General features: G+C 63.8%; 114 protein-coding genes, 1 tRNA gene and 1 pseudogene (2 of these 116 cut by a window edge). 60 read left to right on the forward strand and 56 right to left on the reverse strand.

What is annotated here, in order from left to right:
• The 5 genes from mnmE to B5V02_RS09895 form a co-directional block, all read left to right on the forward strand.
• Positions 1 to 1239 carry the 3' portion of a tRNA uridine-5-carboxymethylaminomethyl(34) synthesis GTPase MnmE gene (mnmE, locus tag B5V02_RS09870; protein ID WP_111544043.1) on the forward strand. It extends 93 nt beyond the left edge of the window, so the window shows 1239 of its 1332 coding nt (coding positions 94–1332); its start codon lies off the left edge, out of view; the stop codon is at positions 1237 to 1239.
• Between the two features lie 426 nt (positions 1240 to 1665).
• Entirely contained in the window at positions 1666 to 3591 is a 1926-nt protein-coding gene (mnmG, locus tag B5V02_RS09880; RefSeq protein ID WP_111544045.1) for a tRNA uridine-5-carboxymethylaminomethyl(34) synthesis enzyme MnmG, read from the forward strand.
• Entirely contained in the window at positions 3588 to 4220 is a 633-nt protein-coding gene (gene rsmG, locus B5V02_RS09885) for a 16S rRNA (guanine(527)-N(7))-methyltransferase RsmG (RefSeq protein ID WP_111544046.1), read from the forward strand. The genes mnmG and rsmG overlap by 4 nt, the downstream gene beginning before the upstream one ends.
• Positions 4221 to 4262: 42 nt before the next feature.
• The gene (locus B5V02_RS09890; protein ID WP_095084379.1) at positions 4263 to 5063 is read left to right on the forward strand and encodes a ParA family protein; all 801 of its coding nucleotides are present in this window, start codon (positions 4263 to 4265) and stop codon (positions 5061 to 5063) included.
• A 68-nt stretch (positions 5064 to 5131) separates the two neighbouring features.
• Complete coding sequence (locus tag B5V02_RS09895) at positions 5132 to 6019, forward strand: ParB/RepB/Spo0J family partition protein (RefSeq protein WP_111544047.1); 888 nt, start codon at positions 5132 to 5134, stop codon at positions 6017 to 6019.
• A gap of 49 nt (positions 6020 to 6068) precedes the next feature.
• Here the strand turns inward: B5V02_RS09895 and holA are convergent, their stop codons facing one another.
• On the reverse strand, positions 6069 to 7112 hold the full coding sequence (gene holA, locus B5V02_RS09900; RefSeq protein ID WP_111544048.1) for a DNA polymerase III subunit delta: 1044 nt from the start codon (positions 7110 to 7112) through the stop codon (positions 6069 to 6071).
• A 456-nt stretch (positions 7113 to 7568) separates the two neighbouring features.
• Here holA and B5V02_RS09905 point away from each other — a divergent pair, with 456 nt between their 5' ends.
• From B5V02_RS09905 to lpdA, 4 genes are all read left to right on the forward strand, one after another.
• Positions 7569 to 8801 carry a 3-methyl-2-oxobutanoate dehydrogenase (2-methylpropanoyl-transferring) subunit alpha gene (locus B5V02_RS09905; RefSeq protein ID WP_111544049.1) on the forward strand — a complete coding sequence of 411 codons (1233 nt, stop codon included), beginning with the start codon at positions 7569 to 7571 and terminating at the stop codon, positions 8799 to 8801.
• 2 nt (positions 8802 to 8803) lie between these two features.
• A complete protein-coding gene (locus B5V02_RS09910; RefSeq protein WP_111544050.1) occupies positions 8804 to 9817 on the forward strand; it encodes an alpha-ketoacid dehydrogenase subunit beta in 1014 nt (337 codons plus the stop codon).
• Position 9818: 1 nt separating this feature from the next.
• A complete protein-coding gene (locus tag B5V02_RS09915; RefSeq protein ID WP_111544051.1) occupies positions 9819 to 11141 on the forward strand; it encodes a dihydrolipoamide acetyltransferase family protein in 1323 nt (440 codons plus the stop codon).
• Positions 11142 to 11387: 246 nt separating this feature from the next.
• Positions 11388 to 12779: a dihydrolipoyl dehydrogenase gene (gene lpdA, locus B5V02_RS09920; protein WP_111544161.1), complete on the forward strand. Its 1392-nt coding sequence runs from the start codon at positions 11388 to 11390 to the stop codon at positions 12777 to 12779.
• Between the two features lie 231 nt (positions 12780 to 13010).
• On the opposite strand, the gene B5V02_RS09930 is transcribed toward lpdA, so the two are convergent.
• Positions 13011 to 14114, reverse strand: a complete 1104-nt coding sequence (locus tag B5V02_RS09930; protein ID WP_111544052.1) for a saccharopine dehydrogenase family protein — start codon at positions 14112 to 14114, stop codon at positions 13011 to 13013.
• A gap of 122 nt (positions 14115 to 14236) precedes the next feature.
• On the opposite strand from B5V02_RS09930, the gene B5V02_RS09935 reads away from it, so the two are divergent.
• Positions 14237 to 14665 carry an Lrp/AsnC family transcriptional regulator gene (locus B5V02_RS09935; protein ID WP_095084380.1) on the forward strand — a complete coding sequence of 143 codons (429 nt, stop codon included), beginning with the start codon at positions 14237 to 14239 and terminating at the stop codon, positions 14663 to 14665.
• 24 nt (positions 14666 to 14689) lie between these two features.
• On the opposite strand, the gene B5V02_RS09940 is transcribed toward B5V02_RS09935, so the two are convergent.
• The 3 genes from B5V02_RS09940 to B5V02_RS09950 all read right to left on the reverse strand — a co-directional run bounded on the left by B5V02_RS09940 (position 14690) and on the right by B5V02_RS09950 (position 17697).
• On the reverse strand, positions 14690 to 16060 hold the full coding sequence (locus B5V02_RS09940; RefSeq protein ID WP_111544053.1) for a sensor histidine kinase: 1371 nt from the start codon (positions 16058 to 16060) through the stop codon (positions 14690 to 14692).
• Positions 16057 to 16734 carry a winged helix-turn-helix domain-containing protein gene (locus B5V02_RS09945; protein WP_111544054.1) on the reverse strand — a complete coding sequence of 226 codons (678 nt, stop codon included), beginning with the start codon at positions 16732 to 16734 and terminating at the stop codon, positions 16057 to 16059. The genes B5V02_RS09940 and B5V02_RS09945 overlap by 4 nt, the downstream gene beginning before the upstream one ends.
• 165 nt (positions 16735 to 16899) lie before the next feature.
• Entirely contained in the window at positions 16900 to 17697 is a 798-nt protein-coding gene (locus tag B5V02_RS09950) for a COG4705 family protein (protein WP_111544055.1), read from the reverse strand.
• A 246-nt stretch (positions 17698 to 17943) separates the two neighbouring features.
• Between B5V02_RS09950 and B5V02_RS09955 the strand changes: the two genes are divergently transcribed.
• A complete protein-coding gene (locus B5V02_RS09955; RefSeq protein WP_111544056.1) occupies positions 17944 to 18579 on the forward strand; it encodes a methyltransferase family protein in 636 nt (211 codons plus the stop codon).
• Positions 18580 to 18602: 23 nt separating this feature from the next.
• On the opposite strand, the gene B5V02_RS09960 is transcribed toward B5V02_RS09955, so the two are convergent.
• Complete coding sequence (locus B5V02_RS09960; RefSeq protein ID WP_111544057.1) at positions 18603 to 19088, reverse strand: hypothetical protein; 486 nt, start codon at positions 19086 to 19088, stop codon at positions 18603 to 18605.
• Between the two features lie 218 nt (positions 19089 to 19306).
• On the opposite strand from B5V02_RS09960, the gene B5V02_RS09965 reads away from it, so the two are divergent.
• On the forward strand, positions 19307 to 19672 hold the full coding sequence (locus B5V02_RS09965; RefSeq protein ID WP_111544162.1) for a RidA family protein: 366 nt from the start codon (positions 19307 to 19309) through the stop codon (positions 19670 to 19672).
• Positions 19673 to 19712: 40 nt separating this feature from the next.
• Positions 19713 to 20948, forward strand: a complete 1236-nt coding sequence (locus B5V02_RS09970; protein WP_111544058.1) for an amidohydrolase/deacetylase family metallohydrolase — start codon at positions 19713 to 19715, stop codon at positions 20946 to 20948.
• Positions 20949 to 20952: 4 nt separating this feature from the next.
• On the opposite strand, the gene B5V02_RS09975 is transcribed toward B5V02_RS09970, so the two are convergent.
• The 6 genes and pseudogenes from B5V02_RS09975 to B5V02_RS10000 form a co-directional block, all read right to left on the reverse strand.
• A complete protein-coding gene (locus B5V02_RS09975; RefSeq protein ID WP_111544059.1) occupies positions 20953 to 22743 on the reverse strand; it encodes an NAD(P)/FAD-dependent oxidoreductase in 1791 nt (596 codons plus the stop codon).
• Between the two features lie 320 nt (positions 22744 to 23063).
• Positions 23064 to 23756 (reverse strand): annotated as a pseudogene (locus B5V02_RS41495) (MurR/RpiR family transcriptional regulator); the annotation flags it as partial.
• 112 nt (positions 23757 to 23868) lie between these two features.
• On the reverse strand, positions 23869 to 25107 hold the full coding sequence (locus B5V02_RS09985; protein WP_111544060.1) for a M24 family metallopeptidase: 1239 nt from the start codon (positions 25105 to 25107) through the stop codon (positions 23869 to 23871).
• 237 nt (positions 25108 to 25344) lie between these two features.
• Positions 25345 to 25464: an invasion associated locus B family protein gene (locus tag B5V02_RS09990; RefSeq protein ID WP_245445836.1), complete on the reverse strand. Its 120-nt coding sequence runs from the start codon at positions 25462 to 25464 to the stop codon at positions 25345 to 25347.
• Between the two features lie 580 nt (positions 25465 to 26044).
• Positions 26045 to 27997 (reverse strand): adenylate/guanylate cyclase domain-containing protein, encoded by a 1953-nt coding sequence (locus B5V02_RS09995; RefSeq protein ID WP_111544061.1) that lies wholly within the window; start codon positions 27995 to 27997, stop codon positions 26045 to 26047.
• 241 nt (positions 27998 to 28238) lie between these two features.
• Positions 28239 to 28313: transfer RNA gene (locus B5V02_RS10000), tRNA-Gly, on the reverse strand.
• Between the two features lie 323 nt (positions 28314 to 28636).
• Between B5V02_RS10000 and B5V02_RS10005 the strand changes: the two genes are divergently transcribed.
• From B5V02_RS10005 to B5V02_RS10020, 4 genes are all read left to right on the forward strand, one after another.
• Complete coding sequence (locus tag B5V02_RS10005) at positions 28637 to 29134, forward strand: prolyl-tRNA synthetase associated domain-containing protein (RefSeq protein ID WP_111544062.1); 498 nt, start codon at positions 28637 to 28639, stop codon at positions 29132 to 29134.
• A 78-nt stretch (positions 29135 to 29212) separates the two neighbouring features.
• Entirely contained in the window at positions 29213 to 30217 is a 1005-nt protein-coding gene (gene trxA, locus B5V02_RS10010; protein ID WP_111544063.1) for a thioredoxin, read from the forward strand.
• A 153-nt stretch (positions 30218 to 30370) separates the two neighbouring features.
• Entirely contained in the window at positions 30371 to 31042 is a 672-nt protein-coding gene (locus B5V02_RS10015) for an LON peptidase substrate-binding domain-containing protein (protein WP_111544064.1), read from the forward strand.
• 172 nt (positions 31043 to 31214) lie between these two features.
• Entirely contained in the window at positions 31215 to 31457 is a 243-nt protein-coding gene (locus tag B5V02_RS10020) for a Trm112 family protein (RefSeq protein WP_111544065.1), read from the forward strand.
• 182 nt (positions 31458 to 31639) lie between these two features.
• Here B5V02_RS10020 and B5V02_RS10025 read toward each other — a convergent pair whose 3' ends face one another.
• The 4 genes from B5V02_RS10025 to B5V02_RS10045 form a co-directional block, all read right to left on the reverse strand.
• Positions 31640 to 34987, reverse strand: coding sequence for an error-prone DNA polymerase (locus tag B5V02_RS10025; RefSeq protein ID WP_111544066.1), 3348 nt, complete (start codon positions 34985 to 34987; stop codon positions 31640 to 31642).
• Positions 34984 to 36459 (reverse strand): DUF6504 family protein, encoded by a 1476-nt coding sequence (locus B5V02_RS10030; RefSeq protein WP_111544163.1) that lies wholly within the window; start codon positions 36457 to 36459, stop codon positions 34984 to 34986. Before B5V02_RS10030 ends, B5V02_RS10025 begins: the two co-directional genes overlap by 4 nt.
• Complete coding sequence (locus tag B5V02_RS10035; RefSeq protein ID WP_111544067.1) at positions 36401 to 37444, reverse strand: ImuA family protein; 1044 nt, start codon at positions 37442 to 37444, stop codon at positions 36401 to 36403. The genes B5V02_RS10030 and B5V02_RS10035 overlap by 59 nt, the downstream gene beginning before the upstream one ends.
• A 215-nt stretch (positions 37445 to 37659) precedes the next feature.
• The gene (locus B5V02_RS10045; protein ID WP_111544068.1) at positions 37660 to 38292 is read right to left on the reverse strand and encodes a LysE family translocator; all 633 of its coding nucleotides are present in this window, start codon (positions 38290 to 38292) and stop codon (positions 37660 to 37662) included.
• A gap of 136 nt (positions 38293 to 38428) precedes the next feature.
• On the opposite strand from B5V02_RS10045, the gene B5V02_RS10050 reads away from it, so the two are divergent.
• Complete coding sequence (locus B5V02_RS10050) at positions 38429 to 38851, forward strand: metallopeptidase family protein (protein ID WP_111544069.1); 423 nt, start codon at positions 38429 to 38431, stop codon at positions 38849 to 38851.
• Between the two features lie 257 nt (positions 38852 to 39108).
• Here B5V02_RS10050 and B5V02_RS10055 read toward each other — a convergent pair whose 3' ends face one another.
• Both B5V02_RS10055 and B5V02_RS10060 read right to left on the reverse strand, forming a co-directional pair.
• Positions 39109 to 39315 carry a DUF1737 domain-containing protein gene (locus B5V02_RS10055; RefSeq protein WP_023763029.1) on the reverse strand — a complete coding sequence of 69 codons (207 nt, stop codon included), beginning with the start codon at positions 39313 to 39315 and terminating at the stop codon, positions 39109 to 39111.
• 49 nt (positions 39316 to 39364) lie between these two features.
• On the reverse strand, positions 39365 to 40255 hold the full coding sequence (locus B5V02_RS10060; RefSeq protein WP_167458443.1) for an HpcH/HpaI aldolase/citrate lyase family protein: 891 nt from the start codon (positions 40253 to 40255) through the stop codon (positions 39365 to 39367).
• 334 nt (positions 40256 to 40589) lie between these two features.
• Between B5V02_RS10060 and B5V02_RS40520 the strand changes: the two genes are divergently transcribed.
• The 5 genes from B5V02_RS40520 to B5V02_RS10080 all read left to right on the forward strand — a co-directional run bounded on the left by B5V02_RS40520 (position 40590) and on the right by B5V02_RS10080 (position 45834).
• Positions 40590 to 40757 (forward strand): hypothetical protein, encoded by a 168-nt coding sequence (locus B5V02_RS40520; RefSeq protein ID WP_167458444.1) that lies wholly within the window; start codon positions 40590 to 40592, stop codon positions 40755 to 40757.
• Complete coding sequence (locus tag B5V02_RS10065; protein ID WP_111544071.1) at positions 40754 to 42304, forward strand: DUF4153 domain-containing protein; 1551 nt, start codon at positions 40754 to 40756, stop codon at positions 42302 to 42304. The genes B5V02_RS40520 and B5V02_RS10065 overlap by 4 nt, the downstream gene beginning before the upstream one ends.
• Positions 42305 to 42307: 3 nt before the next feature.
• Positions 42308 to 43000, forward strand: coding sequence for a response regulator transcription factor (locus tag B5V02_RS10070; protein ID WP_111544072.1), 693 nt, complete (start codon positions 42308 to 42310; stop codon positions 42998 to 43000).
• Positions 42991 to 44592, forward strand: coding sequence for an ATP-binding protein (locus tag B5V02_RS10075; RefSeq protein ID WP_111544073.1), 1602 nt, complete (start codon positions 42991 to 42993; stop codon positions 44590 to 44592). The genes B5V02_RS10070 and B5V02_RS10075 overlap by 10 nt, the downstream gene beginning before the upstream one ends.
• Before the next feature lie 75 nt (positions 44593 to 44667).
• Positions 44668 to 45834: an NAD(P)/FAD-dependent oxidoreductase gene (locus tag B5V02_RS10080; protein WP_111544074.1), complete on the forward strand. Its 1167-nt coding sequence runs from the start codon at positions 44668 to 44670 to the stop codon at positions 45832 to 45834.
• Positions 45835 to 45927: 93 nt separating this feature from the next.
• Here the strand turns inward: B5V02_RS10080 and B5V02_RS10085 are convergent, their stop codons facing one another.
• From B5V02_RS10085 to B5V02_RS10100, 4 genes are all read right to left on the reverse strand, one after another.
• Positions 45928 to 46419, reverse strand: a complete 492-nt coding sequence (locus B5V02_RS10085; protein WP_111544075.1) for an SRPBCC family protein — start codon at positions 46417 to 46419, stop codon at positions 45928 to 45930.
• Positions 46420 to 46461: 42 nt separating this feature from the next.
• Positions 46462 to 46908, reverse strand: coding sequence for an SRPBCC family protein (locus B5V02_RS10090; protein WP_111544076.1), 447 nt, complete (start codon positions 46906 to 46908; stop codon positions 46462 to 46464).
• Positions 46908 to 47219, reverse strand: coding sequence for an ArsR/SmtB family transcription factor (locus B5V02_RS10095; protein ID WP_208647066.1), 312 nt, complete (start codon positions 47217 to 47219; stop codon positions 46908 to 46910). The genes B5V02_RS10090 and B5V02_RS10095 overlap by 1 nt, the downstream gene beginning before the upstream one ends.
• Positions 47220 to 47292: 73 nt before the next feature.
• Positions 47293 to 47718 (reverse strand): GNAT family N-acetyltransferase, encoded by a 426-nt coding sequence (locus B5V02_RS10100; RefSeq protein ID WP_111544078.1) that lies wholly within the window; start codon positions 47716 to 47718, stop codon positions 47293 to 47295.
• A gap of 148 nt (positions 47719 to 47866) precedes the next feature.
• On the opposite strand from B5V02_RS10100, the gene leuD reads away from it, so the two are divergent.
• The 7 genes from leuD to B5V02_RS10135 all read left to right on the forward strand — a co-directional run bounded on the left by leuD (position 47867) and on the right by B5V02_RS10135 (position 53265).
• Complete coding sequence (gene leuD / locus B5V02_RS10105; protein ID WP_111544079.1) at positions 47867 to 48472, forward strand: 3-isopropylmalate dehydratase small subunit; 606 nt, start codon at positions 47867 to 47869, stop codon at positions 48470 to 48472.
• A 49-nt stretch (positions 48473 to 48521) separates the two neighbouring features.
• Positions 48522 to 49385: a hypothetical protein gene (locus B5V02_RS10110; RefSeq protein ID WP_342633853.1), complete on the forward strand. Its 864-nt coding sequence runs from the start codon at positions 48522 to 48524 to the stop codon at positions 49383 to 49385.
• A gap of 292 nt (positions 49386 to 49677) precedes the next feature.
• Positions 49678 to 50607, forward strand: coding sequence for a hypothetical protein (locus B5V02_RS10115; RefSeq protein WP_111544080.1), 930 nt, complete (start codon positions 49678 to 49680; stop codon positions 50605 to 50607).
• A gap of 233 nt (positions 50608 to 50840) precedes the next feature.
• Positions 50841 to 51224 carry a RidA family protein gene (locus B5V02_RS10120; RefSeq protein ID WP_111544081.1) on the forward strand — a complete coding sequence of 128 codons (384 nt, stop codon included), beginning with the start codon at positions 50841 to 50843 and terminating at the stop codon, positions 51222 to 51224.
• 12 nt (positions 51225 to 51236) lie between these two features.
• The gene (locus tag B5V02_RS10125) at positions 51237 to 51587 is read left to right on the forward strand and encodes a VOC family protein (RefSeq protein ID WP_111544082.1); all 351 of its coding nucleotides are present in this window, start codon (positions 51237 to 51239) and stop codon (positions 51585 to 51587) included.
• 87 nt (positions 51588 to 51674) lie between these two features.
• The gene (gene leuB, locus B5V02_RS10130; RefSeq protein ID WP_111544083.1) at positions 51675 to 52778 is read left to right on the forward strand and encodes a 3-isopropylmalate dehydrogenase; all 1104 of its coding nucleotides are present in this window, start codon (positions 51675 to 51677) and stop codon (positions 52776 to 52778) included.
• Positions 52779 to 52782: 4 nt separating this feature from the next.
• Positions 52783 to 53265 carry a GNAT family N-acetyltransferase gene (locus B5V02_RS10135; RefSeq protein WP_111544084.1) on the forward strand — a complete coding sequence of 161 codons (483 nt, stop codon included), beginning with the start codon at positions 52783 to 52785 and terminating at the stop codon, positions 53263 to 53265.
• On the opposite strand, the gene B5V02_RS10140 is transcribed toward B5V02_RS10135, so the two are convergent.
• Positions 53255 to 53965 carry a DUF805 domain-containing protein gene (locus tag B5V02_RS10140; RefSeq protein WP_111544085.1) on the reverse strand — a complete coding sequence of 237 codons (711 nt, stop codon included), beginning with the start codon at positions 53963 to 53965 and terminating at the stop codon, positions 53255 to 53257. The genes B5V02_RS10135 and B5V02_RS10140 overlap by 11 nt on opposite strands.
• Positions 53966 to 54178: 213 nt before the next feature.
• Between B5V02_RS10140 and B5V02_RS10145 the strand changes: the two genes are divergently transcribed.
• A complete protein-coding gene (locus tag B5V02_RS10145; protein ID WP_111544086.1) occupies positions 54179 to 54730 on the forward strand; it encodes a DUF3291 domain-containing protein in 552 nt (183 codons plus the stop codon).
• A gap of 63 nt (positions 54731 to 54793) precedes the next feature.
• Here B5V02_RS10145 and B5V02_RS10150 read toward each other — a convergent pair whose 3' ends face one another.
• Entirely contained in the window at positions 54794 to 56668 is a 1875-nt protein-coding gene (locus B5V02_RS10150) for a DEAD/DEAH box helicase (RefSeq protein WP_111544087.1), read from the reverse strand.
• A 260-nt stretch (positions 56669 to 56928) separates the two neighbouring features.
• On the opposite strand from B5V02_RS10150, the gene B5V02_RS42220 reads away from it, so the two are divergent.
• The 3 genes from B5V02_RS42220 (at position 56929) to B5V02_RS10160 (ending at position 58834) form a co-directional block, all read left to right on the forward strand.
• Positions 56929 to 57060 (forward strand): hypothetical protein, encoded by a 132-nt coding sequence (locus B5V02_RS42220; RefSeq protein ID WP_281004926.1) that lies wholly within the window; start codon positions 56929 to 56931, stop codon positions 57058 to 57060.
• 106 nt (positions 57061 to 57166) lie between these two features.
• Positions 57167 to 58201: an aspartate-semialdehyde dehydrogenase gene (locus B5V02_RS10155; RefSeq protein ID WP_111544088.1), complete on the forward strand. Its 1035-nt coding sequence runs from the start codon at positions 57167 to 57169 to the stop codon at positions 58199 to 58201.
• Between the two features lie 174 nt (positions 58202 to 58375).
• A complete protein-coding gene (locus B5V02_RS10160; RefSeq protein WP_111544089.1) occupies positions 58376 to 58834 on the forward strand; it encodes a GNAT family N-acetyltransferase in 459 nt (152 codons plus the stop codon).
• A gap of 1 nt (position 58835) precedes the next feature.
• Here B5V02_RS10160 and B5V02_RS10165 read toward each other — a convergent pair whose 3' ends face one another.
• Positions 58836 to 59243, reverse strand: coding sequence for an ACT domain-containing protein (locus B5V02_RS10165; RefSeq protein ID WP_111544090.1), 408 nt, complete (start codon positions 59241 to 59243; stop codon positions 58836 to 58838).
• A gap of 190 nt (positions 59244 to 59433) precedes the next feature.
• Between B5V02_RS10165 and B5V02_RS10170 the strand changes: the two genes are divergently transcribed.
• The 3 genes from B5V02_RS10170 to B5V02_RS10180 all read left to right on the forward strand — a co-directional run bounded on the left by B5V02_RS10170 (position 59434) and on the right by B5V02_RS10180 (position 61418).
• On the forward strand, positions 59434 to 60339 hold the full coding sequence (locus B5V02_RS10170; RefSeq protein WP_111544164.1) for a bestrophin family protein: 906 nt from the start codon (positions 59434 to 59436) through the stop codon (positions 60337 to 60339).
• A 123-nt stretch (positions 60340 to 60462) separates the two neighbouring features.
• Positions 60463 to 60873 carry a DoxX family protein gene (locus B5V02_RS10175; protein WP_111544091.1) on the forward strand — a complete coding sequence of 137 codons (411 nt, stop codon included), beginning with the start codon at positions 60463 to 60465 and terminating at the stop codon, positions 60871 to 60873.
• Positions 60874 to 60890: 17 nt separating this feature from the next.
• Positions 60891 to 61418 (forward strand): SRPBCC family protein, encoded by a 528-nt coding sequence (locus B5V02_RS10180; RefSeq protein ID WP_111544092.1) that lies wholly within the window; start codon positions 60891 to 60893, stop codon positions 61416 to 61418.
• 72 nt (positions 61419 to 61490) lie between these two features.
• On the opposite strand, the gene rpsP is transcribed toward B5V02_RS10180, so the two are convergent.
• From rpsP to B5V02_RS10210, 6 genes are all read right to left on the reverse strand, one after another.
• Complete coding sequence (gene rpsP, locus B5V02_RS10185) at positions 61491 to 61892, reverse strand: 30S ribosomal protein S16 (RefSeq protein WP_111544093.1); 402 nt, start codon at positions 61890 to 61892, stop codon at positions 61491 to 61493.
• A 110-nt stretch (positions 61893 to 62002) separates the two neighbouring features.
• The gene (locus tag B5V02_RS10190) at positions 62003 to 62329 is read right to left on the reverse strand and encodes a chorismate mutase (protein WP_111544094.1); all 327 of its coding nucleotides are present in this window, start codon (positions 62327 to 62329) and stop codon (positions 62003 to 62005) included.
• A 7-nt stretch (positions 62330 to 62336) separates the two neighbouring features.
• A complete protein-coding gene (gene ffh / locus B5V02_RS10195) occupies positions 62337 to 63938 on the reverse strand; it encodes a signal recognition particle protein (protein WP_111544095.1) in 1602 nt (533 codons plus the stop codon).
• A 355-nt stretch (positions 63939 to 64293) separates the two neighbouring features.
• Complete coding sequence (locus B5V02_RS10200; protein WP_111544165.1) at positions 64294 to 64890, reverse strand: DUF1236 domain-containing protein; 597 nt, start codon at positions 64888 to 64890, stop codon at positions 64294 to 64296.
• A gap of 63 nt (positions 64891 to 64953) precedes the next feature.
• Positions 64954 to 66051 carry a zinc-binding metallopeptidase family protein gene (locus B5V02_RS10205; protein WP_111544096.1) on the reverse strand — a complete coding sequence of 366 codons (1098 nt, stop codon included), beginning with the start codon at positions 66049 to 66051 and terminating at the stop codon, positions 64954 to 64956.
• Positions 66052 to 66142: 91 nt separating this feature from the next.
• Positions 66143 to 67390: a flavin monoamine oxidase family protein gene (locus B5V02_RS10210; protein ID WP_111544097.1), complete on the reverse strand. Its 1248-nt coding sequence runs from the start codon at positions 67388 to 67390 to the stop codon at positions 66143 to 66145.
• A 147-nt stretch (positions 67391 to 67537) separates the two neighbouring features.
• Between B5V02_RS10210 and B5V02_RS10215 the strand changes: the two genes are divergently transcribed.
• Positions 67538 to 68335, forward strand: coding sequence for a lytic murein transglycosylase (locus tag B5V02_RS10215; protein WP_111544098.1), 798 nt, complete (start codon positions 67538 to 67540; stop codon positions 68333 to 68335).
• A 62-nt stretch (positions 68336 to 68397) separates the two neighbouring features.
• Here B5V02_RS10215 and B5V02_RS10220 read toward each other — a convergent pair whose 3' ends face one another.
• Both B5V02_RS10220 and B5V02_RS10225 read right to left on the reverse strand, forming a co-directional pair.
• Positions 68398 to 68769 carry a hypothetical protein gene (locus B5V02_RS10220; RefSeq protein ID WP_245445838.1) on the reverse strand — a complete coding sequence of 124 codons (372 nt, stop codon included), beginning with the start codon at positions 68767 to 68769 and terminating at the stop codon, positions 68398 to 68400.
• A gap of 5 nt (positions 68770 to 68774) precedes the next feature.
• A complete protein-coding gene (locus B5V02_RS10225) occupies positions 68775 to 69998 on the reverse strand; it encodes an argininosuccinate synthase (protein WP_111544099.1) in 1224 nt (407 codons plus the stop codon).
• A gap of 254 nt (positions 69999 to 70252) precedes the next feature.
• On the opposite strand from B5V02_RS10225, the gene B5V02_RS10230 reads away from it, so the two are divergent.
• The gene (locus tag B5V02_RS10230; RefSeq protein WP_111544100.1) at positions 70253 to 70894 is read left to right on the forward strand and encodes a LysE family translocator; all 642 of its coding nucleotides are present in this window, start codon (positions 70253 to 70255) and stop codon (positions 70892 to 70894) included.
• On the opposite strand, the gene B5V02_RS10235 is transcribed toward B5V02_RS10230, so the two are convergent.
• The 4 genes from B5V02_RS10235 to rlmN are packed head-to-tail and all read right to left on the reverse strand — an operon-like array spanning position 70866 to position 73469.
• Complete coding sequence (locus B5V02_RS10235) at positions 70866 to 71336, reverse strand: hypothetical protein (RefSeq protein ID WP_111544101.1); 471 nt, start codon at positions 71334 to 71336, stop codon at positions 70866 to 70868. The genes B5V02_RS10230 and B5V02_RS10235 overlap by 29 nt on opposite strands.
• Positions 71333 to 71740, reverse strand: a complete 408-nt coding sequence (locus tag B5V02_RS10240; RefSeq protein WP_245445840.1) for a hypothetical protein — start codon at positions 71738 to 71740, stop codon at positions 71333 to 71335. The genes B5V02_RS10235 and B5V02_RS10240 overlap by 4 nt, the downstream gene beginning before the upstream one ends.
• Before the next feature lie 32 nt (positions 71741 to 71772).
• The gene (locus B5V02_RS10245) at positions 71773 to 72237 is read right to left on the reverse strand and encodes a hypothetical protein (RefSeq protein ID WP_111544103.1); all 465 of its coding nucleotides are present in this window, start codon (positions 72235 to 72237) and stop codon (positions 71773 to 71775) included.
• On the reverse strand, positions 72234 to 73469 hold the full coding sequence (gene rlmN / locus B5V02_RS10250) for a dual-specificity RNA methyltransferase RlmN (protein WP_111544104.1): 1236 nt from the start codon (positions 73467 to 73469) through the stop codon (positions 72234 to 72236). Before rlmN ends, B5V02_RS10245 begins: the two co-directional genes overlap by 4 nt.
• 270 nt (positions 73470 to 73739) lie before the next feature.
• Here rlmN and B5V02_RS10255 point away from each other — a divergent pair, with 270 nt between their 5' ends.
• Complete coding sequence (locus tag B5V02_RS10255; RefSeq protein WP_111544105.1) at positions 73740 to 74039, forward strand: hypothetical protein; 300 nt, start codon at positions 73740 to 73742, stop codon at positions 74037 to 74039.
• 110 nt (positions 74040 to 74149) lie between these two features.
• Here the strand turns inward: B5V02_RS10255 and B5V02_RS10260 are convergent, their stop codons facing one another.
• The 3 genes from B5V02_RS10260 to B5V02_RS10270 all read right to left on the reverse strand — a co-directional run bounded on the left by B5V02_RS10260 (position 74150) and on the right by B5V02_RS10270 (position 75703).
• Positions 74150 to 74653, reverse strand: coding sequence for an invasion associated locus B family protein (locus B5V02_RS10260; protein ID WP_111544106.1), 504 nt, complete (start codon positions 74651 to 74653; stop codon positions 74150 to 74152).
• 276 nt (positions 74654 to 74929) lie between these two features.
• Positions 74930 to 75292 (reverse strand): YkvA family protein, encoded by a 363-nt coding sequence (locus B5V02_RS10265; RefSeq protein ID WP_111544166.1) that lies wholly within the window; start codon positions 75290 to 75292, stop codon positions 74930 to 74932.
• 114 nt (positions 75293 to 75406) lie between these two features.
• Complete coding sequence (locus B5V02_RS10270; protein WP_111544107.1) at positions 75407 to 75703, reverse strand: 4a-hydroxytetrahydrobiopterin dehydratase; 297 nt, start codon at positions 75701 to 75703, stop codon at positions 75407 to 75409.
• A gap of 108 nt (positions 75704 to 75811) precedes the next feature.
• Between B5V02_RS10270 and B5V02_RS10275 the strand changes: the two genes are divergently transcribed.
• Positions 75812 to 76330: a low molecular weight protein-tyrosine-phosphatase gene (locus B5V02_RS10275; RefSeq protein WP_111544167.1), complete on the forward strand. Its 519-nt coding sequence runs from the start codon at positions 75812 to 75814 to the stop codon at positions 76328 to 76330.
• Here B5V02_RS10275 and thpR read toward each other — a convergent pair.
• Both thpR and B5V02_RS10285 read right to left on the reverse strand, forming a co-directional pair.
• Entirely contained in the window at positions 76234 to 76830 is a 597-nt protein-coding gene (gene thpR / locus B5V02_RS10280; RefSeq protein WP_111544108.1) for an RNA 2',3'-cyclic phosphodiesterase, read from the reverse strand. The two genes, B5V02_RS10275 and thpR, sit on opposite strands and share 97 nt — an antisense overlap.
• Positions 76831 to 76955: 125 nt before the next feature.
• Positions 76956 to 77600, reverse strand: a complete 645-nt coding sequence (locus B5V02_RS10285; RefSeq protein ID WP_111544109.1) for an arylesterase — start codon at positions 77598 to 77600, stop codon at positions 76956 to 76958.
• Positions 77601 to 77685: 85 nt separating this feature from the next.
• Here B5V02_RS10285 and B5V02_RS10290 point away from each other — a divergent pair, with 85 nt between their 5' ends.
• The 4 genes from B5V02_RS10290 (at position 77686) to B5V02_RS10305 (ending at position 82694) form a co-directional block, all read left to right on the forward strand.
• Entirely contained in the window at positions 77686 to 78381 is a 696-nt protein-coding gene (locus tag B5V02_RS10290; RefSeq protein ID WP_111544110.1) for an ABC transporter ATP-binding protein, read from the forward strand.
• On the forward strand, positions 78381 to 80930 hold the full coding sequence (locus B5V02_RS10295; protein ID WP_111544111.1) for an ABC transporter permease: 2550 nt from the start codon (positions 78381 to 78383) through the stop codon (positions 80928 to 80930). Before B5V02_RS10290 ends, B5V02_RS10295 begins: the two co-directional genes overlap by 1 nt.
• Positions 80931 to 81233: 303 nt before the next feature.
• Positions 81234 to 82013, forward strand: a complete 780-nt coding sequence (locus tag B5V02_RS10300; protein ID WP_111544112.1) for a Bax inhibitor-1/YccA family protein — start codon at positions 81234 to 81236, stop codon at positions 82011 to 82013.
• Between the two features lie 111 nt (positions 82014 to 82124).
• Entirely contained in the window at positions 82125 to 82694 is a 570-nt protein-coding gene (locus B5V02_RS10305; protein ID WP_111544113.1) for a GNAT family N-acetyltransferase, read from the forward strand.
• A 4-nt stretch (positions 82695 to 82698) separates the two neighbouring features.
• Here the strand turns inward: B5V02_RS10305 and B5V02_RS10310 are convergent, their stop codons facing one another.
• Positions 82699 to 83085: a DUF2794 domain-containing protein gene (locus tag B5V02_RS10310; RefSeq protein ID WP_111544114.1), complete on the reverse strand. Its 387-nt coding sequence runs from the start codon at positions 83083 to 83085 to the stop codon at positions 82699 to 82701.
• Positions 83086 to 83804: 719 nt separating this feature from the next.
• Positions 83805 to 84590, reverse strand: coding sequence for a DUF1223 domain-containing protein (locus tag B5V02_RS10320; RefSeq protein WP_111544116.1), 786 nt, complete (start codon positions 84588 to 84590; stop codon positions 83805 to 83807).
• A gap of 174 nt (positions 84591 to 84764) precedes the next feature.
• Between B5V02_RS10320 and B5V02_RS10325 the strand changes: the two genes are divergently transcribed.
• Positions 84765 to 85433, forward strand: a complete 669-nt coding sequence (locus B5V02_RS10325) for a ceramidase domain-containing protein (protein ID WP_111544117.1) — start codon at positions 84765 to 84767, stop codon at positions 85431 to 85433.
• 54 nt (positions 85434 to 85487) lie between these two features.
• Here B5V02_RS10325 and acnA read toward each other — a convergent pair whose 3' ends face one another.
• On the reverse strand, positions 85488 to 88178 hold the full coding sequence (gene acnA / locus B5V02_RS10330; protein ID WP_111544118.1) for an aconitate hydratase AcnA: 2691 nt from the start codon (positions 88176 to 88178) through the stop codon (positions 85488 to 85490).
• A gap of 281 nt (positions 88179 to 88459) precedes the next feature.
• On the opposite strand from acnA, the gene ccmA reads away from it, so the two are divergent.
• From ccmA to B5V02_RS10350, 4 genes are all read left to right on the forward strand, one after another.
• On the forward strand, positions 88460 to 89062 hold the full coding sequence (gene ccmA / locus B5V02_RS10335; protein ID WP_111544119.1) for a heme ABC exporter ATP-binding protein CcmA: 603 nt from the start codon (positions 88460 to 88462) through the stop codon (positions 89060 to 89062).
• A gap of 58 nt (positions 89063 to 89120) precedes the next feature.
• Positions 89121 to 89786: a heme exporter protein CcmB gene (ccmB, locus tag B5V02_RS10340; protein WP_111544120.1), complete on the forward strand. Its 666-nt coding sequence runs from the start codon at positions 89121 to 89123 to the stop codon at positions 89784 to 89786.
• Positions 89787 to 89931: 145 nt separating this feature from the next.
• Entirely contained in the window at positions 89932 to 90099 is a 168-nt protein-coding gene (gene ccmD, locus B5V02_RS10345) for a heme exporter protein CcmD (protein ID WP_111544121.1), read from the forward strand.
• Positions 90096 to 90671, forward strand: coding sequence for a DsbE family thiol:disulfide interchange protein (locus tag B5V02_RS10350; RefSeq protein ID WP_111544122.1), 576 nt, complete (start codon positions 90096 to 90098; stop codon positions 90669 to 90671). The genes ccmD and B5V02_RS10350 overlap by 4 nt, the downstream gene beginning before the upstream one ends.
• A gap of 187 nt (positions 90672 to 90858) precedes the next feature.
• Here B5V02_RS10350 and B5V02_RS10355 read toward each other — a convergent pair whose 3' ends face one another.
• Positions 90859 to 91026, reverse strand: coding sequence for a hypothetical protein (locus B5V02_RS10355; protein ID WP_095083997.1), 168 nt, complete (start codon positions 91024 to 91026; stop codon positions 90859 to 90861).
• 295 nt (positions 91027 to 91321) lie between these two features.
• Here B5V02_RS10355 and B5V02_RS10360 point away from each other — a divergent pair, with 295 nt between their 5' ends.
• Positions 91322 to 92242, forward strand: a complete 921-nt coding sequence (locus B5V02_RS10360; RefSeq protein WP_111544123.1) for an SMP-30/gluconolactonase/LRE family protein — start codon at positions 91322 to 91324, stop codon at positions 92240 to 92242.
• 33 nt (positions 92243 to 92275) lie between these two features.
• The gene (locus B5V02_RS10365) at positions 92276 to 92485 is read left to right on the forward strand and encodes a tautomerase family protein (protein WP_111544124.1); all 210 of its coding nucleotides are present in this window, start codon (positions 92276 to 92278) and stop codon (positions 92483 to 92485) included.
• A gap of 2 nt (positions 92486 to 92487) precedes the next feature.
• Here B5V02_RS10365 and B5V02_RS10370 read toward each other — a convergent pair whose 3' ends face one another.
• From B5V02_RS10370 to B5V02_RS10405, 8 genes are all read right to left on the reverse strand, one after another.
• A complete protein-coding gene (locus B5V02_RS10370; protein WP_111544125.1) occupies positions 92488 to 93018 on the reverse strand; it encodes an NADPH-dependent FMN reductase in 531 nt (176 codons plus the stop codon).
• A 40-nt stretch (positions 93019 to 93058) separates the two neighbouring features.
• On the reverse strand, positions 93059 to 93679 hold the full coding sequence (locus tag B5V02_RS10375; protein ID WP_111544126.1) for a pyridoxamine 5'-phosphate oxidase family protein: 621 nt from the start codon (positions 93677 to 93679) through the stop codon (positions 93059 to 93061).
• Positions 93680 to 93790: 111 nt separating this feature from the next.
• Positions 93791 to 94465 (reverse strand): septation protein A, encoded by a 675-nt coding sequence (locus B5V02_RS10380; protein WP_111544127.1) that lies wholly within the window; start codon positions 94463 to 94465, stop codon positions 93791 to 93793.
• A 61-nt stretch (positions 94466 to 94526) separates the two neighbouring features.
• A complete protein-coding gene (ftsY, locus tag B5V02_RS10385) occupies positions 94527 to 96176 on the reverse strand; it encodes a signal recognition particle-docking protein FtsY (RefSeq protein WP_111544128.1) in 1650 nt (549 codons plus the stop codon).
• Between the two features lie 11 nt (positions 96177 to 96187).
• Entirely contained in the window at positions 96188 to 97486 is a 1299-nt protein-coding gene (gene mtaB, locus B5V02_RS10390) for a tRNA (N(6)-L-threonylcarbamoyladenosine(37)-C(2))-methylthiotransferase MtaB (RefSeq protein WP_111544129.1), read from the reverse strand.
• Positions 97486 to 98370, reverse strand: a complete 885-nt coding sequence (gene dapF / locus B5V02_RS10395; RefSeq protein ID WP_111544130.1) for a diaminopimelate epimerase — start codon at positions 98368 to 98370, stop codon at positions 97486 to 97488. The genes mtaB and dapF overlap by 1 nt, the downstream gene beginning before the upstream one ends.
• A 72-nt stretch (positions 98371 to 98442) precedes the next feature.
• Complete coding sequence (locus B5V02_RS10400; protein WP_111544131.1) at positions 98443 to 98604, reverse strand: DUF1328 family protein; 162 nt, start codon at positions 98602 to 98604, stop codon at positions 98443 to 98445.
• A gap of 74 nt (positions 98605 to 98678) precedes the next feature.
• Positions 98679 to 99689, reverse strand: a complete 1011-nt coding sequence (locus B5V02_RS10405; RefSeq protein ID WP_111544168.1) for an MBL fold metallo-hydrolase — start codon at positions 99687 to 99689, stop codon at positions 98679 to 98681.
• A gap of 294 nt (positions 99690 to 99983) precedes the next feature.
• On the opposite strand from B5V02_RS10405, the gene B5V02_RS10410 reads away from it, so the two are divergent.
• Together B5V02_RS10410 and zapE are read left to right on the forward strand one after the other, a co-directional pair.
• Positions 99984 to 100523, forward strand: coding sequence for a protease inhibitor Inh/omp19 family protein (locus B5V02_RS10410; RefSeq protein ID WP_111544132.1), 540 nt, complete (start codon positions 99984 to 99986; stop codon positions 100521 to 100523).
• Positions 100524 to 100612: 89 nt separating this feature from the next.
• The gene (gene zapE / locus B5V02_RS10415) at positions 100613 to 101836 is read left to right on the forward strand and encodes a cell division protein ZapE (protein WP_111544133.1); all 1224 of its coding nucleotides are present in this window, start codon (positions 100613 to 100615) and stop codon (positions 101834 to 101836) included.
• A 5-nt stretch (positions 101837 to 101841) separates the two neighbouring features.
• On the opposite strand, the gene B5V02_RS10420 is transcribed toward zapE, so the two are convergent.
• Positions 101842 to 102180: a hypothetical protein gene (locus tag B5V02_RS10420; RefSeq protein ID WP_111544169.1), complete on the reverse strand. Its 339-nt coding sequence runs from the start codon at positions 102178 to 102180 to the stop codon at positions 101842 to 101844.
• A 49-nt stretch (positions 102181 to 102229) separates the two neighbouring features.
• Positions 102230 to 102649: a GNAT family N-acetyltransferase gene (locus tag B5V02_RS10425; RefSeq protein ID WP_111544134.1), complete on the reverse strand. Its 420-nt coding sequence runs from the start codon at positions 102647 to 102649 to the stop codon at positions 102230 to 102232.
• A gap of 236 nt (positions 102650 to 102885) precedes the next feature.
• On the opposite strand from B5V02_RS10425, the gene mdh reads away from it, so the two are divergent.
• The 6 genes from mdh to B5V02_RS10455 form a co-directional block, all read left to right on the forward strand.
• Positions 102886 to 103854 (forward strand): malate dehydrogenase, encoded by a 969-nt coding sequence (mdh, locus tag B5V02_RS10430; RefSeq protein WP_111544135.1) that lies wholly within the window; start codon positions 102886 to 102888, stop codon positions 103852 to 103854.
• Between the two features lie 31 nt (positions 103855 to 103885).
• Complete coding sequence (gene sucC, locus B5V02_RS10435) at positions 103886 to 105079, forward strand: ADP-forming succinate--CoA ligase subunit beta (RefSeq protein ID WP_111544136.1); 1194 nt, start codon at positions 103886 to 103888, stop codon at positions 105077 to 105079.
• A gap of 4 nt (positions 105080 to 105083) precedes the next feature.
• Complete coding sequence (locus B5V02_RS10440; RefSeq protein WP_111544137.1) at positions 105084 to 105455, forward strand: cupin domain-containing protein; 372 nt, start codon at positions 105084 to 105086, stop codon at positions 105453 to 105455.
• A gap of 2 nt (positions 105456 to 105457) precedes the next feature.
• Positions 105458 to 105955 (forward strand): DUF1579 family protein, encoded by a 498-nt coding sequence (locus tag B5V02_RS10445; RefSeq protein WP_111544138.1) that lies wholly within the window; start codon positions 105458 to 105460, stop codon positions 105953 to 105955.
• Positions 105956 to 105969: 14 nt separating this feature from the next.
• Entirely contained in the window at positions 105970 to 106872 is a 903-nt protein-coding gene (sucD, locus tag B5V02_RS10450) for a succinate--CoA ligase subunit alpha (RefSeq protein ID WP_111544139.1), read from the forward strand.
• Between the two features lie 124 nt (positions 106873 to 106996).
• Positions 106997 to 109255, forward strand: partial view of a 2-oxoglutarate dehydrogenase E1 component gene (locus B5V02_RS10455; RefSeq protein ID WP_111544140.1) — the 5' portion only. The gene runs 729 nt beyond the window's last position; the window shows 2259 of its 2988 coding nt (coding positions 1–2259); the start codon lies at positions 106997 to 106999; the stop codon falls past the right edge of the window.

Here is a 109255-nt window from a genome sequence, read left to right on the forward strand (position 1 = left end):
GTAGTCGAAATGATCGCCGGTGGTATGGTTAAGGACCGGGCGGCGGTTCTGCGCAAGCTCAGGGCGGCGAACGGAAGCGTGCTGGACAACGGCCTGATGGTCTTTTTTCCTGGCCCCGCAAGCTTTACCGGCGAGGATGTCGCGGAATTCCATGTCCATGGCGGACGTGCCGTGGTGGCCCGGATGCTGGAGACGATCACCGGCTTTGACGGCGTCCGACATGCCGAACCTGGTGAATTTACGCGCCGCGCCTTCCTCAATGGCAAGGTAGACCTGGTCGAAACCGAAGCGCTGGCCGATCTCGTCAATGCCGAGACCGAAGCACAGCGGCGCTTTGCGGTCCAGAACGCCGAAGGCGTGCAGAGCGAACTCTATCTCAGATGGCGCCGCCGACTGGTCCATGCCCGCGCCATGATCGAGGCCGAGATCGACTTTGCCGACGAGGATGATGTACCGGGTTCCGTTTCGGATACGGTCTGGTCCGACGTGCGGGTGATGATCGGTGAGATAGACCGGCACGTCGCCGGGTTTCGCGCCGCCGAAATCATCCGCGACGGGTTTGAGGTTGTTATTCTCGGTGCGCCCAATGCCGGCAAATCGAGTCTGTTCAATGCCTTGGCGCGGCGCGATGCTGCTATTGTAACGGATGAGCCCGGCACGACCCGCGATCTGCTCGAGGTGGTGCTGGATCTCGATGGGCTGCGCGTCCGGCTGACGGACACCGCCGGACTGCGCGACGCGCCGGGGAAGGTCGAGGCGATCGGCATCGAAAAGGCGAGGGCCAAGGCCGACCGCGCCGACCTTTTGCTGCTGTTGCAGGACACAGCCGATCCGCAGGAGGTCGACTCGCTCCCGATGGCGATACCAACCTTGCGCGTCGGCACCAAGTTCGACCTGCTGGACGGGCAGGCGGCTCGCGATGCCGACAAGCGCTACGATCACGCCATCTCGGTTGTGGAGGGGACGGGCGTGGGGGCACTGCTGGCGGAAATCGGCCAGCGCGCGGCGAGCGCTGCCGGCGACGTCGGCGATATTTTGCCGTCACGGCTGCGCCATGTCGAACTGCTCGGCGAGGCGAACCGGCATCTGCGCCGAGCCGTTGACGACCGGGCTATCGGGCAGGAACTGCGCGCCGAGGAGTTGCGGCTGGCGGCTGATCGGCTCGGCCGAATCGTAGGCGCCATCGACGTCGAGGACATGCTGGACGTGATTTTCTCGCAGTTCTGCATTGGGAAATGACTCACGTGAAACACAACGGTGCCGAATATCTCATTTCACGTGAGGCAGTCCCGGGCAACTTAGGAGATAGCGGCCGATCTTGGCGCCGACCCTCATCGCCCTCCCGGGCATTTCTCCCCGTATAGTGACGGGGAGAAAGAAGCTGGCCGTAGCGCCGACGCCTTTCTTGCAACGCTGGTGATTGGCGAAGCCCGCCGGCGACAGCGTCCCTCTCCCCGTCACTATACGGGAGAGGATGCCGGCAGGCAGGTGAGGGGCAGCGCTGACCAACAATGGATTGCCCCCTTGCGCTGATTCACGTGAAACATGGCTGCGAGGCCGTCGTCGCACTGTTTCACGTGAAACGACTCGCGGAGTTTTCTTGACAGCATCGTCTTGCGGGGACATGTGTCGCACAATCCTTTTCTGAGTCCAGGACGTTTGGAAATGACCGATCACTATGATGTGGTTGTGGTGGGCGGCGGCCATGCCGGTTGCGAGGCGGCCAGTGCTGCCGCGCGCGCCGGCGCTAAAACCGCGCTGGTGACGTTGCGCTTCGAGACGATCGGCGTGATGTCGTGCAATCCGGCAATCGGCGGGCTCGGCAAGGGCCATCTGGTTCGTGAGATCGATGCCATGGACGGGTTGATGGGTCGGGTGGCGGATGCCGCCGGCATTCAGTTCCGTCTGCTCAACCGCCGCAAGGGGCCAGCGGTGCGCGGGCCGCGCACGCAGGCCGACCGCAAGCTCTATGGCCTTGCCATGCAGGAAGCGATTCGGCTCCAGAACGATCTCGATGTGATCGAGGGCGAGGTTCTCGACTTCGAGATCGTCGATGGCCGGATCGCGGCTGTCCTTCTGGCCGATGGCCGACGGCTGGCCTGTGGCGCCGTGGTTCTGACGACCGGGACGTTCCTGCGCGGGCTCATTCATATCGGCGACAAGAAGATCGTCGCCGGGCGCATGAACGAGCAGGCGAGCATCGGCCTGTCGGCGACGATGAGGCGCGTCGGTTTCGCGCTCGGTCGGCTGAAGACCGGCACCCCACCGCGGTTGGACGGGAAAACCATTGATTGGGCGTCGCTGGACAAGCAGGCGGCGGATGAGGATCCGGTACCGTTCTCGCTGATGACCGATCGCATTGAGACACCGCAGATCGAGTGCGGCATCACGCGCACAACTGCGGCCACGCATGATTTGATCCGCGCCAATCTCGGCCGGTCCGCCATGTATTCCGGCTCGATCGAAGGCGTGGGACCGCGCTATTGCCCGTCGATCGAGGATAAGATCGTCAAGTTTGGCGACCGGGACGGACATCAGATCTTTCTCGAGCCGGAAGGGCTCGACGACGACACGGTCTATCCAAATGGCATTTCGACCTCGCTGCCGCAGGATGTGCAACTGGACATCCTGAAAACCATTCCTGGGCTTGCGCGCGCTGTCATGCTGCAGCCGGGCTATGCCATTGAATATGATCATGTCGATCCGCGCGAGCTGACCACGGGCCTGGAGACCAGGCGCCTCAGCGGGCTCTTTCTCGCCGGGCAGATCAACGGCACCACCGGCTATGAGGAGGCGGCCGGACAAGGCCTGCTGGCCGGCCTCAATGCGGCGCGGCGGGCGGCGGGCAGCGAGCAGATCGTGCTCAGCCGCACCGAGGCCTATATCGGCGTGATGGTCGACGATCTGACCAGCCGCGGCATCAGCGAGCCCTACCGGATGTTCACTTCGCGGGCCGAGTTCCGGCTGTCGCTGCGCGCCGACAATGCCGATGAGCGGTTGACGCCGTTGGCCGCGAAGCTGGGGATCGCCTCGGTGCAGCGGATGCAGCGCTACGGCAACATGATGCGGCAGCTCGACGAAGCGCGTCAGTTGGCGGTGTCGCTCGCCATGACCCCCAATGAAGCGGCGCGTCACGGGCTGGAGATCAACCGGGATGGCGTGCGCCGCTCCGGCTATGAGTTGCTGGCCTATCCCGGTGTCGATGTGGCCTGGCTCGCTCGCGTCGAGCCGAGATTTGCCGATATCGACGCCAAGACGGCGGAGCGTCTCGAAACGGAAGCGAAATATTCGGTCTATCTCGACCGTCAGAAGACGGACGTGGCGCAGATCCGGCATGAGGAGAGCCGGTTGATCCCGGAGACGGTCGATTTCGGCGGCGTGCCTGGGCTCTCCAACGAGCTGAAGCAGAAGATGCGGGCGCGGCGGCCTCGCTCCATTGCCGATGCCCAGCGCATGGAAGGCATGACGCCGGCGGCGCTTGCAATCATTGTCGCGCATGTCCGGCACGCCGAGAGCGAGCAGAGGCCCGAGACTGATCAAGAGCCCGAGGATACCCAAAGGATTAAGGGTACTCAAAGGATTGTTGCGTGAGCTCTTTCTCCTGGAAGAGCCTGCAGGACGCCGCCGGCCCGGTTTCACGTGAAACATTCGATCGCCTGGTCGCGTTCGAGCAGATGTTCCAGAAATGGAATCGCAGCATCAACCTCGTTGCGCAGTCGACAGCAGGCGATGTCTGGCAGCGTCACATCCTGGACAGCGCGCAGCTTGGACGCATCGAGCCTACCGCGAAACATTGGGTCGATATCGGTTCGGGCGGCGGATTTCCGGGCCTTGTCATGGCCTTCCTGCTTGCCGAGCGCGACGGAGCCAGCATCGATCTGGTCGAAAGCAACCGCAAAAAGGCGTCGTTCCTGCAGACGGTCATCGGCCAGTTCGGCCTGCCGGCGCGGGTCGTGGCGCGCCGCATCGAAGACAGCCATGCGCTGGTTCCGGCGCCGCAGATCGTCACGGCGCGCGCCTTGGCCTCGCTTTCGACCTTGCTGGACCTGTCGGCGCCCTGGCTTACGTCAGGCGCACGCGGCCTGTTCCACAAAGGCCGGGATTACCGCGCGGAAGTGCAAGAAAGCGTTCACCGATGGGCCTTCGATCTGGTAGAACATCCAAGCGTGACCGACCCGCATGGGGTCATCCTTGAACTGTCGAATCTGCGACCTGTCTGATTTGCTCCAGGCGACCCAAAAATGAATTTCTGGCATAGATCCATGATGAAGAATGGCCCCCGAATCATCACCGTAGCCAACCAGAAGGGCGGCGTCGGCAAGACGACCACCGCCATCAATCTGGCCACTGCGCTCGCGGCAATCGGTGAAAAGGTGCTGATCGTCGACCTCGATCCGCAGGGAAATGCGAGCACCGGCCTCGGCATCGACCGCAAAGATCGGACGGTCTCGTCCTATGACGTGCTGACGGGCGAACTGGATCTGGAAGCCGCGGCGATCCCGACGGCCGTGCCTGGCCTGTCGATCGTGCCGTCAACGCTCGATCTGCTCGGCATCGAGATGGAGATTGCTTCGGCGCCGGACCGGGTGCTGCGGCTGCGCAACGCCTTGCGTGCCTCGGCCGACCGATCGGCCGGCTTCGGCTATGTGCTGATCGACTGCCCGCCGTCGCTCAATCTTTTGACGCTGAATTCGATGGCAGCGGCCGATTCGGTGCTGGTGCCGCTGCAATGCGAATTTTTCGCGCTGGAAGGTCTCAGCCAGTTGCTGGAGACCGTCGAGCAGGTGCGCCGTTCAATCAATCCGGATCTGACCATCCAGGGTATCGTGCTGACCATGTATGACGGCCGCAACAATCTCGCCAACCAGGTGGTGCAGGATGTGCGGGCGCACATGGGCGACAAGGTCTACGAGACCATCATTCCGCGCAATGTGCGGGTGTCCGAGGCCCCGTCCTACGGCAAGCCGGCGATCCTTTACGATTTGAAATGCTCAGGCAGCCAGGCCTATCTGCAGCTTGCGTCGGAAGTGATCCGCCGCGAGCGCAAATTGCGCGCCGCTTGATTAGCTGGAATGCATAATTAAAAGCCGATTCGATACCGAAACGATCAGGAATGTTAACTGGAAGTGTTATGAGCGAAGACCTTTCGAGAAAAAGACTGGGGCGTGGACTGGCAGCACTGATCGGCGAGATCGATCGCCCGGCCGCACCTGAAAAGCCTGGTATGAGCGCCGACGGCAAGGTACCGATCGAGTTCCTGACCCCCAATCCGAAAAATCCGCGCCGGCATTTCGGCGAGGCCGAGCTGACCGACCTCGCCCAGTCGATCCGCGAACATGGCGTGGTCCAGCCGGTGGTGGCGCGGCCGTCGCCGACGCTGGCCGGCCGCTACGAGATCATTGCCGGCGAGCGGCGCTGGCGTGCGGCGCAGCGCGCCGGGCTGACCGAGATTCCGGTCATCATCCGCGAGGTCAACGACCGCACCGCGCTCGAGCTGGCGATCATCGAGAACGTCCAGCGCACCGACCTCAATGCGGTCGAGGAAGCGCTTGGCTACCAGCAATTGATCGACGATCACGGCTACACCCAGGCCGACCTCGGCCAGGTGATCGGCAAGAGCCGCAGCCATGTCGCCAACACGCTCAGGCTGTTGAAGCTGCCGGATGTGATCCGCGACATGCTGGTCGACGGCGCGCTGTCGGCGGGCCATGCCCGCACGCTGGTGACGGCGGAGGATCCGGCCGGCCTTGCCAAGCGCATTGTCGAAGAAGGACTCTCGGTGCGCCAGGCCGAGGCGCTGGCGCAGATGCCGGCCGGCAGCACGCCAAAGGAAGCCAAGCCGGCGGCAAGCCCTGAACAGAAGGATGCCGACACGCTGGCGCTGGAAAAGCTGCTGACCGACACGACCGGCATGATCGTGTCGATCGACCACAAGAGCAAGGGCGGCACGCTTCGTGTCTCGTATCGGTCGCTGGAGCAGCTTGATGAATTGTGTCGCCGGCTGAAACAGGAGCGGTAGTTAGCCGGCGAAGTTTCTGGGTCCCACAAGGGGAGAAGGGAAGAAACAACTACCGTTGCGCCAGTCGGCTGCTTTCCACGACAATGCCGAGCAGCGCTTGGCGCGCCAGTGCGACGGAAAGATCCGGCCGTCGCCGCGTCTGCAGCACCGCGGTCTGCAGCCGGGTCAGTGCGCGGCCGAGGGCTTCGCTGCTCCAGCGCTCCAGCGCTTTCTCCACCAGCTTGCGCCGCGAGAAAAACACCGGCGGGCGGGCCGCGGCAACCACCGAAGCCGCGTTGCGGCCGGCAGAATCCATCTGGCCGCGCATGGCCTGGATCGACTGCAGCTGCCGCATCGCCGAGGACAGCACCAGGAAGGGCTGGCCGCCGGATTGGCAATGGCGGGTGAAGGCGGTGTCGAAGTCGCCGACCTTGCCTTCGAGAAGCGCGTCGACGGCGTCATCGAAAGAGGCACCGGACACATCACCTGACATCGCCCTGACCTCTTCCAGCCCGATCTCCTTCTGGCCATGCGCGTAGAGAATGAGCTTTTCGATCTCGCCGCGCGAGGCCAGCCGGTCGCCGCCGAGATTGCGGCGCAGCGCCTGCCTGGCTTCAAGCGTCATCGACATGCCGGCCTTGCGCAGTTCGTCGTCGATGACGGCGTCGATGTCACGGGCCTCGTCGGCATAGCACGGCAGCGCCATGGCAATGTCCGCCGCCTCGACGATGGCACGCAGCCCGACGCCCTTCTTGAGATCGCCGGCCTCGATCAGGATGATGGCATCGCGCGGCGGCTCTGCTGTCAGCGCCTTGACGTCGTCGGCCAGCGCCTTCTGGCCGCTGGCATTGCGCACCCATAGCAGCCGCCGGTCGGAAAACATCGGCACGGTGCGGGCCTCGTCGAGCAGCCGGCCCTCGTCGCGGTCGACCTCCGAGCCGTCGAGCCTGACCACCGAGAACGGATCGTCGAGCGGCAGGCCGGTCTTTTCGGCAAAGGCCTTGGCGCGCTCGGCGACGAGGCCGCGATCGGGGCCATAAAGCAGGACGATCGAGATGCGCTGGTCCGGCCGGGCCAGCCAGGAATCGACCTCGAAAGCTTTCTTCTGTGCCATGGGGGTTGGTTAGCACAGCACGAGCGCCGGGTGAACGGCGATCAGCACCGACCCTCCTCCCTTCTCCCCCTGGGGGAGAAGGTGGATTGCCGCAAAGCGGCAAGACGGATAAGGGGTGTTGGACGGAGTGAGACGTTGGCGTTCCCTGGAACACCCCTCATCCGTCGCCTTCGGTGACACCTTCTCCCACAAGGGGAGAAGGAAGGCCGCGCCAAGTCATCCGCCCCCAATCGCCTTATCTGGCGGCAAACCCGGCCCAATCTTGCCCCTAATTGCGCGTCGCTGCCCAACATCGACAAGAAATTTCGCGGACATATCTTCATCCTGTGCTGGGGAGGCTGCATCGGCCGGCGCGGCCGGGACCGAGGCCCGAAGGCTTGCCCGACGAATTCGCACTGGTCTGGCGGCGCAGATATGCAAATATCCTTGGCCAGGCAACATTGGAGGACAAAGGTCATGGCCGATGCTGGGATGTTGCGTTTTCACGTTCCGGAACCGGAAGTGCGGCCGGGCGGAACGCCTGACTTTTCCAACGTGCCCATCCCCAAGGCCGGCTCGGTGCCGCGCCCCGACATCGATGTCGATCCGCGCACCATCCGCGAACACGCCTTCTCGATCATCCGGGTGCTGAACCGCAATGGCGAAGCCGTCGGCCCCTGGGCGGGCCTGCTTTCCAGCGACGAGATTCTGGCCGGCCTGCGTCACATGATGACGCTCAGGACCTTCGATGCCCGCATGCAGATGGCGCAGCGCCAGGGCAAGACCTCCTTCTACATGCAGCATCTGGGCGAAGAGGCGGTGGCCTGCGCCTTCCGCAAGGCACTTGCCCCTGGCGACATGAATTTCCCGACCTATCGCCAGGCCGGCCTGCTCATCGCTGACGGCTATCCGATGGTCACGATGATGAACCAGATCTACTCCAACGAGGCCGACCCGCTGAAGGGCCGGCAGCTGCCGATCATGTATTCGTCGAAGGAGCACGGCTTCTTCTCGATCTCCGGCAATCTGGCGACGCAGTATATCCAGGCGGTCGGCTGGGCGATGGCCTCGGCGATATCGAACGATTCAAAGATCGCCGCAGCCTGGATCGGCGACGGCTCGACGGCCGAGTCCGACTTCCATTCGGCGCTGGTGTTCGCCTCCACCTACAAGGCGCCTGTCGTGCTCAATGTCGTCAACAACCAATGGGCGATCTCGACCTTCCAGGGCATCGCGCGTGGCGGTTCGGGCACCTTCGCTGCCCGCGGCCTCGGCTTCGGCATTCCGTCGCTGCGCGTCGACGGCAATGATTATCTCGCCGTCCATGCGGTGGCCAAATGGGCGGCGGAGCGTGCGCGCAGCAATCTCGGGCCGACGCTGGTCGAATATGTCACCTACCGCGCCGGCGCGCATTCGAGTTCGGACGATCCTTCGGCCTACCGGCCAAAGACCGAATCCGACGCCTGGCCGCTCGGCGATCCGATCGTGCGGCTGAAGAACCACCTCATCCAGCTCGGTGTCTGGTCAGACGAGCGGCATGCGCAGGCCGAGGCGGAAATCCTCGACACGGTGATCGCGGCGCAGAAGGAAGCCGAAAGCCACGGCACGCTGCATGCCGGCGGCAAGCCGTCGACGCGCGACATGTTCGAAGGGCTCTATGCCGAGATGCCGCCACATCTGCGGCGCCAGCGCCAGCAGGCGGGAGTCTGACCATGCCAAGACGGACCATGATCGAGGCCATTCGTGATGCCATGGATGTGTCGATGGGGCGCGACGAGCGGGTCGTCGTGTTCGGCGAGGATGTCGGCTTCTTCGGCGGCGTCTTCCGCTGCACGCAAGGCTTGCAGGCCAAATACGGCAAGAGCCGCTGCTTCGACGCACCGATCAACGAATCCGGCATTGTCGGCTCGGCCATCGGCATGGCCGCCTACGGGCTGAAGCCGTGCGTGGAGATACAGTTTGCCGACTACATGTATCCGGCCTACGACCAGCTGACCCAGGAAGCGGCGCGGCTGCGCTACCGCTCGAACGGCGATTTCACCTGCCCGATCGTGGTGCGCATGCCGACCGGCGGCGGAATCTTTGGCGGCCAGACGCACAGCCAGAGCCCGGAGGCGCTGTTCACCCATGTGTCGGGGCTAAAGACCGTGGTGCCGTCCAACCCGCATGACGCCAAGGGGCTGCTGATCGCGGCGATCGAGGATCCCGATCCGGTGATCTTCCTCGAGCCGAAACGGCTCTACAACGGGCCGTTCGACGGCCATCACGACCGGCCGGTGACGCCATGGTCGAAGCATGAACTGGGCGAGGTCGCCGACGGCCACTACACCGTGCCGCTCGGCAAGGCGGCGATTCGAAGGGCGGGCTCGGCGGTCACCGTGCTGGCCTATGGCACCATGGTCTATGTCGCGCAGGCCGCCGTCGAGGAGACCGGCATCGATGCCGAGATCATCGATCTGAGAACCCTTTTGCCGCTCGATCTCGATACGATCGTCGCTTCGGTCAAGAAGACCGGGCGCTGCGTCATCGTGCACGAGGCGACGCTGACCTCCGGCTTCGGCGCCGAGCTGTCGGCGCTGGTGCAGGAGACCTGCTTCTACCATCTGGAGGCGCCGGTGACGCGGGTCGCCGGCTGGGACACGCCCTATCCGCATGCGCAGGAATGGGACTATTTCCCCGGTCCCGCCCGCGTCGGCCGGGCCCTGCTTGAAACCATGGGAGCTTAAGATGGGCGAACACATCATCAAGCTGCCCGATGTCGGCGAAGGCGTCGCCGAGGCCGAGCTCGTCGAATGGCACGTCAAGATCGGCGACATCGTGCGCGAGGACACCGTGCTCGCCGCCGTCATGACCGACAAGGCGACGGTCGAAATCCCGTCGCCCGTCGATGGCGAGATCCTGTGGCTGGGCGCCGAGATCGGCGACACGGTAGCGATCGGCTCGCCCATCGTGCGGCTGAAGGTGGCGGGCGAGGGCAATGTGAAGCCGCAAGGCGGCGACGTGGAAGCGGTGGCCGCTGAACCGCCGGCGAAGCTGCCGACTCCGAAGCCCGAGACTGCGGCGCCAGCCGCGAAGGCTCCGCCAAAGGCGGGCGGGACAGACGTGAAACCTGCTCCCGCCGTTTCGAAAAGCCCGCAACAGCCATCCGTCCCCGGCGCGCCACGCCCCGAAGGCGAAAAGCCGCTGGCCTCGCCGGCCGTCCGCCTGCGGGCAAAGGAGGCCGGCATCGATCTGCGGCAGGTTTCTGGAACCGGTCCGGCCGGCCGCATCGGCCACGAAGACATCGACGCCTTCCTGGCGCGCGGTCCGCAGGTCGCCAGGACATCCGGCCTCGCCCGCAACGACGCGGTCGAGGACATCAAGGTGGTGGGCTTGAGGCGCAAGATCGCCGAGAAGATGACGCTGTCCAAATCGCGCATCCCGCACATCACCTATGTCGAGGAGATCGACGTCACCGCGCTCGAGGATTTGCGCGCCGCGCTCAACAAGGAAAAGCGCGCGGGCAAGGCGGAGCGGCCCAAGCTGACGCTGTTGCCGTTCCTGATGCGGGCGATGGTCAAGGCGATATCGGACCAGCCCAATCTCAATTCGCTGTTCGACGACGAGGCCGGCGTCATCCACCAGCATGGCGGCATCCATATCGGTATTGCCGCGCAGACGCCGTCGGGGCTGGTGGTGCCGGTGGTCAAGCATGCCGAGGCACGCGACATCTGGGAGTGCGGCGCCGAGGTGATCAGGCTTGCCGAGGCGGCCAAGTCGGGCACCGCGACACGCGACGAGCTGTCCGGATCGACCATCACCATCACCTCGCTCGGCGCCATGGGCGGCGTGGCGACGACGCCGGTCATCAACCATCCGGAAGTGGCGATCATCGGTGTCAACAAGATGATGGTGCGGCCGGTGTGGGACGGCACCCAGTTCATCCCGCGCAAGATGATGAACCTGTCGTCCAGCTTCGACCACCGCGTCATCGACGGCTGGGACGCCGCCGTCTTCATCCAGCGCATCAAGACGCTGCTGGAGACGCCGGCGCTGATTTTTGTGGATTGAGGGAACGATCGAGATGCCGGCGGGACAGCGCCCCCCTCTGCCTTGCCAGGCATCTCCCCCACAAGGGGGGAGATCGGACGTCACGCCGGCTTTCGCCAATTTTCACCGTTTGAGGAGTGAGCGGAGCGCCGATGCAGCCAATCTCCCCCCTCGTGGGGGAGATGTCCGGCAGGACAGAGGGGGGCGCGAAGGATCGCGGCAGAGTGTTCTTTCCGATCCAGCGCGACAACGAGTTAGGGTGCCATGATGAAAGAAATCTCCTGCAAGCTGCTCGTCATCGGCGCTGGGCCCGGCGGCTATATCTCAGCCATCCGTGCCGGCCAGCTCGGTGTCGATACGGTGATCGTCGAGGCCGGCAAGCCCGGCGGCACTTGCCTCAATGTCGGCTGCATCCCCTCCAAGGCGCTGATCCACGCGGCGGAAGAGTTCGAGAAGGTGTCGCACATGGCCGGCGGCAACAGCCCGCTCGGCATCTCGGTCACGGCTCCCGTGCTCGACCTTGCCAGGACTGTCGCCTGGAAGGACGGCATCGTCAGCCGGCTCAACAGTGGCGTCGCCGGCCTGCTCAAGAAGGCCGGGGTGAAGACCGTGCATGGCTGGGCGACGTTCCGCGACGGCAAGACCGTCGCGGTCGAGACCGAGACCGGCGTGCAGGTGATCCGGGCCGAGGCGATCGTCATCGCCACCGGCTCGGCCCCTGTCGAACTGCCGTTCCTGCCGTTCGGCGGCCCGGTGATTTCCTCGACCGAGGCGCTGGCGTTGAGCGAAGTGCCGAAGAAGCTCGCGGTTGTCGGGGGCGGCTATATCGGCCTCGAGCTCGGCATCGCCTTTGCCAAGATGGGCGCTGAGGTGACCGTGGTCGAGGCCTTGCCGCGGGTACTGGCGCAGTATGATGCGGAGCTGACGCGGCCGGTGGTCAAGCGGCTCACCGCACTCGGCATCGAGGTGATGCTGGGTGCCAAGGCCAAGGGGACCAAGGGCGACGCGCTGCTGGTCGAGACTGCTGACGGCAAGAATACCAAGGTCGCCGCCGACAAAATCCTGGTGACGGTCGGGCGCAAGCCGGTGACCGAAGGCTGGGGGCTCGAGCAGATCGATCTTGATATGGCGGGAAAGTTCATCCGCATCGACGATCAGTGCCGCACCTCGATGCGCGGCATCTTCGCCATCGGCGACGTCACCGGCGAGCCGATGCTGGCGCACCGGGCGATGGCGCAAGGCGAAATGGTCGCCGAGATTGTCGCCGGCCACAAGCGCAGCTGGGACAAGCGCTCAATTCCCGCCGTCTGCTTCACCGATCCCGAACTGGTGACGGCTGGTCTCTCGCCGGAGGAGGCGAAGGCTCATGGCGGTGAGATCAAGATCGGGATGTTCCCGTTTGCCGCCAACGGCCGCGCGATGACGAGGCTCGGCGAAGACGGTTTCGTTCGCGTCGTCGCCCGCGCCGACAATCACCTGGTGCTCGGCATCCAGGTGGTTGGGCAGGGCGTGTCGGAACTGGCGGCGGCTTTTGGGCTGGCGCTGGAGATGGGCGCGCGGCTGGAGGATATCGCCGGGACGATCCATGCGCATCCGACGCAAGGCGAAGGGTTCCAGGAAGCAGCGCTCAAGGCGCTGGGGCACGCGCTGCATATCTAATTCGCGACGGCGCAAAACGCAGTGATGCCGGCGGGACAGCGCCCCCCTCTACCCTGCCGGGCATCTCCCCCACAAGGGGGGAGATCGGCTGTTACCGCCGCTTTCGCCAACCTTCCAACATTGTAGAATGTGCGGAGCGCCGAAGCTGCCAATCTCCCCCCCTTGTGGGGGAGATGCCCGGTAGGGCAGAGGGGGGCGCGAAGGATCGCGAACCTATCTTGTTCCAGACACTCAGCTCGCGAGCCGGCTCACCATCTCGTGTTGCGCGTAGGCGCGACCAAAACGGTTGGCGAGGAAGGCGTCGAGCGCGATGTCTTCCTGTTTGACGAAACCGGTCGCCGGCAGGCTGCCGTCGGCCAGCATGTCGAGCACGGCGCAGATGCCGGAGGCGGTGGTGATCTGGATGGCGCTGCGCACGACATCGCCGACGCGCCTGGAGTAGATCTTGTTGGCGTAGGTTTCCTGCAGCAGGCGGCCGTTCTTGCGGCCAGAGACGGTGACGAAGACGATGACGACATCCTGCAGCGTCGCCGGCAGGGCGCTTTCAAAGATGTCCTTCAGCACGTCGCGGCGGTGGCGCAGGCCAAGGTCATTGAGCAGCGCCTTCATGATTGCGGCGTGGCCGGGATAGCGGATGGTGCGGTAGTTCAGCGTGCGCACCTTGCCCTTCAGCGTCTCGGCCAAAGTGCCCAGTCCGCCCGAGGTGTTGAACGCCTCATAGGTGACGCCGTCGAGCGAGAATTCCTCGCGCTCCTCCAGCGGCGGCACTTCGATCAGCTCGCCCTCGACGATCGCCTCGCAAGGCTCACAATATTCGTTGATGACGCCGTCGGTGCTCCAGGTCAGATTGTAGTTCAAGGCATTCGACGGATACTGTGGCAGCGCGCCGACGCGCATGCGCACGCTTTCCAGCGAATCGAAGCGGCTGGCGAGATCATTGGCGACGATCGAGATGAAGCCCGGCGCCAACCCGCATTGCGGGATGAAGGCGCTCTTGCCCGAACGCGCCAGTTCCTTGACCCGCCTGGTGCTGACGACATCCTCGGTGAGGTCGAGATAATGCACGCCGGCGTTTGCCGCCGCCTCGGCGATGCGCGTCGTCAGGTGGAAGGGCGCGGCGCTGAGCACCGCGAACTTGCCGGCCAAAACCGCTTCAAGCGTGCCTGATGCTTCGATGTCGAGCTCCAGCGTGGCAACCGTTGCCGGCAATTCGGCAGCGGTGAGTTGCGCCGCCGAGCGGTCGACGAGGGTGACGTGGTAGTCACCGGTGGCGGCGAGCATCTCGGCAATGGTCGAGCCGATCTTGCCGGCGCCGACTACAACAATTTTCTTCATGACCGATCCCTCACGCAAATGCCTTTGTTCCCACTAGATTCGCAGCTTGCCCGTCGAAAGGAAGCGTGGAATTGTTCGAAACGAAACTCTGATTGCGCACTCTGCCGATGGGATTCGTCGAAATGCTTAGTGAAGCCGAACAGGCCCTGCTTTCCCTGCTGCGCGACAACGCCCGCGCCTCGACCGCCGAACTTGCGCGCAAGCTTGGCGTGTCACGCACGACGGTGCAGAGCCGGATCGAACGGCTGGAGCAGCGCGGCATCATCACCGGCTATGGCGTCCGGCTGGCGCCGGATTACGAACAGGGGCTGGTGCGGGCGCATGTGCTGCTCACCGTGACGCCCAAGCTCGCCGACAAGGTGGTGCGCGGCCTGCAGGCGCTGGCGCCGGTCAGGACGCTGCATTCGGTCAGCGGCAATTTCGACATGATCGTCATCGTCGACGCGCCGTCGATCCGGGACCTCGATATGCTGCTCGACCAGATCGGCGCCATGGACGGGGTCGAGCGCACCTTGTCGTCGATCATCCTGTCGACGCGCATCGATCGGTGAGCGGGCTTGCCGAAAGTTTGCCGGCTAACCCGGCGCTAGCGGAAAACTCACCACCACGGCAAGCCCCGGCCGGCAATCGTCAAGGGCAATGGATGCGCCATGCAAATCGGCGATGGCCCGCACAAGGCTGAGGCCGAGGCCGCTGCCCGGCGTCGACCGGCTGTGGTCCAGCCGGTATAGCCGCTGAAACACTTTCTCGCGCTCGTCGGTGGCAATGCCGGGCCCGTTGTCGGCGACGCCGGCGACAATGCGTTCGCCCTGGCGCGTCACCGACAGTTTGACGGTCGTACCGGGCGGGCAATGGCGCAGCGCATTCTCCACCAGATTGGCGAACATCTGCGTCAACAGCTCGCGATCGCCATGGATCCGGTCCGCCGTTTCATGCAGTTTGGTCGATGACAGCACCTTGCCGTCGTCCTCGGCAACGTCGGTGTAGATCTCGGCGATGGTTTGCAGGATCTCGCCGAGATCGACATCGGTAAAGCGCGCCTTGCGGGCGCCGGCCTCGATCTGGGCGATCCGCAACAGCGCATCGAAGGTCTCGTTGATCTGATAGCCCTCGGCGCGCGCATCGGCCAGATCGTCGGAGACCTCCTGACCTTGCGCGGCTTTGTCGGCGGCGCCTTCCAGGATCATCTGCAGCCGGTTGAGCGGCGTCTTCAGATCGTGGGCGATGTCGGCGCTGACCTGTTTCATGCCTTCGACCAGCGCCGACAGGCGGTCGAGCGCCGCATTGATCTGGCTGGAGACGATGTCGATATCGTCGTCCTTGCCGGTCAGCGGGATGCGGGTGTCCAGCCGGCCATGCGAGACGTCAACCATGGTGGCGGCGATGCCGTCGAGCCGGCGCTGGACGCGCGAGGCGAGCAGTGCGCCGCCGGCGACCGCCAGCCCAGTGATGATCAGGGTTGCCCAGCCGAAGCTCATCATCGCCACCTTTTCCAGCTCCTCCGTTTCGGAAAGGCTGAAAGCGACCGTCAGATTGTTGCCGCCGACCGAGCCGGAATAGGCCCGGTACTCGGTGTCCGGCGGCACGCCGGGCAGTACGGCGTCGAACATCGAGAAGCCGTCGGGAAGCCCCGCCGCGGTGAAGTTGCCGGCCAGATGATTGCCGGCCGCGTCGGTCAGCGAAAACAGCTGCTCCTTCCTGGGGTTGAGCTTTGCATGGCTTTCGATCGTGGCAACCAGGTCCTCACGATCATTCCCGGCGTAGGTCGCCGTCACCACCGAATAGGTTTCCTTGATGGTCTCGTCGAGCCGTTCGGCAAGATCGGCGCTCATCATCTGATAGACGATGGCGCCCGACAGCACGAAGGCCAGCATGAACAGGAAGGCGAACGTCAGCGCGAGCCGGAACGGCGTGCTGCGCAGCAGGCGGGACCATGTCTCCGTCATGGCGGTGCGTGCAGGCTGTAGCCGGTGTTGCGGACGGTGTGGATGAGCTGGGTTTCGAACGGCTTGTCGACCTTGGCCCGCAACCGGCTGATATGGGTTTCGACGACGCTGGTCCTGGGATCGAAATGAAAATCCCAGACGCGCTCCAGAAGCATGGTGCGGGTGATGACGCGGCCTTCGCCGCGCATCAGCACCTCCAGCAGGCTGAACTCCCGCGGCTGCAGGTCGATCGGCTGGCCCCGCCGCGTGACGCGGCGCATGATCAGGTCCATTTCGAGGTCGGCAACCCGCAAAACGGTCTTCTGCTCCTGCGCAGCCGGCCGGCGGCCAAGCGCGTTGATGCGGGCGAGAAGCTCGGAAAAGGCGAAGGGCTTGACCAGATAGTCGTCGCCGCCGGCCTCGAGCCCTTCGACGCGGTCGTCGACGCCGCCGACGGAAGTGAGGAAGATCGCCGGTGTGCGCACCCCGGCGGCGCGCACCGCCTTGATCATCGACAGGCCGTCGAGATCCGGGATCATGCGATCGGCTATGATCACGTCGTAGCTGCCGCTGGTCGCCGCGAAAAGCGCGTCATGCCCGTTGCGCAGCAAGTCGCAGACATGGCCGGCCTCGGTCAAACCCCGGACGATGTAGTCGGCCGTCCTGTGGTCGTCCTCGACAAGCAGAAGTCGCATGGCTGTTCCGGTCCGTGATCGGCGACAGGCTAGCACCGGCATGGGTCTGTTCCTAGGATGGCAGGAGGCCGCGGGCATTTGGGGCGCCCCCCAACTTCGTCATCCTCGGGTCTGCGCTGTGTCGCTGCGCTCCTTGCTCCGCCCGTGGATGACGAAGCGATGGGCCTAGTCCGACTCCAGCAGGATTTCGTCGGCCTCGTCGGCTGTCTTCTTCAGGGTCATGTAAAGAACAAGTGCGATGATGCAGCCAAGGAAGATCAGGCTGGTGAAAATGGTGCCGAAACCCAAGCCGCCCTGTTCGACCGGTTGCGACAGCAGATCGCCGAAGGAGGCGCCAAGCGGCCGCGTCAGGATGTAGGCGAGCCAGAAGGCCAGGATGCCGTCGAGATGGAGCAGGTAATAGGCAAGCGCAATGAGCGCGATGACGCCGCCGAACAGCAGGCCTGACGTCAGATAGCCCATGTCGAAGCTCTCGGCGACCAGGTCGCCGGCGGCGGTGCCGAGCGAGAAGGTGAACAGGATCGCCAGCCAGTAGAAGATCTCGCGACGGGTGGTGACGATGGTGTGGATCGACAGCGTTCTTTCGCTGGCATACCAGACCGCGAATGTCGCGGCGAGCGCCACCGAGAAGGCGATGGTCGTCGTCTGCAGGCGCACACCGAAATTGTCGACCAGATTGTCGGTGATCAGCGTGCCGACGACGCTGATCAGCACCACCGCCAGCCAGTAGGCCCAGGGCACGTAGCGCTTCTGCGCGAACTGCAGGACAAGGGCAGCGATCAGCACGCCGGTCATGATCAGCGAGGTAACCGTCAGCCCAAGGCCGAGGTAGACGGCGAGATAATCGGCCGCCGTTTCACCCATGGTCACCGCCATCAGCTTGATCAGCCAGAAATCGACGGTGACGTCTGGGACCCGGTTGTGGCTCGGTGCGGCGGGGTGTTGCGTAGTGGGAGAGAGCATGGCGGACGTCCCAATGGATGCGGCGGAGCGAAGCGATCCGGCATCCGCACAGTAGGCAGCAGAGTTCACGCTCGCCTGTCCGGCGGCTTACAAATTCGTAAGAATGGGCGCGGACCGCGCGAAAAGCCTTTACGAACGCCTCGCCGTGCGCTGATAGAGGCCGATGCCATGCATCCGCCATCAATGGGGTGGCCCAGTGTCCGCAAGCTTGCCAAACGCCCGCTTGCCAGCGCGCCAGGAAACACGATGACCTACGCTTCCCTAAAACCGGTTTCACGGGCCTTCGACCAGCGCAAGCGGCTGATCTTCGTGCGGGTTGCGGCGGTGCTGGCGGTGCTGCTGCTTTTTCTCACCAAACCGGCTTTTAGCGAGGGTTCGAACGGGCACGAGACGCTCGAATTCTTCGGCTTCTGCCTGGTGCTGGTTTGTGTTGCCGGACGGCTGTGGAGCATCCTTTATGTCGGCGGCAAGAAGAACGAGGAGCTGGTCTCGACGGGACCGTTTTCGATAACCCAGAACCCGCTCTATTTCTTCTCGACGGTCGGGGCGGTCGGCGTCGGATTGCTCTACGGCTCGCTGCTGGCGGCCGTAGCGCTTGGCCTTGCCAGCTTTTTCATCTTTCGAGTCACGGCGCGCAAGGAAGCCGGATTTCTGCTGGGCAAGTTCGGCCCGACCTACCTTGCCTATGTCAAGAGCACGCCCCGGTTCTGGCCAAACCCCCTTCTGTATCGCGACCATGACCTGATGCAGTTCTCGACGCGGGCGCTGAAGCGCACGTTCTTTGACGGGCTCTATTTCCTCGCTATCTTTCCGGCCATCGAACTGGTCGAGCATTTCCGAGCGACCGGCCTGCTGTTTCCGGCCTTCATCACGCTCTACTGATCGGCGGCGGCGTACCTCGCGCTCTAGCCGCCCAGCGGATGCGGCATGTAGCCGACGAAGCCCGCGATCTTCCAGCTTCCGCCGACCTTGGTGCAGAAATACAGCGTCTGCCATTTCAGCCTGTCGACGCTGCCGTCGGCCTTGGCGACCGAGCCGTCGAATTTCTTGTGCAGCACGGCGCGGTCGCCGTCGACATCGATGTCGCGCATGTTGGTGACGCGAAACAGCGCCTCGCGCAGCGGCTCGGCGAATTTTGTCGTTGCCGTCTCCTTGGCCTGGCGCAGCCACTCGTCGCGATAGATGTCCAGCCGCGGAAACTGCAGCCGCCAGGCGTCGGCATTGCTGAGGAAATGCGCGTGCATGCCGAAGAAGCTCGAGGCCACGAAATCATCCTCGACCATCGACCAGTCCTGGCCGATGAAGGCGTCGATGTCGCGCCGTACCAGCATTTCCCAGAGCGCGTGGCGATCGGCATCGCCGGCCGGAAACGGGTTCTTGTCGTAGGTCATCTTTTTACTCTCCCGGTCTGGAAAATGCGTCTGTGCGTTGCAGCGCCATAGCCGCTGACGGCGCGCACGATGCAAGCGCTTCTGTAATAAAGCAACATGAATTCCTGGGAATGTTGCTTTCCAACAAGGCCCTATGAGGATCGCCCCGATCGCGGTAAATGTCGACCGAAGCGGGCGCCGCCACGGCATCCCGCCCTGTCATCAGAGGAGGTCACCCCTTGCCCAAGCAGTGTTTTGGAACGTCACATGTGCCGTTGTCACCGGCAGTGCGCGCCGGCGATTTCGTCTATGTCTCGGGCCAGGTTCCCGTCGGCAGCGACGGCATCGTGGTCAAGGGTGGCATAACGGAACAGACCGAACAGGTGCTCGCCAATGTGAAGGCCGCGCTGGCGCTGGCCGGCTGCACCCTGGACGATGTCGTCAAGACCACGGTCTGGCTGGAGGACGCGCGCGATTTCGGCGCCTTCAACGCCGTCTATTCCAGGCACTTTCCGAAGAACCCGCCGGCCCGCTCCACGGTCGAATCGCGGCTGATGATCGACATCAAGATCGAAGTCGAGGCCGTCGCCTACCGGCCGGTGTGAGTCTCTGAGGCGGCAAAACAACGAACCGGAGGTGACCTCAATGCAATTCGACCTCCTGCTCAGGGGCGGACGGCTGATCGATCCGGCGTCCGGCCTCGATGCGCCGCGCGACGTCGCCATCGCCAATGGCCGCATTGCCGCGGTCGATGCCGATATCCCGGCCGACCGCGCCGCGCAGGTCGTCGATGCCAGCGGCTGCATCGTCACGCCCGGCCTCGTCGACCTGCACAGCCACGTCTATTGGGGCGGCACCTCGCTCGGCGTCGATGCCGACCGGCTGGCCGCCAAGAGCGGCACCACCACCTTCATCGATGCGGGCAGTGCGGGTGCGGGCAATTTCCTTGGCTTCCGCCGCCACGTCATGGAGCGCTCGAAGGTGCGCATCCTGGCCTATGTCAACATTTCCTTTGCCGGCATCTTCGGCTTTTCGCAGACGGTGTCGGTCGGCGAGTGCAGCGATCTCAGGCTCTGTGAGCCGCGCGAGGTCGTGGCTGCGGCGCGCGAGCACCGCGATGTCGTCGTCGGCGTGAAAGTCCGCTCCGGCCGCCATGCCGGCGGCACCAGCGGCATCGCCCCGGTCGACCTGGCGCTGGAGGCCGCCGACCAGGCCGGCCTGCCGCTGATGGCGCATATCGACGAGCCGCCGCCCGGCCGTTCCGAAGTGCTGCCGCGGCTGCGCAAGGGTGACATCCTCACCCATTGCTTCCGGCCGTTCCCCAACGCGCCGGTGTTCGCCTCCGGCGCGGTGCGGCCGGACATGCGGCTGGCGCGCGAGCGCGGCGTCATCTTCGACCTTGGCCATGGCATGGGCTCGTTCGATTTCACGGTCGCGCGGGCCATGCTCGAGGAGGGGCTGGCGCCCGACGTGATCAGCAGCGACGTGCATCTCTACTGCGTCGACGGGCCGGCCTTCGACATCCTGGTCTGCATGTCGAAGCTCTTGGCGCTCGGCATGCCGCTGGTCGAGGTTCTGCGCGCGGCGACGCAAGCGCCGGCTCGGGCGATCGCGAGGCCTGATCTCGGCACACTGGCGGTTGGCACCGTCGGCGATGTCGCCGTGCTCCGGCAGCCCCCGGGCCGCTTCACCTTCGTCGACGCGGTCGGCGCCTCGCTGGTCGCCGACCAGCGGCTGGTTTCGGAAGGCATCGTCATCGGCGGCACCTGGTGGCCGAACGAAGCGGTCAACGATGCCAGCGAGACCGAGCGTTTCGAGGCGCATGCGCACCACACCCATGTCGAGGTCGCGGCCCGGCATTTCGGGCACCGGCATGAGTGACAGCTTACGACCGGCCGGAATTGCTCGGCGCCCCATAAACCGGCGTTGCGATGCCTTCCATCCGTGCCTTGATCTGCAGCGCGACGTATTTCGAATAGAAGCGCGATAGAGCCAGATTGCCGCCGTGGAACCACAGCGCCTCCTGCGCCGTCGGCTTCCACATATTGCGCAGCTCGCCTTGCCATGGTCCGGGGTCGCCTTTCACGCCCGAGCCGAGCCCCCAGCAGGGGCCGACCTTGTCGGCGACCTCGCGCGAGACGATCGCGGCCACGGTCTCGTTCATCGACTGATAGCCGGTGCAGGCGATGATCGCGTCGGCGGCAAGCTCGCTGCCATCCTCGAAAAGGATGCCGGTCGGCGTCAGCGACTTGATGGCGACGCCGCTGCGGACGCCGATCTCGCCGTCGATGATCAGGTCGGAGGCGCCGACATCGATGTAGAAGCCGGAGCCGGTGCGGTAGGCCTTCATCAACAGGCCGGTCTCGTCATCGCCGAAATCGATGGCGAAGCCGGCGGCGCGCAGGCGGTCGTAGAAGGCCGCGTCGCGGGCCTTGATCACCTCGTAGAGTGCCCGCTGGCCCTTCGGCACCAGCGCGAAGGGCGTCGAGGCGACGATCATGTCGGCCTTCTCGGTGCTGATGCCGCGCGCCAGCGCGTTCTCCGAGAAGATCTCGAAGCCGATTTCCATCAGCGTATCCGATTTGACCACCGTGGTCGGCGCGCGCTGGATCATGGTCACCTCGGCGCCGCTCTCCCAGAGATCGACGCTGACATCATGGCCCGAGCTTGCCGCGCCGATGACGGCAACGCGTCTGCCACGGAATTTCTCGCCGCTGGAATACTGGCTGGAATGCAGCAACTCGCCCTTGAATTGATCGGCACCCGGCAGATCGATACGCCGTGGCGGACCATAGGCGCCGGTGGCGAAAACGATGTGCTTCGGCTTCAGCGTGATGTGGCGGCCGACGCGGTCGACGACGACGGTCCAGACCTTCTCGGCCTCGTCATAGGAAGCGCTGAGGCACTTCGTGGCGACCCAGTAGTTGAGCTCCATGACGCGCGTGTACATTTCCAGCCAGTCGCCCATCTTGTCCTTGGGCGTGAACACCGGCCAGTTTTCCGGAAACGGAATGTAGGGCAGATGGTCGTACCAGACCGGGTCGTGCAGCACGAGCGAGCGGTAGCGGTTGCGCCAGGAATCGCCGGGCCGCGCGTTCTTCTCGATGACGATGGTGGGCACGCCGAGCTGGCGCAGCCGTGCGCCCAGCATGATGCCGCCCTGGCCGCCGCCGATGACCAGGCAGTAGGGCTGTTCCCCGGCGCCGAGGTCGCGCGTCTCGCGCGCCCGTGCCTCCGACCAGGTTTCGCGGTCGGGGTCGGCCTTGTGGCGCACGCCCAGCGGCCGCGCCGGTCCCTTGCGTTCTTCGAACCCCTTGAGGTCGGTCATCGCCGTGAACAGGGTGCGGCAGCGGCCATCGTGCAGGCGCATGACGCCCTGGCCAGAAGCATCAGCTGTTTCGAAGCTGAACCAGGCCTCGATGCCCTCGTCCGAGGTCGCCTCGCCGGTCAGCTGCCACGCGGCCGGCTTCGTCGTCGCCAGCGTCGACGCCAGCATGCCGGCGATCGCCTCGCGACCTTCCATGGTCGTGATGTTCCAGGTGAAGGTCAGGAGATCGCGCCAGTAGCAGTCGTCGACGAACAGGTTGCTTGCCGCTGTCCCATCGCCCGCTTCGAGCGCCTTGGCAAAAGATCCGAGCCATGCGGCTGCCTGTTTCGATGGTGCCATGTCGAGCATTTCTGTCCTCTTTCTGCCATGTTGCACGGCCCGGTCTTCCCTTCTCCCACAAGGGGAGAAGGAAAAGGCCCCGCCTCAATCCCCGAGCGGCTCCATCTCCTTGCCGGTGCGGTGGATCTGGGCGTTGTACTTGATGCGGCGCACGGTCTCGCGGGCCGAGCCTGTAGGCGGACGCCACCGCCAGCAGGTCGATCGCCGCCAGGAAGGCGAATCGCGAGGCCGTCGGCTTCAGCGTGTCGGGATATTCGGGCACTGCCACCCGTCAGCCGGATATCGCAGGCGCGCGCGAGTTCGGTGTCGGGCGCCGTCACGGCGATCGCGTTGGCGCGGTAGTGCTTGGCGAGTTCGACGGCCTCGATCACTTCGCGCGTGCGTCCCGTCGCCGAAATGGCGATCACCAGGTCGCCCGGCTTCAGGGTCGAGGCGGTCATGCGCATCAGATAGGGGTCGCACTGGGCGCTGATGGTGATGCCGTAGCGAAACAGCCGGTACTGGGTTTCCTGCGCCAGCGCCGAAGAGCTGCCGCCGAGGCCAAAGACGGTGACCTGGCGTGCCTTGGCGATCAGCTCGGCCGCCTTCTGCAGCTGTGCCGGGTCAAGCTGCCGCTCGGCCTCCTGCAGCGCCCGGCGGGCTTCGCCGAACACGGCGTTCCAGAATGGCATGCCATTGTCGCCGCTGGTCGGCAGTGGCTTGCTCAGATAGAGCGCGCCGACAACGAGGCTCTGCGCCAGCTTCAGCTTGAAGTCGCGCACGCCCTCGCAGCCGATGGCGCGGCAGAACCGGGTCACCGTCGGTTCGCTGACCCCGGCACGCTGGGCCAGGGCGGCGTTGGAAGCATCGACGGCGTATTTGACGTCGTCGAGCACGACATCGGCGACGCGGCGTTCGGCCGGGCGCAACTCGCTGTAGGAATCCTTGACCATCGAGATGATGTCAGGGATGCGCCGGACAGGTTCGCGCCCCTCCGCATCGTGGCTTGGAACAGGCTCTTCCTGGCTGCCAGCTTCGGTCATGAAGTCATGTCTTTCCCGGCGTTTCACAGAGCTGGCTTCTTACCATGTTTGCACGCCATGGCTCCATGTCGCGGGCTACGATCTCTTCGCCGGCGCTAGGGACTGGCCTAGGCTACCCAATCGTCTCCAGCCGCCTTGGCAAACGGTTCATGGCAACAGGCCCGTCCGGCATGATCAGGAACTGGTCCTCGAGATTGAAGCTGGCAAGGCCGTCGATGTAGAGCGGGATTTCGAAGGCCAGCACCATGCCGGTTTCGATCACGACATCGCTGCCGGCCGCAATGAACGGCCATTGTTCGGAAAAGACCGACTGGCCGACGCCATGGCCGAAATGGCCACGGCGGTAGGAGCGTAGCCCTTGCCGCGCCAGGCTGTCGCTGGCGATGCGGTGCACGTGGCCGAGCGCGTTTCCCGGAACAAGGGCCGCCAGCCCATCCGCGAAGGCCCGCTCGGCGATCGCATGCAGCTCGGCCTGTTCGGCGGATGGCGGCCCGAAAATGAAGTTGCGCGACATGTCGGAAGCATAGCCGCCGACGGTGCAGACCATGTCGCACTTCAGCGGATCGCCGGGCATGGCCTTCGCATCGGCGCCTTTGGCCCGGGCGCCCAGCGTCACATATTCGGCTGTCGCGACCGGATGGGACAGGCCGGCCGCGGCCGTGGCAACACCTTCCCGGTAGAGGGAAATGAGATCGGCCTGGCGCATGCCGGCCATGGCATCCACCTGCAGCCGGTCCAGCCCGGCTTCCGACAGGATGATGCCTTGCTGGAGCAGCTCGATCTCGCGTTGCGACTTGATCGCCCGCAACCGATCGAGCACCGCCGAACCGTCGACCATCGAACAGCCCGGCAGCATCGCCTGGAGGACCGAGAAATCGGTGACGGCGATGAAATCGAGATCGACGCCGATCGTGGCGTGGTCAAGCCCGAAGCCGGCGAGGATCTGCTTCAGCTCGCGGACGGAATTGGCCAGCTCGAATGTCGCCGGCCGGGAAAAGTCCGGCGGCCGACCAGAGGATGCGAGACCGGCCTCGATGCGTTGCGCCAGCGCGGAGGTCGAGGCGTCAAGCGTGGTGGATTCTATCCAGATCGGGTGGCTGCGGACCACGGCGTCCGGCAATGCCGCCTGCAACTGAGCCGCGTTGAAGTCTGCCACCACGACGCCGATCGGCAGCTCTTGCCGGACCGGGATGACGACGAAGCCGGCGCCCGCCCGCCGGAACAGTCCCGCCGGGCCGATCCAGGCACCGGTCGCATAGTGGAAGGCCTCGGGCGCGCAAAGCACCAGCGCCTCAATGCCGGCGCGTTCCATCAGTTGCGTCGCGCGCAGGCGGTCGACAAAGCCCGTCATGAATTTTCTCCGGATGTCCGAAGCAGCAACGGAGCATTCCGAGTATGGACAATCAAGCGGCAAGATGCTGCGGGGGCTGACCGCCGCTATCGCCTCGGGTTTGGATTCACACCCCACCCTTTTCCAGACGTTGGCGCTGCCCCTCACCTGCCTGCCAGCAGGGCGATGAGGGGCGGCGCCGACTCGACAATTGGTGGCCTCCGCCACGACGGCTGCAAGAAACACCGGCCGGGTCAGCTATTTGATGGATTCCAGCTTGGCGACGGCGGCCGTGAAGCCAGCCAGCGAGACCGGAATGGTGACCGGCTTGCGGGTGACCGATTCCATGCCGATGTTCAGATTGGTTCCCGACTTCATGGCCTTGGCGCGTCCGCCACGATGTTGAGCAGATCGCGTATGGTAGTGGCAGTGGGCTGCCCATGATCTTAGTCGCCGCCACAATCACGCCCGATAGGATCTGTTTCGATGAAACTTCGAAGATGAATTTCAAAATAGGCCTAGGCCGACCCCAAATGGGCCCTACCAGACCGTGCAGGTAGCCTAGGCGCCTAGGGTAATCGTTTGACCTACCGTTGGCCTAGTCACCGCGAAGCATGAGCATTACCGAAACCGGTGCAGTTGAACCTTCCCCTGTGGAAGGTGAACCGTTTCGGAAGCGAAAAAGACGCTGAATCCCTTGCATTCTTGCGTCATACGTTTTACCAGCCGTTGGCTACGGCAGCCTTGCCTGCTTCCACCAAACCGTTCCAGGCTTTCCGACTGATCGGAGACACTCACATCCCCATGCTTCTCGGGTTTCCGACCTTCGTCGCGTCTGGGACACGTAGGTCTAGATCATACATGAAGGTGCTCACCGAACACCAACGACACTGGCCCTTCAGCTGATGCACTGGACATAAAGGCTGTCGGGCCAGGAACGGACCTGCCCTCAACCAGCTCATTTTCTGGGCTTCATATTCAGGGTTATTGCTTCACTCTCCTCGTGGCCTGCTGACATTCGAGCACCAGTCGCGGCTATTTGGGCCTCTATCCGATTGACAAGCGCGACATAACGGGGATGAGCGCGGAGCGAGTCGAGGTCACTATCCTGACGCATCCAAGGCATGCGCAAAATGAGGTAGGCATGTGATGCAGTTAGCTGACGTTCCAGGCAATCGATAGCCTGCTCCGTCTTGCCCAGCTTCGCATAAAAACAGCCTATGTTGTACTGAACCGCAATGTTGTCTCCGGCGAACATTTCAGCACGGGAGGCCCACGACAGCGCGCGTTCAATCTCGCCAATTTCCACCAGCATTGTGGCGCCGTAACATAGCGCGGTGGCATTGTCGGGATGCGCTTTGACTTCCTTTTCCACTCCCAGCACACCTTGCCTTGCTGCTTCCTTGGCGTCGTCGCTGCGGCCAAGTGAAACATAGACCATCACTAGATTGGTCCAGACCCGATAGTCATCGGGTGACAACGATGCGGCACGCTCGTACAGAGCGGCAGCTTTCTCGTATTGACCTTGAATGAAACAATTCCGGCCGTAAGAGAAATAGGTATCGGAAGAACTGGCGTCTAACTCTAAAGCTCGCTCGAACTCCACTTCCGCCTCGGCATACCGGCCATTTACGAACAAGGCCCCGCCACGTGATGCGTGGGCGTCGGCGAGACCTGGCTCAAGTTCCAGCGCCCGTGTGCTGTTGGAAAGGACTGCCTCGAAGCTGGCGTCGGGATCGTTGCAAGTCAACAGAAGCCACTCACAATCAGCCAAAGCGGCATAAGCGCGCGCATAATTTGGGTCAATTTCAACAGCTCTGGCAAACAGTCGCTGCGCTGTTTTGATAAACTTGGTCTCGACTCCCCTATTGAGGAACGACCTGCCCATCAACAGCGTCTCGTAAGCCTCTGGGTTGTCGGTCGAGCGGTTTGTAATTGTCGCCAGTTCTTCGGGCAACAGCTTCACTTTGAGCACGTCGACAATGCTTTTGGATATCTCGTCCTGAAGGGCAAAGATATCGTCCAGCGTCCGGTCATACCGCTCGGCCCAGATATGGTCACCGCCACGACCATTGATTAGCTGAGCCGTGATACGCACTCGCCCTCCAGCCTTGCGTACACTTCCTTCCAGGACGTAGGCGACATTCAGCTTCTTCGCCACCTCCTCGATCAATACCGCCTTGCCCTTGAAGGTAAAGACGGTATTGCGCGCGACGACGGAGAGTCCGGACGCTTTCGAAAGGTCGGTGATAATGTCCTCGGTGATGCCGTCGGAAAAGTACTCCTGCTCGGGATCGCCGCTCATATTCGCAAAGGGCAGGACCGCAATCGAGGGTTTTTTCGGGAGTGCAGCCGCGGGTTGCGCCGCACGTCTGCCGGTCCCGCCTGTTCCGGCGCGATAAACCCGCACTGGCTTTGCAATGTTCTTGAGTGTGTGCTCGCCCAGATCATCGAACGCCAATGCCAGCTTGCCGGTGACATGATCGTGCACGGTGGCGGAGACGTAGATGCCGCCGGGCTCAGCCAGACCCTCCAGCCGCGCGGCCACGTTGACACCGTCGCCATAGAGATCACTGCCCTCGACGATGACGTCGCCCAGATTGATGCCGATACGCAGGACGATGCGGTAGGCCTCCGCCACGCTCTCGTTGGCCCCGGCAAAACCCTTCTGTAATTCGACGGCGCATTGGACGGCATCAACCGCACTGCCAAATTCCACCAGCACACCGTCGCCCATCACCTTGACCACGCGGCCGTGGTGCCGGGCAACTACTGGAACCAGAACATCGCGCCGCCGCGCTTTGAGAGCGGCCAGTGTGCCAGCCTCGTCGTGCTCCATGAGGCGCGAAAAGCCAACGACATCAGCAGCCAGAATCTCGGCAAGGCGGCGTTGGGTTCGAATCTCGGCCATGCGGGTTGAATACTTTCAGAAAGCCCGGCACCTGGGATTGTATGATACAGGCTAGGGTTACTAACTGCCATTGAAAAGCCAGGCAGATAGATCAAGGGCATTTCCATATAACTAGAACACATGACCCGCGCGCCAGGAAGTTCGCGCAGGCTACGTGGTCACCCGGTGGACACCGAAGAGAAAATGCAAAACGGCCACCTCTCGGCAGCCGCTTTAATTGCTTGATTTCCCTGGAGGAAATTGGAGCGGGTGAAGCGATTCGAACGCTCGACCCCAACCTTGGCAAGGTTGTGCTCTACCCCTGAGCTACACCCGCTCACACGGCGTCTTGGCCGCAAGCCGGGCCTATATGGCTGAAGAGCGCGGCGATTGCAACAGGGAAATGTCAGGCATTTTGCAATGCGGCAGGCGATGCCGGCAAGCCGCCAGCGCTAATGCATGTCGCCCAAAAGTGGCCCCGGTTTTGGGAGAACGACATGCATAAAAACAAAGAGGCTAAAGCGCGTCGCCTGAATCCGTTCAAACGCGACGCGCTTTAGTCGGCGGGTGCGTTCACCGCCATGTCGCATGACGGTCTTGTGTCGGCCGCCCCATTGGCCGTAAACGGCTTGGCAGGAAACGGGACGAAGACGAAAACCGATGCCGAAGACCGAAGCTGACCTGATGGAATTTCTTGCCGAACTCGGCATCGCTGCCTCGACGCGGCGCCACCCGCCGCTGTTCACGGTTGCCGATTCGCAAGCGCTGCGCGGCGAAATCGCCGGTGGCCACACGAAAAACCTGTTCCTGAAGGACAAGAAGGACAATTTCTTCCTGGTCACCGTCGGCGAGGAGGCGGTCGTCGACCTGAAGCAGATCCACCAGGTGATCGGTGCCGCCGGCCGCGTTTCCTTCGGCAGGCCGGAGATGCTGATGGAGCTGCTCGGCGTGGCGCCGGGCGCGGTCACGGTCTTCGGCCTGATCAACGACAGGGCGGGCCGGGTCAAGGTCGTTCTCGACAAGGCGCTGATGGATCATGCGATGATCAACGCGCATCCGCTGACCAATGAGGCGACGACGTCGGTCGCGGCGGGCGACCTGATCAGATTCGTCGAGGCAACCGGGCACGATGCTGTTATCTTGAAAGTCTCCGCGTGATCGCCACATGGATGGCTTAAGTCAGATTGTCTGAAAGGCGCCTAGCCGCCGCCGGCCGCGCCACGGAAGGGTAAAGAGATGAGCGACAACAATCCGTTTGGCAGCAATGGCGGCCAATACTCCACCACCGTGCAGTATGGTGGAACCGGGGCCCCGCGCGCGAAAGTCGCGCTTGGCGAGGCGCCGCCGGCCCCTGCCGCCCCAGGGGCCACCGACGTCATCAAGGATACGACGACCGCCGCCTTTGCCGCCGATGTCATCCAGGAATCGCGCCGTCAGCCGGTGCTGGTCGATTTCTGGGCACCCTGGTGCGGGCCTTGCAAGCAGTTGACGCCGCAGCTGGAGAAGGCGGTCAAGGCCGCCGGCGGCAAGGTCAAGCTGGTCAAGATGAACATCGACGACCATCCCTCGATCGCCGGCCAGCTCGGCATCCAGTCGATTCCGGCGGTCATCGCCTTCAAGGACGGCCAGCCGGTCGACGGCTTCATGGGCGCGATCCCCGAGAGCCAGATCGCCGAATTCATCACCAAGGTCGGCGGCAAGGGCAATGGTGCGCCGCCGGTGGCCGAGGCCCTGGCCGCGGCAGCCGAGGCGCGCGAGGCCGGCGACATGCAGACCGCGGCCGACATCTACGACGCCATCCTGGCGCAGGCGCCGGATACGGTCGAGGCGATTGGCGGGCTGGGCGACCTGATGTTCGAGGCCGGTGACATCGAAGGCGCCGAGGCCTTGCTGGCAACAGCGCCGGAGGCGAAGAAGGATGCGCCGCCGCTGGCAGCCCTGCGCGCCAAGATGGCGCTGGCGGCGCAAGCTGCCGCCCTTGGCAACCCAGCCGAGTTCGAGCGTCGCCTGACTGAGAATCCCAAAGACCATCAGGCGCGCTTCGACCTTGCCATGATCCAGAACGCCAACGGCGATCGCACGGCGGCGGCCGACAATCTGCTGGCCATCATCAAGGCCGACCGCGCCTGGAACGAGGACGGCGCCAGGACGCAATTGCTGCAGCTGTTCGAGGCCTGGGGCATGACCGACGAGGCGACGCTTGCGGCGCGCCGAAAATTGTCTGCCTTGCTGTTTTCCTGAGCGGTTGTTTTTGCCGTACGGGCTTGCGGCCGGCGATGATTGCGCCAGATTACCAAACTTCAATGCATGTCGCGCAAAGTGGCCACGGTTTTGTGAGAACGACATGCATAGAAACAACACCCGCTTCCCTATGGAAGCGATCGGAGGAATGAGGTGCAAGCGGGAAACGCGCATTACCGGCTCGCCAAGCATTTGCCGTCGACGATCCCGATCTTTCCGCTCGAGGGTGCGCTTTTGCTGCCGGGAGGCCGCATGCCGCTCAACGTCTTCGAGCCGCGCTACCTGCAGATGGTGGACGAGGCCATCACCGGCTCGCGGCTCATCGGCATCATCCAGCCCCGCCTCGACGGCGCGCTGCGCGACGACGGCGAGCCGGAACTCTGCAATGTCGGCTGCGCCGGGCGCATCATTGCCCTTTCCGAGACCGGCGACGGCCGCTATCTGATTTCGCTGCAGGGCGTGTGCCGGTTCCGCATCGCCCAGGAGCTGACGGTCAAGACGCCGTTTCGCCAGTGCAAGCTGGCGCCGTTCCTTACCGATCTCGACGAGGACCAGGCGGCTGATGAGATCGACCGGCCATCGCTGCTCAGGGCGTTTCGCGCCTATCTGCAGGCCAATGATCTCGAAGCCGACTGGGAAAGCGTCAGCCGGGCCGAAAACGCCATGCTGGTCAATGCGCTGTCGATGATGGCGCCCTATGGGCCAGCCGAGAAACAGGCGCTGCTCGAAGCGGCGGATTTGAAGACACGGGCCGAGACGCTGATCGCCATCACCGAAATGGCGCTGGCGCGCGAGAATGAGGACTTTGGTTCGAGCCTGCAGTAAGATGCATTGATATTCAGGTGATGCCGGCCTGCAACCGGCGGCTTCCTGCGCTTCCGGTGCTCACGTACGAAAAGTACGCTCCGCTCCGGTTCTCGGAACCCACCAGTTTCGGCTCGGCCTGACCTGAATCTCAACACATCTTAGGCCTGCAGTTGGCGAGAAAGAGGAACTGATGGCAGCGGACGGACGTGACGGGAAGAAGATCAATGTCGACCCCAAGCTGCTGGAGTTGCTGGCCTGCCCGCTGACCAAGGGGCCGCTGACCTGGGATCCGGAGCGCGGCGAACTGATTTCCAGGGTCGCCAAGCTCGCCTATCCGGTGCGCGACGGCATCCCGATCATGCTGCCCTCGGAAGCGCGGACGCTCTCCGTGGAGGATGTGTTGACCCCGCCGCGCCTGAGCGGGCCTTCCTAGGGTATGTTGATATTCAGGTGATGCCGGCCTGCGAATGGCGGTCTTCTGCGCTTCCGGTGCTCACGTACCCAAAAGTACGCTGCGCTCCGGTTCTCGAAGACCATCATTCTCGGCTCGGCCTGACCTGAATCTCAACATACCCTGCCGCCCAACTGACGAGGTCCAAGAAACGTACTTGGGCTCTACTGAAAATTGCGGCCCTTGGGCATGACCTTTTCCGCCTCTTCCGACAGCGTTGCGAGGTCCTGTCCGATCGGCGCGTTGCGTAGCCCGGGCAGACTGTCTCGATCCGGACCGCTGGCGTCCGGCGAACCGGCGACCGGCAGGCGGGCCTGGCCGACCCTCTCCAGAAGCACGGTCAGCCAGGGCGTCAGGTCCTCGATCTTCTCGGCGACGATATGGATGACATCCGATTCCGACTGCAGTTTGCCGGTGACGCGGACGAACCTGGCGCCCATGATGACGGGCCGATAGCGGTCGAAGGTTCTCTGCCAGATGATGATGTTGGCGACGGCCTTGTCGTCCTCCAGCGTCAGGAAGATCGCGTTGCCCTTGCCGGGGCGCTGCCGCACCAGCACGAGGCCGGCGACCGAGACACGCCTGCCATCGCGCACGGATGGCAATCTGGCATTGGGCGTGACGCCGGCCCGGTCGAGCCGCTCGCGCAGGAAGGCGACCGGATGCGCCTTCAGCGACAGGCCGAGCGAGCGGTAGTCGTGAATGACATGCTCGCCGAGCGGCATTTTCGGCAGCTTCGTCTCGGGCTCCAGCTCGCGCAGGCGGATATCCTTCTGGTCGAACAGCGGCAGCTTTTCGGCGGCGCTCTTGCCGTCGAGCGCGCGCACCGCCCACAAGGCTTCACGACGATCGAGGCCAAGCGAACGAAAGGCGTCGGCCTGCGCCAGCCTTTCGATCTCGTCGACATCGAGGCCGGAGCGCAGCCAGACGTCCCTGACGGACTCATAGCCTGAACCGCGCCGTTCGACGAAAGCGTCCATGCGCTCCTCCGACAGGCCCTTGATCTGCCTGAAGCCGAGCCGCAGCGCATGATTTGTCGCGATGACGCCACGCATCGTGGCGTGGCGTTCAAGGATGCGGGCCGGATCGAAAGATGCCTTCTCCAGCGTGCAGTCCCAGACGGAGAAATTGACGTCGACCTCGCGGATGTCGACGCCGTGGTCGCGCGCGTCGCGGACGAGCTGGGCCGGCTGGTAAAACCCCATCGGCTGCGAGTTCAGGATCGCGGCGCAGAACACGTCGGGATAGAAGGTCTTGAACCAGCAGGAGGCATAGACGAGCAGGGCGAAGGACGCGGCGTGGCTTTCGGGAAAGCCATATTCGCCAAAGCCCTCGATCTGCTTGAAGCAGCGCTCGGCGAAGTCCTTTTCGTAACCCTTGCCGACCATGCCGTCGATCATGCGCTGGCGGTAATTACCGATGGTGCCGGTGCGCTTGAACGTGGCCATGGCGCGGCGCAGTTCGTCGGCCTCGCCTGGCCTGAAACCGCCGGCGACGATGGCGATCTTCATCGCCTGTTCCTGGAACAGCGGAACGCCCAGCGTCTTGCCGAGAATTTCCTTCAGCTCCGGCTTGGGGTATTCGGCCTGCTCCTTGCCTTGCCGGCGGCGCAAATAGGGGTGGACCATGTCGCCCTGGATCGGGCCCGGCCGCACGATCGCCACCTCGATGACGAGGTCGTAAAAAGTGCGCGGCTGAAGGCGCGGCAGCATCGACATCTGGGCGCGCGATTCGATCTGGAAGACGCCGAGCGTGTCGGCGCGGCAGATCATGTCGTAGACGTCGGCATCTTCCGGCGGCAGGGTGGCCAGCACATAGGGTTGCCCAAACGCATCCCGCGCATCTGGATAGTGATCCGTAAGCAAGGTGAAGGCGCGCTTCAGGCAGGTCAGCATGCCGAGCGCCAGCACGTCCACCTTGAGGATCTTCACCGCGTCGAGATCGTCCTTGTCCCATTCGACCATCTTGCGCTCGGCCATCGCCGTCTTGACGATGGGCACGATCTCGTCGAGCCGGTCCCTGGTGATGACGAAGCCGCCGACATGCTGCGACAAATGACGCGGAAAGCCCATGATCTCGTTGGCGCGTTCGATCACGTGCCGCGACACCGGATCGGTGCGGTCGAGGCCGCCGGCGCGGGCTTCCTTCTCGCCGAGCTCCGAGGTCGACCAGCCCCAGATCGAGCCGGACAGCGATCCCCTGACGTCCTCCGACAGGCCCATCGCCTTCGACACTTCGCGCAGCGCCGAGCGGCCGCGATAGCTGATGACGGCGGCGGCCAGCGCGGTGCGCTTGACGCTGTATTTCGTATAGATGTACTGGATGACGGTTTCGCGTTTTTCATGCTCGAAGTCGACGTCGATGTCGGGCGGTTCGTTCCTCTCCTCGGAAATGAAGCGCTCGAACAGTGTGTCGATCCGCTCCGGCCCGACTTCGGTGATGCCGATGCAGAAGCAGACGATCGAATTGGCGGCCGAACCACGCCCCTGGCAGAGGATATCCTGGCTGCGGGCGAACTTGACGATGTCGTAGACGGTCAGGAAATAGCGGGCGTAGTTGAGGCGCTCGATCAGAGCGAGCTCCTCCTCGATGCGCTTGGTCACGGACGCAGGCACCCCCGCCGGATAACGGTTGGCCGCCCCCTCCCGCGCCAATCGTTCCAGCTCGGCCTGCGGCCCGAGACCCGATTCCGTCGGCTCGTCGGGGTAATTGTACTGGAGGTCGCTGAGCGAGAAGGTCAGCTCCTGCGCAAAGCGCAAGGTCTCGGCCAGCGCCTGCGGATGCCCGCGGAACAGGCGCGCCATTTCCATCGGCGGCTTCAAATGGCGCTCGGCATTGGCGGCCAGCTGCAGCCCGACCTCGGCGACGGGCGTGTTGAGGCGGATCGCGGTCAGCACGTCCTGCAACGGACGCCGCTCAGTCGTGTGGTAGAGAACGTCGTTGGTCGCCATCAGCGGGATGCCGGCACTTTCGGCAAACGCCGCTGCCTGCTCGATCCGGAAACGGTCATTGCCCGCATAGTCCGGCGAAACGGCCAGACGGAGATTCCTCCCGAAACGACCCTTGAGCTGGCGAAGCAGAGCGAGACTGTCTTCCGTCCCCGCCGTCAGATCGGGCAGGACCGCCAGCGACATCAGATCCCCCCATTCAAGCAAGTCGCTGCGCTGGAGAAGGGTGGCGCCCTTTTCGTTCTCGTCGCGCAGATTGGCTTGCGTCAGCATGCGGCAGAGATGCCCCCAGCCCTTGCGGTCCTGCGGATAGGCGAGAATGTCAGGGGTGCCGTCGCCAAAAACCAGCCGGCAGCCGGGATGGTAGGAGAGCGTCTCGACCTTGGCCTGCTGCCAGGCGCGCACCACGCCGGCCACCGTGTTGCGATCGGCAAGCCCGATCGCGGAAAAGCCGAAAAGCTTGGCCGCGACCACCAGCTCCTCCGGCTTGGAGGCGCCGCGCAGGAAGGAGAAATTCGACTGGATGCCGAATTCGGCATAGGGAATGACGGTCAGCGCGTTCATGCGAAGACCCCGTGCATGAACCAGCGCGGCGGCACCTGGGTGCCGCCATAAAGGCCCTGCCGGTAGAGCCAGTAGCGGCGGCCGTCGGCATCCTCGATGCGGTAATAGTCGCGCGTCGATGCCGCCTCGTCGCTCGCGGCCTCGCGCCACCATTCGGCGGCAATGCGTTCCGGCCCCTCGGCGCGCATCACCCGGTAGAGCGCGCGCCGCCAGCGGAAGTTCAGCGGCGGGCCCTCCGGCATTTCGGTGGCCGGCACCTCGATGGGTTCGGGCGAGCGGAACAGCCGGATCGGCCGTTCCGGCGGGAAGATGGTCATCGGCGCCTGCAGCCGGTCCGGCTTCTTCGGCGGCGTGGTCCGGCGCGGGGCCGCGGTGAAGGGGATTGTCGCAACCGCACGCTCCGGCAGATGGCTTTCCACGGTGACCGGTTGCAGGACCGCGCCCTCGCCGAGCCGGGCGCGGATGCGATCGGCGAACAGCGCGATATCGGCGCCGTCGTCGGTCACTTCGCCGGCAAGGTCGGCCTGCTGCATGTCGAAAGCGGCGGCCGTCAGCACCGAGAGCCGCACCAGATCGAAGCCATAGCCGGCATCGATATCCTGTTCGAGCGCGGCCAGCCTTTCATGGAACAATTTCTGGATCAGCTGGGGTTCGCGCATCGGCCGCGAGGTGCCGATGGCGATGCGGCTGACGGCGCCGTCGACGCGAAAGAGCAGCAGCGCCAGCGTCCTGGCACCCTCGCCGCGACGCTCGAGGTCGGTCTTCAATGCCGCCGCCAGCATGCCCACCAGCCGTTCGATGTCCTCGGTCAGGGTGACGGGCTCGCTGAGATGGCGTTCGACCGAAAGCGGTGCGACGGGAAGGCGCGGCGACACCGCCTCGTCGAGACGGCCAAGCGCCTGGTCGAGGCGCAAAAGCAAGGAGGCGCCGAAGCGGCGGGCAAGCGGCGCGCGCGGTGCCGCCATGACGGCGCCCGCCGTGCGCAGGCCGACGCTTTCCAGGCTGGTGCGGGTCGCGGGCTCGATGCGCAGTGCTGCCAGCGGCAAGGGCGCCAGCAGCGCCTCCTCCTCGCCGCCTGCGACAATACGGTCGCCGGAAAAGCGTGCCGCCGCCCAGGCAGCACCCGGTGTCGCGGCAAGCCCGGCGCGGACATCGAAACCCTGATGGAAGAAGCGCGACAGGATATCGTCCAGCATGGCGCGTTCGCCGCCGAAAAGATGGGTGCAGCCGGTGACGTCGAGAAACAGGCCGTCTGTTGCGTCCAGCGCGACCAGCGGGGTGTAGCGGTCGCACCAGTCGGCAAGGCCTTCAAGCAGGCGGCGGTCGGCCTGCGGATCGGCCTCGACGATGTCGATCGTCGGATGCATGGCGCGCGCATCGGCGATGCCCATGTCGCGTTTCAGGTGCAGCGCCTCAGCCCGCTCGTCGAGGGCTGAGATGCGCTGCGCGTTCCCACGGCGATGGCTGATCACCAGCGGCAAGTGATCCGACGGCCGGGAACGCCAGGACCGCCCCAGACGCTGCCGCAGGATCCTTTCCACTGCCAGATAGGGAAACCACAGGGACAGGATTCTTTGCTCTTTCCTCGCCTCTTCTTTCCTCGCCCCATCTTTCGTCGCCCCATCTTTCGTCGAATGCGCGTTCATCGGGGTTCCACTCCAGTGTGAATTGTCCAGGCAGGGCCGTGCGGCTCTTGCCGATGGTGATGGTGAAGGCCGGGCGGCCGATCGAGCCGGCGAGTGGCCCGGCGATGGTGTGGCGCGGCACTGCCGGCGCTGACGCGACGATGAGACGAACCGGTGCCGCCGTCGGTTCGGGCCCGGCAGCCTGCCGCAGCAGGAACACCGGCCGGCCGGCACTCTGCGCCCGGGCATGCAGCCGCCGCGTCGCGGTCAGGTCGAGCCGCTGCGGATTGCCGCGGATCTCGAGGATGACGGCGGCGAGTGCCGTCATCTTTGCGGCCTCCTCGGCGATCCACAGCGCATCGACAAGCCTTGGCGCCTCGGAAAACAGCAATTGCTCAGGTTCGATGCCGAACGAGGCATGAAGCCCCCTGGCGTAGGGAAAGCCCGCCTCGCGAAAAATCTCCGATGTGCCGATCCACAGCACCGGCAGCCCTTGCGTCTGCTTGAGGATCAGGCTTGCGAGCGACAGGGCAAAGCCGGCGACGGCTCCGGCATCACGGGTTTCAGTGCCATGGATTTCGCTCAAGGCAGCTTTCGGCAGGCCGCCGCTCAGAGCGGTATCGAGCCGCTCCACGCCGGTGGGCAAGAACGTATCCGGCAAGGCCGCGGCAATGCCGCGCCGGATGATGGTGAGATCGGTGTTGGGCGAGACGCCAGCATCAGGGGTCGCGGCGACCGGCGCCTGCAGGCGCTCGGGCAACGTTCCCTCGATCTTCGCGATCTGGCGGCGCAGGGCAAAAACAGTCTCCCGCGCCACGGCGGTCATCGCCATGACGGTCAGCTTCCACTCACAATTGTTCCTGTTATGTTCCTATAGATTCCAGAGGGGACCCCAAGAGTCAAGCAGAGTCATGGGGAATTTATTCCTCTGCATTCGGCCAGTAGCCTGAAGGCGGGAGTCGTCGTGACGAAGCGATAGGCGTTTCCGCTCATCGCCAAGGTACGAGGTCCGTCAAGGCAAGCACCACCGACCCCATCGTCGAGAAGCTAGCGCTGGCTGCCGAAGGCGAGCCGTGCCGCAAGCCCTGCAAAGACGGTTCCCAGCAGGATCTGCGGCGCCCGCCGAAACCGCGTGCGCCTCGACAAGGCTGCACCGATCCGGCTTGCGGTCAGGATGACCAGGCCATTGACCACCAGTCCGATCAGGTTGAGCACGGTCGCCAGCACCAGGATCTGCGCCGCCACCGAACCAGCCTGCGGCTGCACGAACTGCGGGAACAGCGCCAGCACGAACAGCGCCATCTTCGGGTTGAGCAGGTTGGTCAGCAAGCCCTGCCGGAAGATGCGGCCTTGCGAGTAGCGCGGCAGGCCGGCGACCGGTGCAAACGCTGTTCCATTGGAGCGGAACGCCTTCCAGGCGAGATAGGCGAGGTAGGCCGCGCCAGCATAGCGGACGATGTCGTAAGCGATGGGTGCGGCAAGGAACAGTTGCGACAGGCCGAAGGCGGCGGCCAGTGCATGGCAATAGGTGCCGGCGGCGATGCCGGCATAGGTCGCCAGGCCCGAGGCGCGCCCCTGGCTGGCGCTGCGGGAGGCGATCAACAGCATGTCCGGCCCCGGCGTCGCGGTCAGGGCGAGGCAAGCAATCGCGAAAAGTCCAAGAGTGGAAAGGTCCGGCATGAGAACTCCCTGTTACATGGCCGGAACTGACCCCTACGCGATTCCCCCGCGGCGGCAAAGCATCTGAACCAGGAATTGCCGCGCCATTTGCCGATTCCGGCGCGAAAGCCTATATGCCGGGATCAAAGGACAAAGCATGGCCCGCATCTACAAGACCCGCACCTGGCACGACGAACTTTCGCCCTCGATGGAGGAAATGGAGTTCCTGGCGCTGGAGGCTTACGCGCATCTGCCGGAGGATTTTCGCAAGCTGACCGGTGAGATCGTCATCCAGATCGCCGAGTTCCCGACCGACGAGATCATGGACGATCTGTCGCTGGAAACGCCGTTCGACCTGCTCGGCCTGTTCGAGGGACGCGGCATCGCGGAGCGCTGGAACCCGCAGACCGGCGAAGGCCCGAACCGCATCACGCTCTACCGCCGCGCCATCCTTGACTACTGGTCCGAGAATGAAGAGACGCTGGGCGACATCGTCACCCACGTGCTGATCCACGAGATCGGCCACCATTTTGGCCTGTCGGATGACGATATGGAAAAGATCGAAGAGGCTGCTGAGTAAGGCCCTATGCTTCGTCATCCCAGGGCGAAGCAGGAGCGAAGCTCCGTCGCGAAGACCCTGGGATCCATGCCGTGACGTTGGTGCAGTGCTCCGGCAGAACAGAACTGGGCGGCCATCCCGATCGTCGGTCTGATCGCACCAATCCTCGTCCGTCAGGATCTTCGGCGGAGGTAGCGGCATGGATCCTAGGGTCTCCGCAGTCGCTTCGCGACTACTACGCCCTAGGATGACGAAGGAAGGAAAAGCTCAGTGAAAGCCTACCAATCACTCAGCTTGGTGTCCGGCCCGTACTCCTGGCCGTCGATGTCCTTGACCACGGCCTGGCCGCAGCACATCGTCTTGGCTTTCTTGTCGTAGGCATAGGTCGGCGAGCCGAACAGGTGCCAGCCCTTGTTCAGGGCCGCAGTCACCTTGTGGCAGAAGCTGGCATCGTCCGGGCCAGTCAGAAAGCGGTAGAGTTTCATGTCTCAAGTCCTGTCGTGAGTACCTTAGCCGGCAAGCATGGGCATGATATCATGCGCCGATGGCGGCCGCCTTCGCCAGCAGTTTTTCAGCCTGCACCAGGTGCAGCCGCTCAACCATCTTGCCATTCAGCGCGATCACGCTTTTGCCGGCATTTTCCGGAAGCGCAAAGGCATCCTTCACCAGGCGCGCCTCGACCACGGCTTCCGCGGACGGCGCGAAGGCGCGGTTCGCCGCCTCGATCTGGGCCGGGTGGATGAGGCTCTTGCCGTCGAACCCCATGGCGGCCGCTTCCGTGCATTCATGGGCAAAAGCGTCCAGGTCGCGGAAATCGTTGGAGACGCCGTCGAGCATGTCGAGGCCGCCGGCGCGCGCGGCCAGCACCATCTGCATCAGCCACGGCACGAGATAACGCCGGTCGGGCGTTGCCAGAACGCCGGTGTCGTTGAGCAGATCATTTGTTCCGGCAACGAAACAAGCCAGGCGCGAAGCCGGATCGCGGCCGAGTTCGGCAATGGCGCCGATGTTGAGCAGCGCCTTGGGCGTCTCGATCATCGCCCATAGCTTCACGCTGTCGGGGGCAAAATTGTCGTCGAGCACGTCGCCGGCCTCGAGCAGGTCGCGCGGCGTGTCGACCTTGGGCAACAGGATGCCGTCGGGCTCGCAGCTTGAGGCGGCCAGCAGGTCATCGGCGCCCCATTCGCTGGCCAGCGCATTGATGCGCACCACCATCTCGCAGCGCCGGCCAATGTGGTTGGCAACTGGGCGGTTGGCGAAAATGCCGGCCAGTTTTTCACGCGCGGCGATCTTGTCGACCGGGGCCACGCCGTCTTCCAGGTCGACGATGACGGCATCGCAGGCAAGCTGCGCGATCTTGGCCAGCGCCTTGTCGTTGGAGGCCGGGATGTAAAGCACCGAGCGGCGCGGGCGATAGGTTTCCATGGCTGATCTATGCCGTCTGTGGTTGGTCGAGGCAAGCGCGCAGGGCAATCGCTTTTGAGTCCACCAATTGTCAGAGTTGGCGCCGCCCCTCATTACCCTGCCGGGCATTTCTCCCCGTAAACGGGGAGAAAGAGGCTGTCCGCATCTGCTGCGCCCAATTGGCGAAACCATCGACAACAGCGCCCCTCGCCCCGTTTACGGGGAGAGGATGCCGGCAGGCAGGTGAGGCAGCGCCAACCTGCAGCGTTTGCCCTGCACGAAAACTGCACACGCTTGCGGAAAACCTCCTCGGATACGCCCCACCGTCTCCCGGCCGGTCTGCGAGACAGGCGGCATGCAAAAGCGAGCAATACCCCGTTGGTTCCTGCCTTACCGGCTGCGCAGCGAAGGCTGGTGGCTGGTCGATCCGCCGCGCGCGAATTCGGTGGCGACCCTCATCCCTTTCGCCCGCAAGTACCCGCCGATCATCCGGCTGGAAGTCATCCGGAGAGCCAGGTCATGACAGCGTTCTTCTCTGCCGCGCCGAGCTATTGCGCCCGTCTCGGTGTTGCCGTGGTGCTGGTCGCGCTGGCGGATTTTCTCTTCTACGGCCAGCCCGCCGGCATCACGGTTTTCCTGTTCGCCATCCTGATGGCCGCCGCGGTCGTCGCCGTGCATCCCGCTGCCTTCAGCGACGGCAGGCTGTGGCTCAAGCCCGTCGCGCTGCTTGTCGCGTTGCTGCCGCTTGCCGAAAACGTCAGCGCCCTGTCGGTGTCAACAGCGCTTGCGGCCATGATCGTCTTCGCGCTTTCGCTCAGCGGACGTCTGCGCCATCGCATCGCCCGCATTGCCGGCCAGATCGCGCTGTTCGGGCTGGCGGTGCCGTTCCGGCTCATTGGTGATTTCATCCGCTGGCGCAAGACGGCGCGCCGGTTCGGCCGGCGCCGCGTCCGGCTGGCGGCCATCGCCGTCTGGGTGATGCCGCTGACGCTCGGCGCGGTCTTCCTGGCCCTGTTCGGCGCCGCCAATCCGGTCATCGACTACTGGCTGTCGCTGATCGACCTTCTGAAGCTGCTCGATCTCATCCAGCTCACGCGGATTGCCTTCTGGCTGTTCGTGCTGGCCTGTGTCTGGGCCTTTCTGCGGCCACGCCTGCCTCGCCTGTTGCGCCGCATCCCGCGCGCGATGCCGCCAGCGGCGGTCAGCGCTCAATCCGAGAAAACCGTCACCACCATCGAGGACATCCTATTCGGCAAAGCCGCCATCCTGCGCGCGCTTGTTATCTTCAACATCCTGTTTGCGCTGCAGACCGGTCTCGACGCCACCTATCTGTGGGGCGGGGTGGCGCTGCCCGACGGGCTCAGCTACGCGGCTTACGCGCATCGCGGCGCCTATCCCTTGATCGTCACCGCGCTGCTTGCTGCCGGCTTCGTGCTGGCGGCGCTGCGGCCCGGAAGTGCTGCATCAGCCGATCCGCTCATCCGCCGGCTGGTCTATGCCTGGGTGGCGCAGAACATCATGCTGGTCATCTCGTCGATCCTGCGGCTCGACCTCTATATCGGCATCTATGCGCTGACCTACTGGCGCGTCGCCGCTTTCGTCTGGATGGGGCTGGTGGCGGCCGGCCTTGCCCTGATCATTGCCCGCATCGCACTTGGAAAATCCAATGAATGGCTGCTGTCCGCCAATCTTCTGACGTTATCTCTGACGCTTTATGCCGGCTGTTTCATCAATTTCGCCGCGCTGATCGCCAATTACAATGTCGACCATTCCTTCGAAATGACCGGCCAGGGCATCTCCCTCGACGCCTGGTATCTGCGCTCGCTTGGCCCGGGTGCGTTTCCGGCTCTCGATCGCTTCCTCGACCATCAGAGCCGGACGGCTGCCGCCAACGATCCCGTCTTTCGCGAACTGGCGGGGCTGCGCGGCAGCGACGAAGGCTGGTATCGCACCCTCCAGCAGAGCTGGCGGGCCTGGAGCTTTCGCGACTGGCGGTTGCTTGCCTATCTCGACACGAGGGGCCCTGTCGTGGTTCCTGACGCCAGCAAACCTTACGTGCCGGGCCGCTGATCCATGCCGCATCACATCCTCGTCGCCGACGATGATCCGCATATCCGCGAGGTGATCTGCTTTGCGCTGGAAAAGGCCGGCATGAAGACGCAAGCGGTGGCCGATGGTGCCGCCGCTCTGCAAGCGATCGGACGGCGCACACCTGACCTGGTCGTACTCGACATCGGCATGCCGGAGATGGACGGGCTGGAAGTCTGCCGGCGGCTGCGGCACACATCCGATGTGCCGGTGCTGTTCCTGTCCGCGCGAGATGAAGAAATCGATCGGGTGCTGGGTTTGGAAATGGGCGGCGACGACTATGTGACAAAACCGTTCAGCCCGCGTGAGCTGGTCGCCCGCGTCAACGTCATCCTGCGGCGCGCCCGCCCAGCGCCGCCCGAACCGGCCGACGACAGGCAGTTCGCGCAGGAAAAGCTCGCCTTGGCGCCGGCCAGCCATAGCGCCAGTTTCGACGGCAAGCCGCTTGCCCTCACGGGCATAGAATTCTCGATCCTGAAGGGGTTTTTGGCGCGGCCGACGCATGTGCTCGACCGTGATGCGGTGATGGCCAATGCCTATGCCGCCAACATCCATGTCGCCGACCGCACCGTCGACAGCCATATCCGCAACATCCGCGCCAAGCTGGCGGCGGCGGGCTGCCTGGATGCCATCGAGACCGTGCATGGCGTCGGCTTCCGGCTCGGCCGATGCGGCTGACGGCCTCTCGCAAATGGATCGGCCGCAAATGGCGGCCACGCCTTGCCACGGTTGTCGTCGCCATCCTGATCCTGGTGATGGCCTTGCCGCTGGTCGGCCTGTTCTTCTTCCGGCTCTACGAGAACCAGCTGATCCGCCAGACCGAGGCCGAGCTGATCGCGCAAGGCGCTGCCATCGCCGCCATCTATGCGCAGGATGTGCGCGACGCCGGCATCCCGCCGGAAAAGCTCGGCGCGCCGATACCGCCGGCAAACGGGGATGCGAGCCGGAGCGTCGATCCGGACCCTTTGTACCGGCCGATCGAACCGCGTCTCGATCTCGCTTCCGATTATGTGCTGCCGACGCGGCCGGCGGCGATGCCTGCCACCATCGATCCCGCCTTCGCGGCGATCGGCGCGCGCCTGTCGGGCATTCTCGATGCCACGCAGAAAACCACGCTGGCCGGCTTCCGGCTGCTCGACCCCACGGGTGTCGTCATTGCCGGGCGCAACGAGGTCGGGCTGTCGCTTGGCGGGGTCGAAGAGGTGCGCGCCGCCCTTGCCGGCCGCTATGCCAGCGCGCTCAGGCTGCGCATCCCCGACCAGCCGACGCCACCGCTCTATTCGGTCAGCCGCGGCACCAAGGTGCGTGTCTTCGTCGCTTTGCCGGTGGCCGTCGACGGCAAGGTCGCCGGCGTGGTCTATGTGTCGCGGACGCCCAACAACATCGTCAAGCATCTCTATGGCGAGCGCGGCAAGGTGACCCTGGCGGCAATCGCCATCCTCGGCGGCACGCTGCTCATCGGCCTGGTCTTCCTGCGCACCGTCAGCCGGCCGATCTATGCGCTGATCGACCGCACAGAGCGTATCGCCGCCGGCGACCGCGCGGCGATTAGGCCGCTCGACCACCACGGCACCTACGAGATGGCGGAGCTTTCCGCCGCCTTCCTCGACATGGCCGAGAAGCTGCAGGCGCGCTCGGACAGCATCCAGACCTTTGCCACCCATGTCTCGCACGAGCTCAAATCGCCGCTGACGGCGATCCAGGGTGCGGCCGAGCTGCTGCGCGATTCCGGTTCGGCGATGGACGATGCCGAGCGGCGGCGCTTCTCCAACAATATCGTCACCGATGCGGGACGGCTCAATCTGCTGGTTCGCCGGCTGCTCGACCTGGCGCGTGCCGAGAATCTCGCTCCGAGCGGCGAGAGCACCTCGATCGGCGCAGCGCTGGCGTTGCTTCCCGTCGACAACAGGCTGGCGGTACGCGTCGAGGCGGGCGGCGAGATCGGTTTGCGCATATCGGCCGAAAACGCGGCAATCGTGCTCGTCAATCTCATCGACAATTCGGCCAGGCACGGCGCGACGCAGGTTTCGGTCTCAGCGGCGAGCACCGGCGGCAAGGCGACCATCCTGGTCGGCGACGACGGCGCCGGCATTTCGCCCAGCAACCGGGCGCGCATCTTCGAGCCGTTCTTCACCACGCGGCGCGATTCCGGCGGCACCGGCATGGGACTCGGCATCGTGCTGGCCCTCCTGAAAGCGCATGATGGTATGATCCGGCTGGTTGACTCCGAACGCGGCACGCGCTTCGAGATCATTCTGCCGGTTGTATGAATTGGAGCATGATCTTATCCGAAAACCGGTACCCACTTTTCGGGATCATGCTCTAGGCTAGGAGAGGCAAAAAGCGTGCGCTACGACATCGTCATCATCGGCGGGGCCATCGTCGGGTCCTCGATCGCCTATTATCTGCGCGAGGAGGGGTTTTCGGGCTCGATCGCGTTGATCGAGCGCGATCCGCAATTTGCGCATGCGGCAACGACATTGTCCTGCGCCTCCATCCGACAGCAGTTTTCCATCCCCGAAAACATCCGCCTGTCGCAGTTCACGCTAAAGCTGTTCCGGCGGTTGAAGGAAGAGTTCGGCACTGATGCCGATATCGGCTTTCGCGAAGGCGGCTATCTCATCCTCGCCGGCGAGAACGGCTTGCCGATCCTGAAAGCCAATCACGACGCGCAGTTGGCCGAGGGCGCCGACATCGTGCTCGAGGATGCGGATCAGCTGGTGCGCCGCTTTCCGTGGCTGTCGGCCGAGGGCATCACCGCCGGCGCCTACGGCCGCACAGGCGAGGGCTGGTTCGACGCCCATGCGATGCTGATGCTGTTCCGCAAGGCCCTGCGGGGCAAGAAGATCGATTTCATCACCGCTGACGTCACCGGCATCGAGCGGCAGGGCGACCGTGTCACCGGCGTCAGCCTCGACAATGGCGAGACGCTCGAAGCCGGCACCGTCATCAACGCCGCCGGGCCGAATGCCGGTAAGGTGGCTGATATGGCCGGACTGGCGCTGCCGGTCGAGCCGCGCAAGCGCAACGTCTTCGTTTTCGAGGCGCGCGAGAAATATGCCGACATGCCGCTGCTAGTCGATCCCTCGGGCATTTATGTGCGGCCGGAAGGCTCGGTCTACATCACCGGCGGCGCCGAGCCGGAAGAGGGCGACGGTCCTGCCGATCCCGCCGATTTCGAGCCGGACTGGCCGCTGTTCGAAGAGGTCATCTGGCCGGTGCTGGCGACCCGCATTCCGGCCTTCGAGGCGATCAAGCCGACCCGTGCCTGGGCCGGGCACTACGACTACAACACGCTCGACCAGAACGCGGTGATCGGCCCGCATCCTGAGGTCGGCAATTTCCTGTTCGCCAACGGATTCTCCGGCCACGGCCTGCAGCAGGCGCCGGCGGTCGGCAAGGCGCTGGCCGAGCTGATCGTACATGGCGGCTACCGCACGGTGAACTGCTCGGCGTTCGGGTATGGCCGGGTTGCCGAGGGAAGGGCGTTCCGGGAATTGAATGTGATTTGACGACGGCGCTGCAGAATAAGCCGTTCCGTCGAGTTCCCGCCCACCCCCCTCTGTTCCGCCGACATCAAAAGGGTCTGCATCGCCGCCAGTCGTCTAAGCTGCCGCCGGCCTTCCAGCGTCGACATAAGCCTGCAGCCAGCTCAGCGCCCGGCCCCAGCCCTCGGCATGTTCAGCCGCCGCGTCGCTCAAGCCGGCAAAACCGCCATGGCAGATGATGATGCGCGTGCCGGTGGCGATCGGCTGCAGCAGCCAGGCGACCGTCGTTTGCCGCCGGCCAAGCGTCGGATGATCCCACGCATAGGCCCGCGTCTGCACGATCCGGCGCGGCGCCTCGATGTCGAGGAATTCGCCGCTGGCCGGCAGGTCCTTGCCGTCAGCCGTTCGGACGGTGACCTTCCAGCGGCCGCCGACGCGAAGATCGGCTGACCAATCGACCATCCGGTAGGTGTCGGTGGACCCCCACCAGCGCTCGACCTCGTCTGTGACCAGTGCGCGGAAGACACGCTCGGCGGGCGCACCGACGTCGGCGCTTGCCATGACGGTCTCGCCGTTCGTCATGCTGTGCACGACAGGGACATGCATCATAGGTGCCTCCAACAAGATCGTTTCGCTATCGAAACGAGGGCATCAACCCTTCGACGCCGGGCGCGACAGACCCTTGCCGGTTTCGAGCAGGCTCTTCAGGCTTGACAGGATCAGCGGCCAGCCGTTGGAGACATGCTCCAGCAATTTGTGCGGACCGTCCGCCCCGTGGGTGACGGCAAGCTTCATCATGTCGCCTTCCTGCTCGATGACGAAGGTGCAGCGCGTGTAGCCGTCGGCCTTCACCTCCGGCATGAACTCGTTGCGCCATTTGATGACGATCCGCCTGGGCGGATCGATCTCAAGGATCTCGCCACTGTCGGTGACGCGGCCATCGGCATAGACCATCTTCCACGTCGAACCTTGCTTCCAGTCGCTCTGCATCTGGGCGCCGAGGAAATACTGCTGGTGGAACTCCGGCTCGGTCAGCGCTTCCCAGAGTTTTTCGGGCGTGGTGCGGATGTAGGTCACGTAAACGAAGGCGTTGCTCATCAGTCTTCCCTTTCGAGGCGTTTCTTCAAATCGCCAAGCGCGTTCAGCCGCCCGCGCTCGAATTTGCCGATCCAGCGGTCGGCGATCTCGTTGATGGGAACGGGGTTGAGGTAGTGCTCCTTCTCGCGCCCCTTGCGGATGGTGGTGACGAGGTTGGCTTCCTTCAGGATCGCCAGGTGCTTGGTCACCGCCTGGCGTGTCATGTCCATCTCCGCGCACAGCGCGTTCAGCGTCTGCCCGTTCCGGATATGGAGGCTGTCCAGCAATTGCCGGCGGGTCGGGTCGGCCAGGGCGCGAAAGACGGCATCCATACTCATGGCTTAATATGCAACCATTTGGTTGCATGTCAAGCGGCAAGGCTTTCACGCCGAGAAGGCGACCACGTCAGTACTTGCGGGAGAACCAGAAGGCGTCGGGCATGCGCATCATGCCGATCCGTTCGTAGAAGCCGACGGCGTCGGGCATGGAGATCAGGCTGATGGCGACGGATGGCCCGAGCTGCCGTCGCGCCTCGTCCATCAGGCCCTTGCCGATGCCGAGCCCCTGCGCCGATTGGGAAACGGCGAGTTCGGAGATGTAGCAGACCCAGGAGAAGTCGGTGAGGGCGCGGGCAACGCCGATCAGCGGCTTGCCCTCGACATCGAGACGCGCCGTCAGCACCAGATTGGCGCCCGCAAGCATCGCCTGCAGGCGGGCGCCGTCATCGACGGGGCGTGTCTCGCCGAGGCCGGATTCCACCAGCACACGGCGGAATTCGGCGATGTCGAGCGCGGGCTCGCGGGCATAGAGGACGTGGAAGTTTTGCGCCATGATCGCCAGACTGCACCATCGGGCGGCGAATTCGAAGCCGTTTTACGCAGCTGGCCATCCTGCACAAACAGTTGCCTTTTATTTGCCCGCGGCTTTGTGTAAACCGTGCCTCAGCAATTCCCCCGAAACAAGAACACGGGCAAAAGCCATGGAAAAATTCACCAAGCTCACCGGCGTCGCCGCACCGATGCCGATCGTCAATGTCGACACCGACATGATCATCCCCAAGGATTATCTCAAGACGATCAAGCGCACCGGGCTCGGCACCGGCCTGTTCGCCGAAATGCGCTACAATGACGACGGTTTGGAAAATCCGGATTTCGTGCTCAACAAGCCGGCCTACCGCAAGGCGCAGATCCTGGTCGCCGGCGACAATTTCGGCTGCGGTTCGAGCCGCGAGCACGCGCCGTGGGCGCTGCTCGACTTCGGCATTCGCTGCGTCATCTCGACCTCGTTCGCCGACATCTTTTACAACAACTGCTTCAAGAACGGCGTGCTTCCGATCACCGTCAGCCCCGAAGACCTCGAAAAGCTGATGGACGACGCCTCGCGCGGCTCCAACGCCACTCTGTCGATCGACCTCGAGGCCAAGGAAATCCGCGGCCCCGATGGCGGCGTGGTCGCGTTCGACCTCGACGACTTCAAGCGACACTGCATGCTCAATGGTCTCGACGATATCGGCCTGACCATGGAGAAGGCCGGCGCCATCGATTCGTTCGAGAAGAGAAACGCCGAGCAGCGCCCCTGGGCCTGAACGCAGCGCCGACGGTGGGTCTTCGCTTCGGGTAGAACGAGGACTTGTCATGACACGCTTGCTTGTTGCCGTCGCCTGCGGGCTGGTGTTGATCTTGCTTCCGGCGACGAGCCTGTTTGCCCAGGCGCCTGTCATCGACCAGCAGGCGCCGATCCCGTTCGAGGGTGGTCAATTTACCATCACCCAGCAGGAGGCGGACGGCGAAAAGGTGCTCGCCTATGACGGCCAGAGGCTGGCGAGCAATTATGACGTCTTCTTCGACAGGATCATCGACATCGCCGGCGCTGAGGTGGCGCTGGTCGATGTCGGCGACGGCAACATCGACCATCTCTGCAGTCCCCCGGTGATGATCGTGTGGAAGCCGAAAGGCGGCACGATCCAGGGCATCACGGTCGAGCAGGACGGATGCGGCGCGCCGGCGTCGGTGACCGACGATGTCATCTATTTCGTCCCCTATCTGCTGCCGGGCGCCTCGAAGCGGGCGATGCAATGGTCGCCGACCGACGGTCTGACGATTGCGGGCAATCTCACCTACATGCCGGATCCAGGCACGGACTGGAAAGATGTCGACGTGTCGAAATACGAGGACATGATCGACGCCTTCCACAACGAGGCCGTCTACAGGGACGCCGCGGCCTTGCTTGGCAAGGACATGACCGTTCTTGCAGCCAGCTTTCTGGCCGCCGGCGGCACGAAAACAACCGCGTCCGGCATCGTCTATTTCGACGGCTGCGCGCCGCACAATTGCGGCGGCAATCACGGTTTCATGGCGGTCGATCAGACCAACCGCAAGCTCTATTTCGCCCACAGCGGCGACAAGCCCAGGATGGATGTATGGCCGCCAGACCTGGCCGGCCGAGGTCAAGGCGACGCTGGACGAGGCGATGGGGTCGCCGAACTAGGGGCGGTGTAAAGGCCGTTCTGTTCTGTCGCGATCCTTCGCGCCCCCCTCTGTCCTACCGGACATCTCCCCCTCAAGGGGGGAGATCGGCTGTCACATCAACCTTCGCCAATCTCCACCGTCGCAGGATTGAGCAAGGCGCTGAAGCTGCGATCTCCCCCCCTTGAGGGGGAGATGGTCGGCAGGCCAGAAGGGGGCACTGTCCCGCCGGCGCAAAACGTTCTGCCACCTCTTCGCGCGCAGTGGTGCGGACTCTGGCGTTTCATGTCCGGCTGGCTATGATCTGACGAAACGGAGGATCACCATGACACGTTCGCTTCTTGCCGGCGCTTGCGGGCTGGCCCTTTTGCTGCTGCCTGTGACGAGCGCTTATGCCCAGACGCAAACGCCGGCCGCGCAGCTGGCGCCATCGGCCGAGAAACCCGCCACCGATCAGGGGACGGGCGCCGCCGATGCTTCCGACGACGACAAGCAGGCGCCCGTGCCATTCGAAGGCGGCCAGCTGACCATCACCCAGCCGGAACAGGACGGTGAGAAAGTGCTTGCCTATGATGGCCAGCAACTGGCGACCAACTACGACGTCTTCTTCGACAGAATAGTCGAGGTCGGCGGCGTCAAGGTGGCGCTGTTCGATGTTGGCGATGGCGGCAATCAATGCGGCCCGGCCACGGTGATCATCTGGAAGCCGGAAGGCGGCACCATCCAGAGCACGACGGTCGAACAGGACGACTGCGGCGCACCGCCCTCGGCGGTGTCCGACAACGCCATCTATTTCGTGCCCTATCTGTTGCCGGGGGATGAGAAGCCGGCTTTGCAATGGTCGCCGACCGACGGGCTGACGATTTCAGGAAATTTGACCTACATGCCGGAACCCGGCACGGATTGGAAAGACATCAATCCGGAAAAGTACCAGAACATCATCGACGCCTTCCACAACGAGGCTGTCTACAAGGAAGCGCAAAAGCTGCTCGGCAAGGACATGCCCGACATGGCGACCAGCCTGCTGGTCGGCGGCGGCACGGAAAAGACCGCCTCGGGCGCCTTCTACGCCAGCGGCTGCGTGCCGCATGACTGCGGCGGCAATGATGGCTTCATGGCGGTCGACCCGGCCCAGCACAAGCTCTATTTCGCCCGCCGCGGCGACAATGGCCAGCCGAACGCCTGGCCGGCGGTGGCGACATGGCCGGCCGATGTGAAGGAGGCGCTCGACAAGGCGCTGGGGTCGGCGAATTAGGATATATTGATATTCAGGTGATGCCGGCCTGCAAACGGCGGGCTCCTGCGCTTCCGGTGCTCACGTACCCAAAAGTACGCTCCGCTCCGGTTCTCGGAGCCCACCATTTTCGGCTCGGCCTGACCTGAATCTCAACATATCCATCATCGTCGCGACAACAGCCAATCCCGTCTGGCCTATGGCAGGCGCGACCTGTCCCTTGCTAGATGGCGGCGGCAACTGCGAGGACAACCATGCGAAAACTGATCTCCACCGGCTCGCCGTTCGAAAAGACCGCCGGCTATTCGCGTGCGGTGGTGCAGGGCGACTGGTGTTTCGTGTCCGGAACGACCGGCTATGACTATGCGACGATGACGATGCCGGACACGGTCGAGGCGCAGACGCGCAACTGCCTGGCGACGATTTCCAAGGCGTTGCAGGATGGCGGCTTCGAGACGGCCGACGTGGTGCGGGCGCATTACTACATCACCGATGCCGCCTTCGTGGATATCGTCTTCCCGATCCTCGGCGAGACGTTCGGCGATATCAGGCCGGCGGCGACGATGATCGTCTGCCAGCTCAACAAGCCGGAAATGAAGATCGAGATCGAAGTGACGGCGCTGCGGCGCACGGCATGAAGGCGGCAGACGATGAAAGTCCGGCGGATCGTTGCCAACATCGAGACATCAGACATCGCGGCGGCGAAGCGCTTCTACCAGGACGTGCTCGGCCTCGACGTGCTGATGGACCATGGCTGGATCGCGACCTTGGGCTCGCAAGAAAAAATGGACGTCCAGATCAGCTTTGCCGCCGAGGGCGGCTCCGGCTCGCCGGTGCCGGATCTGTCGATCGAGGTCGACGATGTCGATGCGGCGCTCGACGCCATGGAGGCGGCCGGCTTTGCCATCGAATACGGCCCAGCCGACGAGCCCTGGGGCGTGCGGCGCTTTTATGTGCGCGATTCGTTCGGCAGGCTGGTCAACATTCTCTCGCATCGGTGAACGGTGGTTCTGAACCGCAGGCTTGCGCGCCGGGCGCTTGGCGTTTAGCAAGGCCGCGGTTCAAATTCTTTCCAGGACGGTTTTCCCATGGCAACGAAGCATCTTTTCCTGCTCGCCGGCGACGGCATCGGTCCGGAGGCGATGGCCGAGGTCAAGAAGCTTATATCAGCCATGAACGACAAGCTCGGCAGCGGCTTCGTAACCGAGGACGGTCTGGTCGGCGGCTGCGCCTACGATGCGCATGGCGCGGCGATTTCCGATGCCGACATGGCAAAGGCGATGGCTGCCGACGCGGTGCTGTTCGGCGCCGTCGGCGGGCCGAAATGGGATGCCGTGCCTTACGAGGCGCGCCCGGAAGCCGGCCTGCTGCGCCTGCGTAAGGACATGGAGCTGTTCGCCAATCTGCGCCCCGCCATCTGCTATCCGGCACTCGCCGCATCCTCCTCGCTCAAGCAGGAGGTGGTCGAGGGCCTCGACATCTTGATCGTGCGCGAGTTGACCGGCGGCGTCTATTTCGGCGAACCGAAGCAGATCATCGATCTCGGCAATGGCCAGAAGCGCGGCATCGACACCCAGGTCTACGACACGTTCGAGATCGAGCGCATTTCGGGCGTCGCCTTCGAACTGGCGCGCACGCGCAAGAACCATGTCACCTCGATGGAAAAGCGCAACGTCATGAAATCGGGCGTGCTGTGGAACGAGGTCGTCACCCAGACCCACAAGGCACGCTATGCCGACGTCAAGCTCGACCACATGCTGGCCGATGCGGGCGGCATGCAGCTGGTGCGCTGGCCAAAGCAGTTTGACGTCATCGTCACCGACAATCTTTTCGGCGACATGCTGTCCGACATCGCGGCTATGCTGACCGGCTCGATCGGCATGCTGCCGTCGGCCTCGCTCGGTGCGCCGGATGTGAAGACCAAGAAGCGCAAGGCGCTATACGAGCCGGTGCACGGCTCGGCGCCGGACATTGCCGGCAAGGGCATCGCCAACCCCATCGCCATGATCGCCTCCTTCGCCATGTGCCTGCGCTATTCCTTCGGCATGGTCGAGGAAGCCGACCGTGTGGAAGCCGCGATCGCCGCCGTGCTCGACCAAGGCCTGCGGACAAAGGACATCCTGTCCGAGGGCATGACCGAGGTCGGCACCGTTCAGATGGGCGACGCGATCATCGCCAAATTCCTCGGCTGATACCGTGCCGGTCGACGTCCGCTGGGCGACGACCGGGGATGCGATGGCGCTCGCCGATATGCTGTGCGAGATGGCTGTTCACTACCGGCAGCCGCCTCTTGCTGCCGACCGCGCCTTGTCGGCGGCACGAAAATGGCTCGGCGAGGAAAGTCCGGCCTATCCGCATTTCGCGCTGGCCTTCGTCGCGGGCGAGGTCAGCGGCCTGGCGTCGGTGGCGATCGCGCATCCCGGCATCGATCTCGAGCGGTTGCTGTTCCTCAAGGACCTGTTCGTGCGCGACAAGGTTCGCAACGCCGGCGTCGGCCGGGCGCTGATTGGCTTTCTCGCAGACCATTGCCGGCGCCATGGCATCGGCCGTATCGACCTGACCACCGAGGACTGGAACGAGGGCGCGCTGCGGTTCTACGACCGGCTCGGCGCCGAGCGCCACGGCCAAAAGGTCTTTCTCAGGCTTTCGGGAGAGGCGCTGAAGGCGGTCAAATCCTGACGCCCGCCGGTACCGGTCCCCACTTGTTTTCCCTGGCCTGCGTCGGAATCAGCGCGCAGACCAGGATGATCAGGCTGCCGATCGTGGGGATGAGGATCACCAGGCAGAGCCAGCCCGTCACGCCAATATCGTGCAGCCGGCGCACGATCATGCCGAGGCTGGGCAGGAACGTCGCCAAAATGAAGGTGCCGCAAAGCCCAACCGTTACCGCTGCCGACACATCGCTGTCGAAATCGCCCATATCCATATCGGTGAACAGGCCGATGCCGCCAATGATCAGCAGGCAAACCGTCCAGAACAGGCAGTAGCCCCAATATTCCTTGCGCCGGGCGCGGCCGGCGAAGTTGAAGTAGTTCCGCGTCACGCCGCGCCAGAAATAGCCCCACAAATCGGTGGGTTCGGCCGGTTCGGCGGAGCGGCCGAAATTCTGTGCCTGGGGTGCACCGGCGGCAGCTTTATTGCCGGCTTGAGCCGGTGTGGCGCTCGTGCTGGCGTCGGCGGCGGGGGCTGCGGTCTGGACGGCGATCGAAAAGACGTCTCGCGCCTGGCCGCCGCCCGGCTGGAACTCGACGGCCGTGCCGTTGGGCATCGCGGTTTGCCGGCGCAGGTTCTCGCGGGTGAAGGTGTAGCGATTGCCGTCGGCTCCGGTGATGAAGCCGAAGCCCTGCTCCTCGTCATAGTGAAGCACTTCGCCGCGCATATCCTGCCCCCGCTTGCCACGTCCCCGCCAAGGTGTGGCACAGGGCCGAGCCCATGGGCAAGACCATGCCCATGGCTACCGTCTTCGCCGCGAATGAAGCATAAGACGGAAATTGCAGTCGTCTTCACCAAACGCGGACAATGTCAGCCAAGAGTGCCGATGCCAAAATTGTGAATCGACCCGGTAGGGTGCGGACAGTCCGTTGGAGGCAAAATGAAGAGAAAACGGCTCGCTTTGTACACGTTCGGTATCTTCCGCGCGCCAGCCAATGACGCGGTGAACCAGGGCTTTCATGACCGCAACGATCGCAATTTTCTGGTTGCCGAAACCAGCGAAGGGTTCATCGCCAGGTCGGGCTATGCGGAAGAACCTGGTCCCGAAAGCTGGGGCGAGCAGGTTTTTCCGCGCTTCTACAGTGAACGAGGGGACGGTTGGTCGCCATCGACGTTGTCGCTGTGGAAAGACCTGACATCGCCAATGGCATTCTCTTACGCGGGAATTCATATGGAGGCGATGAGGCACGGACGAGAATGGTTTCTCAAACCCGCCTGGCCACCCTATGTGCTTTGGTGGGTCGAGTGGGATCATGCGCCTACCTGGACGGAGGCCGTGGCCCGACATGAATTTCTTCATGACCACAAGGCCAGCCCTTTCGCCTTCGATTTCAAGACATGTTTCGACGAAGATGGCCGCCCAACGACAATCGATAGGCAGGCGGTCAAGCGAAACATACGTCTGAATGAAGAGCGGCAGCAATTGATCTGACCAGGCGCGCGGACGGCAATCCGCCCGTCCCGGCCATTTGGCGCAGCCCAGCTGATTTCGACCCTAGGCTGGCCGCTTCTTCGCCTTCTTGTGCTTCGGCGCGCCGGTGTTTTCGAACTTCGGCTTGCCCGGCTTCTTGGCCCATGGCTTTGCCTCGAATGCGGCGGCGGGGCGCTGGTCGGCCGATGCCGGTGCCCGCTTCTCGAATTTGCGCTTCGGCGCGTTGGGGTCGAAAGGCGCCTTGCCGCGATGTGGTTTCTTGTCCGGGCTTGGCGGCTGATAGCCGGCCCGCGACAGGTCGGGCGTGCCGTCGAGCCGCTTCACCACGATGTTGTTCTGCAATTTGCGGTCGGGACCGATCGCCGCCAGGAAGCGGTCGGCCCAATCCGCCGCGATCTGCACGAAGGTCTCTTCGGGCTGCATCTTGATGGCGCCGATCTCGCGCTTGCTGATGCTACCGGCACGGCACAGCATCGGAATCAGCCAGCGCGGCTCGGCATTCTGCCGGCGTCCGATCGACAGCGAGAACCAGACGCTGGCGCCGAAATCCTCGCGGCGGCTGGGCGCCTCGTCCCGGCGTGCGAAGTTTTCGCCCGCCTGTTTTTCACGCGATGGCGTGAACGGTGCGATCTCCATGAGATCCTCGGGCGCCGAGCGGCTGGAACGGCACAGGCGCACGAAGGCGGCGGCCACCTGTTCGGCGCCATGCTTGTCGAGAAGCTCGCCGATGAAGCCGCGTTCCTCATCCTTCACAGGCTCGCTGAAGGCGGGGTCGGCAAGGATGCGCTCGTCGTCGCGGCGCAGCACGTCGTCGGCCGAAGGCGGGCTGGCCCATGTCGCCTTGAGCCCGGCGTTCTGCAACAGCCGTTCGGTGCGCTTGCGGGCGCTGTTGGGCACGATCAGCGCGCTGACGCCCTTGCGCCCGGCGCGCCCGGTGCGGCCGCTGCGGTGCAGCAGCGTCTCCGGGTTGGTCGGCAGGTCGGCGTGGATCACCAGTTCGAGATTGGGCAGGTCGATGCCGCGCGCCGCGACGTCGGTGGCTATGCAGACTTTTGCGCGGCCGTCGCGCATCGCCTGCAGCGCATGGCTGCGCTCGTTCTGGCTGAGCTCTCCCGACAGCGCGACGACGGAAAAGTTGCGGTTGTTGAAGCGCGCGGTCAGATGGTTGACGGCGGCGCGCGTGTTGCAGAACACCAGCGCGTTCTTCGCCTCATAAAAACGCAGCACGTTGATGATGGCGTTCTCGCGGTCGGCCTGGGCAACGCTCAGCGCCCGGTATTCGATGTCGAGATGCTGCTTTTCCTCGCCGGCGGCCGAAATGCGCACGGCGTTGCGCTGGTAGCCCTGGGCGAGCGTTGCGATCGAGCGCGGCACGGTGGCCGAGAACATCAGCGTGCGGCGCTCGGCCGGGGCGGCGTCGAGGATGAATTCGAGGTCCTCGCGAAAGCCGAGATCGAGCATCTCGTCGGCTTCGTCGAGCACCACGGCCTTGAGCGCCGACATGTCGAGCGAGTGCCGCGTGATGTGGTCGCGCAGGCGGCCTGGCGTGCCGACGACGATGTGGGCGCCACGCTCCAGCGCGCGCCGTTCGGTGCGCATGTCCATGCCGCCGACGCAGGACGCCACCGTGGCGCCGGTCAGCTCGTAGAGCCATTCCAGCTCGCGTGTCACCTGCAGCGCCAGTTCGCGCGTCGGCGCCACCGCCAGCGCCAGCGGCGCCGCGGCGTGGGCAAAGCGCTCCGCGCCGCCCAGAAGGGTCGGCGCCAAGGCGAGGCCGAAGGCCACCGTCTTGCCGGAGCCGGTCTGCGCCGACACCAGCGCATCGGCCTCACCGAGTTCGGGAGCCAGAACCGCCTTTTGCACCGGCGTCAGTTCGGAATAGCCGCGTTTTTCCAGCGCGCTGGCAAGCGCTGGAACAATAGCTTCGAAGTTGGACATCTTACTCTTTCGGAATTCAGGGCCTGCCCATCGGGCAACAATGCCGGGGCTGGCGTCGCGCCTGCCAATGATCTCTGGCCGTTCGTACTTCGCGCGGCCGCTATTGTACAGGGCAAGCAGCTCTCGGAGGCCAGCCAATCGCCGGCGCTGCGGGTTGGGCAAGCGGAAAACTCAAACTTCGAGCGATTGGCCCACGCCGGTCGGCGATTGACTCCTAGCGCAAACCGCGTAAAAGCCGGCACCGAACAGGACAGTTTTCGATGCGCGGCCTTTTGATGGCGGTTCTTGCATTCGATTTCCCTGGCCACAATGCAAATCATTGGGCCGGGCGCGTCGGCGCGTCTCCTCGTTCCACCAAAACCATGGCCAAAACCACCACCAAAACGGTGTGATTCCCTTGGCCTAACCACCCTCTCCCGGGTCCGGCCCGGGGGACGGAACCCGCTTCGGCCGGCGGGTTTTCTCCAAAAACCAAGCGGAGAGGGACAGGAGATCTTTATGAGTTTCAAGGTTGCGATCGTCGGCGCCACGGGCAATGTGGGCCGGGAAATGCTCAACATACTGGAAGAGCGCGGCTTTCCAGTGAGCGAAGTTGTGGCGCTGGCCTCGCGGCGCAGCCAGGGCACCGAAGTGTCGTTCGGCGACCGCACGCTGAAGGTCAGGACGCTTGACCAGTATGATTTTTCCGACACCGACATCTGCATCATGTCGGCTGGCGGCAACGTCTCCAAGGAATGGTCGCCGAAGATCGGCAAGCAGGGCTGCGTCGTCATCGATAATTCGTCGGCCTTCCGCTACGACCAGGACGTGCCGCTGATCGTGCCGGAAGTGAACCCGGACGCGATCTCGTTGTTCACGCGCAAGAACATCATCGCCAACCCGAACTGCTCGACGGCGCAACTGGTGGTGGCGCTGAAGCCACTGCATGATTTCGCCACCATCAAGCGCGTCGTCGTCGCCACCTACCAGTCGGTTTCGGGTGCCGGCAAGGAAGGCATGGACGAGCTGTTCACGCAGACCCGCGCCGTGTTCGTCGCCGATGGTGTCGAGGTCAAGAAGTTCACCAAGCGCATCGCCTTCAACGTCATTCCGCATATCGACGTCTTCCTCGACGACGGCTCCACCAAGGAAGAGTGGAAGATGGTGGCCGAGACCAAGAAGATGCTCGACCCCAAGATCAAGCTGACGGCGACCTGCGTGCGCGTGCCGGTGTTCATCGGCCATTCGGAAGCGGTCAACATCGAATTCGAAAAGCCGATCACCGCCGACGAGGCGCGCGATATCCTGCGCGAGGCGCCGGGCTGCCAGGTCTTGGACAAGCGCGAGGACGGCGGCTACATCACGCCGCTGGAATCGGCCGGCGAGGACGCCACCTTCATCTCGCGCATCCGCGAGGATTCGACCATCGACAACGGTCTGTCGATGTGGATCGTCTCGGACAATCTGCGCAAGGGCGCGGCACTCAACGCGGTGCAGATCGCCGAGCTGCTGGTCGAGCGCGGCCTGATCCAGCCGAAGAAGAAGGCGGCTTAATCTCGCTCGAGTTAGGTTTCGCTCACGGGCCGTATCGCCGCTGCCGCGGCGGGCCCTCCGCGGGGGCGCCGGAAGGCCGGCGGCCCGCGGTCGCGGGCTTAGGGCGCCCTTTCCTTCTCCCCTTGTTGCGGGAGAAGGAAAGCGCGCACCTGCTCTTCAGATTGAGCTCATCTCATGAACGGTACTCGGCCTGCTGATATTGTGCTGCGTCCGGCCACACGGTCGGATGCTGTCTCGATTGCGAAGGTCCTGCGGGCGGCGCTTGGCTCGTTCGACTGGATGCCGGTCATCCATACGCCGGACGAGGACCTTGCCTTCATCCGCGACATCGTGCTGCCACGGCAGCAGGTGACGGTCACTGAGGCCGGCGAGGACATTGTCGGCCTCATTGCCGTCAGTGGCGAATGGGTGGAGCAGCTCTATCTCGATCCGGCCCGGACGGGACAAGGCATCGGCAGCCGGTTGCTGACGGACGCGACCGCTGCCCTGTCGGTGGTCAAGCTGCATTGCTTCCAAGCCAACACCGGCGCCCGGCGCTTCTATGAGCGGCATGGGTTCATTGCCGAAGGTTTTGGCGACGGCACCAACAACGAGGAGGGCCTGCCTGACATCCTCTATGTCCGCAGGCGCTGATTCAGCCGGCGTTGTCCTTGGCCAACTGGCGCAGCAGTTCCAGCGCCTCCTCCGCCCGCTCGGCGGGTACGAACAGATGGTCGTGGTAGAAAGCCGAGACCGGGTTGACGCCCATGCCGGCAGCAGCCAGCCGCGTGGTGATGGCGGCGAGGAAGCCGACGGCTTCCAGCGACGAATGGATGTTCAGCGTCACCATGCGGCAGCGGAAGGAAGCGGTCAGTCCCGCGGCGCTGGCCGCATCCTCGGTTACGATCAGCGTCACGCCCTCGCGCTCGCGAAAGATCATCACCGGTTCGAGGCTTTCCGGCTGCGCGACGCCAGGCGCCAGCGTGGCGAAGACATAGGTGCCGGCCAACAGTTCCGGCGTCATTGTCGCCAGCAGCTTTTTCAGATCGGTCTCGCCAGTCATTTGTCTTCTCTCGTCCGATGCAGGAACGGGCCGCAGCCCGCGTGCTCCTCAATATCCGCGACAGGCGGGTGCCGATAGCCTGCACGCTGCACGGGCGACATGGCGATGTCGCTGACGGCTGAGCTTGCCGGCTTGTTGCCTCGCACAATAGAGAGGCTGAGGACCAGTGCCGGTCCGTGAAAGGCCCTTGATGATCGTTCGCCCGCGCCCGACGTTCCTGCAGTTGTTCTTTGTCATGCGCGGCTCGGTGGTGCCACGCATCCTGCCGCAGATCCTGGGTTTTGCGCTTTATTCCGCGGTCATCCTTGCCGTGGCGCGCCAGTTCCATCTCGATTTCAGCATCTTCAACATCACGCCTTTCGGACTGGTCGGCGTGACGTTGTCGATCTACCTGTCATTCCGCAACAACGCCGCCTACGACCGCTGGTGGGAGGCGCGCAAACTATGGGGCACGCTGGTTTTCGAAATCCGAAACCTGGCGCGCGCCACCACCAGCCTCATCGCCGATCCGGCCGAACAGCGCGCGCTGCTGATGGAGGCGCTTGCCTTCTGTCATTTCCTGCGCGGCCAGTTGCGCAAGATCGACAGCATGAAAGACGCCCGCGCTTTCATCGAGGCCGAGGCGGATACGGCTGCAAACTTCGCCAACCCGGCGGACGAGATGGTCAGGCGCATGGGCCGGCGCGCCAATGAGCAGCGCCGGGCCGGCGAGGTCGATCCGATCGGCTTTCGCATTCTCGATGAAAGGCTGGCATCGATCACCGCCATCCAGGCCGGCTGCGAGCGGATCGCGGGCACGCCCTTGCCCTTCGCGTACACACTGCTGGTGCATCGCACGGCCTACATCGTCTGCCTGCTGCTGCCCATCGGCCTGATCTCAAGCACGGGCTGGGCAACGCCGCTGTTCACGGCGCTGATCGCCTACACCTTCTTCGGCCTCGACGCGCTTTCGGAAGAGCTCGAGGATCCGTTCGGCACCGAGGCCAACGACCTCGCCCTCGACGGCCTCTGCCGCGTCTGCGAAATCTCGGTGTTCGAGGCGCTGGGCGAGACGCCGCCCAAAATGCTGCCGGCCGAGAAGTTCTATTTCTCGTAGACCTGCAGTGCTGTAGCTGTCGCCGGCGCCAAAAAGAATCCGGACCGTGTCGGATTGCCACCTCATGCCGCGTCCTTGGTTCGACCCCGCGAAAAAGGGCTCGAAACATCAGGAGGAAACACCATGAGCATTTCCGAAACCGCGCCCGCCTCGACGGGCGCCCTGTGGACAGGCCGCACCCTCAGCGGCGTCATTGTGCTGTTCATGATCTTCGACGGCGTCATCAAGTTACCGCCGCTCGACATCGTCACCCAGACGATGGTGCCGCTTGGCTGGTCGGCCGACGCGAATGTCGCGCGCATGCTCGGCGTCATCGGTTTGATCTCGACCGCGCTCTACGCCTTGCCGCGCACCTCTGTGCTCGGCGCCATCCTGCTCACCGCCTATATGGGCGGCGCCATCGCCACCAATGTGCGTGTCGACAATCCGCTGTTTTCGCACACGCTGTTCGGCGTCTATCTCAGCGTCATCCTGTGGGGTGGCCTGTTCCTGCGCGACCCCCGGGTGCGCGCACTGATCCCGTTCAGCCGATAAGCACGAAGGAGAGAAAAATGTTCAGCACCATCCTCATTGTCCTGGTCGTCATCATCGCCGCCGTGCTCATCTATGCCGCGACACGGCCGAACGACTTCGTCACCACCCGCTCGGCCAATATCAACGCCGCGCCGGAAGCGATCTTTCCGCTGATCAACGATTTCAGCCGCTGGCCGACATGGTCGCCTTACGAAAAGCTCGACCCTCAGATGAAGCGCTCGCTCTCCGGCGCGACAAGCGGCAAGGGCGCGGCCTATGCCTGGGAAGGCAATTCCAAGGCCGGCAAGGGACGCATGGAGATCATCAATTCGGTGCCGTCCTCGCTGGTGTCGCTCAAGCTCGATTTCGAAAAGCCGTTCAGGGCCAACAACAGCGTTGACTTCACCCTGACGCCTTCGGGGGAGAGCACCGCCGTCACCTGGGCGATGCGCGGCAGCCGGCCCTTCATCGCCAAGCTGATGGGCCTGTTCATGAACTTCGACACCTTGATCGGCAAGGATTTCGAGGCCGGCCTCGCCAATCTGAAGCGCCTCAGCGAAAAATAGACTCGGGCGGGCGGCATTCAAACAAAAACGGCGGGCACAGGCCCGCCGTTTTCGTGAATGCGATACGGCAATTTATTCGGCGGTGGCGGCTTCCGCCTCGGCCGGTGCGGCAGCGGCAGCGGCGACAGCAGCAGCGGCGTCTTCCTGCGCCTTCTGCAAAAGGGCAGCGCGTTCCTGCGCCTTCTTGCCCGGCTCGGCCTTCTTCGGGTTGGAGCGGGCGTCACGCTTGGCAATGCCGGCCTCGTCGAGGAAGCGCAGCACGCGGTCGGTCGGCTGGGCGCCGTGCGACAGCCAGTGCTTGACGCGGTCGGCGTCGACCTTGACGCGCTCGCCGTCCTTGGGCAGCAGCGGGTTCCACGAGCCGAGCGACTCGATGAAACGGCCGTCGCGCGGCGAACGGGCGTCGGCGACGACGACGTGGTAGTAAGGACGCTTCTTCGAGCCCGCACGGGCCAGTCTGATCTTCAATGGCATTTCTTTTCTCCTAAAAACTCTGATTTCGTTGGTTGGTTTGTGGTTTTTGTTTTTGTGCAGGTCGTTATCCCAAAACCGCTGCGCACTTTTGGGCGACATGCACTGGTTTCTCAGCCGGCTTTCATCACGCCGTTGGAAGCGGCGATCTGTTCGTGGTGGCGGATCACTTCGCGGACGACGAAGTTGAGGAATTTTTCCGCGAAATCCGGGTCGAGATGCGCATCCTTCGCCAACTGGCGAAGGCGGGCGATCTGCTGCTGCTCGCGCGCCGGGTCGGCCGGCGGCAGCCCATGCGTTGCCTTCAGCACGCCAACCGCCTTGGTGCAGCGGAAGCGCTCGGCCAGCATGTGGATGAGTGCTGCGTCGATGTTGTCGATCGAGGCGCGATAATCGGCCAGGATGGTGCGTGCGTCGGCCATGTCCTTTTCTTCGTTCATCGCGTCCTCACTTCTTCTTGCCAAGGCCGGGCAGGCCGCCGCCGCCCATGCCGGGAAGTCCCGGAAGCTTCATGCCGCCGGGCAGACCGGGCAGGCCACCGCCGCCTGGAAGACCGCCGGGCAGGCCCTTCATGCCGCCGAGGCCGGCCGCCTGTGCCTGTTTCTGCAAGGCTTCGAGCTGCTTGGGATCCATCTTCGACAGGTCGGGCATGCCGCCGCCCATGCCGCCCATGCCCGGCATCATGCCGCCAAGGCCCATCTTGGAGGCAAGGCCGCCCATCATGCCGCGCATCAGGCCGCCGCCTTTGCCCTTGCCGCCCATCGCTTTCATCATGTCGGCCATGCCGCGATGCATCTTCAACAGCTTGTTGATCTCGGCCGCGTCGGTGCCGGAACCGGCGGCGATGCGCTTCTTGCGCGAGTGCTTGAGGATATCGGGGTTGGCGCGCTCGGCCTTGGTCATCGACGAGATGATGGCGAGCTGGCGGCCGAACATCTTGTCGTCGAGACCGGCGGCGGCCATCTGGTCCTTCATCTTGCCCATGCCGGGCATCATGCCCATGATGCCGCCCATGCCGCCCATTTTCGACATCTGCTGAAGCTGGCCGGCGAGGTCGTTCAAATCGAACTTGCCCGACTGCATCTTCCTGGCCATCGCCGCCGCTTGCTCGGCGTCGATGTTCTCGGCGGCCTTTTCGACGAGCGAGACAATGTCGCCCATGCCGAGGATACGGTCGGCGATGCGCTTGGGGTGGAATTCCTCCAGCCCGTCCATCTTTTCGCCGGTGCCGATCAGCTTGATCGGCTTGCCGGTGACGGCGCGCATGGAAAGGGCGGCACCGCCACGGCCGTCGCCATCCATGCGGGTCAGCACCAGGCCGGTGATGCCGACGCGCTCGTCGAAGCTTTTGGCCAGGTTGACGGCGTCCTGGCCGGTCAGCGAGTCGGCGACCAGCAGGATTTCGTGCGGGCTCGACACCTTCTTGATGTCGGCCATCTCGACCATCAGCGGCTCGTCGATATGGGTGCGGCCGGCGGTGTCGAGAATGACCACGTCGTGGCCGCCGAGCTTGGCCGCCTGGACGGCGCGGCGGGCGATGTCGACCGGCGACTGGCCGTCGATGATCGGCAGCGTCGCCACCTTGACCTGCTCGCCGAGCTGGCGGAGCTGCTCCTGCGCGGCGGGGCGCCGCGTGTCGAGCGAGGCCATCAGGACCTTCTTGTTCTGACGCTCGGAAAGGCGCTTGGCGATCTTGGCCGAAGTGGTCGTCTTGCCCGAGCCTTGCAGGCCGACCATCATGATGACGACCGGCGCCGGCGCATTGAGGTCGATGGCGACGCCTTCGGCGCCGAGCATGTCGACCAACTCGTCATGGACGATCTTGACGACCATCTGGCCGGGCTTGATCGACTTGACCACGGCGGCGCCGACGGCCTTCTCTCGCACCTTGTCGGTGAAGGAGCGTACCACTTCCAGCGCCACGTCGGCTTCGAGCAGCGCACGGCGCACCTCGCGCAGCGCGGCCGAGACATCAGCCTCCGACAGCGCGCCGCGGCCGGTCAGGCCGTTCAGGATGGAGCCAAGACGCTCCTGAAGCGATTCAAACATTCTGTTTCCTTTTCCCTGGCACCCGGATGGTGCCCGAGAGGTAATGCGTTCGCGCCCAGTGTCCAACCAAAAGCTGGTCCAAGCAAAAGCCAAAACCAAAAAACACCCGGGGGCGCTCAGCGCTGCCGGGTGTTGGCCTCCAGGATCGGTTTACAGCACTTCACCTCAAAGAGGTTTCGGCGTCCTGGTCGGCTTGCTCGGAGGGATACTCGTCGCGGAATTCGGGGCGTGTAGACAGGAAATCGGCCGCAGAGTCAAGGTCCGGGGCCGAATGCGGCAGTTGCGTCAGGTCTGCGCTGCCAGGCGGCCGCTGCAGTCGCGGCGACCGCGGCGACCGCTTGGTGCAAAATCGATATCAGCGCACCACGTACATGACGCGCCGCGTCTGCGGATCGATCAGCGCCGGCTGGCCGTTCACATAGACATAGCGGTAGTTGTAGTCCGGAATTTCGCGCAGCTCGACGGTGTCGGGCAAGGTCGCGCCGGTCACCACCTCGCCGTCGAGATAGACGGGGTCGAGGCGATGCGTGTCGACATAGGTTCTGACTTCGGCCGGAGGTGGGGGGAAGGCGTCATTGAGCGGATCACTGGCGATGATTGCTCCGGTGTAATCGGTCGAGTAGTCATCCGGCGGCGAGACGACAGCAATGCTGGAACCGTGCGGGCGCTGCGTCAGCACCACCCGGCTGCCGCCGAAATCAGCCGTCACATAGTCGGAATAGACCCAGCCCTGGCCGCCGGCCTCGGCGATGGTGCACCATTTGCTGTTTTCGATGCAGCCATTGAGTGTTGCCGACTGGCCGGCGGCGAGCACGCCGATCACAGGATATTGCGGACCGGGGCCGGCGCGCACGTTGAGATCGGTGACGGCGGAGACGGCGGTGTCCGCAAACGCGGCGCCCGACAGGATCGTCAGCATTCCCGCGACTACGGGAAACAATACGGATTTCATGGTTTTCTCTCCGTTTTCATGGTCCCTCACCAGCGAAACGGGGCAGTGGCGCATGCGTTCCCGCTAAAATGCCTGCGCCAACTCACGATTTATTCCCCTCTCCTTTGGCAAACCGGTCAGAAGGTCGTGAACGAAGGCCAATTTCCGCGCCGTGACGTCTGAAATGACGAAGGGGTAGAGGTCGGGCAGGCCCATGCAGCGGTTGATCGAATTGGAGGCTTCAGACAGCACCAGCCAGCGGGCAAGGATCCTTTCGAAAGGCTCAGGTGCTGCGGCAGGCTCGGATGGCGCCGGCTGCAGTCCACCGCCGGTGTCGCCTTGCGGCAACTCGTTGGCTTCCACGGTTTCCAGCCGGCCGAGCGGGAAGTTCAGCGCATGGACCATTTCCAGCGTGTCGGTGATGTGCAGATGGTGGGCCCAGGTTTCCGCCCAGTCCTCCCACGGATGGGAGGTGGCATAGGCCGAGATGTGGCTTTGCTGCCAGTCCGGCGGCGCGCCATTGGCATAATGGGCCTCCAGCGACTGTTCGTAGTCGGCGCGATCGTCGCCGAACAGCGCGCGAAAAGCCTCCAGCCTTTGCGGATCGTCGCGGATCAGGCGGTCCCAGTAGTAATGGCCGAGTTCGTGGCGGAAATGGCCCAGCAGCGTGCGATAATTCTCACCCATCTCGACGCGCCGCTTTTCGCGCTCGGCTGAATCGGCCTCGGCGACGTTGAGCGTGATCAGGCCATTGTCGTGGCCGGTCAGGATGCGCTCGCCGCCGGGACCGCCACCGATCGGATCGGCCAGGAAGTCGAAGGCAAGGCCGACCTCGTCGGCGGGGTTCTGCTTGGGCGCGACCGGCAGCCCGAAGGCGAGCAGCGAATAGATGGCGCGCTTCTTCGCCGCCTCGACGCGGACCCAGCGGCGGCGATTGCCGTCGACTGAGAGATCAGGGATCAACTGGTTCAGCACGCAAGCGCGGCAAAACGCCTGTCCCGGCTCGGCCATCCAGTTGCAGGCGCATTCATCGGCGTTGGTGCACTGGAAGATGCCGCCGACACCCGACAAGGCAAACTGCGCATGCTCGGGATCGTAGAGCACGAGGCTCGAGCAGTTCAGGCACTGGGCGTTCTCGAAATAGAGACGGTGACCGCAATGCGGGCAGTCGAAGAGTTTCATGTCGGTCTCAAACCTTCAGAGCCAGCATATAGGTGCGCGGCGGCAGGTGCCCAACGCCAATCGCCGGCCGGCGTTCCGCATTCGATCGGGGCTATTTCGTCGCAAGCTGGGCGGCGACCTGTCTGGCCACCGCTTCGCCAGACAGCCTGGCGCCGCCGCAGGTCTGGATCAGCGGACCGGCGAGGTGCTCGCCGGCGAAGAAGATCTTGTCGGCCACCGGCTGCATCAGTGCGGCGCGCGCGCCCGAACGGCCCGGGCGGGCCGCCGCATAGGCGCCGCGCACGAAGCGCTCGCCGCCCCAATTGGTCATCATGGCGCGTGCCACGTGCTTTCGTGTCTCGCTGCCGAAAATGCCGCACAGCCGGTCGACGACGAAGTCGATGCCCGCCGCCTCGCCCGCTGCCGACATCTCCCAGGCGAAGTCGCCGCCGACGAAACCGACCATCAGGTCGAGGTCGAACGGGAAGCACAGGAAATAGATGTCGTGCCTGGCCATGCGCTCGATCAAAAGGTCGTCGAAGGGCTGCAGCCCAAGCCTCGTGCCCCGGATCTCGACCGGCAATTTGGTCAGCATGCCCATAGGCAGGTCGAAGAAGGCGCCAAAATGCGTGTCGGGAAATGCGGGCGAGAATTCGATCTCCTCAAAGGCGAGCACCGCCGGCGAGGCGGTGACGATGACCGCCTTGGCGCGGATGGTGCCGCGATCGGTGACGCAGGCGACATCAGGTCCGTCCCAGAGAATCCTGCGCACCGGCGTCGACAATTCGACCGGCAGGTCGGCGCCGAAACGGGCGACCAGCGCGCCAAAGCCCTCCTTGCTGAAATAGTTGGGGTCGAGATCGGCGGCTGCCTGAAAGTCGCGGATCGAAATCTCGTCCTCGTCGGCGCCGAAATCCATCGGCCCGGCGAAGGTTGCCGCGGCGCGCGGCGCATGGCCCTTGGCGAGCAGCGCCGAAAGCCGGTCGTCGTCGCCCTCCTTCACCTCATGCTTGGCCAGCAGTTCGAACAGCCGCGCGTCGGCGGCCTTCATTTCGGCTTCCTCGGCCTCGCTTGCCTTGCGCTTGCGATAATAGAGATGGTCGACATTCATGTCGTGATGATGCAGCGTCCAACCGGCAGCCTGGGCTTCGGGAAAATAAGGGTTGCGGTCGGCGGCATGCAGCCAGGCGCAGCCGACGTCGAAGGGGACGCCGAAATGCTGGTCGCTGGTCCATGCCCGGCCGCCGATGCGGCCCATCGCTTCGAGCAACTTGAAGGAGAGACCGGCTGCCTGCAAGATCCTGGCCGCGGCCAGACCCGCCGAGCCGGCGCCGATGATCACGACATCAACGTCTTCCATGGCTATTTCGCCCCCGCCACAATATTCACTTGATCGTAGGCAAATTCCCCGGCATTCGCCAGCACTGCAGCAGAGACAGTGACAAGTGCGGGTTTCGCTGGCAAATTCGCAACCGGGACGTGATTCAGACAATCAGGAGAGAAAAGCATGGCATTACTTGCCAAGGGTAGGATTTTTGTAGCCGCGGTGGTGGCGGTGCTTGCACTGGCGACGGGCGCGCAGGCGGGGGCCAGCTGTGGCAAGACTGGCGCCGGCTTCGAAGCCTGGAAGCCGGAGTTCGCAGCGGAGGCCAAGTCCGAAGGTGTCGGCCCGAAAGGTCTGGCCGCTCTGGCTGGCGCGACCTATGCGACGAAGACGATTAGCGTCGACCGCGGCATTCACAAGGCTTTCAGCGGCTCGGTGGAAGATTTCATGAAGCGCCGTGGCGGCGCCGCGATCATTTCCAAGGGCCGTTCGCTGAAGAAGTCGAACGCGGCGCTGTTCGACAAGATCGAAAGCAACTATGGCGTGTCGCCGGGAGTGTTGCTCGCCATCTGGGGTATGGAGACTGGCTTCGGTTCGGCCATGGGCAACCAGAATACGGTTTCTGCCATTTTGACGCTTGCCTATGATTGCCGCCGCCCGGAGTTCTTTTACCCGCATGCCATTGCAGCCCTGAAGCTGGTCGATCGTGGAGCGTTGAGCGCCTCGTCGGTCGGCGCCGCGCATGGCGAGATTGGCCACACGCAGTTCCTGCCCGGAAATGTCTTGAAGTATGGCGTCGGCAGTGGAAACCTGCGCGACAAGGCCACTGCGTTGGCTTCCACAGCCAACTTCCTCAAGGGTCATGGCTGGCGGGCCGGCGCGAGTGCGCAGTCGAATCTCGGCGCCATTGCCGGCTGGAATTCCGCAAGCGTATATCAACAGGCCATCGCCCGCATCGCCACGGCGATCGACGGCGACTGATAGAAATCTCTATCTCTTTGTTTTGGCGACAGAAAGCCCGGCCATGCGCCGGGCTTTTCATTTCACGTCGAGCGCGTTGTCGCCGGGACATCGAGCTCTCTGGCCAGGTCCGGCGCGGCAACGCCGTCAAGCACGGCCATCGGCCCGGTCGCGGAAAAGACGATGGAAGTCGTCTCGCGCCCGAAGGCACGAATTTTGGTCGGCAGTTCATACTGAACGAGGAACGGGTTGCCGGCCGCAACCTCTTTCCAGCCCAGTTTCCCCACGGCGCCGGGCTCACCGGCCAGCCAAAGCGCAAAACCGTTATAGGCCGGCACGTCGGCCCGGCATTCGATCAGCGCGGCAAGGTCGAGAGAGGCGGGGTCGAAATCCTCGGCCATGGCCGGCGTCGCCAGAAGAACCAGCGGCGCCAGGCATCGACCGAGGCGACGCATCCGAATTATTTGTTGCGGCTACGTGCGGCAAGTGTGCGCAGCCTCAGCGCGTTGAGGCGGATGAAGCCGGCGGCGTCCTTCTGGTCATAGGCGCCGCGGTCGTCCTCGAAGGTGACCAGCGCATCGGAATAGAGCGTCTTCTTCGACTTGCGGCCGGTGACGATGACGTTGCCCTTGTAGAGCTTGAGGCGCACCGTGCCTTCGACGTCTTCCTGGCTCTTGTCGATCATCGCCTGCAGCATCAGGCGTTCGGGCGCGAACCAGAAGCCGTTGTAGATCAGCTCGGCATAGCGCGGCATGAACTCGTCCTTCAGGTGCGCGGCACCACGGTCCAGCGTGATCGATTCGATGGCGCGGTGCGCTGATATCAGGATGGTGCCGCCGGGCGTCTCGTAGACGCCGCGCGATTTCATGCCGACGAAGCGGTTCTCGACCAGGTCGAGCCGGCCGATGCCGTTGTCGCGGCCGAGATCGTTGAGAGCAGCCAGCATGGTCGCCGGCGACAGCTTCTTGCCGTTGAGGGCTACGGGATCGCCCTTGAGGAATTCGATCTCGATCTCGGTGACGGCGTCCGGCGCATCCATCGGCGAAACGGTGCGCTGGTGGACGAATTCCGGCGGCTCGCTCCACGGGTCTTCCAGCACCTTGCCCTCGGAGGACGAATGCAAAAGGTTGGCGTCGACCGAAAACGGCGCGTCGCCCTTCTTGTCCTTCGGCACCGGGATCTGGTGCTGTTCGGCGAAGTTGATCAGGTCGGTGCGCGACTTGAACGACCAGTCGCGCCACGGCGCGATGACCTTGATGTCGGGGTTCAGCGCGTAAGCTGAAAGCTCGAAGCGAACCTGGTCGTTGCCCTTGCCGGTGGCGCCGTGCGCAATCGCGTCGGCGCCGGTCTCCCTGGCGATCTCGACCAGATGCTTGGAGATCAGCGGTCGCGCGATCGAGGTGCCGAGCAGATAGGTGCCTTCGTAGACGGCATTGGCGCGGAACATCGGGAAGACGAAGTCGGAGACGAATTCCTCGCGCACGTCGACGACGCGGATATCCTTGATGCCCATCATCTCAGCCTTGCGGCGGGCCGGCTCGAGTTCGCCGCCCTGGCCGAGATCGGCGGTGAAGGTGACGACTTCGGCGCCGAGTTCGGTCTGCAGCCATTTCAGGATGATGGATGTGTCGAGGCCGCCGGAATAGGCGAGCACGACCTTCTTGACGTCTTTGGCTTTTGACATTTGACGGTTCCGCGACAGGAGTTCTCGGCGGGCGAGGTATCACGGGGTTTCCGGCTTGCGCAAGGGACCAACTCGTTACGGGCGTTAGTGCTGCCCCTCACCTGCCTGCCGGCGTTCGTCGTTCGCAAAGCCAAGCAATTGGCTTTTCGTCCACTGCGCGGACCACTTGAAGCGATTGCCATGCTGGATCACCTCTCTATCTGGCACCGGCGCGGCGCGTCCTGTATAGGCGCATTTATTCCCCGGGGCCGTCCATGCCGTTCATTCCAGACACCACCACACTGATCCAGTTCGCCATCGCCACCGTGATCCTGGCGATCACGCCCGGGCCGGACATGACCTTGTTCGTCTCGCGCACGCTGAGCCAGGGCCGCGCCACCGGCTTTGCCTCGATGGCCGGCGCGCTGTGCGGCACGCTGATCCACACCACGCTGGTGGTGGTCGGTGTCTCGGCGCTGATCGTCGCCTCGCCGATGGCCTTCTTCGTGCTGAAGATTTTTGGCGCCGGCTATCTCGTCTTCCTGGCCTGGCAAGCGATCACCAGGGGCTCGGCCTTTTCGCCGGAGAAGAAGACGGGACCCGAGATTTCGCTTTTGCGCAGCTGGGCGGCGGGGCTCGGCGTCAATCTGCTCAATCCGAAGATCATCCTGTTCTTCATGACCTTCCTGCCGCAGTTCGTCTCCGCGCATGACCCGGGCGCGCCGGGAAAGCTGTTTTTCCTCGGCTCGATGTTCATCGTGCTGTCGATCCCGGTGACCGTGCCGATGGTGCTGGCAGCGGAAAAGTTCTCGGCGGCGATGAAGGCCAGCCCGCGCGTCACGCGGGTGGTCGACTATCTCTTTGCCGGCGTATTTTCGGCGTTTGCGCTCAAGATTCTGAGCGCCCAGGCGAAGTAGAATCGCGCCAGCTCCCCGCCCAGCGCCCGGCGCTAAGCCAGTAGAAGATGCCGCCGACCATGCCGCTGCCGATCACCGCCAGGATGGCGCTGGTGTTCCTGACCGCGAACGTTGCATCACCGGCATGGTCGATCAGGCCGAGGAAAACGGCCGCAACCACCGCGCCCGCCAGGGCATAGAACAGCCAGTCGCGCCGGCCGAGGATCTCGGCAAGCACGATGACGATCACCGCCGGCATGAAGCCGAAATAGGCGACGAACAGGGCGACGAAGGGAATTGAAAAAAACAGGGAAGCGGTCGCCGTCGGGTGAGTGTGCTCCGGCATGTAGCCGAGCGAGGCCAGGAACAGGATGTTGAGGAAGGCGCTCGCCGCCAGCGAAGCGACCGCATAGCCGAACAGGATGACGGCGAAACGGATGAGGTAGCCAATGAGGCGGCTCATCCCAAATCTCGGCGTGTGCCAGACTTGCGTCCGGCCAAGAGCCAGTAGACCGAACCGGCAGCAATGCCGGCCGTGGCCAGAAATCCGAGATAGCCCGGATTGAAAACAAAGCCTCCGGCCGAGCGTGGCATGGAAACACCAAAGGCGGTGGATGTGACCGCTCCCGTGGCTGCAAAGTAGAACCATCCTCGAAGCGACAACCGTTCGGCGACAAAGATTGCCGGGCCGACGATCAACAGCGCGCCGACCATCACGGTCAACACGGCGAGCGGGAACGAGCCCAGCCAGTCGAATGCGAAAATGATGGACCAGTTGCCATCTTCTATACCTTCCAGAAGAGCGATCAGCAGCACAGGCACCAGGATCGAGGTCAGCACAGCGAAGAGATAGCCGACTGCTATCATGGCGAGGTGCTTCAGCCAGGCGAAGGGACGGGTCATGGCGAAACGATCTCTTCCTTGCTGAGAAGAGATCGTCTGACCACCGCCCAATAAGCAAACCCACCGGCAAAGCCACCTGGCAGACAAGGCAACAGTATCTGGAGCGGCGTTTCGAACGGACGGTTCTGCACCAGACTGATGTTGAGGATCACCAGTGCGAGAATGGCATCCAGGGTTCCGGCGCAGGCAAATGGCAGCCATCCGACCCAGCCTCTTCGGCGCGCAACAAACAGCGTCAACAGAAAACCGGGCAGTGCCGTCAGAAAGGTGATCATGAGCGCAAACGGGAAAATATCTCCCAGACTGCGGCTGGTGGCGTAGTAGGATCCCCAGGCGCCATCATCCGGCAAGACTGTCGGGAGCAGCATGGCAAACATGGTGGCGGTGACCGCAATTAGGACGGCGGCGAGATAGCCAAAGAATGCATAACCGATGCGGCCCCAAGGAAGATCGCGGCTCACGCCTCGCCGTGCCCCGCGATCATCATGGCTTCCAGCGCCAGCCGGTCGACCTTGCGCATGCGCTCGGAGTCCGACTTGAGCTGGCCGCAGGCGGCGAGGATGTCGCGGCCGCGCGGCGTGCGGATCGGCGAAGCATAGCCGGCATTGTTGATGTAGTCGGCGAATTTCTCGATCGTCTCCCAGTCCGAGCACTGGTAGTTGGTGCCCGGCCACGGGTTGAACGGGATCAGATTGATCTTGGCCGGGATGCCCTTGAGCAGCTTGATCAAGCCCTTGGCGTCCTCGATGGAATCGTTGACGTCCTTCAGCATCACATATTCGAAGGTGATGCGCTTGGCGTTCGACAGGCCGGGATAGGCGCGGCAGGCGGCGATCAGGTCCTTCAGCGGATACTTCTTGTTGATCGGCACCAAAAGGTCGCGCAGGTCGTCATTGGTGGCGTGCAGCGAGATCGCCAGCATGACGCCGATCTCCTCGCCGGTGCGGAAGATTTCCGGCACGACACCGGAGGTCGACAGCGTGATGCGCCGCTTCGACAAGGACAGGCCGTCGCCATCGGAGGCGATCAGCAACGCCTTCTTCACCGCCTCGAAATTGTAGAGCGGCTCGCCCATGCCCATCATGACGATGTTGGAGACTTTGCGGCCCTCGGCCGGCACGATGGCGCCGTCGGGCGTGTCGCGGTCGGGGAAATCGCCGAGCCGGTCGCGGGCGGTGAGCAACTGGGCGAGGATTTCCTCGGCCGTCAGATTGCGCACCAGCTTCTGCGTGCCGGTGTGGCAGAACGAGCAGGTCAGCGTGCAGCCGACCTGCGAGGAGATGCAGAGCGTGCCGCGGCCTTCCTCGGGGATATAGACGGTCTCGATCTCGACCGGCCGGCCGGCGCCGCGCGGCGGAAAGCGAAACAGCCATTTGCGGGTGCCGTCGGCGGAAATCTGTTCCTCGACGATCTCCGGCCTGGCGACTGTGAAATGCTTGTCGAGTTCGGCGCGCAGATCCTTGGAGATGTTGAACATGCCGGCAAAGTCGGAAACGCCGCGCACATACATCCAGTGCCAGAGCTGCTGGGCGCGCATCTTCGCCTGCCGTTCCGGCACGGTGCCCGATGCCACCAGGGCCTCGCCGAGCTCAGCCCGCGTCAGACCGATCAGCGACTGCTTTTCCGGCTGTGTGGCGCCGGCGCGCAACGCGTCACGGGCGCCCTCGGTGGTAAGATCGAATGAAAGGGTCATGGTTGCACAGACATAAGCAGTTTGCGGCCGATTTCATCCATCGTGCCGGAAATGAAGCGCGGCGCATAGCACAGGTTGGGGCCGGAGTCATGCGGGGGGAACGCAACCCCATGCACGCCGGCTGACAAGCCGCTACGACTATCTGGTAGCCTTGCCCTGTTCTCCCGCTGCAAAAGAACCGATCACATGGTCGTGTTCGCGTAACGATTCCCATCGCGGCTTCGAAGTCCGAGGGGGCAACTATGCCCCTACAAAATGGGAGTATGCAGAATGAACTCTATCAAGCTCGCCGTCATTGCCGGCCTCGTTGGCCTTTCCGCCTCGCAGGCATTTGCCGAAGACGCGATGGGTACGATGACCATGATGAAGGGCGGAGAAGTGATGGCGATCATGCCGGACGGGCATATGGGAACCATGATGCCGGATGCAAAGATGGGCGCCGAGATGATGAAGATGGCAAAGCCAATCAAGCACTGCATGATGATGATGACCGACGCCAAGGGCAAAGCCTTCATGATCGATACGTCGACCAAGAAGGCTCAGGCCGAATGTGAAAAAATGGCCATGTAAGACTGAACCGCCGGCACACACGCCGGCCTGAAAAAGCAAAAGGCCGGGCTTTGCGCTCCGGCCTGTCATTCAAAACGAAGCTTTGGCAAAACGAAGCTTTGCCTTTTTGCCTATTTGCACTTGGCGATCGAGGACAGCGCCGCCGAAATGCCCTTCAGCGAGAAGACATAGGAGGTGGGGTTGCCGCGGCCGGACTTCGCCGTCACCTTCATGTCGGTGCCGGTCTTCATGGCGGCGATCAGCACCGGCTCCTCGGCGGCGTTCTCGACCCAGGCCGACTTGCCGCGCGTGAACATCGAGAACGACTTCTTGTCGATGGTGACGGTGGCCTTGGAACCTTCCTGGAAGGTGTAGCCGGCGATGAATTGCGGCTCATAGGACACTTGCTGGCCGGGCCGCTGGCTGACGAAGAAGAACATGTCGCCATGGTCGAGCGTCGGCGGCTGCTTGTCGGTCGGCACGGTCAGGACATAGCAGACCTTGCCGCCCGATGCCTGGTAGCTGTAGGTGCCCCAGGCATTGTGCTGGCCGATCTTGGTCGCCGACTGCGCCAGTGCCGGCGCTGCCACGGCTACCAGGGCCAGGCTCGAAACTATAGCAATCAATCCGCGCATCGCTTTTCCCGTATTCCAAAGGTGCGGCGGCAGGCCGGCTTGGCGTCCTGCCCGTCGCTTCATTTTGATTTAATTTGGGTTACCAAACGGTGAACTTCCTTTGAGAAAAGGACCCTCACCCCAGGAAACCGCCGCCTTTCCCGCGCCGCCGCCTTGCGAGCGGGTGGCGCGACGTCCCTTCGGCGACTTGGAGGCCACGAAAGCGGCAAGAGTTTGACTTTTTGTTTTGCCGCCAAACGCCGGCTTCAAAGGCGTTTGCACGGCGACAGGGCCTGCTCAGGCCTTGTCGGCGATGGCGTCCTTGGCGGCCTGCCGGTGCGCCGGCGTGATGTGGGCGCTGACGGCGGTGATCGCGGCGGTGAGCACGGCGATGTCGTCGGTGAAGCCAAGCCCTAAGACGAAGTCGGGGATGACGTCCACCGGCAGCACGAAATAGCCGAGTGCGGCCAGCAGAATGCCCTTGGCGCGCAGCGGCGTATTCTTGTCCATGGCGCAGTAATAGGCGGCCACGACCTCTTCCATGAAGGGGATCTGCCGTGCGGCTTTCTTCGCCGTGCGCCAGAATTTCTCGCGCACTTCGTTCTCGTCGCCCAGCTTGCCGCCAAAGCCGAAGAAATCAAAACCGGATTGTTGCGCCATCAGTTTCTCCTTGCAGCACGCCTGCGCATCCAAGCGCATGCCCGCGAGCGAAAATGTGGTGAAACCCGACCCCCGCTGCAAGATGCCGGCGCCGATTTGGCAACCGCCGCCCGTTCAGCCACCGAAAAAGCGGTTCATCTTCTTCGCCAGATCGATATCGAGCGCGGTCACGCCACCGGCATCATGGGTGTTCAGCGTCACGTCGACGGTCCTGTAGACATTCGACCATTCGGGATGATGGTCCATCTTCTCGGCGGCAAGTGCGACGCGGGTCATGAAGGCGAAGGCTTCGGAGAAATTGCCGAATGTGAATGTGCGATGGATCGAGGCACCATCGGCGGCCAATGCCCAGCCGTCGAGACCGGTCAATGCGGCTTCAGCGGCTTCCCGGCCCAGTTTCTCTCTCGTCATGTTCGTTTCCCGTGCTATTTCCAGAAATGACCTTCACCATAATGCATGTCGCCAAAAAGTGCGTTGCGGTTTTGGGATAACGACATGCCCAAAAACAATTCCGGATCGATGAGCGCGAAGCCCGTAAATTCCATTCTTTTCGTCTGCCTCGGCAACATCTGCCGGTCGCCGCTGGCAGAAGGCATCTTTCGCGCCGTGCTGGCGGAGCGCGGATGGGGCCGGGATATCCTGCTCGATTCAGCCGCAACCAGCGGCTGGGAGGTCGGCTCATCCCCCGATCCACGCTCGATCGCGGTTGCGGTGCGTCACGGCATCGACATTTCCCGACAGAGGGCGCGCAAGGTCACGCCAGAGGATTTTCACCGCTTCGACCTGATCCTCGGCATGGACCGGTCGAATGTTCGCGACCTGAAAGCGCTGGCGCCGGCGGCCATGCACGACCGGGTGCACCTGTTCCTGGAGTTCGCCAAGGGCAATGCGCGCGACGTGCCGGACCCCTATTATGACGGGGCGGAAGCCTTCGCGTCGGTCTACCGCATGATCCGCGAGGCGTCGGAGGCGCTGGCGACAAGGCTGGAAGCACGGGCGTCCGTGCCCGACAGCGGCCAGGCTTCCTCGACGATGTAGGGGCCGCCGCCGACCGAATCGCGCGACGACATCAGCACGAAACGGCCGATGCGAAACGGCAGTGTCGAGAAATTGCCGCGTGCCGACAGATACTGGGCGACGTCCAGCGGGGTCGAATTGCGCAAGCGCGCCAGCGTCACATGCGGCATGAACTTGCGCGGGTCGGCGGGGATGCCGAGCCGCTGGCAGATGCGGTCGATTTCACCTTGAAGGGCGGCAAGATCGGGCGAGGCGGAGGCACCCGCCCACACCGCGTGCGGCTTCTTCTGGCCGAAAGCGCCGACGCCGGACAGGGTCAGCGAGAAGGAAGGGCGGTGGACACGGTCGAGCGCGTTGGCGATTTCGTCGGCGACGTGACCCGGTACATCGCCGATGAAGCGCAGCGTCAGATGGTAGTTCTCGACGTCGATCCAACGGGCCCCGGGCAGGCCGCCCCGCAGCAGGGACAGCGAAAGGGCGGCGTCACGCGGTATTTCGAGGGCGGTGAAAAGACGCGGCATGAAGAGCCTCCCTTCCTCGAATCGAACTGTACCCCTAGCGAATCATCGAAAATCAAACGGAGCAAGAGGTTTGTTGGTCGCAGGCTTTGCTAAAAGCTTCCCCTGGGGAAAACATCAGCCTGATCTCACAAACCTCCCGGCACCGCGGCGATCGCTTTTTCGACCGTCGGCAAGATGCGTTCGACCATCTGGTCGACGCCTTGCGCGCTCGGATGCAGGCCGTCTTCGAGTTGCATGCCAGGCTGGCCGGCGACGCCATCGAGAAAGAACGGGTAGAGCGAAACTTCGTATTTCTTGGCAAGGTCCGGAAAGATGGTGTCGAAGGTGTTCTGGTAGTCGGAGCCGAGATTGGGTGCGGCGCGCATGCCGGCCAAGAGCACGGCAATCCTGCGCTCCTTCAGCTTGCCCAGCATCTCGTCCAGGTTCTTTCTGGGGATGTCTGGCGAGACGCCGCGCAGCATGTCGTTGGCGCCGAGTTCGAGAATGACCAGCTGCGTGCCGTCCGGCACTGACCAGTCGAGCCGCGCCAGGCCGCCGCTCGTCGTGTCGCCGGAGACCCCGGCATTGGCGACCGTCACATCGTGACCTTGGGCGCGAAGCGCGGCCTGCAGCCTGTCGGTAAAGCCCAGGCCCGGCCCAAGGCCAAAGCCCGCCATCAGGCTGTCACCGAAGCCGACGATCTTGAACGGCTCGGCACGCGCCGACGAAATGGCGCCGCAAATGGCGAGGAAAACGATGAAGCCTGCGGCTATCTGGCGTTTGAAAGACATGCGGCAGGCCCCATATACCCGAGGAATTCTTCCGACGGCATCCGGCAAGCAGAGCCTTCATCCCTTGATATAGGACGCTTTCATTTTGACAGAAGCCGTCATCGCGCTGAAAGACGTATCGCTGACACTTGGCGAAGGGGCGTCCTCCGTGCATGTGCTGAAAGGCGTCAGCCTCGATGTGGCGCCTGGCGAGGCGACCGGCATCGTCGGTCCCTCGGGCTCGGGCAAGTCGACATTGCTGATGGTTCTGGCAGGCCTGGAAAGGGTCGATTCGGGTACGGTTCGAATCGCCGGCGAGCTGCTCAACGGCAAAACCGAGGACCAGATTGCTTCGTTTCGTGGCCGAAACATTGGCATCGTGTTCCAGTCGTTCCATCTCATTCCGAACATGACGGCGCTCGAAAATGTCGCGGTGCCGCTGGAGCTCGCCGGCCATGCCGATCCGTTTTCGGTGGCGGCGCGCGAACTGGCGGCCGTCGGCCTGAGCGATCGCGTCACCCATTATCCCGGCGAATTGTCGGGCGGCGAGCAACAGCGCGTGGCGATCGCCCGGGCGCTGGCGCCGTCGCCGCGCATTCTCATTGCCGACGAGCCGACCGGCAATCTCGACCAGGCGACGGGGCGGCAGGTCGCCGACCTTTTGTTTGCCAAGGCGGCCGAGCGCGGCATGACGCTGGTGCTGGTCACCCATGATCCGGCACTGGCGGCACGCTGCTCGCGCCAGGTGTCGATGCGGTCGGGCCGGATCGAGGCGCCGGCACCCGTCAAGGTGACGGCCTGATGCCGTTGTCGCAGACGTTGAAGCTTGCGGTCCGCTTCTCGCTGCGCGAGATGCGCGGCGGTCTGTCGGGCTTCCTGATCTTCCTTGCCTGCATCGCGCTCGGCGTCGCGGCCATCGGCGGCGTCAACTCGGTGGCGCGTTCGATCACCGCCGGCGTCGCCAATCAGGGCCAGACGCTGCTTGGCGGCGATCTTCGCTTCCAGATCAACCAGCGCGACGCCAGCCAGGCCGAAAATGGTTTTCTTGACGGGCTGGGCGTCATTTCCAGAACCGCCAGCATGCGCTCGATGGCGCGTCTCGCCGACGGAACCGACCAGGCGCTGGTCGAGGCCAAGGCGGTCGACCATGCCTATCCGCTCTACGGCGCGCTGGAGACCGAGCCGGCACTGTCGAAGCAGGAACTGTTCGGCGAAGAGTTCGGCGTTTTCGGCGCCGCGGCCCCCGATCTGCTGTTCGAACGATTGCATCTTCAGATCGGCGACCGGCTGAAGCTCGGCACTGCCACTTTCGAACTGCGCGCCAGGCTGGTCACCGAACCGGATGCGGTGTCCGACGGGTTCGGCTTTGCGCCGCGGCTGATGATCTCGACCGACGGGCTGGCGGCCACCGGACTGATCCAGCCGGGCAGCCTGGTCGAAAATGCCTATAAGGTCCGGCTGCCCGCCGATGCCGATGAGGCGCGGCTCAGGGCCATCCAGGATCAGGCGGCCAAGGATTTTCCGCAAGCCGGCTGGTCGATCCGCACGCGCAGCAATGCCGCCCCGGCGCTGTCGTCCAACATCGAACGCTTCTCGCAATTCCTGACGCTGGTCGGGCTGACGGCGCTGGTGGTCGGCGGTGTCGGCGTCGCCAATGCGGTGCGCGCCTATCTCGACGGCAAGCGCGGCGTCATCGCCACCTTCAAGAGCCTGGGCGCGTCGGGCGGCTTCGTCTTTGCCGTCTATCTGGTGCAGATCCTGATCATCGCCGCCCTGGGCATTGTGCTCGGCCTGGTGCTCGGGGCGCTGATGCCGTTCGCGGCCGGTGCCGCCCTTCATCAGGTCATTCCGGTGCCGGCGGAAGGCGGCTTCTATCCCGGCGCGCTCGGCATGGCGGCGCTGTTCGGCCTTTTGGTGACGCTGGCCTTCGCGCTTTTGCCACTTGGCCGCGCCCGCGACGTGCCGGCGACGGCGCTGTTTCGCGAGATGGGGCTCGAAGGCCGCGGCTTTCCGCGCCCTGTCTATATTGCGGCGGCTGTCGGCATCGCGCTGCTGCTGGCGGCGCTGGCTATCCTGTTTTCCGGCGACCGTCGCATCGCCTCGATCTTTGTCGGCGCCACCGTCTTCGCTTTCCTGGTGCTGCGCCTGGTCGGCGCGCTGGTGCAATGGGCGGCGAAGAAGAGCCCGCGCGTGCGCTTCGTGGCGCTGCGGCTCGCCGTCGGCAACATCCACCGGCCCGGCGCCTTGACGCCATCGGTGGTGCTGTCGCTGGGGCTTGGGCTGACGCTGCTGGTGACGCTGGCGCTGATCGACGGCAATCTGCGGCAGCAGATCTCCGGTAGCCTGCCGGAGCGGGCTCCGAACTTCTTCTTCGTCGACATCCAGAGTAGCGATGTCGCTGCTTTTTCCGCGCTGATCGGACAGCAGGCGCCGCAGGGGACGCTGGCCAAGGTGCCGATGCTGCGCGGCCGGGTGATGGCGCTCAACGGCGTCGATGTCGACAAGGTCAAGGTGCCGGCCGAAGGCGCCTGGGTGCTGAAAGGCGATCGCGGCCTGACCTATGACGCCAGACAGCCGGACAACGCGACGCTGACCGAGGGCAGCTGGTGGCCGGACAATTATACCGGCGAGCCGCTGGTCTCGTTCTCGGCCGTGGAAGGCAAGGAGATCGGGCTGAAGCTTGGCGACACCATCACCGTCAACGTGCTCGGCCGCAACGTGACGGCGAAGATCGCCAATTTCCGGCAGGTCGAATGGGAGACGATGGGCATCAATTTCGTCATGGTGTTCTCGCCCAACACATTCACTGGGGCGCCGCATGGCTGGATGGCGACGCTGACCGAAAAGACCGCCTCGACGGCCGACGACGCGCGTATCCTCAATGCCGTCACCCGCGCCTTCCCGGCGGTGACGACGGTCCGGGTCAAGGATGCGCTCGATGTCGTCAACCGGCTGGTCGGGCAGCTCGGCACGGCGATCCGGGCCGCGGCCGGCGTGGCGCTGATCGCTTCGGTGCTGGTGCTGGCCGGCGCGCTTGCCGCCGGCAACCGGGCGCGCATCCATGACGCGGTGGTGCTGAAGACGCTGGGCGCGACACGCACGACGCTGATTGCCGCCTTCTCGCTCGAATACATGCTGATCGGGCTCGCCACCGCGATCTTCGCCCTGGCGGCAGGTGGTGCTGCTGCTTGGTTCGTCGTCGCGCGCATCATGACATTGCCGTCGCATTTCATGCCCGAGGTGGCGGTGGCGACCATTCTGTTTTCGCTCGTCATCACGGTCGGCATCGGCCTCGCAGGCACCTGGCGGGTGCTCGGCCACAAGGCCGCACCGGTGTTGCGCAACCTATAGAGCGGTGAACCGCTCTAATTTTGTTGCGCAATTCCGGACGGAAAACCGCTGAACACTTTTCCTGGAATTGCTCTGAATTCCGCTGGCCGGGGACCCGGATTTGGTTAAATCGACGTAATGTTGCGCCGCCAAAGGCCGAAAAACCGGACCGTGTGCGTCTCACGAAGCATTACACCCGGTTACGGTCTTGTTCTTGACGCGAATAACCATCATATTTCGCCACAGGCATGCTGGAGCCCCGCCAGCGGCGCCTGGGTCCGGTGGACCTGACACCCGACGGGGCAGAAGCAATAGAGGACTCCCATGGCTGAACCCATTCGCAACTATCAGACGCGCGCCGTGCCCGGCGCCGGCGTTGATGCAGGCATCGATCAGGGCCTGCGCGCCTATATGATCAAGGTCTACAATCTGATGGGGCTTGGCCTCCTCATCACCGGTCTTGCCGCCGTAGGCACGATCATGCTGGCCACCACCACCGATCCTGCCTCGGCTGTCGCAACGCTGCCGAGCGGCGAGATGCTGACCTCCTTCGGCTACGCGATCTTCGGCTCGCCGCTGCGCTGGGTGGTGATTTTTGCCCCGCTGGCCGCCGTGCTGTTCCTGTCGTTCCGCGTCCAGTCGATGAGCGTTGCGGCGGCGCAGACGACGTTCTGGGTCTATGCCGGCCTCGTCGGCCTGTCGCTGTCGTCGATCTTCCTGGTCTACACCACGGCCAGCATTTCGCAGACCTTCTTCGCCACCGCCGCGGCCTTCGGCGCGCTGTCGCTCTACGGCTACACGACCAAGCGCGACCTGACGGCGATGGGCTCGTTCCTGATCATGGGCGTGTTCGGTCTGATCATCGCAATGGTGATCAACATCTTCCTGCAGTCGTCGGCGCTGTCCTTCGCTGTTTCGGCGATCGGCGTGCTGGTGTTCGCGGGCCTCACCGCCTACGACACGCAGAAGATCAAGGAGATGTATTTCGATGGCGACGCTTCGGATGTCGCCGGCCGCAAGGCGATCATGGGCGCGCTGAGGCTCTATCTCGACTTCATCAACCTGTTCATGTTCCTGCTGCAGTTCATGGGCGATCGCCGTTAGTTAGCTGCGACGCTGGACCATCGAGTTCTTGAAGGGCGGCCCAACGGCCGCCCTTTGCTTTTGTGTCTGTTTTTGCTGTTATTGCGGGCAGAACAACGGCATGCATAAATAATGAGCAGTATCATCATCCGGACCGCGACAGCGGCCGATCTCGACCGGATCACGGAAATCTATGCCGACGCGGTCACCCAGGGCACGGCGAGCTATGAGCTGGAGCCGCCCAGCCGCGCCGAGATGGGCGCTCGCTTCGACACTCTGATGGCTGGCGGATTTCCCTATCTGGTGTCGGAAAAGGACGGCGCCGTGCTCGGCTATGCCTATGCCGGCGCCTTCCGGCCGCGCCCGGCATACCGCTTCATCGTCGAGGATTCGGTCTATGTCGCGCCCGAGGCCAAGGGCCAGGGGGTTGGCCTGTTGCTGATGCAGAGTCTGATCGAGGCATGCCGAGCGGCGGGCTTTCGCCAGGTCATCGCGGTGATCGGCGACGGGCGGGCGGACAGCGCCTCGGTGCGGCTGCACGAAAAGCTTGGCTTCCGCCATTCGGGACGCCTCGAAGGCTCCGGCTACAAGCACGGGCGCTGGCTGGACACGGTGTTCATGCAGCTCTCGCTGAATGGCGGGGCGCTCGCTCCGCCTGATCCCGGTTCGCTGCCGGAGCGAAAATTCCGCCAGCAAAAATAAAGGGTTAAGCCTCGACGAGCTTCAGCTTGCCGTCGAAGATCCCAAGCACGCGGCCGAGCTCCTGGCCGCGCTTGAGGATGCGGCCGCCGGCGGCAATGACGGCAAAGGCGCCCTGCTTGCGCGCCAGTTTCGGGTCCTTGACGATCTGGAACAGCGGCACTTCGCTGGCGCGGCGGAACACCGAAAACACAGCCCTGTCGGTGAGATGATCGATGGCGTAGTCGCGCCATTCGTTGGCGGCGACCATGCGACCGTAGAGCCTCAGGATCTGGTCCAGTTCACGCCGGTCGAACCGCACCGGCTGATCGAGGCGCTCGCGTCGCGCCTCGTGCAGCGGGATCAATATTGCGGATGCGTCCCCATCCCCCATCCCGCCGCTGTCGTCGGTCATGCCTCGATCCTTCAAAATGAATCTTTGCCAACCAAAGTTGGCGCGTTCGCAGCTGAATTGCAAGACCTCGCGAAGGGAGGGCGGCGCCGCGCTGTTTCTGCAACGTCCAGTCACTTTTATGAAACGCCCTGTTGGAATTGGTGATGCTTCGCCACATTCTCGCCATTTTTTATCCGCGCTCATGCCCCAATGTCCGACGAATTTACCGGCGTTGCCTGAGACGGTTCGGTCCGGCACCGGCTCGTAAACCCCAAGCCCCCCGCCCACGGGTCTGCGTCGGATCGAACCAACCTCGGTCTTTCTTCGGAAGGATCGGGTGCGACGATCCCAAAACCTAAATGACCGACGTCAGAAGCAAGCTGACGTCGGTTTTTTGTTTTCCGGGTGGCGCGCGGGGTGGAAGCCCCCTCGCATTCGGTTGTTCTATCCGCTGACATCCCAACGCAGGCGGTCCTTCGCGCCCCCCTCTGTCCTGCCGGCGTTCGTCGCTCGGAAAGCCAAGCAATTGGCTTTCCGTCCGCTGCGCGGACCCTCCTCAACCCCACAAGGAGGGAGATTGGCCGTCATCTCCACCTTCGCCAATCTTCAACGCAGAAAGACGGGCTGGACGGCGAAGCTGCCGATCTCCCCCCAAGTGGGGGAGATGTCCGGCAGGACAGAGGGGGGGCGCTGTCCCGCCGACATCTCAACGGAACGCCTCAATCGAGATCTGAAAGCTTCTAAGGTTTGTGAATGAAGGCGGCGCCCAGAATGGGGCCGGGCAGGCCATCCTTGCCGACCGACTGCAGCAGCACGGCGCAGCCGCCCTTTTTGGAAATCTCGCTCATCGGCAATTCGTAGCGCTGTGCCTTGCCGTGCCACATGCCGGCGGTCTGGATGCCCGAGACCGCGTTCCAATAGGTCATCTTGCGGCCGGTGTTCTCACCCTGGCCGATCTTGACCGTCTGCGGCGGGTCGAAATAGACGATGACGACATGGGCGTCGCTGGGGCCGTTTCCGGCATCGCCGGCGTCGATCATCACGCGGTCGCTGGTCCGGCTGACCTTGACGGCGACCCGCATGCCTTCGCCGCTCTTGGCCATGCGGGCCAGCGCGCCGTCGACATCGACGCGGCTGGCGCCGTTGACATGGACGCGGCCGTTGATGACGGCCTGCGGTGTATAGACGGAGCGGCTGCCGAAGGCCCGCATATAGTCATTTTGCCGCTCGGTGTTCTCCTTGCGGCTCAGCGTGTCCTGCCAGCCGAGATAGTCCCAATAGTCGACATGATAGGCGAGCGCGACGATGTCTTCCTTGGCGGCAAGCTCGGCGAACAACGCATCGGCCGGCGGGCAGGAATTGCAGCCCTGGCTGGTGAACAGCTCGACCACGCCCAAGGGCCTGTCGATCTGGGTTTTGTCGGCCTGCGGCTTGCCGGGCTCGGCGGTTTGGCCGGCGCCGGCAAACGCCGAGAAGGCCAGCGCAAGGGCTGCCAGCCACAATGATTTTCGCGAGGCCATAACCATTCCGATTCCCGCCGGTGGTGCCGGCTTTATTGTGATTGCTGAAATATGTGGCAGAACCGGAAGTCAACGGGAAGTCACGTTGCGGTGAAATTTTGCCATTGCAACCGACCACAACGGCGCAATAGGAAAAGGGCTTGCACTTCAGGGTAGAAATCGATTCGGGCGGCAATCACGATGTGGCAAACTCTTTTGGCGCCGATCGATCTCTATTGCGAGCGGACCGGGCCGGAACTCTGGTCCGAGCCGGTCAATGCCCTGTCAAACCTCGCCTTCATCGCCGCCGGCCTGTGGGGCGTGCGCGAGGTGCGCAGGCTGCGCACCGGCACCTTCGCCGAGGTGCTGGCGTGGTGGGTGGTGGCAATCGGCATCGGCTCGACGATCTTCCACACCTTCGCCACCAGGGGCACGGTCTGGGTCGACGTGTTGCCGATCGCCGGCTTCACGCTCGCCTATACGCTGTTCAACCTGCGCCGCTTCCTCGGCATGCGATGGGGCAAGGCGATTGCCATCTTCGTTGTCTTCTACGCTGTTGCCGGGACGATAACCTTCGCCGTGCCGGACTGGCTGCGCCAGGCCTCGAACGGCACGACGGGCTATCTACCGCCGTTCCTCGCGCTCGCCTTCTTCGGCGCCCTGGCGGCGGCGAGCGGCAACCGCGCCGGCTGGTACAATCTGGTGGGGTCGGCGATCTTCGTCGTGTCCGTCATCTGCCGCATGATCGACCCGCTGGTCTGCGGCAGCTTTCCGCTCGGCACGCACTTCCTCTGGCACATCTTTAACGGGCTGATGCTCGCCGTGCTGCTGGCGGCAACGGCGCGGTTTGGAAAAGGCAGTAGGCAGTAGGCAGTAGGCAGTAGGGGTGCCTTTCCCTATTCCCTTATTGCCTACTGCCTGCCCTTAAGCCGCCAGATCGCGCAGCACGTATTGCAGGATGCCGCCGTTCTTGAAGTAGTCGAGTTCGTCCAGCGTATCGATGCGGCAGATGATCGGCACGTTCTTCACCGTGCCGTCGCCATAGGTGACCTTGGCGGTCATCGTCTGGCGCGGCTTGATGGCGCTCAGCCCGTCGATCTCGACCAGCTCGTCGCCTTTCAGGTTGAGCGAGGCCCAGGACGTGCCGTCCTCGAAGACGAAGGGAATGACGCCCATGCCGACCAGGTTCGAGCGGTGGATGCGCTCGAAGGACTGGGCGATGACGGCGCGGACCCCGAGCAGATTGGTGCCCTTGGCCGCCCAGTCGCGCGACGAGCCGTTGCCGTATTCGACACCGGCGAAGATCACCAGAGGCACGCCTTCCTTCTTGTACTCCATTGCCGCGTCGTAGATCGATTCCTCTTCCTTCGACGGGTAGTGGATGGTGTAGCCGCCCTCGCGGCCATTCTCGCCCAGCATATGGTTGCGGATGCGGATGTTGGCGAAGGTGCCGCGCATCATCACCTCATGGTTGCCGCGCCGCGTGCCGTACTGGTTGAAGTCGGCGACGCCGACGCCATGGTCGGTGAGGTATTTGCCGGCCGGTGAGGCCGCCTTGATCGAACCCGCCGGCGAGATGTGGTCGGTGGTGATCTTGTCGCCGAACAGGCCGAGCACGCGGGCGCCCTTGATGTCGCCGATCTTGCCGAAACCGGCGGTCATGCCGGCGAAATAGGGCGGGTTCTGCACATAGGTCGAATTGTCGTCCCAGGCATAGGTCTGGCCTTCCGGCGCCTTGACGTTCTGCCAGTATTCGTCGCCCTTGAAGACGTCGGCATATTTGCGGGCGAACAGCTCGCGGGTGACGTTCTTCTCGATGAACTCCTGGATCTCGGCCGAACTCGGCCAGATATCCTTGAGGTAGACCGGATTGCCGTTCTTGTCCTCGCCGAGCGGCTCGGTGGTGAGGTCCTTGGTGACGGTGCCGGCCAGCGCGTGGGCGACGACCAGCGGCGGCGAGGCGAGATAGTTGGCCTGCACGTCGGGCGAGACGCGGCCTTCGAAGTTGCGGTTGCCGGACAGGACCGCGGCGGCAATCAGGCCTTTTTCGTTGATGGTCTTCGAGATCGGCGCCGGCAACGGGCCGGAATTGCCGATGCAGGTGGTGCAGCCGAAACCGACCAGGTTGAAGCCGATCTGGTCGAGCTCCTTCTGCAGGCCGGATTTCTCCAGATATTCGGCCACCACCTGGCTGCCAGGGGCCAGCGAGGTCTTGACCCACGGCTTCTGCTTCAAACCGAGGCGGTTGGCGTTGCGGGCCAGGAGGCCGGCGCCGATCAGCACGCTCGGGTTCGACGTGTTGGTGCAGGAGGTGATGGCGGCGATGACGACGTCGCCATGGCCGAGATCGTGGCTGGTGCCTTCAACGGCGTAGCGCTTGTGGATCTCGGCGGCCTTCTTGTATTCGGTCTCCATCGCCTTGGCGAAGCCTTCCGGAATGCCTTCCAGCGCGACGCGGCCTTCGGGCCGCTTGGGGCCGGCCATCGACGGCACGACGGAACCAAGTTCCAGCTCGAGCAGGTCGGTGAACACCGGATCGGCCGAACCGGTGTCGCGCCACAGGCCTTGCGCCTTGGCGTAGGCCTCGACCAGGGCGATGCGGTCCTCGCTGCGGCCGGACATTGTCAGGTAGCGGATGGTCTCGCTGTCGACCGGGAAGAAGCCGCAGGTGGCGCCGTATTCGGGCGCCATGTTGCCGATGGTGGCGCGGTCGGCCAGCGTCATGTTGGACAGGCCTGGGCCGAAGAACTCGACGAACTTGCCGACGACGCCCTTCTTGCGCAGCATCTGGGTGACGGTAAGCACGAGGTCGGTGGCGGTGACGCCTTCCTTCAGTCTGCCGGTGAGGCGGAAGCCGACGACCTCTGGCAACAACATGGAGACGGGCTGGCCGAGCATGGCCGCCTCGGCCTCGATGCCGCCGACGCCCCAGCCGAGCACGCCAAGGCCGTTGATCATCGTGGTGTGCGAATCGGTGCCGACGCAGGTGTCGGGATAGGCGGTGGTTTCGCCGTCCTCGGTGTTGGTCCACACCACCTGGCCGAGATATTCGAGGTTGACTTGGTGGCAGATGCCGGTGCCGGGCGGCACGACGCGGAAGTTGCGGAACGCCTGCTGGCCCCATTTCAGGAACTTGTAGCGTTCCTCGTTGCGCTCGTATTCGAGCTCGACATTGCGGGCGAAGGCCAGCGGCGTGCCGAATTCATCGACGATGACGGAATGGTCGATGACGAGGTCGACCGGCACCAGCGGGTTGATCTTCTGCGGGTCGCCGCCGAGCGAGGCCATGGCGTCGCGCATGGCAGCAAGGTCGACCACGGCCGGAACGCCGGTGAAATCCTGCATCAAGACGCGGGCCGGGCGATAGGCGATCTCGACGCCGGCGGTGCCTTTGTCGGTCAGCCAGCCGGCAACCGCCTGGATCGATTCCTTGGTGACGGTGCGGCCGTCCTCGTTGCGCAGCAGGTTCTCCAGCAGCACCTTCATCGAATAGGGCAGCTGGGCGATGCCGGTGAGACCGTTCTTCTCGGCCTCGATGAGATCGAAATAAACATACTCCGTACCGCTTGCGGTCAGCGTGCGGCGGCAATTGAAACTGTCTAGGGATTTTGACACGTGCGATCCTTGTCTGTTCAGCCTGAAAGGGAACGGACGCCGATGGCATGCAATCACGCGCAAAGGTGCGGGTACGGCCATTTCCGCTGTCCGTTCCCAAGCAACCCGAGCCGTTCAAGGCGGCGCGTGCGCTGGTTCGGCGCTAATTCTGTTCCCGCGCCGACCGCTGGCACGGATGCACCGCATATAGAGAATTTTCTGGAATAGTTCTAGACAGTTGCAAAGCAAATTTGTGCGATGCGGCGGCTGTCGCGACACATGGTTTTCAGGGCAGGCGAGGGATGCGGCTGATCGCCGAAAATCTGGGCGGCGAACGCGGCGGCGATATGGTGTTTTCCGGCATCGATTTTGCCCTGGAAGACGGCCAGTCGCTGGTCGTCACCGGGCCGAATGGTGCGGGCAAATCGACCTTGCTGCGGGTCATCGCCGGGCTGCTGCCGGTGGCGGAAGGCAGCGTGCGGATCGAAGGCGGCGGCGAAGCGTTTCCGTCGATCGCGTCGGCCTGTCATTATCTTGGTCACCAGAACGCAATGAAGCCGGCGCTCAGCGTGGCGGAAAACTTGCACTTCTGGCGCGACTTCAATGGCGATGGAGATGTCGGCGTCGAAGAGGCGCTGGAAACGGTCGGGCTCGGCGGCATCGGCCATCTGCCGTTCGGCTATCTGTCGACCGGGCAACGGCGCCGCGCGGCGATCGCCAAGCTTTTGGTCAGCCATCGGCCGCTGTGGCTGCTGGATGAGCCGACGGCGGGATTGGACAAGGCCTCGGAGGCGCGGTTTGCGGGGCTGATGGGGAAGCATCGTGGAGAGGGTGGGATCGTCGTTGCGGCGACGCATTTGCCGCTGGGATTGGATGGGGCGAAGGAATTGAGGATGGGGGAGTAATGTCGGTATTCTTTCGCGACCCCCTCTGGGGGGTGCCTGGGCAAAGGCATCTCAAATCATGCTAGCCCTCTTCCTGCGCGATATCCGCCTCAACATCCGCGCCGGCGGCGGCGCGTTAACTGGCGTCATCTTCTTCCTCGCCGTCATCGCCACCATTCCGTTCGGCGTTGGGCCGGATCTCAAGCTGCTGGCCCGCATCGGGCCGGCGATCCTGTGGATCGGCGCGCTGCTGTCCTGTCTGCTCGGCCTCGACCGGCTGTTCCAGGCCGACCGCGAGGACGGCTCGCTCGATCTGCTGGTGCTTGGCAACGACCGCCACATGCTGGCCTTGACGGTGCTGATCAAATGCCTGGCGCATTGGGCGGGCAGCGTGCTGCCGCTGGTCATTGCCGCTCCCTTGCTCGGCCTGTTCATGAATATGGAGCCGGCGGCAATAGGCGCCACGGCGCTGACGCTGCTGGTCGGCACGCCGGCGATCACCTTCATCGGCGCGGCGGGTGCGGCGGTGGCGGTGGCGCTGCCGCGTGGCGGGCTGCTGATCTCGGTGCTGGTGCTGCCGCTGACCATCCCGGTGCTGATCTTCGGCGTTTCGGCGAGTTACGGCGCGACGGCCAATCCCGATCCGTTTCTGCAGCCCTTCCTCATTCTTGCCGCGCTGACCCTGTTTCTTGCCGTGCTGGGGCCGGTCTCGGCGGCGCTGGCGCTGCGCCACGGAACGGATTGAGTGACGTCAGTCGTGGTTTGCGCGACGTCAAAGGCTGCGGCGCGGCGACCGATTGCGAAGCCGATGGCGCGAGGCTAAGGGAAGGCATGTTCGAATTGGGCGAAATGACCGGTTTGGAAAGCGGCACTTTGGCGAGGCCTGCCGCATGAGCGCGCACGCACTCTACGTCACCGCCGCCTACGCGATCACCGCCGTGGTGCTGGCCGGGCTGGTCGGCTGGATCCTGCTCGACCAGCGGGCGCGCAAACGCGAACTTGCTGAACTCGAAGCGTCAGGCGTGCGGCGGCGTTCCGACAAAGGCGCCAAGCCATGAGCACAGAGATGGAAACGCCGACGCCCCGTCGCCGCCTGTTCGTGCTGTTGCCGCTGCTGGTCTTCCTCGGCTTGGCCGGACTGTTCCTGGCGCAGCTGTTGTCGGGGCGCGACGTTTCGGAAGTGCCGTCGGCCTTGATCGGCCTGCCGGCGCCGCAGACCAACCTGCCGCCGCTGGAGGGCAGCAACCTGCCCGGGCTCGATTCGAAATCCTTCGCCGGCAAGGTCACGCTGGTCAACGTGTTTGCGTCGTGGTGCGCGCCGTGCCGCGAAGAGCATCCGGTGCTGCTGGCGCTGGCGCAGGACAAGCGTTTCGTCATGGCGGCGCTGAACTACAAGGACCAGCCGGAAAACGCCCGGCGTTTCCTCGGCGATCTCGGCAATCCGTTCCAGGCGATTGGGGTCGACGAAGCCGGCCGCACGGCGATCGACTGGGGTGTCTACGGCGTGCCGGAAACCTTCGTCATCGGCAAGGACGGCAAGATTGCCTACAAGCATGTCGGCCCGCTGACCGCCGAGGCGGCGCGGACGGTGCTGTTGCCGCAGATCGACAAGGCATTGGCGGCGCATTGATATTCAGGTGATGCCGGCCTGCAAATGGCGGCTTCCTACGCTTCCGGTGCTCACGTACCCAAAAGTACGCTCCGCTCCGGTTTTCGGAACCCACCTTGTTTGGTCTTCGCGCCCGTCTTTCGACTCCGGCTCGGCCTGACCTGAATCTCAACGCGCCTGGGTGGCGCCGAGTCGATGGATCTTAAGATCAGCCGTAGATCTGCTTGTGGACCTGGTAGAGCATTTCGCTGCGGTCGGCGCGCATGTCGGCCAGGTCGCGGCTGGAAAAGCTGTCGATTTCGGCGACAAGGCGGTTGTAGTGCTTGCGCTTGGCAATGCTGGTGCGAGCGCGGGTCATGAGATCGTTGAAGATCATAGCGAGTTTCCTTCTGTGCCGCATTTTTGGCAGCCGGTTCTTCCTCCCTTGATCAGTACGAAGCATGACATAGTTATGGTGCATTGCAAAAAGAAGATGTTGCAATGCACCATTGCACGTAGCGCATAGCCGGTTAAGCCAGCTTAACCCGGGTTAACCTGGCAGTTCCAGCAGGTAGGTGTTGCTTCCCATCTGCCTTGAGACGTCAAGATGCGGTGAAGCACTCATCATCGATCTTGCCAGATCGATCTCCGGCTGGCTTGATCGCGCCCGACCTGATGCCAGGAGGAAAAGCATGGCCGCCGCAGATTATTATGAAGTTCTTGATCCGCGTTTCGCGCGGCTGTTCAATTCCAACGCGCAAGTGGAGAAGCTGTTCACCGGATGCCAGTGGGCGGAGGGGCCAGCCTGGTTCGCCGCCGGCCGATATGTCGTCTGGTCCGACATCCCCAACAACCGCATGCTGCGCTACGACGAGACCGACGGCAATGTCAGCGTCTTCCGTCAGCCGTCCGGCAATTCCAATGGCAACACCGTCGACCGGCAGGGCCGGCTGGTGACCTGCGAGCACTCGGGCCGCCGTGTCAGCCGCACCGAGTTTGACGGTTCGGTCACCACCATCGCCGCCAAATGGCGTGGCAAGCGGCTGAATTCGCCCAACGATGCGGTGGTGAAGTCGGATGGCTCGATCTGGTTCACCGATCCGAGCTACGGCATCGACACCGACTATGAGGGCGACAAGGCCGAAAGCGAGATCGGCGCCTGCTACGTCTACCGGGTCGATCCCGGCACGGGCGAGGTCGAGGCCGTCATCACCGACATGGTCAGGCCCAACGGCCTTGCCTTCTCGCTCGACGAGAGCAAGCTCTATGTCGTCGACACCGGCCGCACGCATGGCGCGCAAGATCCTGCCCATATGCGGGTATTCAATGTCGGCAAGGGCGGCAAGAAGGTTTCCGGCGAAAAGGTCTTCGCCGACTGCACGGCCGGCATGTTCGACGGCTTCAGGCTCGATGAGGACGGCCGCATCTGGACCAGTGCGGCCGACGGCATCCACTGCTACGATCCGGACGGGACGCTGATCGGCAAGGTCAAGGTGCCGGAGGTCACCGCCAATTGCGTGTTCGGCGGCAACAAGCTGAATTGCCTCTATATCGCCGGCACCACGTCGCTCTATATGGTGAGGCTGATGGTCAACGGCGCCAAGACCTATTGAGCGACCGTCAACAACATCGAAGGGGAGGACGCCATGCCATTCGTGAGCATCCGCATCGTCAAGGAAGTGATTGCCGCTGACCCGGCGGGCAAGAAGGCGGACATAGCCAAAAGGGTCACGGCGGCCATCATGGACGCCACCGGACTGGGCAATGACGATGTCTGGGTGGTCTTCGAGGAGGTCAACGCCCGCGACTGGTACGTCGGCAAGACCGATGTCGAGACGCTGAGAAGCAAGAAGTAGCCTCAGCGGTCGGCGATGAAGCCCGCGAAAGCGGACAGCACATCGCGCATTGCCAGTCGGTTTTCCGGCTCAGCCAGGATGTTCTCCACCTCCGGCGGCTTCTTGCCGAGCAGGGCGATCTCCAGCACATCTTCGCAAAGCGCGAACGACATGGTGCGCATGACCTCGGTCAGCGCGGCGCGGGCAAACAGCGAACGCGGCGAGGCGTGCACCAGCATGGCGGGCTTCTCGACGGCGGCGTCGCGCGACACCAGCCAGTCGAGGGCGTTCTTCAGCCCGCCCGGCACGCCATGGGCATATTCCGGACAGGAGACAATGACGCCATCGGCTTGAGTGACGGCGTCGATCAGCACGGAGGCTTCTTGCGGCGTCCGCTCGCCCTCGTCGTCGGGATTGAAGATCGGCAGGCGGCCAAGTCCACCATAGACGGTGACGTGGCAGCCGGGCGGGGCGTTGCGCGCCAGTGCCGCGACCAGTGCGGAATTGGTGGAGGCCGCCCGCAGGCTGCCGGAAATGGCGAGGATTTCGATCAAGGGAGAGCGGCCGGATACAGGTGAATCGTGACGCGAAAAACTACCACAAGGTCTTGCGGTAATCCTGGTCCAGCTCGCTGTCGATGCTGCCGGCAGTCTCTGCCAGCGCCAGTTGGTCGCGCAGGATCTGGCCGAGCGTCGGCAGCGTTGCGCGGTCGTACCAGGTTTCCGGCTTCCACAGATCCGAGCGCATGAAGGCCTTGGCGCAATGCATGTAGGCGGCCTTGACGGTGACCACGACGACGCTTTGTGGTTCCTTGCCGTCGACGGCGAGCCGTTCGCGCAAGGTCGCGTCGACGGTGATGCGGGCGTCGCCGTTGACGCGCAGCGTCTCGTTCATGCCGGGAATGAGGAAGAGCAGCCCGACCGACGGGTTGAGGAGGATGTTCTCCAGCGAGTCGAGCCGGTTGTTGCCGGGCCGGTCGGGAATAGCGATGGTCGTGTCGTCGAGCACGGCGGCGAAGCCCGGTTTGTCGCCCTTCGGCGTCACGTCGGCATTGCCGGCGCCGTCGGATGAGCCGATCAGCACGAACGGGCTCTTGCCGATGAAGGAGCGGCAATGGCCGTCGAGCGCCTTCAATTCCTTGCGGATAGAGCCGTCGGTCGGTCGCGGCGTCTTGTAGATCGTCCTCAGCTCATCGCGCGTGGTGACGAATTCCATGACCCTCTCCCTGGAGCGGTTCATCGTTTCACGAAAACGCAGAACCGCTCTTTCTCTTTGTTTGACGCAATTCCGGACGGAAAACCGTTACACACTTTTCCTGGAATTGCTCTATTTCCCGGCCTTCTCTTCTTTCCCGGCTTTCTCGTCGAGCGAATGGTGCAGGATCAGCGGCATCTGGCTGAAGGTGAATAGAAGCGTGATCGGCATGATGCCCCAGACCTTGAAGGTAACCCAGGCGTCGGTGGAAAAATTCCGCCACACCACTTCATTGGCAAGGGCCAGGAACAGGAAGAATAGACCCCAGCGGAAGGTCAGCTTCCTCCAGCCCTCGGCGTCGAGGCTGAAGGCCGAATCGAAGACATAGCCGAGCAGCGATCTGCCGAAGTAGAGACCGCCGAGCAGCACGCCGCCGAACAGCGTGTTGACGATGGTCGGCTTCATCTTGATGAAGATGTCGTCCTGCAGATAGAGCGTCAGCGCGCCGAAGATGAAGACGACGACGCCCGACACCATCGGCATGATCGGCAAGGTGCGCATCAGCAGCCATGAGGCGATCAGCGCGATCGCGGTGGCGGCCATGAACAGGCCGGTGGCGACGAAGATCGGGCCGCCCAATTCGGCCAGGACAGGGAATTTCCGCACCAGCCATTCGCCGCGCGCATTGGCGAAGAAAAACACCATCAACGGCCCCAGTTCCAGCACCAGCTTGAGCAGCGGATTGACGCCTTCCTTCTTCTCTTTTTGCGGGTCGGACGGATCGCGTTCGAGAATGGGTGGGTTCATAGACTTTCTTTCTTACGCATAATCTGATCCAAAAAGTCTGCAACTTTTTGGGATATGCTTGTTAGGCAACTCCGGCGATCGCCCTGGCGAATTCGCTTGCCGAAAAAGGTTCGAGGTCATCGACCTGTTCGCCGACGCCGATGAAATAGACCGGCAGTTTGTGCTTTGCCGCGATCGCCACCAGAATACCGCCACGCGCCGTGCCGTCCAGCTTGGTCATCACCAGGCCGTTGACGCCGGCGACATTGCGGAAGATCTCGACCTGGTTGAGCGCGTTCTGGCCGGTGGTGGCGTCTACCGTCTGCAAAACGGTGTGCGGCGCTTCCGGGTCGAGCTTGCCCAGCACGCGGACGATCTTTTCGAGCTCGGCCATCAGCTCGGTCTTGTTCTGCAGGCGGCCGGCGGTGTCGATGATCAGCACGTCGGAGCCGGCTTCTTTTGCTCGTTCGAAGGCGTCATAGGCCAGCCCCGCGGCATCGGCGCCGATCTTGGAGGCGATGACCGGTGATTTCGTCCGCTCGCCCCAGATCTTCAATTGCTCGATCGCGGCGGCACGGAACGTGTCGCCGGCGGCGAGCATCACCGACAGGCCGCCATCGGTCAGTTTTGCCGCCAGCTTGCCGATGGTGGTGGTCTTGCCGGTGCCGTTGACGCCGACCACCAGAATGACATGCGGCTTGTGCGAGAGATCGAGTTCCAGCGGCATGGCGACGTGGGCCAGCACCTTTTCCACCTCGGCCGCCATGATGGCGCGCACTTCCGCCTCGGAAACATCCTTGCCGTAGCGGCTGGAAGCCAGCGCATCGGTGACGCGCAGCGCGGTTTCCATGCCGAGATCGGCGCGGATCAGCACATCCTCGAGGTCCTGCAGGGTCTCTTCGTCCAGCTTGCGCTTGGTGAAGACGCCGGCGATGTTGCCGGTGAGCTCGCGCGACGAACGGGCAAGCCCATCCCTCATGCGCTGGAACCACGAGCGCCTCGGCGCCGGTTCCGGCGCTTTCTGCGGTTCGGCCTTCTGCTCGACCTTCTTGGTGACGGTCACCTTGCCGGGAGCGGGAACGGGTTTTGGCGCCGGTTGCGGGACGGCCTGAGGTTCGGGCGCGACCTCGGCAATGACAGGCTGTGCTTCAATCGGAGCCGGCTGGCGAATGGGCGGCGAAACTTCGGCCGGCGGGATTTCGGGCGCCGGCGTTTCGGCGGGAGTCTCGACCGGCGGTGCCGGCACTTCGACTGGCGCAGGTTCTGGCTGTTTCTCCGGTTGCGGCACGATTTCCGGCCGCTCCGGCTCCGGAATTTCGCGCGGCTCCGGTGCAGGAACCGGCTCCGGCACCACAGGCGCGGGTGGGATTTCCTCTGGCGCAGGCTCCTCGGCGGGCGCTTCCGGTTCAACCGGCTGCGGCTCTTCAACCGGGGCAGGCTCAGGCCGGATTTCCGGCTCGGGCGGAATGATCGGTGCCGGCTCGGGCGCTGGTTCCTCGACAGGCGCCGGCTCCGACGGCACTTCCGGCTCGGCCGGCAGTGTCGGTACAATTTCCGCCTCGGGCTGCGGCTCGTCGCGCTTCAGAAATTCCGGAACAACCTGTTCGGACGCCGGCTTCAGCGCATCGAGCGCTTCCCATTTGATCGGCGGCAGCGGGGCGGTCTCGTCGACCGGTTCCTCGACCACTTCCTTCTTGCCGAACGAAAATATCTTCTTGAAAAAACCAGCCATGCTTTGCGGTCTCAGGCGGCGCGGGCGGCAAGCGGCGCCGCGATCAGCCGGGCGCCATCGTGGCCGGTGATATCGGCCGCGACGATCTCACCCGGCACGCCCGCGCCGAGTGCGGCAAGCGTAAAACCTTCGGTGCGGCCAAGACCGTCACGCTCGATCAGGATCGACTGGCGCGTTCCGGAAAGCGACGACAGATGGCGCCGATACGCAGCTTCACCCGCGGCGCGCAACCGGGCGGCGCGCTGCTTGACCAATTCGCGCCGCACCTGCGGCATACGCGCGGCGGGCGTGCCTTCGCGTGGGCTGAACGGGAAGACATGCAGATGGGTCAGTCCGCATTCCTCGACGATTTTTTCCGAGTTTTCGAACATCTCATCCGTTTCGGTCGGGAAGCCGGCGATGATGTCGGCGCCGAAGACGATGCCGGGGCGCAATTTGCGCACATCCTCGCAGAAGCGGATCGACTGATCGCGCAGATGGCGGCGCTTCATGCGCTTCAGGATCATGTCGTCGCCGGACTGGAGCGACAGATGCAGATGCGGCATCAGCCGCGGCTCGGTGGCGATGGCGTCGAGCAAATCGTCGTCGGCCTCGATCGAATCGATCGAGGACAGCCGCAGCCGCTTCACATCGGGCACCTGCTTGAGGATTGTTTTCACAAGCTTGCCGAGCTTTGGCGCACCCGGCAGGTCGGCGCCAAAACTGGTCATGTCGACGCCGGTCAGCACGATCTCGGCATAGCCATTGCCGGCGAGCCGCTTGACCTGCTCGACCACGGCGCCCATCGGCACCGAGCGCGAATTGCCGCGACCATAGGGAATGATGCAGAAGGTGCAGCGGTGGTCGCAGCCGTTCTGCACCTGGACGAAGGCGCGCGCCCTGCCCTCGATGGCGTCGACCATGTGGCCGGCGGTCTCGCGCACCGAAAAGATGTCGTTGACGCGTGCCTTCTCGGTGTCGTTGACGCCGAAATCCGGCAGCGCCCGATAGGAGTTCGCCTTCAGCTTCTCCTCATTGCCAAGCACGAGGTCGACCTCGTCCATGGCGGCGAAATTCTGCGGCTCGGTCTGCGCGGCGCAGCCGGTGACGATGATGCGCGCTTCGGGGTTGTCGCGGCGCGCCTTGCGGATCGCCTGCTTTGCCTGGCGTACCGCCTCGCCGGTCACGGCGCAGGTGTTGAAGATCACGGCGCCGCCTTCCAGCGCGCCAAGGCCGGCGCTTTCCGCCTCGCGCCGCATCACCTCGGACTCATAGGTGTTCAGCCGGCAGCCGAAGGTGACGACATCGATACCCTTGGAGAGGGAGGCCATCAGGCCGCGCTTTCGGTGTCGCGGGCCCAGGTGCCGGTCGACGGATCGAAGCTGCCGGAAAATTCCCATTCGGCGGCACCGGTGAGGATGACGTGGTCGTCGCCGCGCCATTCGACATGCAGCGAGCCGCCGCCGGGCGTCACCAGGCTGACGCTGCGGCCGGTCCGGTTGGTGCGGGCCGCGGCGACCACCGATGCGCATGCGGCGGAGCCGCAGGCCTTGGTCAGGCCGGCGCCGCGCTCCCAGGTGCGGATGACCATGGTGTCGGGCGAGGTGACCTCAGCGATGGTGATGTTGGCGCGCTCGGGAAACATCGGATGGTTCTCGAGCAGCGGCCCGAAGCGGTCGAGCTCATAGGACCAGACGTCGCGGTCGACCCAGAATATGGCGTGCGGGTTACCCATCGAGACCACCGAGGGCGAATGCAGCACCGGCGCGTCGATCGGACCGATCTGCAGCTCGATCATGCGGGTATCGTGGAACTCCTCGGCCAGTGGAATGTCCTGCCAACCGAAACGCGGTATGCCCATGTCGACCGAGATTGACCCGTCGGCATGTTCGCGTGCGTTGAGGATGCCGGCGACGGTCTCGAAGGTGAAGGTCTTCTGGCCGGTTTCTGCGGCGAGCGCCTGGACGACGCAGCGCATGCCGTTGCCGCAGGCCTGAGCCTTGGAGCCGTCGGAATTCAAGATGTCGATGAAAAAGGCGGTGCCCGGCGTCCGGGCGTCGTGGATCGCCATGATCTGGTCGAACCTGGTCGCGGCATCGGCGTTCAGCGCAATGGCGGCAGCCGGCGTCACCCGATCGGCACGGCTACGCATGTCGGCAACGATGATCTCGTTGCCGATGCCGTTCATCTTGGCGAAAGGGGCAGTGCTGGCCATTGCTCCGCGAATTCCGTGTCCGTTTGGCGCTATATGGCGGAAACGAGCGGGAATTACCAGTGCAGAGCAGGGTTACGTCACTGCGAAGATGCCAAGCACGACGAGCAGGAAGATGACCAGAACGATGCCGATGAGGATGCGCGCGCCGGTGGCGGCGGCTCCTGCCAGCGCCGGCATGCCGAGCAGGCTCGCCGCCGCGGCGACGATCAGCAGAATGATGACCCATTTGATCATGGAGAGGCTCCCAGCCAAATTGCGTTGGGGAAGCACGCGTTTCAGCAATCTGGGTTCCTTGGCGGGCTGCTTGGCTAGATGGCGGGCACGTCCCAGACCTCGCCGGGCCGCAAGGCACGAAAGCGCTGCCGCGGGATGCCTTGATCGTCGAGCGCCTCGGTCAATTTCCGCGCCGGCTCGTCGATCGGTTCGTCGGTGAGCCGGAAGGTGCCCCAGTGGCAGCCGGCGGCATAGGCGGCGTTGCACAGTTTCATGCCTTGCACGGCTTCTTCCGGATTCTGATGCTGCGGCGCCATGAACCAGCGCGGCTCATAGGCGCCGATCGGCAGGATGGCGAAGCGGAAGCCGCCATGCTTCTCAGCCATCAGCCGGTAGTTGATGCCATCGTGGAAGCCGGTGTCGCCGGCGAAATAGACCTTGCCATTCGGCGTCTCGATGACGAAGCCGGCCCACAGCGCCATGCGTCGGTCGCGGGCGCCACGCGCCGACCAGTGATGCACCGGCTCGACATGGACGGCGACGCCGTTGCCGATCTCGACCCTGTCGCCCCAGTCATGCGCCGACAGCCGCATCCCGGGAACTGCTTCGCCAATCAGGGCATCGTTGCCGAGCGGGGTGATCACCAGCGGGTCGTGGCTGGCCTTCAGCTGCTTCAGCGTGGCGAGGTCGAGATGGTCGTAATGGTTGTGGCTGACCAGAACGAGGTTGATCGGCGGCAGGTCGGCGAAGGCAATGCCTGGCGGCATGATGCGTTTTGGCCCGGCGAAGGCGAGCGGCGATGCGCGCGGAGACCAGACCGGATCGGTGAGGATGTTCAGGCCGGCCGTCTGGATCAGCAAGGTGGAATGGCCGACCATGGTCACTTGCAGCGCGGCGCTTTCGACCCGTGCCGCCGGTTTTGCCTGCGGAAAAGAGCGCGGAGCGGTCGCCGGCCATTTCGAGCGCTTGCCACTCAACTGCCATTTCAGCAAGTCGGCGAAGCGGCCGGGTGGCTGGCCGTCGGGATTGAAGAACAAGGTGCCGTCGAAATGATCGCTGGGCGGGCCGCTGTAGTAGCGGTTGGCAGCTCTCTTTCTCGCGGCCAATTTTGCAGCTCCGGCAGGTTTCGGTTTCCAAGAGATAGGACCAATGCCGGCCGGCGCAAGCATTTGGAAGACCGCAAGCGCGGCTTCCGGCTTGCCGGGTGCCGGGGGCCGCACCGATCCCAAGGGTTGGAGCGACACGCGGCCAGTGCCGCCAGGATTGCGATAAATTTGCAACAGATCTTGCTGCAAACCGTATTTTAACCATATCGGGTTGAAATTTCGCCACCTTCTCCATCTTGGTGGAGGTGAGATTGTGCGGACGGCGTCCCCGAGCCGGATCCGACGGAGGTTGGAATGATTTTTTCGAAAAGCGGCCTGGTGGCCGTATCGCTGGCGGCGCTCGTTGCGAGTGGCTGTTCGACCTCACGCTTCTCGTCGATGGATGACCAGCAGCCGGCACCGCTGCAGCCGGCACCGGCAGGCCAGGTGACCGCCAATCAGCTGCCGCCGCCAGCAGCACCGGGCGCCACCGACCCGTCGAAATTCCCGACCGCGCCGGCGAATACGCAGGTTGCGTCCTTGCCGCCGGACGGCTCGGCGCCCGCCGGCGCCACGGATCTGACCGCGGCCGCCGTCGCCGGTGTCTGGAATGCCAGCGTTTCGGGCCAGAGCTGCAAGGTGGCGACGCCGCAGACCAAGTTCGGCGCCGGCTTCCGCGCTGGACCGTTGCACTGCCCGGCGCCGATCGACGGCATCAAGTCGTGGAATGTCGCCGGCAAGCAGCTGACGCTCTATGACGAGAATGGCGGCACGCTGGCGCGGCTCTATTCGTCGGGCGGCTCAAAATTCGACGGCCAGACTTCCAACGGCCAGGCGATTTCGCTTACAAGATAGGCTGACCCGCCCCCTATTTGTTTTTACGCAATTCCGGATGGAAAACCGCTACACACTTTTCCTGGAATTGCTCTAGAACGACGTGATCGATGCATCTGCGTGACGGCCTCCAGACCCATGCGACCGTCAGGCAGCGCTACGACCATCTGGTGGAAACCGGCGCGATCGAACGCGATCCGGCGCAGGAACGGATCGCCGCCGCGCTCGACCGGCTGACCGACGAGATCTCGGCCAAGCGGCTGGCGCAGAAGTCCAGCGCGCTTGGATGGCTGTTTGCCCGCAAGCGCGAGACGCATGAGGCCGTCAAAGGCCTCTACATCCATGGCGGCGTCGGCCGCGGCAAGACCATGCTGATGGACATGTTCTTCGAATTGCTGCCGGTGCGGCGCAAGCGCCGCGTCCACTTCAACGACTTCATGGCCGATGTGCAGGACCGCATCCAGAAGCACCGGCAGGCGCGCAAGAACGGCTCGGTCAAGGAAGACGATCCGATCCCGCCGGTGGCCAAGGCGCTTGCGGAGCAGGCCTGGGTGCTGTGCTTCGACGAGTTCTCGGTCACCGACATTGCCGACGCCATGATCCTGTCGCGGCTGTTTTCGGCGCTGTTTGCCAGTGGCGTGGTGCTGGTCGCCACCTCGAATGTGGCGCCGGAAAACCTCTATGGCGATGGGCTGAACCGGCAGCTTTTCCTGCCGTTCATCGGCATACTGGAGCGGCATGCGCGGGTGCTGTCGCTCGACGCCGACAAGGACTACCGGCTGGAAAAGCTCGCCCGCACACCGGTCTATGTCACGCCGGCCGATGCGGCGGCCGACCAGATGCTCGACGAGGCCTGGCAAACCATGACGCACGGTGCGCCGACGGCCGAGACCTCGCTGACCCTCAAGGGACGGCAGGTGGTCGTGCCGGCTGCTGCCGGCGATGCGGCGCGGTTTTCCTTTGCCGATCTCTGCGAAAAGCCGCATGGCGCCCGCGATTTCCTGGCGATTGCCGGCCGCTTCTCGACCGTCTTCATCGATCATATCCCGGTGCTCGGCGAAGGCAAGCGCAACGAGGCCAAGCGCTTCATCCTGTTGATCGACACGCTCTACGATCATCATGTGCGGCTGGTGGTCAGCGCCGAGGCCCCGCCGCCGCAGCTCTATGTGGCAAAGCGCGGCGTCGAGGTCTTCGAGTTCGAACGCACGGCATCACGCCTGATCGAGATGCAAAGCCGTGACTGGCTGGAGGATTGGGCGGAACGGCAGCAGGTCAAGGGTCAGACAAAGAAGCCGGAAGGCCGGCACGGGGAGTCTCCTGTCGCTACGGCCTGAGCCTTTCAAGCGGGTGGCAAAGTTCCGGCAACAACTGTGTAGTGATCGACGAATTCGGATTTCTCCAGGAGGTAGCGATCGTCTTCCGGATAGTAGCGGGCCAGTTCCGGTGCATCGCCGGCAAAGCTTCGCACGGCGTCCATCGATGACCACCAGCTCAACGTGACGACCTCCGTCGACCCATCGCCACGATCGCGCATAAGCATCTGGAAGCCGCGATTGCCTGTCGTAGCCGCGTAATCAAGGCCCCCTGTCCTCTCGACATAGGCGGCATAGGCAGCGCGATCCTGTGTGCGGATGACGGACGACCAGCGGCGCAGAATGAGCGGTTCTGTTTCGGTCATGGCTAACTCCTTGTTGTCGTGGCCGCAAAGCGAATCCACCTGCAATGGTCTAGAGCCTGTAAATGTACATCACGAACGGCTCGGCCACCGAATTGCGCGAGTCATAGAGCGCGCGGGCGGCGAGATTGTCCGGCTCGGTGCCGACCCAGGCCTCCTCACAGCCATGCTCGCGACCAATCGCGAACATGGCGTCGAGCATGTCTTGCGCGATGCCCTGGCGCTGAAAGGCGGGCGATACGCCGACCTCGTCGATATAGAGTTCGCTGACCTTGTCGGGATGGCGGTGGACGACGGCCGCGCATTGTCCGACGACCAAGCCATCGGCGAGCGCCACGATCATGAAATGGCCGGGTTCGCGGAGATAGGCTGCCAACCGATCCGGCCTGACCGGCTCGTCGAACACATTTTCGGCGACCTGCATCACAAGGGCGTCATCGCCGGGGAACAGCCTTCTGATTTCCATCTTCATTGTGTAAATTCTCCCAAGTCGGCTTACAAACTTTGACGTTTACGTAAGTCCCGATCTATCTAACCGATTGAAAATGCTGGCTCCGAAATAATCGTTTGAATTTATCTTGCACCAAGGCTATTGGGTGCGGCGAAAACTCGCGGTTTCCTCGCAGCATTCCGGCCTCTTCCTCGACGCCGCCAACCAAGTCGCCAAGGATTTGGGCGTCGTCACTGACAAAGGGAAAATATCCTGACATGGCACGCAACAAGATAGCGCTTATCGGCTCTGGCATGATCGGCGGCACGCTCGCCCACATGATCGGTCTGAAGGACCTCGGCGACGTGGTGCTGTTCGATATCGCCGAGGGTATCCCGCAGGGCAAGGGGCTCGATATCGCGCAGTCGTCGCCGGTCGATGGGTTCGACAGCCGCCTCACCGGCGTCAACGACTATGCCGGCATCGAGGGCGCCGATGTCTGCATCGTCACCGCCGGCGTGCCGCGCAAGCCGGGCATGAGCCGCGACGACCTGCTCGGCATCAATCTCAAGGTCATGGAACAGGTCGGCGCCGGCCTGAAAAAATATGCACCGAAGGCCTTCGTCATCTGCATCACCAACCCGCTCGACGCCATGGTCTGGGCGCTGCAGAAGTTCTCCGGCCTGCCCAACAGCCATGTCGTCGGCATGGCCGGCGTGCTCGACAGTTCGCGCTTCCGCTATTTCCTGGCCGAGGAGTTCAAGGTCTCGGTCGAGGACGTCACTGCCTTCGTGCTCGGCGGCCACGGCGATTCCATGGTGCCGATGATCCGCTATTCGACGGTTTCCGGCATCCCGCTGCCCGACCTGATCAAGATGGGCTGGACCTCGAAGGAAAAGCTCGACCAGATCGTCCAGCGCACCCGCGATGGCGGTGCCGAGATCGTCGGCCTGCTCAAGACCGGCTCGGCCTATTACGCGCCGGCCGCCTCGGCGATCTCGATGGCGGAAGCCTATCTCAAGGACAAGAAGCGCGTGCTGCCCTGTGCGGCGTACCTCTCCGGCCAGTATGGCGTCAAGAACACCTATGTCGGCGTTCCCGTGGTGATCGGCGCCGGCGGCGTCGAGCGCATCATCGAGATCGACCTCAACAAGAGCGAGCAGAAGATGTTCGACGCTTCGGTGGCGACGGTGCAGGGCCTGACCGAGGCCTGCGTCAAGATCGCGCCGCATCTCGCCTCGAAGTGACCCCCCAGCAGTCGACCCGGAGACATCGAAGATGAACATCCATGAGTATCAAGGCAAGGCGCTGCTGAAGAGCTTTGGCGCGCCGGTGGCCGAAGGTGTGCCGGTGTTCAAGGCGAGCGAGGCGGAAGCCGCCGCCAAGGCGCTGCCCGGCCCGCTCTACGTGGTGAAGAGCCAGATCCATGCCGGCGGCCGCGGCAAGGGTAAATTCAAGGAGCTCGGCCCCGACGCCAAGGGTGGTGTCAGGTTGGCGAAGTCGGTGGCCGACGTGGTCGCCAACGCCAACGAGATGCTTGGGCATACGCTGGTGACCAAGCAAACCGGTCCGGCCGGCAAGCAGGTCAACCGTCTCTACATCGAGGACGGCGCTGACATCGAACGCGAGCTCTATCTGTCGATCCTGGTCGATCGCTCGGTCGGCCGCGTTGCCTTCGTCGTCTCGACCGAAGGCGGCATGGACATCGAGGCGGTCGCGCACGACACGCCGGAAAAGATCATCACCGTCGCCATCGACCCGGAAAAGGGCGTCACATCTGCCGATCTGAAGGCGCTCAATGGCGCGCTGAAGCTCGACGGCGACGCGGGCCGGGATGGCGATACGCTGTTCCCGATCCTCTACAAGGCCTTTGTCGAGAAGGACATGAGCCTGCTCGAGGTCAATCCGCTGATCGTCATGAAGAACGGCCGGTTGCGCGTGCTCGATGCCAAAGTGTCGTTCGACAACAACGCGCTGTTCCGCCACCCCGACGTGCTCGAACTGCGCGACACCACCGAAGAGGACGAGAAGGAGATCGAGGCGTCGAAATACGACCTCGCCTATGTCGCGCTCGACGGCAATATCGGCTGCATGGTCAACGGCGCCGGCCTCGCCATGGCGACGATGGACATCATCAAGCTCTATGGCGCCGAGCCGGCCAACTTCCTCGATGTCGGCGGTGGCGCGTCGAAGGAGAAGGTGACGGCGGCGTTCAAGATCATCACCAAGGATCCGGCGGTCAAGGGCATCCTGATCAACATCTTCGGCGGCATCATGAAGTGCGACATCATCGCCGAGGGCGTCATTGCCGCGGTCAAGGAAGTCGGCCTCGAAGTGCCGCTGGTGGTGCGCCTGGAAGGCACCAATGCCGAGCTCGGCAAGAAGATCATCAACGACAGCGGCCTCAACGTGGTGTCGGCCGATGATCTTGACGACGCGGCCAAGAAGATCGTGGCGGCGGTGAAGGGCTGATCTGGTGCCTCCGCGCAAGATAAACCTGGTCGAGGCGGCGGATCAAATGATCAAGAAAGTCTTCGATCCGCACATCGCTGGCGACGTGAATGACAGCCAGGCGAAAGTCGCCAAGTTCGGCGAGGTCTTCGACTGGCACGCGCATGACAATGAGGATGAAGCCTTCCTCGTGCTGCGCGGCCGCATTGCCATCGATTTCCGCGACGGTCCGGTCGAACTCGGCGAGGGCGACTTCATGGTCGTGCCGCGCGGTGTCGAGCACCGGCCGCGCTCGCTCAGCACGGAACCCGTGGTGCTGATGTTCGAGCCGGCGACGACGCTCAACACCGGTAATGCCAAGAGCGACCTTACCGTCGCCGATCTGAAGCGGCTTTGACCATGAACGCGGCACCGTCCTTCTCGCTCTCGGCTGATCATCAGCGCCTGCAGGCGTTGGTCGGCGCGTGGCGTGGCGAGGAAGAGGTGTCGGCGACGCAATGGACGGCAGCCGGCGCCGCGACGGCCGAAGTGCTTGCCGAGGCCGAGTTCGGCGGGCTGTTCGTGGTGCAGCGCTATCGCCAGAGCCGCGACGGCACGGTTTCCTTCGCCTCGCACAATGTGTTGGGCTTCGACCAGCAAGACAGCGTCGTCACCATGCATCAGTTCGATTCGATCGGCTTTGTGCCGGCCGCACCGGCAACAGGTACGTGGGGTGGCAATACGCTGACGCTGCTGCGCTCGTCGCCGCGCGGGTCGGCGCGGGTGACCTACGATTTCGACAGCAATGACAGTTACCGCATGAGACTACAGTTCCAAGCCGCCGGCAGCGATGCCTGGCAAGACATGGTGAGCGGCGTCTACAGCCGTGTCTCACCTTCCTCGATCAACGACTTCTAAGAAAAAGGGCCACCATGTCCATTCTCGTCGACAAGAACACCAAGGTGCTGGTGCAGGGCCTGACCGGCAAGACCGGCACGTTCCACACCGAACAGGCGTTGGCCTATCACGGGACAAAAATGGTCGGCGGTATCCATCCCAAGAAGGGTGGCGAGACCTGGACCGGCTCGAAGGGCGAGAGCCTGCCGATCTTCGCCACTGTCGCCGAGGGCAAGGAAAAGACCGGCGCCAACGCGTCCGTCGTTTATGTGCCGCCGGCGGGTGCCGCCGAAGCCATCCTGGAAGCGATCGAGGCCGAGATCCCGCTGATCATCTGCATCACCGAAGGCATTCCGGTGATGGACATGATCAAGGTCAAGGCCAGGCTCGACCGTTCGACCTCGCGGCTGATCGGCCCGAACTGCCCGGGCGTGCTCACCCCCAATGAATGCAAGATCGGCATCATGCCCGGAAACATTTTCCGCAAGGGCTCGGTCGGTGTTGTTTCGCGCTCGGGAACGCTTACCTATGAGGCCGTGTTCCAGACCACCAATGTCGGCCTCGGCCAGACCACAGCCGTCGGCATTGGCGGCGATCCCGTCAAGGGCACCGAATTCATCGATGTGCTCGAGATGTTCCTAGCCGATGACGAGACCAAGTCGATCATCATGATCGGCGAGATCGGCGGTTCGGCCGAGGAAGACGCCTCGCAGTTCCTCAAGGACGAAGCCAAGCGTGGCCGCAAGAAGCCGATGGCCGGCTTCATCGCCGGGCGCACGGCGCCGGCCGGCCGCACCATGGGTCATGCCGGCGCGGTCATCTCCGGCGGCAAGGGTGGCGCCGAGGACAAGATTGCGGCGATGGAATCGGCCGGGATAAAAGTTTCGCCCTCGCCGGCACGGCTTGGCACGACGCTGGTCGAGGCGATCAAGGGTTAAGGCAGTAAGGGAGTAGGGCAGTAGGGGAATAGGAAGAACGGGACGAGCGCGGCAACCGCCTGCTTCCCCTACTGCCCTACTCCCCTCCAAAAACAGGAGACGGAGCGCGGCTCCGCTAAGTGACATGGCAAGACAAGATCAGGCCAACGACCAATTTTCGCTCACCTCTTTCCTCTATGGCGGCAACGCCGACTATATCGACGCGCTTTACGCCGCCTATGAGGACGATCCGGCCTCGGTCAATCCAGAATGGCAGGAGTTCTTCGCCGGGCTGAAGGACGACGCGGGCGATGTGCGCAAGAACGCCAAGGGCGCCTCCTGGGCGAAGCCCTCCTGGCCGCTGCAGGCCAATGGTGAACTGGTGTCGGCGCTCGACGGCAACTGGGGCATCGTCGAGAAGCATCTGGAAAAGAAGGTCAAGGACAAGGCCGTCGTCAACGGTATCGTCCTTTCCGACGCCGACGTGCACCAAGCGACGCGCGATTCGGTGCGCGCCATCATGATGATCCGCGCCTATCGTATGCGTGGCCATCTGCACGCCAATCTCGACCCGCTCGGCATCGCCAAGCCGCTCGAGGACTACAACGAATTGTCGCCGGAGAATTACGGCTTCACCGCCGCCGACTACGACCGGCCAATCTTCCTCGACAATGTGCTCGGGCTCGAATTCGGCACCATCCGGCAGATGCTGGAGATCCTGACGCGCACCTATTGCTCGACGCTCGGCGTCGAGTTCATGCATATTTCCGATCCTGAGGAAAAGGCCTGGATCCAGGCGCGCATCGAGGGCGCCGACAAGGAGATCTCCTTCACCGCCACCGGCAAGAAGGCGATCCTGCAGAAGCTGGTCGAGGCCGAAGGCTTCGAGCAGTTCATCGACGTCAAGTACAAGGGCACCAAGCGCTTCGGCCTCGACGGCAGTGAATCGCTGATCCCGGCGCTGGAGCAGATCGTCAAGCGCGGGGGCCAGCTCGGCATGAAGGAAATCGTGCTCGGCATGGCGCATCGCGGCCGGCTGAACGTGCTTTCCCAGGTGATGGCCAAGCCGCACCGCGCCATCTTCCACGAGTTCAAGGGTGGCTCGGCAGCACCCGACGAGGTCGAGGGCTCGGGCGACGTCAAGTACCATCTCGGCGCCTCGTCGGACCGCGAGTTCGACGGCAACAAGGTGCATCTGTCGCTGACCGCCAACCCCTCGCATCTGGAAATCGTCGATCCGGTGGTGATGGGCAAGGCGCGCGCCAAGCAGGATTATCTGTTCGGCCGCAGCCGCGAGGAAATCGTGCCGCTGGAAGAGCGCGCCAAGGTGCTGCCGCTGCTGCTGCACGGCGATGCCGCCTTCGCCGGCCAGGGCGTGATCGCCGAAATCCTCGGCCTGTCCGGCCTGCGCGGCCACCGCGTCGCCGGCACGCTGCATTTCATCATCAACAACCAGATCGGCTTCACCACCAACCCGCGCTTCTCGCGCTCGTCGCCCTATCCGTCCGACGTGGCCAAGATGATCGAAGCGCCGATCTTCCACGTCAATGGCGACGACCCGGAAGCCGTGGTCCATGCCACCAAGGTGGCGATCGAATTCCGCATGAAGTTCCACAAGCCTGTTGTGGTCGACATGTTCTGCTACCGCCGCTTCGGCCACAATGAGGGCGACGAGCCGGCCTTCACCCAGCCGATCATGTATCGCAACATCCGCATCCACAAGACGACGGTGCAGATCTATGGCGACCGGCTGATCGCCGAGGGCCACATCACCCAGGCCGAGCTCGACCAGCTGAAGGCCGACTGGCGGGCGCATCTGGAATCCGAGTGGGAAGTCGGCCAGCACTACAAGCCCAACAAGGCCGACTGGCTCGACGGCGCCTGGTCGGGCCTGCGCACGGCCGACAACCAGGACGAACAGCGGCGCGGCAAGACCGCCGTGCCGGTCAAGACGCTGAAGGAAATCGGCAAGAAGCTGACCGAGGTGCCGAAGGATTTCGAGGCGCACAAGACGATCATCCGCTTCCTCGAGAACCGTCGCCAGGCGATCGAATCCGGCGAAGGCATCGACTGGTCGACGGCCGAGGCGCTGGCTTTCGGCGCCATCCTGCTCGACGGCAATCCGATCCGCCTGTCGGGCCAGGATTCCGAACGCGGCACCTTTTCGCAGCGCCATTCCGTGCTTTACGACCAGCGCGACGAGACCCGCTATATCCCGCTCAACAATCTGTCGGCCGCACAGGCCGGCTACGAAGTCATCAACTCGATGCTGTCGGAAGAGGCGGTGCTGGGTTTCGAATATGGCTACAGCCTGGCCGAACCGAAGGCGCTGACTCTGTGGGAAGCGCAGTTTGGCGACTTCGCCAACGGCGCCCAGGTGGTGTTCGACCAGTTCATCTCGTCG

The organism is Mesorhizobium kowhaii (assembly GCF_003253745.1).
GTDB classification, from domain to species: Bacteria; Pseudomonadota; Alphaproteobacteria; order Rhizobiales; family Rhizobiaceae; genus Mesorhizobium; species Mesorhizobium kowhaii.

What these genes read in the sequence shown, in the direction of transcription:
- mnmG (WP_111544045.1), top strand. Translation starts at nt 1,666, where the DNA reads ATGACCGATCACTATGATGTGGTTGTGGTGGGCGGCGGCCATGCCGGT.
- B5V02_RS09890 (WP_095084379.1), top strand. Translation starts at nt 4,263, where the DNA reads ATGATGAAGAATGGCCCCCGAATCATCACCGTAGCCAACCAGAAGGGC.
- B5V02_RS09895 (WP_111544047.1), top strand. Translation starts at nt 5,132, where the DNA reads ATGAGCGAAGACCTTTCGAGAAAAAGACTGGGGCGTGGACTGGCAGCA.
- holA (WP_111544048.1), bottom strand. Translation starts at nt 7,112, where the DNA reads ATGGCACAGAAGAAAGCTTTCGAGGTCGATTCCTGGCTGGCCCGGCCG.
- B5V02_RS09905 (WP_111544049.1), top strand. Translation starts at nt 7,569, where the DNA reads ATGGCCGATGCTGGGATGTTGCGTTTTCACGTTCCGGAACCGGAAGTG.
- B5V02_RS09910 (WP_111544050.1), top strand. Translation starts at nt 8,804, where the DNA reads ATGCCAAGACGGACCATGATCGAGGCCATTCGTGATGCCATGGATGTG.
- B5V02_RS09915 (WP_111544051.1), top strand. Translation starts at nt 9,819, where the DNA reads ATGGGCGAACACATCATCAAGCTGCCCGATGTCGGCGAAGGCGTCGCC.
- lpdA (WP_111544161.1), top strand. Translation starts at nt 11,388, where the DNA reads ATGAAAGAAATCTCCTGCAAGCTGCTCGTCATCGGCGCTGGGCCCGGC.
- B5V02_RS09930 (WP_111544052.1), bottom strand. Translation starts at nt 14,114, where the DNA reads ATGAAGAAAATTGTTGTAGTCGGCGCCGGCAAGATCGGCTCGACCATT.
- B5V02_RS09935 (WP_095084380.1), top strand. Translation starts at nt 14,237, where the DNA reads ATGCTTAGTGAAGCCGAACAGGCCCTGCTTTCCCTGCTGCGCGACAAC.
- B5V02_RS09940 (WP_111544053.1), bottom strand. Translation starts at nt 16,060, where the DNA reads ATGACGGAGACATGGTCCCGCCTGCTGCGCAGCACGCCGTTCCGGCTC.
- B5V02_RS09945 (WP_111544054.1), bottom strand. Translation starts at nt 16,734, where the DNA reads ATGCGACTTCTGCTTGTCGAGGACGACCACAGGACGGCCGACTACATC.
- B5V02_RS09950 (WP_111544055.1), bottom strand. Translation starts at nt 17,697, where the DNA reads ATGCTCTCTCCCACTACGCAACACCCCGCCGCACCGAGCCACAACCGG.
- B5V02_RS09955 (WP_111544056.1), top strand. Translation starts at nt 17,944, where the DNA reads ATGACCTACGCTTCCCTAAAACCGGTTTCACGGGCCTTCGACCAGCGC.
- B5V02_RS09960 (WP_111544057.1), bottom strand. Translation starts at nt 19,088, where the DNA reads ATGACCTACGACAAGAACCCGTTTCCGGCCGGCGATGCCGATCGCCAC.
- B5V02_RS09970 (WP_111544058.1), top strand. Translation starts at nt 19,713, where the DNA reads ATGCAATTCGACCTCCTGCTCAGGGGCGGACGGCTGATCGATCCGGCG.
- B5V02_RS09975 (WP_111544059.1), bottom strand. Translation starts at nt 22,743, where the DNA reads ATGCTCGACATGGCACCATCGAAACAGGCAGCCGCATGGCTCGGATCT.
- B5V02_RS09985 (WP_111544060.1), bottom strand. Translation starts at nt 25,107, where the DNA reads ATGACGGGCTTTGTCGACCGCCTGCGCGCGACGCAACTGATGGAACGC.
- B5V02_RS09990 (WP_245445836.1), bottom strand. Translation starts at nt 25,464, where the DNA reads ATGAAGTCGGGAACCAATCTGAACATCGGCATGGAATCGGTCACCCGC.
- B5V02_RS09995 (WP_111544061.1), bottom strand. Translation starts at nt 27,997, where the DNA reads ATGGCCGAGATTCGAACCCAACGCCGCCTTGCCGAGATTCTGGCTGCT.
- B5V02_RS10005 (WP_111544062.1), top strand. Translation starts at nt 28,637, where the DNA reads ATGCCGAAGACCGAAGCTGACCTGATGGAATTTCTTGCCGAACTCGGC.
- trxA (WP_111544063.1), top strand. Translation starts at nt 29,213, where the DNA reads ATGAGCGACAACAATCCGTTTGGCAGCAATGGCGGCCAATACTCCACC.
- B5V02_RS10020 (WP_111544065.1), top strand. Translation starts at nt 31,215, where the DNA reads ATGGCAGCGGACGGACGTGACGGGAAGAAGATCAATGTCGACCCCAAG.
- B5V02_RS10025 (WP_111544066.1), bottom strand. Translation starts at nt 34,987, where the DNA reads ATGAACGCGCTGACCGTCATTCCCTATGCCGAATTCGGCATCCAGTCG.
- B5V02_RS10035 (WP_111544067.1), bottom strand. Translation starts at nt 37,444, where the DNA reads ATGGCGATGACCGCCGTGGCGCGGGAGACTGTTTTTGCCCTGCGCCGC.
- B5V02_RS10045 (WP_111544068.1), bottom strand. Translation starts at nt 38,292, where the DNA reads ATGCCGGACCTTTCCACTCTTGGACTTTTCGCGATTGCTTGCCTCGCC.
- B5V02_RS10050 (WP_111544069.1), top strand. Translation starts at nt 38,429, where the DNA reads ATGGCCCGCATCTACAAGACCCGCACCTGGCACGACGAACTTTCGCCC.
- B5V02_RS10055 (WP_023763029.1), bottom strand. Translation starts at nt 39,315, where the DNA reads ATGAAACTCTACCGCTTTCTGACTGGCCCGGACGATGCCAGCTTCTGC.
- B5V02_RS10060 (WP_167458443.1), bottom strand. Translation starts at nt 40,255, where the DNA reads ATGGAAACCTATCGCCCGCGCCGCTCGGTGCTTTACATCCCGGCCTCC.
- B5V02_RS40520 (WP_167458444.1), top strand. Translation starts at nt 40,590, where the DNA reads ATGCAAAAGCGAGCAATACCCCGTTGGTTCCTGCCTTACCGGCTGCGC.
- B5V02_RS10065 (WP_111544071.1), top strand. Translation starts at nt 40,754, where the DNA reads ATGACAGCGTTCTTCTCTGCCGCGCCGAGCTATTGCGCCCGTCTCGGT.
- B5V02_RS10070 (WP_111544072.1), top strand. Translation starts at nt 42,308, where the DNA reads ATGCCGCATCACATCCTCGTCGCCGACGATGATCCGCATATCCGCGAG.
- B5V02_RS10075 (WP_111544073.1), top strand. Translation starts at nt 42,991, where the DNA reads ATGCGGCTGACGGCCTCTCGCAAATGGATCGGCCGCAAATGGCGGCCA.
- B5V02_RS10085 (WP_111544075.1), bottom strand. Translation starts at nt 46,419, where the DNA reads ATGATGCATGTCCCTGTCGTGCACAGCATGACGAACGGCGAGACCGTC.
- B5V02_RS10090 (WP_111544076.1), bottom strand. Translation starts at nt 46,908, where the DNA reads ATGAGCAACGCCTTCGTTTACGTGACCTACATCCGCACCACGCCCGAA.
- B5V02_RS10095 (WP_208647066.1), bottom strand. Translation starts at nt 47,219, where the DNA reads ATGGATGCCGTCTTTCGCGCCCTGGCCGACCCGACCCGCCGGCAATTG.
- B5V02_RS10100 (WP_111544078.1), bottom strand. Translation starts at nt 47,718, where the DNA reads ATGGCGCAAAACTTCCACGTCCTCTATGCCCGCGAGCCCGCGCTCGAC.
- leuD (WP_111544079.1), top strand. Translation starts at nt 47,867, where the DNA reads ATGGAAAAATTCACCAAGCTCACCGGCGTCGCCGCACCGATGCCGATC.
- B5V02_RS10110 (WP_342633853.1), top strand. Translation starts at nt 48,522, where the DNA reads ATGACACGCTTGCTTGTTGCCGTCGCCTGCGGGCTGGTGTTGATCTTG.
- B5V02_RS10115 (WP_111544080.1), top strand. Translation starts at nt 49,678, where the DNA reads ATGACACGTTCGCTTCTTGCCGGCGCTTGCGGGCTGGCCCTTTTGCTG.
- B5V02_RS10120 (WP_111544081.1), top strand. Translation starts at nt 50,841, where the DNA reads ATGCGAAAACTGATCTCCACCGGCTCGCCGTTCGAAAAGACCGCCGGC.
- B5V02_RS10125 (WP_111544082.1), top strand. Translation starts at nt 51,237, where the DNA reads ATGAAAGTCCGGCGGATCGTTGCCAACATCGAGACATCAGACATCGCG.
- leuB (WP_111544083.1), top strand. Translation starts at nt 51,675, where the DNA reads ATGGCAACGAAGCATCTTTTCCTGCTCGCCGGCGACGGCATCGGTCCG.
- B5V02_RS10140 (WP_111544085.1), bottom strand. Translation starts at nt 53,965, where the DNA reads ATGCGCGGCGAAGTGCTTCACTATGACGAGGAGCAGGGCTTCGGCTTC.
- B5V02_RS10145 (WP_111544086.1), top strand. Translation starts at nt 54,179, where the DNA reads ATGAAGAGAAAACGGCTCGCTTTGTACACGTTCGGTATCTTCCGCGCG.
- B5V02_RS10150 (WP_111544087.1), bottom strand. Translation starts at nt 56,668, where the DNA reads ATGTCCAACTTCGAAGCTATTGTTCCAGCGCTTGCCAGCGCGCTGGAA.
- B5V02_RS42220 (WP_281004926.1), top strand. Translation starts at nt 56,929, where the DNA reads ATGCGCGGCCTTTTGATGGCGGTTCTTGCATTCGATTTCCCTGGCCAC.
- B5V02_RS10155 (WP_111544088.1), top strand. Translation starts at nt 57,167, where the DNA reads ATGAGTTTCAAGGTTGCGATCGTCGGCGCCACGGGCAATGTGGGCCGG.
- B5V02_RS10160 (WP_111544089.1), top strand. Translation starts at nt 58,376, where the DNA reads ATGAACGGTACTCGGCCTGCTGATATTGTGCTGCGTCCGGCCACACGG.
- B5V02_RS10165 (WP_111544090.1), bottom strand. Translation starts at nt 59,243, where the DNA reads ATGACTGGCGAGACCGATCTGAAAAAGCTGCTGGCGACAATGACGCCG.
- B5V02_RS10170 (WP_111544164.1), top strand. Translation starts at nt 59,434, where the DNA reads ATGATCGTTCGCCCGCGCCCGACGTTCCTGCAGTTGTTCTTTGTCATG.
- B5V02_RS10175 (WP_111544091.1), top strand. Translation starts at nt 60,463, where the DNA reads ATGAGCATTTCCGAAACCGCGCCCGCCTCGACGGGCGCCCTGTGGACA.
- B5V02_RS10180 (WP_111544092.1), top strand. Translation starts at nt 60,891, where the DNA reads ATGTTCAGCACCATCCTCATTGTCCTGGTCGTCATCATCGCCGCCGTG.
- rpsP (WP_111544093.1), bottom strand. Translation starts at nt 61,892, where the DNA reads ATGCCATTGAAGATCAGACTGGCCCGTGCGGGCTCGAAGAAGCGTCCT.
- B5V02_RS10190 (WP_111544094.1), bottom strand. Translation starts at nt 62,329, where the DNA reads ATGAACGAAGAAAAGGACATGGCCGACGCACGCACCATCCTGGCCGAT.
- ffh (WP_111544095.1), bottom strand. Translation starts at nt 63,938, where the DNA reads ATGTTTGAATCGCTTCAGGAGCGTCTTGGCTCCATCCTGAACGGCCTG.
- B5V02_RS10200 (WP_111544165.1), bottom strand. Translation starts at nt 64,890, where the DNA reads ATGAAATCCGTATTGTTTCCCGTAGTCGCGGGAATGCTGACGATCCTG.
- B5V02_RS10205 (WP_111544096.1), bottom strand. Translation starts at nt 66,051, where the DNA reads ATGAAACTCTTCGACTGCCCGCATTGCGGTCACCGTCTCTATTTCGAG.
- B5V02_RS10210 (WP_111544097.1), bottom strand. Translation starts at nt 67,390, where the DNA reads ATGGAAGACGTTGATGTCGTGATCATCGGCGCCGGCTCGGCGGGTCTG.
- B5V02_RS10215 (WP_111544098.1), top strand. Translation starts at nt 67,538, where the DNA reads ATGGCATTACTTGCCAAGGGTAGGATTTTTGTAGCCGCGGTGGTGGCG.
- B5V02_RS10220 (WP_245445838.1), bottom strand. Translation starts at nt 68,769, where the DNA reads ATGCGTCGCCTCGGTCGATGCCTGGCGCCGCTGGTTCTTCTGGCGACG.
- B5V02_RS10225 (WP_111544099.1), bottom strand. Translation starts at nt 69,998, where the DNA reads ATGTCAAAAGCCAAAGACGTCAAGAAGGTCGTGCTCGCCTATTCCGGC.
- B5V02_RS10230 (WP_111544100.1), top strand. Translation starts at nt 70,253, where the DNA reads ATGCCGTTCATTCCAGACACCACCACACTGATCCAGTTCGCCATCGCC.
- B5V02_RS10235 (WP_111544101.1), bottom strand. Translation starts at nt 71,336, where the DNA reads ATGAGCCGCCTCATTGGCTACCTCATCCGTTTCGCCGTCATCCTGTTC.
- B5V02_RS10240 (WP_245445840.1), bottom strand. Translation starts at nt 71,740, where the DNA reads ATGATAGCAGTCGGCTATCTCTTCGCTGTGCTGACCTCGATCCTGGTG.
- rlmN (WP_111544104.1), bottom strand. Translation starts at nt 73,469, where the DNA reads ATGACCCTTTCATTCGATCTTACCACCGAGGGCGCCCGTGACGCGTTG.
- B5V02_RS10255 (WP_111544105.1), top strand. Translation starts at nt 73,740, where the DNA reads ATGAACTCTATCAAGCTCGCCGTCATTGCCGGCCTCGTTGGCCTTTCC.
- B5V02_RS10260 (WP_111544106.1), bottom strand. Translation starts at nt 74,653, where the DNA reads ATGCGCGGATTGATTGCTATAGTTTCGAGCCTGGCCCTGGTAGCCGTG.
- B5V02_RS10265 (WP_111544166.1), bottom strand. Translation starts at nt 75,292, where the DNA reads ATGGCGCAACAATCCGGTTTTGATTTCTTCGGCTTTGGCGGCAAGCTG.
- B5V02_RS10270 (WP_111544107.1), bottom strand. Translation starts at nt 75,703, where the DNA reads ATGACGAGAGAGAAACTGGGCCGGGAAGCCGCTGAAGCCGCATTGACC.
- B5V02_RS10275 (WP_111544167.1), top strand. Translation starts at nt 75,812, where the DNA reads ATGAGCGCGAAGCCCGTAAATTCCATTCTTTTCGTCTGCCTCGGCAAC.
- thpR (WP_111544108.1), bottom strand. Translation starts at nt 76,830, where the DNA reads ATGCCGCGTCTTTTCACCGCCCTCGAAATACCGCGTGACGCCGCCCTT.
- B5V02_RS10285 (WP_111544109.1), bottom strand. Translation starts at nt 77,600, where the DNA reads ATGTCTTTCAAACGCCAGATAGCCGCAGGCTTCATCGTTTTCCTCGCC.
- B5V02_RS10295 (WP_111544111.1), top strand. Translation starts at nt 78,381, where the DNA reads ATGCCGTTGTCGCAGACGTTGAAGCTTGCGGTCCGCTTCTCGCTGCGC.
- B5V02_RS10300 (WP_111544112.1), top strand. Translation starts at nt 81,234, where the DNA reads ATGGCTGAACCCATTCGCAACTATCAGACGCGCGCCGTGCCCGGCGCC.
- B5V02_RS10305 (WP_111544113.1), top strand. Translation starts at nt 82,125, where the DNA reads ATGAGCAGTATCATCATCCGGACCGCGACAGCGGCCGATCTCGACCGG.
- B5V02_RS10310 (WP_111544114.1), bottom strand. Translation starts at nt 83,085, where the DNA reads ATGACCGACGACAGCGGCGGGATGGGGGATGGGGACGCATCCGCAATA.
- B5V02_RS10320 (WP_111544116.1), bottom strand. Translation starts at nt 84,590, where the DNA reads ATGGTTATGGCCTCGCGAAAATCATTGTGGCTGGCAGCCCTTGCGCTG.
- B5V02_RS10325 (WP_111544117.1), top strand. Translation starts at nt 84,765, where the DNA reads ATGTGGCAAACTCTTTTGGCGCCGATCGATCTCTATTGCGAGCGGACC.
- ccmA (WP_111544119.1), top strand. Translation starts at nt 88,460, where the DNA reads ATGCGGCTGATCGCCGAAAATCTGGGCGGCGAACGCGGCGGCGATATG.
- ccmB (WP_111544120.1), top strand. Translation starts at nt 89,121, where the DNA reads ATGCTAGCCCTCTTCCTGCGCGATATCCGCCTCAACATCCGCGCCGGC.
- ccmD (WP_111544121.1), top strand. Translation starts at nt 89,932, where the DNA reads ATGAGCGCGCACGCACTCTACGTCACCGCCGCCTACGCGATCACCGCC.
- B5V02_RS10350 (WP_111544122.1), top strand. Translation starts at nt 90,096, where the DNA reads ATGAGCACAGAGATGGAAACGCCGACGCCCCGTCGCCGCCTGTTCGTG.
- B5V02_RS10355 (WP_095083997.1), bottom strand. Translation starts at nt 91,026, where the DNA reads ATGATCTTCAACGATCTCATGACCCGCGCTCGCACCAGCATTGCCAAG.
- B5V02_RS10360 (WP_111544123.1), top strand. Translation starts at nt 91,322, where the DNA reads ATGGCCGCCGCAGATTATTATGAAGTTCTTGATCCGCGTTTCGCGCGG.
- B5V02_RS10365 (WP_111544124.1), top strand. Translation starts at nt 92,276, where the DNA reads ATGCCATTCGTGAGCATCCGCATCGTCAAGGAAGTGATTGCCGCTGAC.
- B5V02_RS10375 (WP_111544126.1), bottom strand. Translation starts at nt 93,679, where the DNA reads ATGGAATTCGTCACCACGCGCGATGAGCTGAGGACGATCTACAAGACG.
- B5V02_RS10380 (WP_111544127.1), bottom strand. Translation starts at nt 94,465, where the DNA reads ATGAACCCACCCATTCTCGAACGCGATCCGTCCGACCCGCAAAAAGAG.
- ftsY (WP_111544128.1), bottom strand. Translation starts at nt 96,176, where the DNA reads ATGGCTGGTTTTTTCAAGAAGATATTTTCGTTCGGCAAGAAGGAAGTG.
- mtaB (WP_111544129.1), bottom strand. Translation starts at nt 97,486, where the DNA reads ATGGCCTCCCTCTCCAAGGGTATCGATGTCGTCACCTTCGGCTGCCGG.
- dapF (WP_111544130.1), bottom strand. Translation starts at nt 98,370, where the DNA reads ATGGCCAGCACTGCCCCTTTCGCCAAGATGAACGGCATCGGCAACGAG.
- B5V02_RS10400 (WP_111544131.1), bottom strand. Translation starts at nt 98,604, where the DNA reads ATGATCAAATGGGTCATCATTCTGCTGATCGTCGCCGCGGCGGCGAGC.
- B5V02_RS10410 (WP_111544132.1), top strand. Translation starts at nt 99,984, where the DNA reads ATGATTTTTTCGAAAAGCGGCCTGGTGGCCGTATCGCTGGCGGCGCTC.
- zapE (WP_111544133.1), top strand. Translation starts at nt 100,613, where the DNA reads ATGCATCTGCGTGACGGCCTCCAGACCCATGCGACCGTCAGGCAGCGC.
- B5V02_RS10420 (WP_111544169.1), bottom strand. Translation starts at nt 102,180, where the DNA reads ATGACCGAAACAGAACCGCTCATTCTGCGCCGCTGGTCGTCCGTCATC.
- B5V02_RS10425 (WP_111544134.1), bottom strand. Translation starts at nt 102,649, where the DNA reads ATGAAGATGGAAATCAGAAGGCTGTTCCCCGGCGATGACGCCCTTGTG.
- mdh (WP_111544135.1), top strand. Translation starts at nt 102,886, where the DNA reads ATGGCACGCAACAAGATAGCGCTTATCGGCTCTGGCATGATCGGCGGC.
- sucC (WP_111544136.1), top strand. Translation starts at nt 103,886, where the DNA reads ATGAACATCCATGAGTATCAAGGCAAGGCGCTGCTGAAGAGCTTTGGC.
- B5V02_RS10445 (WP_111544138.1), top strand. Translation starts at nt 105,458, where the DNA reads ATGAACGCGGCACCGTCCTTCTCGCTCTCGGCTGATCATCAGCGCCTG.
- sucD (WP_111544139.1), top strand. Translation starts at nt 105,970, where the DNA reads ATGTCCATTCTCGTCGACAAGAACACCAAGGTGCTGGTGCAGGGCCTG.